This is a genomic window from Neorhizobium sp. PAMB6630, assembly GCF_058242775.1.
The window spans coordinates 2,862,915-2,976,856 of the sequence record NZ_CM177836.1 but is presented as its reverse complement, the minus strand read 5'-3'; the positions used below and the strand labels follow the sequence as shown (position 1 = coordinate 2,976,856).

At 60.9% G+C, this 113,942-nt stretch carries 105 protein-coding genes, 1 tRNA gene and 1 pseudogene (2 of these 107 cut by a window edge); 55 read left to right on the top strand and 52 right to left on the bottom strand.

Translation table 11 applies throughout. From position 1 onward, the window contains the following. Nucleotides 1-108 carry the 3' portion of a crotonase/enoyl-CoA hydratase family protein gene (locus AC4CWF_RS14325; RefSeq protein WP_491282315.1) on the top strand. The gene continues 657 nt to the left of window position 1, outside the view, so only the last 108 of its 765 coding nucleotides appear in the window; its start codon lies beyond the left edge, outside the window; its stop codon occupies nt 106-108. 77 nt (nt 109-185) lie between these two features. Continuing rightward, nucleotides 186-443, top strand: a complete 258-nt coding sequence (locus AC4CWF_RS14320; RefSeq protein ID WP_491282314.1) for a hypothetical protein — start codon at nt 186-188, stop codon at nt 441-443. A 393-nt stretch (nt 444-836) separates the two neighbouring features. On the opposite strand, the gene AC4CWF_RS14315 is transcribed toward AC4CWF_RS14320, so the two are convergent. Further along, nucleotides 837-2,081: a class I SAM-dependent RNA methyltransferase gene (locus tag AC4CWF_RS14315; protein ID WP_491282313.1), complete on the bottom strand. Its 1,245-nt coding sequence runs from the start codon at nt 2,079-2,081 to the stop codon at nt 837-839. After that, nucleotides 2,078-2,857, bottom strand: coding sequence for a TlyA family RNA methyltransferase (locus AC4CWF_RS14310; protein ID WP_491282311.1), 780 nt, complete (start codon nt 2,855-2,857; stop codon nt 2,078-2,080). The genes AC4CWF_RS14315 and AC4CWF_RS14310 overlap by 4 nt, the downstream gene beginning before the upstream one ends. Before the next feature lie 203 nt (nt 2,858-3,060). Here AC4CWF_RS14310 and AC4CWF_RS14305 point away from each other — a divergent pair, with 203 nt between their 5' ends. Further along, nucleotides 3,061-5,133, top strand: coding sequence for a HAMP domain-containing methyl-accepting chemotaxis protein (locus AC4CWF_RS14305; RefSeq protein ID WP_491282310.1), 2,073 nt, complete (start codon nt 3,061-3,063; stop codon nt 5,131-5,133). 428 nt (nt 5,134-5,561) lie between these two features. Next, the gene (locus AC4CWF_RS14300) at nt 5,562-7,505 is read left to right on the top strand and encodes a methyl-accepting chemotaxis protein (protein WP_491282309.1); all 1,944 of its coding nucleotides are present in this window, start codon (nt 5,562-5,564) and stop codon (nt 7,503-7,505) included. Nucleotides 7,506-7,881: 376 nt separating this feature from the next. Here the strand turns inward: AC4CWF_RS14300 and dxs are convergent, their stop codons facing one another. Next, nucleotides 7,882-9,798, bottom strand: a complete 1,917-nt coding sequence (dxs, locus tag AC4CWF_RS14295) for a 1-deoxy-D-xylulose-5-phosphate synthase (protein ID WP_491282308.1) — start codon at nt 9,796-9,798, stop codon at nt 7,882-7,884. Between the two features lie 103 nt (nt 9,799-9,901). Continuing rightward, complete coding sequence (locus tag AC4CWF_RS14290) at nt 9,902-10,825, bottom strand: pirin family protein (RefSeq protein ID WP_491282307.1); 924 nt, start codon at nt 10,823-10,825, stop codon at nt 9,902-9,904. A 225-nt stretch (nt 10,826-11,050) separates the two neighbouring features. Here AC4CWF_RS14290 and AC4CWF_RS14285 point away from each other — a divergent pair, with 225 nt between their 5' ends. From AC4CWF_RS14285 to AC4CWF_RS14270, 4 genes and pseudogenes are all read left to right on the top strand, one after another. After that, a complete protein-coding gene (locus AC4CWF_RS14285) occupies nt 11,051-13,027 on the top strand; it encodes a DEAD/DEAH box helicase (protein ID WP_491282306.1) in 1,977 nt (658 codons plus the stop codon). Nucleotides 13,028-13,216: 189 nt separating this feature from the next. Then, complete coding sequence (locus AC4CWF_RS14280; RefSeq protein WP_491282305.1) at nt 13,217-14,137, top strand: homocysteine S-methyltransferase family protein; 921 nt, start codon at nt 13,217-13,219, stop codon at nt 14,135-14,137. A 254-nt stretch (nt 14,138-14,391) separates the two neighbouring features. Continuing rightward, nucleotides 14,392-14,508: pseudogene (locus AC4CWF_RS14275) on the top strand (homocysteine S-methyltransferase family protein); the annotation flags it as partial. A gap of 304 nt (nt 14,509-14,812) precedes the next feature. Beyond that, a complete protein-coding gene (locus tag AC4CWF_RS14270; RefSeq protein ID WP_491282054.1) occupies nt 14,813-15,742 on the top strand; it encodes an IS110 family RNA-guided transposase in 930 nt (309 codons plus the stop codon). Between the two features lie 232 nt (nt 15,743-15,974). On the opposite strand, the gene AC4CWF_RS14265 is transcribed toward AC4CWF_RS14270, so the two are convergent. The 3 genes from AC4CWF_RS14265 to xylF all read right to left on the bottom strand — a co-directional run bounded on the left by AC4CWF_RS14265 (nt 15,975) and on the right by xylF (nt 19,238). Continuing rightward, entirely contained in the window at nt 15,975-16,760 is a 786-nt protein-coding gene (locus tag AC4CWF_RS14265; RefSeq protein WP_491282304.1) for an ATP-binding cassette domain-containing protein, read from the bottom strand. Nucleotides 16,761-16,772: 12 nt separating this feature from the next. Further along, nucleotides 16,773-18,086, bottom strand: a complete 1,314-nt coding sequence (locus tag AC4CWF_RS14260) for a sugar ABC transporter permease (RefSeq protein WP_491282303.1) — start codon at nt 18,084-18,086, stop codon at nt 16,773-16,775. 111 nt (nt 18,087-18,197) lie between these two features. Next, nucleotides 18,198-19,238 carry a D-xylose ABC transporter substrate-binding protein gene (xylF, locus tag AC4CWF_RS14255; RefSeq protein WP_491282302.1) on the bottom strand — a complete coding sequence of 347 codons (1,041 nt, stop codon included), beginning with the start codon at nt 19,236-19,238 and terminating at the stop codon, nt 18,198-18,200. Nucleotides 19,239-19,417: 179 nt separating this feature from the next. On the opposite strand from xylF, the gene AC4CWF_RS14250 reads away from it, so the two are divergent. After that, nucleotides 19,418-20,686 carry an ROK family protein gene (locus AC4CWF_RS14250; protein WP_491285410.1) on the top strand — a complete coding sequence of 423 codons (1,269 nt, stop codon included), beginning with the start codon at nt 19,418-19,420 and terminating at the stop codon, nt 20,684-20,686. Between the two features lie 31 nt (nt 20,687-20,717). Here AC4CWF_RS14250 and AC4CWF_RS14245 read toward each other — a convergent pair whose 3' ends face one another. From AC4CWF_RS14245 to AC4CWF_RS14235, 3 genes are all read right to left on the bottom strand, one after another. Then, nucleotides 20,718-20,846 carry a hypothetical protein gene (locus AC4CWF_RS14245; protein WP_491282301.1) on the bottom strand — a complete coding sequence of 43 codons (129 nt, stop codon included), beginning with the start codon at nt 20,844-20,846 and terminating at the stop codon, nt 20,718-20,720. A 78-nt stretch (nt 20,847-20,924) separates the two neighbouring features. Further along, nucleotides 20,925-21,179, bottom strand: coding sequence for an exodeoxyribonuclease VII small subunit (locus tag AC4CWF_RS14240; RefSeq protein ID WP_491282300.1), 255 nt, complete (start codon nt 21,177-21,179; stop codon nt 20,925-20,927). 2 nt (nt 21,180-21,181) lie between these two features. Beyond that, nucleotides 21,182-22,117: a histone deacetylase family protein gene (locus AC4CWF_RS14235; RefSeq protein WP_491282299.1), complete on the bottom strand. Its 936-nt coding sequence runs from the start codon at nt 22,115-22,117 to the stop codon at nt 21,182-21,184. Between the two features lie 148 nt (nt 22,118-22,265). Here AC4CWF_RS14235 and AC4CWF_RS14230 point away from each other — a divergent pair, with 148 nt between their 5' ends. After that, nucleotides 22,266-22,667, top strand: a complete 402-nt coding sequence (locus AC4CWF_RS14230) for an acyl-CoA thioesterase (RefSeq protein WP_491282298.1) — start codon at nt 22,266-22,268, stop codon at nt 22,665-22,667. Nucleotides 22,668-22,713: 46 nt separating this feature from the next. On the opposite strand, the gene AC4CWF_RS14225 is transcribed toward AC4CWF_RS14230, so the two are convergent. The 3 genes from AC4CWF_RS14225 to AC4CWF_RS14215 are packed head-to-tail and all read right to left on the bottom strand — an operon-like array spanning nt 22,714 to nt 24,596. Continuing rightward, entirely contained in the window at nt 22,714-23,277 is a 564-nt protein-coding gene (locus tag AC4CWF_RS14225; protein ID WP_491282297.1) for a biotin transporter BioY, read from the bottom strand. A 39-nt stretch (nt 23,278-23,316) separates the two neighbouring features. Beyond that, nucleotides 23,317-23,922, bottom strand: coding sequence for an energy-coupling factor transporter transmembrane component T family protein (locus tag AC4CWF_RS14220; RefSeq protein ID WP_491282296.1), 606 nt, complete (start codon nt 23,920-23,922; stop codon nt 23,317-23,319). Next, entirely contained in the window at nt 23,916-24,596 is a 681-nt protein-coding gene (locus AC4CWF_RS14215) for an energy-coupling factor ABC transporter ATP-binding protein (RefSeq protein WP_491282295.1), read from the bottom strand. The genes AC4CWF_RS14220 and AC4CWF_RS14215 overlap by 7 nt, the downstream gene beginning before the upstream one ends. Before the next feature lie 125 nt (nt 24,597-24,721). Between AC4CWF_RS14215 and AC4CWF_RS14210 the strand changes: the two genes are divergently transcribed. The 3 genes from AC4CWF_RS14210 to AC4CWF_RS14200 are packed head-to-tail and all read left to right on the top strand — an operon-like array spanning nt 24,722 to nt 26,868. Then, nucleotides 24,722-25,909 (top strand): winged helix-turn-helix domain-containing protein, encoded by a 1,188-nt coding sequence (locus AC4CWF_RS14210; protein ID WP_491282294.1) that lies wholly within the window; start codon nt 24,722-24,724, stop codon nt 25,907-25,909. 50 nt (nt 25,910-25,959) lie between these two features. Continuing rightward, nucleotides 25,960-26,379 carry a GNAT family N-acetyltransferase gene (locus AC4CWF_RS14205; RefSeq protein WP_491282293.1) on the top strand — a complete coding sequence of 140 codons (420 nt, stop codon included), beginning with the start codon at nt 25,960-25,962 and terminating at the stop codon, nt 26,377-26,379. Between the two features lie 24 nt (nt 26,380-26,403). Next, complete coding sequence (locus AC4CWF_RS14200; RefSeq protein WP_491285409.1) at nt 26,404-26,868, top strand: DUF5680 domain-containing protein; 465 nt, start codon at nt 26,404-26,406, stop codon at nt 26,866-26,868. A gap of 336 nt (nt 26,869-27,204) precedes the next feature. Here AC4CWF_RS14200 and ribB read toward each other — a convergent pair whose 3' ends face one another. From ribB to AC4CWF_RS14185, 3 genes are all read right to left on the bottom strand, one after another. Continuing rightward, on the bottom strand, nt 27,205-28,305 hold the full coding sequence (gene ribB, locus AC4CWF_RS14195; RefSeq protein ID WP_491282292.1) for a 3,4-dihydroxy-2-butanone-4-phosphate synthase: 1,101 nt from the start codon (nt 28,303-28,305) through the stop codon (nt 27,205-27,207). A 36-nt stretch (nt 28,306-28,341) separates the two neighbouring features. After that, a complete protein-coding gene (gene aroC, locus AC4CWF_RS14190) occupies nt 28,342-29,439 on the bottom strand; it encodes a chorismate synthase (protein ID WP_491282291.1) in 1,098 nt (365 codons plus the stop codon). Nucleotides 29,440-29,599: 160 nt separating this feature from the next. Beyond that, nucleotides 29,600-32,743 (bottom strand): bifunctional diguanylate cyclase/phosphodiesterase, encoded by a 3,144-nt coding sequence (locus AC4CWF_RS14185; protein WP_491282290.1) that lies wholly within the window; start codon nt 32,741-32,743, stop codon nt 29,600-29,602. A 305-nt stretch (nt 32,744-33,048) separates the two neighbouring features. Here AC4CWF_RS14185 and AC4CWF_RS14180 point away from each other — a divergent pair, with 305 nt between their 5' ends. Further along, nucleotides 33,049-33,312: a DUF1344 domain-containing protein gene (locus tag AC4CWF_RS14180; protein WP_491285408.1), complete on the top strand. Its 264-nt coding sequence runs from the start codon at nt 33,049-33,051 to the stop codon at nt 33,310-33,312. Between the two features lie 15 nt (nt 33,313-33,327). Here the strand turns inward: AC4CWF_RS14180 and AC4CWF_RS14175 are convergent, their stop codons facing one another. The 4 genes from AC4CWF_RS14175 to AC4CWF_RS14160 all read right to left on the bottom strand — a co-directional run bounded on the left by AC4CWF_RS14175 (nt 33,328) and on the right by AC4CWF_RS14160 (nt 37,007). Then, a complete protein-coding gene (locus tag AC4CWF_RS14175; RefSeq protein ID WP_491282289.1) occupies nt 33,328-33,918 on the bottom strand; it encodes a histidine phosphatase family protein in 591 nt (196 codons plus the stop codon). A 193-nt stretch (nt 33,919-34,111) separates the two neighbouring features. Beyond that, nucleotides 34,112-34,930, bottom strand: a complete 819-nt coding sequence (gene fabI / locus AC4CWF_RS14170) for an enoyl-ACP reductase FabI (RefSeq protein WP_491282288.1) — start codon at nt 34,928-34,930, stop codon at nt 34,112-34,114. Between the two features lie 143 nt (nt 34,931-35,073). Beyond that, a complete protein-coding gene (locus tag AC4CWF_RS14165; protein ID WP_491285407.1) occupies nt 35,074-36,306 on the bottom strand; it encodes a DnaJ C-terminal domain-containing protein in 1,233 nt (410 codons plus the stop codon). 248 nt (nt 36,307-36,554) lie between these two features. After that, on the bottom strand, nt 36,555-37,007 hold the full coding sequence (locus AC4CWF_RS14160) for an RT0821/Lpp0805 family surface protein (protein ID WP_491282287.1): 453 nt from the start codon (nt 37,005-37,007) through the stop codon (nt 36,555-36,557). 64 nt (nt 37,008-37,071) lie between these two features. Between AC4CWF_RS14160 and pdxH the strand changes: the two genes are divergently transcribed. After that, the gene (gene pdxH / locus AC4CWF_RS14155) at nt 37,072-37,710 is read left to right on the top strand and encodes a pyridoxamine 5'-phosphate oxidase (RefSeq protein WP_491282286.1); all 639 of its coding nucleotides are present in this window, start codon (nt 37,072-37,074) and stop codon (nt 37,708-37,710) included. On the opposite strand, the gene AC4CWF_RS14150 is transcribed toward pdxH, so the two are convergent. Continuing rightward, the gene (locus AC4CWF_RS14150; RefSeq protein WP_491282285.1) at nt 37,711-38,781 is read right to left on the bottom strand and encodes a polysaccharide deacetylase family protein; all 1,071 of its coding nucleotides are present in this window, start codon (nt 38,779-38,781) and stop codon (nt 37,711-37,713) included. Between the two features lie 109 nt (nt 38,782-38,890). Then, nucleotides 38,891-39,682 (bottom strand): sulfite exporter TauE/SafE family protein, encoded by a 792-nt coding sequence (locus tag AC4CWF_RS14145; protein ID WP_491282284.1) that lies wholly within the window; start codon nt 39,680-39,682, stop codon nt 38,891-38,893. Between the two features lie 278 nt (nt 39,683-39,960). Here AC4CWF_RS14145 and AC4CWF_RS14140 point away from each other — a divergent pair, with 278 nt between their 5' ends. After that, nucleotides 39,961-40,269, top strand: coding sequence for a pyrophosphatase (locus AC4CWF_RS14140; RefSeq protein WP_491282283.1), 309 nt, complete (start codon nt 39,961-39,963; stop codon nt 40,267-40,269). Between the two features lie 442 nt (nt 40,270-40,711). Here the strand turns inward: AC4CWF_RS14140 and AC4CWF_RS14135 are convergent, their stop codons facing one another. From AC4CWF_RS14135 to AC4CWF_RS14125, 3 genes are all read right to left on the bottom strand, one after another. After that, nucleotides 40,712-41,134, bottom strand: coding sequence for a bleomycin resistance protein (locus AC4CWF_RS14135; RefSeq protein ID WP_491282282.1), 423 nt, complete (start codon nt 41,132-41,134; stop codon nt 40,712-40,714). A gap of 4 nt (nt 41,135-41,138) precedes the next feature. Beyond that, a complete protein-coding gene (tldD, locus tag AC4CWF_RS14130; RefSeq protein ID WP_491282281.1) occupies nt 41,139-42,554 on the bottom strand; it encodes a metalloprotease TldD in 1,416 nt (471 codons plus the stop codon). A gap of 162 nt (nt 42,555-42,716) precedes the next feature. Beyond that, nucleotides 42,717-43,361, bottom strand: coding sequence for an invasion associated locus B family protein (locus AC4CWF_RS14125; RefSeq protein ID WP_491285406.1), 645 nt, complete (start codon nt 43,359-43,361; stop codon nt 42,717-42,719). Nucleotides 43,362-43,693: 332 nt separating this feature from the next. Here AC4CWF_RS14125 and coxB point away from each other — a divergent pair, with 332 nt between their 5' ends. From coxB to AC4CWF_RS14095, 6 genes are read left to right on the top strand one after another with little or no spacing between them, the layout of a single operon-like run. Continuing rightward, nucleotides 43,694-44,566, top strand: a complete 873-nt coding sequence (gene coxB / locus AC4CWF_RS14120; protein ID WP_491282280.1) for a cytochrome c oxidase subunit II — start codon at nt 43,694-43,696, stop codon at nt 44,564-44,566. 15 nt (nt 44,567-44,581) lie between these two features. Continuing rightward, entirely contained in the window at nt 44,582-46,279 is a 1,698-nt protein-coding gene (gene ctaD / locus AC4CWF_RS14115) for a cytochrome c oxidase subunit I (protein ID WP_491282279.1), read from the top strand. Between the two features lie 60 nt (nt 46,280-46,339). Continuing rightward, nucleotides 46,340-47,296 carry a heme o synthase gene (locus AC4CWF_RS14110; RefSeq protein ID WP_491282278.1) on the top strand — a complete coding sequence of 319 codons (957 nt, stop codon included), beginning with the start codon at nt 46,340-46,342 and terminating at the stop codon, nt 47,294-47,296. Then, nucleotides 47,293-47,430 carry a cytochrome c oxidase system small membrane protein gene (locus AC4CWF_RS14105; protein ID WP_491282277.1) on the top strand — a complete coding sequence of 46 codons (138 nt, stop codon included), beginning with the start codon at nt 47,293-47,295 and terminating at the stop codon, nt 47,428-47,430. Before AC4CWF_RS14110 ends, AC4CWF_RS14105 begins: the two co-directional genes overlap by 4 nt. A 40-nt stretch (nt 47,431-47,470) precedes the next feature. Further along, the gene (locus AC4CWF_RS14100; protein ID WP_491282276.1) at nt 47,471-48,076 is read left to right on the top strand and encodes a cytochrome c oxidase assembly protein; all 606 of its coding nucleotides are present in this window, start codon (nt 47,471-47,473) and stop codon (nt 48,074-48,076) included. A 58-nt stretch (nt 48,077-48,134) separates the two neighbouring features. After that, nucleotides 48,135-49,010 (top strand): cytochrome c oxidase subunit 3, encoded by an 876-nt coding sequence (locus tag AC4CWF_RS14095; protein ID WP_491282275.1) that lies wholly within the window; start codon nt 48,135-48,137, stop codon nt 49,008-49,010. Between the two features lie 54 nt (nt 49,011-49,064). Here AC4CWF_RS14095 and AC4CWF_RS14090 read toward each other — a convergent pair whose 3' ends face one another. After that, nucleotides 49,065-49,724, bottom strand: a complete 660-nt coding sequence (locus AC4CWF_RS14090) for a chloramphenicol phosphotransferase CPT family protein (protein WP_491282274.1) — start codon at nt 49,722-49,724, stop codon at nt 49,065-49,067. Nucleotides 49,725-49,834: 110 nt separating this feature from the next. Between AC4CWF_RS14090 and AC4CWF_RS14085 the strand changes: the two genes are divergently transcribed. The 8 genes from AC4CWF_RS14085 to AC4CWF_RS14050 all read left to right on the top strand — a co-directional run bounded on the left by AC4CWF_RS14085 (nt 49,835) and on the right by AC4CWF_RS14050 (nt 54,883). Beyond that, nucleotides 49,835-50,218, top strand: coding sequence for a DUF983 domain-containing protein (locus tag AC4CWF_RS14085; RefSeq protein WP_491282273.1), 384 nt, complete (start codon nt 49,835-49,837; stop codon nt 50,216-50,218). A 13-nt stretch (nt 50,219-50,231) separates the two neighbouring features. After that, on the top strand, nt 50,232-50,951 hold the full coding sequence (locus AC4CWF_RS14080) for an SURF1 family protein (protein WP_491285405.1): 720 nt from the start codon (nt 50,232-50,234) through the stop codon (nt 50,949-50,951). Nucleotides 50,952-51,092: 141 nt separating this feature from the next. Further along, nucleotides 51,093-52,091, top strand: coding sequence for a 4-hydroxy-3-methylbut-2-enyl diphosphate reductase (gene ispH / locus AC4CWF_RS14075; protein ID WP_491285404.1), 999 nt, complete (start codon nt 51,093-51,095; stop codon nt 52,089-52,091). A gap of 275 nt (nt 52,092-52,366) precedes the next feature. Next, on the top strand, nt 52,367-52,612 hold the full coding sequence (locus AC4CWF_RS14070) for a type II toxin-antitoxin system ParD family antitoxin (RefSeq protein WP_491282271.1): 246 nt from the start codon (nt 52,367-52,369) through the stop codon (nt 52,610-52,612). Nucleotide 52,613: 1 nt separating this feature from the next. Then, complete coding sequence (locus AC4CWF_RS14065) at nt 52,614-52,940, top strand: type II toxin-antitoxin system RelE/ParE family toxin (RefSeq protein WP_491282270.1); 327 nt, start codon at nt 52,614-52,616, stop codon at nt 52,938-52,940. Nucleotides 52,941-53,073: 133 nt separating this feature from the next. Continuing rightward, on the top strand, nt 53,074-54,054 hold the full coding sequence (locus tag AC4CWF_RS14060; protein ID WP_491282269.1) for a homoserine kinase: 981 nt from the start codon (nt 53,074-53,076) through the stop codon (nt 54,052-54,054). After that, the gene (rnhA, locus tag AC4CWF_RS14055) at nt 54,051-54,494 is read left to right on the top strand and encodes a ribonuclease HI (protein WP_491282268.1); all 444 of its coding nucleotides are present in this window, start codon (nt 54,051-54,053) and stop codon (nt 54,492-54,494) included. The genes AC4CWF_RS14060 and rnhA overlap by 4 nt, the downstream gene beginning before the upstream one ends. 80 nt (nt 54,495-54,574) lie before the next feature. Then, the gene (locus tag AC4CWF_RS14050; RefSeq protein WP_491282267.1) at nt 54,575-54,883 is read left to right on the top strand and encodes a Dabb family protein; all 309 of its coding nucleotides are present in this window, start codon (nt 54,575-54,577) and stop codon (nt 54,881-54,883) included. Nucleotides 54,884-55,051: 168 nt separating this feature from the next. On the opposite strand, the gene AC4CWF_RS14045 is transcribed toward AC4CWF_RS14050, so the two are convergent. Beyond that, entirely contained in the window at nt 55,052-55,807 is a 756-nt protein-coding gene (locus AC4CWF_RS14045) for a phosphatase PAP2 family protein (protein ID WP_491282266.1), read from the bottom strand. Between the two features lie 70 nt (nt 55,808-55,877). On the opposite strand from AC4CWF_RS14045, the gene AC4CWF_RS14040 reads away from it, so the two are divergent. Further along, a complete protein-coding gene (locus AC4CWF_RS14040; protein WP_491282265.1) occupies nt 55,878-56,600 on the top strand; it encodes a response regulator transcription factor in 723 nt (240 codons plus the stop codon). A 16-nt stretch (nt 56,601-56,616) separates the two neighbouring features. Next, on the top strand, nt 56,617-57,726 hold the full coding sequence (locus AC4CWF_RS14035) for an ATP-binding protein (RefSeq protein ID WP_491282264.1): 1,110 nt from the start codon (nt 56,617-56,619) through the stop codon (nt 57,724-57,726). A gap of 110 nt (nt 57,727-57,836) precedes the next feature. On the opposite strand, the gene AC4CWF_RS14030 is transcribed toward AC4CWF_RS14035, so the two are convergent. From AC4CWF_RS14030 to AC4CWF_RS14015, 4 genes are read right to left on the bottom strand one after another with little or no spacing between them, the layout of a single operon-like run. Beyond that, entirely contained in the window at nt 57,837-58,733 is an 897-nt protein-coding gene (locus tag AC4CWF_RS14030) for a metal ABC transporter substrate-binding protein (RefSeq protein ID WP_491282263.1), read from the bottom strand. A 17-nt stretch (nt 58,734-58,750) separates the two neighbouring features. After that, entirely contained in the window at nt 58,751-59,623 is an 873-nt protein-coding gene (locus AC4CWF_RS14025; protein WP_491282262.1) for a metal ABC transporter permease, read from the bottom strand. Continuing rightward, nucleotides 59,620-60,369 carry a metal ABC transporter ATP-binding protein gene (locus AC4CWF_RS14020; RefSeq protein WP_491282261.1) on the bottom strand — a complete coding sequence of 250 codons (750 nt, stop codon included), beginning with the start codon at nt 60,367-60,369 and terminating at the stop codon, nt 59,620-59,622. The genes AC4CWF_RS14025 and AC4CWF_RS14020 overlap by 4 nt, the downstream gene beginning before the upstream one ends. Beyond that, a complete protein-coding gene (locus AC4CWF_RS14015; RefSeq protein ID WP_491282260.1) occupies nt 60,366-60,488 on the bottom strand; it encodes a hypothetical protein in 123 nt (40 codons plus the stop codon). The genes AC4CWF_RS14020 and AC4CWF_RS14015 overlap by 4 nt, the downstream gene beginning before the upstream one ends. Nucleotides 60,489-60,678: 190 nt before the next feature. Between AC4CWF_RS14015 and AC4CWF_RS14010 the strand changes: the two genes are divergently transcribed. Continuing rightward, the gene (locus AC4CWF_RS14010) at nt 60,679-61,437 is read left to right on the top strand and encodes an MOSC domain-containing protein (RefSeq protein ID WP_491282259.1); all 759 of its coding nucleotides are present in this window, start codon (nt 60,679-60,681) and stop codon (nt 61,435-61,437) included. Here AC4CWF_RS14010 and AC4CWF_RS14005 read toward each other — a convergent pair. The 3 genes from AC4CWF_RS14005 to AC4CWF_RS13995 form a co-directional block, all read right to left on the bottom strand. Beyond that, nucleotides 61,422-63,110 (bottom strand): FAD/NAD(P)-binding protein, encoded by a 1,689-nt coding sequence (locus AC4CWF_RS14005; RefSeq protein ID WP_491282258.1) that lies wholly within the window; start codon nt 63,108-63,110, stop codon nt 61,422-61,424. The two genes, AC4CWF_RS14010 and AC4CWF_RS14005, sit on opposite strands and share 16 nt — an antisense overlap. A gap of 177 nt (nt 63,111-63,287) precedes the next feature. Beyond that, nucleotides 63,288-63,773, bottom strand: coding sequence for a peroxiredoxin (locus AC4CWF_RS14000; protein ID WP_491282257.1), 486 nt, complete (start codon nt 63,771-63,773; stop codon nt 63,288-63,290). A gap of 98 nt (nt 63,774-63,871) precedes the next feature. After that, a complete protein-coding gene (locus tag AC4CWF_RS13995) occupies nt 63,872-64,672 on the bottom strand; it encodes a protein-disulfide reductase DsbD domain-containing protein (RefSeq protein ID WP_491282256.1) in 801 nt (266 codons plus the stop codon). A gap of 213 nt (nt 64,673-64,885) precedes the next feature. On the opposite strand from AC4CWF_RS13995, the gene AC4CWF_RS13990 reads away from it, so the two are divergent. From AC4CWF_RS13990 to AC4CWF_RS13980, 3 genes are all read left to right on the top strand, one after another. Beyond that, nucleotides 64,886-65,527: a YqgE/AlgH family protein gene (locus AC4CWF_RS13990; RefSeq protein ID WP_491282255.1), complete on the top strand. Its 642-nt coding sequence runs from the start codon at nt 64,886-64,888 to the stop codon at nt 65,525-65,527. Nucleotides 65,528-65,642: 115 nt separating this feature from the next. Then, nucleotides 65,643-65,834, top strand: a complete 192-nt coding sequence (locus AC4CWF_RS13985) for a CsbD family protein (RefSeq protein WP_491282254.1) — start codon at nt 65,643-65,645, stop codon at nt 65,832-65,834. A gap of 97 nt (nt 65,835-65,931) precedes the next feature. Next, nucleotides 65,932-66,993, top strand: a complete 1,062-nt coding sequence (locus AC4CWF_RS13980; RefSeq protein ID WP_491282253.1) for a zinc-binding metallopeptidase family protein — start codon at nt 65,932-65,934, stop codon at nt 66,991-66,993. A 446-nt stretch (nt 66,994-67,439) separates the two neighbouring features. Here AC4CWF_RS13980 and AC4CWF_RS13975 read toward each other — a convergent pair whose 3' ends face one another. Genes AC4CWF_RS13975 through thrC form a run of 4 tightly spaced genes read right to left on the bottom strand, consistent with a single transcriptional unit; the run spans nt 67,440 to nt 73,737 of the window. Further along, a complete protein-coding gene (locus AC4CWF_RS13975; RefSeq protein ID WP_491285403.1) occupies nt 67,440-70,295 on the bottom strand; it encodes an EAL domain-containing protein in 2,856 nt (951 codons plus the stop codon). A gap of 44 nt (nt 70,296-70,339) precedes the next feature. Continuing rightward, nucleotides 70,340-70,954 carry a GNAT family N-acetyltransferase gene (locus AC4CWF_RS13970; protein ID WP_491282252.1) on the bottom strand — a complete coding sequence of 205 codons (615 nt, stop codon included), beginning with the start codon at nt 70,952-70,954 and terminating at the stop codon, nt 70,340-70,342. Between the two features lie 60 nt (nt 70,955-71,014). Beyond that, nucleotides 71,015-72,313 carry a M16 family metallopeptidase gene (locus AC4CWF_RS13965; RefSeq protein ID WP_491282251.1) on the bottom strand — a complete coding sequence of 433 codons (1,299 nt, stop codon included), beginning with the start codon at nt 72,311-72,313 and terminating at the stop codon, nt 71,015-71,017. A gap of 26 nt (nt 72,314-72,339) precedes the next feature. Then, a complete protein-coding gene (gene thrC / locus AC4CWF_RS13960; protein WP_491282250.1) occupies nt 72,340-73,737 on the bottom strand; it encodes a threonine synthase in 1,398 nt (465 codons plus the stop codon). Between the two features lie 273 nt (nt 73,738-74,010). On the opposite strand from thrC, the gene AC4CWF_RS13955 reads away from it, so the two are divergent. Then, entirely contained in the window at nt 74,011-74,580 is a 570-nt protein-coding gene (locus AC4CWF_RS13955) for a PilZ domain-containing protein (RefSeq protein ID WP_491285402.1), read from the top strand. A 238-nt stretch (nt 74,581-74,818) separates the two neighbouring features. Then, on the top strand, nt 74,819-77,530 hold the full coding sequence (locus AC4CWF_RS13950; RefSeq protein WP_491282249.1) for an autotransporter outer membrane beta-barrel domain-containing protein: 2,712 nt from the start codon (nt 74,819-74,821) through the stop codon (nt 77,528-77,530). Between the two features lie 42 nt (nt 77,531-77,572). On the opposite strand, the gene AC4CWF_RS13945 is transcribed toward AC4CWF_RS13950, so the two are convergent. Further along, nucleotides 77,573-78,259: an HAD family hydrolase gene (locus tag AC4CWF_RS13945; RefSeq protein ID WP_491282248.1), complete on the bottom strand. Its 687-nt coding sequence runs from the start codon at nt 78,257-78,259 to the stop codon at nt 77,573-77,575. A gap of 114 nt (nt 78,260-78,373) precedes the next feature. Then, entirely contained in the window at nt 78,374-79,069 is a 696-nt protein-coding gene (locus AC4CWF_RS13940; protein ID WP_491282247.1) for an ArsR/SmtB family transcription factor, read from the bottom strand. A 73-nt stretch (nt 79,070-79,142) separates the two neighbouring features. On the opposite strand from AC4CWF_RS13940, the gene AC4CWF_RS13935 reads away from it, so the two are divergent. The 3 genes from AC4CWF_RS13935 to AC4CWF_RS13925 all read left to right on the top strand — a co-directional run bounded on the left by AC4CWF_RS13935 (nt 79,143) and on the right by AC4CWF_RS13925 (nt 81,338). Beyond that, nucleotides 79,143-79,472, top strand: a complete 330-nt coding sequence (locus AC4CWF_RS13935; RefSeq protein WP_491282246.1) for an NIPSNAP family protein — start codon at nt 79,143-79,145, stop codon at nt 79,470-79,472. After that, complete coding sequence (locus AC4CWF_RS13930) at nt 79,469-79,807, top strand: antibiotic biosynthesis monooxygenase family protein (RefSeq protein WP_491282245.1); 339 nt, start codon at nt 79,469-79,471, stop codon at nt 79,805-79,807. The genes AC4CWF_RS13935 and AC4CWF_RS13930 overlap by 4 nt, the downstream gene beginning before the upstream one ends. Before the next feature lie 400 nt (nt 79,808-80,207). Next, nucleotides 80,208-81,338 carry a site-specific DNA-methyltransferase gene (locus tag AC4CWF_RS13925; protein ID WP_491282244.1) on the top strand — a complete coding sequence of 377 codons (1,131 nt, stop codon included), beginning with the start codon at nt 80,208-80,210 and terminating at the stop codon, nt 81,336-81,338. 322 nt (nt 81,339-81,660) lie between these two features. Here the strand turns inward: AC4CWF_RS13925 and AC4CWF_RS13920 are convergent, their stop codons facing one another. The 3 genes from AC4CWF_RS13920 to mutY are packed head-to-tail and all read right to left on the bottom strand — an operon-like array spanning nt 81,661 to nt 83,705. Next, nucleotides 81,661-81,957: a putative quinol monooxygenase gene (locus AC4CWF_RS13920; RefSeq protein ID WP_491282243.1), complete on the bottom strand. Its 297-nt coding sequence runs from the start codon at nt 81,955-81,957 to the stop codon at nt 81,661-81,663. Nucleotides 81,958-81,961: 4 nt separating this feature from the next. After that, nucleotides 81,962-82,576 carry an HAD family hydrolase gene (locus AC4CWF_RS13915; RefSeq protein ID WP_491282242.1) on the bottom strand — a complete coding sequence of 205 codons (615 nt, stop codon included), beginning with the start codon at nt 82,574-82,576 and terminating at the stop codon, nt 81,962-81,964. Nucleotides 82,577-82,625: 49 nt separating this feature from the next. Continuing rightward, entirely contained in the window at nt 82,626-83,705 is a 1,080-nt protein-coding gene (gene mutY, locus AC4CWF_RS13910; protein WP_491282241.1) for an A/G-specific adenine glycosylase, read from the bottom strand. Nucleotides 83,706-83,761: 56 nt separating this feature from the next. On the opposite strand from mutY, the gene AC4CWF_RS13905 reads away from it, so the two are divergent. The 9 genes from AC4CWF_RS13905 to AC4CWF_RS13865 all read left to right on the top strand — a co-directional run bounded on the left by AC4CWF_RS13905 (nt 83,762) and on the right by AC4CWF_RS13865 (nt 95,580). Beyond that, entirely contained in the window at nt 83,762-84,529 is a 768-nt protein-coding gene (locus AC4CWF_RS13905; protein WP_491282240.1) for a glycosyltransferase family 25 protein, read from the top strand. Between the two features lie 130 nt (nt 84,530-84,659). Next, a complete protein-coding gene (locus tag AC4CWF_RS13900; RefSeq protein WP_491282239.1) occupies nt 84,660-85,904 on the top strand; it encodes an O-antigen ligase family protein in 1,245 nt (414 codons plus the stop codon). After that, complete coding sequence (locus AC4CWF_RS13895) at nt 85,901-86,398, top strand: DUF721 domain-containing protein (RefSeq protein WP_491282238.1); 498 nt, start codon at nt 85,901-85,903, stop codon at nt 86,396-86,398. The genes AC4CWF_RS13900 and AC4CWF_RS13895 overlap by 4 nt, the downstream gene beginning before the upstream one ends. Nucleotides 86,399-86,546: 148 nt before the next feature. Continuing rightward, nucleotides 86,547-87,251 carry a DsbA family protein gene (locus tag AC4CWF_RS13890; RefSeq protein WP_491282237.1) on the top strand — a complete coding sequence of 235 codons (705 nt, stop codon included), beginning with the start codon at nt 86,547-86,549 and terminating at the stop codon, nt 87,249-87,251. A 348-nt stretch (nt 87,252-87,599) separates the two neighbouring features. Then, nucleotides 87,600-91,061, top strand: a complete 3,462-nt coding sequence (locus tag AC4CWF_RS13885) for a chromosome segregation SMC family protein (RefSeq protein ID WP_491282236.1) — start codon at nt 87,600-87,602, stop codon at nt 91,059-91,061. After that, on the top strand, nt 91,061-91,498 hold the full coding sequence (locus tag AC4CWF_RS13880; RefSeq protein ID WP_491282235.1) for an Ivy family c-type lysozyme inhibitor: 438 nt from the start codon (nt 91,061-91,063) through the stop codon (nt 91,496-91,498). Before AC4CWF_RS13885 ends, AC4CWF_RS13880 begins: the two co-directional genes overlap by 1 nt. An 815-nt stretch (nt 91,499-92,313) precedes the next feature. After that, nucleotides 92,314-94,989, top strand: coding sequence for a pyruvate, phosphate dikinase (gene ppdK / locus AC4CWF_RS13875; protein WP_491282234.1), 2,676 nt, complete (start codon nt 92,314-92,316; stop codon nt 94,987-94,989). A 17-nt stretch (nt 94,990-95,006) separates the two neighbouring features. Continuing rightward, on the top strand, nt 95,007-95,312 hold the full coding sequence (locus AC4CWF_RS13870) for a BrnT family toxin (RefSeq protein WP_491282233.1): 306 nt from the start codon (nt 95,007-95,009) through the stop codon (nt 95,310-95,312). Continuing rightward, nucleotides 95,293-95,580, top strand: a complete 288-nt coding sequence (locus AC4CWF_RS13865) for a BrnA antitoxin family protein (RefSeq protein WP_491282232.1) — start codon at nt 95,293-95,295, stop codon at nt 95,578-95,580. Before AC4CWF_RS13870 ends, AC4CWF_RS13865 begins: the two co-directional genes overlap by 20 nt. An 83-nt stretch (nt 95,581-95,663) precedes the next feature. On the opposite strand, the gene AC4CWF_RS13860 is transcribed toward AC4CWF_RS13865, so the two are convergent. Together AC4CWF_RS13860 and AC4CWF_RS13855 are read right to left on the bottom strand one after the other, a co-directional pair. Beyond that, nucleotides 95,664-96,737, bottom strand: coding sequence for a glycosyltransferase family 4 protein (locus AC4CWF_RS13860; protein WP_491282231.1), 1,074 nt, complete (start codon nt 96,735-96,737; stop codon nt 95,664-95,666). A 25-nt stretch (nt 96,738-96,762) separates the two neighbouring features. Next, nucleotides 96,763-97,026: a hypothetical protein gene (locus AC4CWF_RS13855; protein ID WP_491285401.1), complete on the bottom strand. Its 264-nt coding sequence runs from the start codon at nt 97,024-97,026 to the stop codon at nt 96,763-96,765. Between the two features lie 147 nt (nt 97,027-97,173). Here AC4CWF_RS13855 and AC4CWF_RS13850 point away from each other — a divergent pair, with 147 nt between their 5' ends. Continuing rightward, on the top strand, nt 97,174-98,127 hold the full coding sequence (locus tag AC4CWF_RS13850) for a DUF1499 domain-containing protein (protein ID WP_491282230.1): 954 nt from the start codon (nt 97,174-97,176) through the stop codon (nt 98,125-98,127). Between the two features lie 46 nt (nt 98,128-98,173). Here AC4CWF_RS13850 and AC4CWF_RS13845 read toward each other — a convergent pair whose 3' ends face one another. Further along, nucleotides 98,174-99,088: an MBL fold metallo-hydrolase gene (locus tag AC4CWF_RS13845; protein WP_491282228.1), complete on the bottom strand. Its 915-nt coding sequence runs from the start codon at nt 99,086-99,088 to the stop codon at nt 98,174-98,176. Nucleotides 99,089-99,167: 79 nt separating this feature from the next. Further along, the gene (locus AC4CWF_RS13840) at nt 99,168-99,464 is read right to left on the bottom strand and encodes a cupin domain-containing protein (protein WP_491282227.1); all 297 of its coding nucleotides are present in this window, start codon (nt 99,462-99,464) and stop codon (nt 99,168-99,170) included. Nucleotides 99,465-99,636: 172 nt separating this feature from the next. Between AC4CWF_RS13840 and AC4CWF_RS13835 the strand changes: the two genes are divergently transcribed. The 4 genes from AC4CWF_RS13835 (at nt 99,637) to cysN (ending at nt 103,844) form a co-directional block, all read left to right on the top strand. Then, nucleotides 99,637-99,711 (top strand) — tRNA-Gln (locus AC4CWF_RS13835). Nucleotides 99,712-100,093: 382 nt separating this feature from the next. Beyond that, a complete protein-coding gene (locus tag AC4CWF_RS13830) occupies nt 100,094-101,017 on the top strand; it encodes a glycosyltransferase family 2 protein (RefSeq protein ID WP_491282226.1) in 924 nt (307 codons plus the stop codon). 32 nt (nt 101,018-101,049) lie between these two features. Further along, nucleotides 101,050-101,949 carry a sulfate adenylyltransferase subunit CysD gene (gene cysD, locus AC4CWF_RS13825; RefSeq protein WP_491282225.1) on the top strand — a complete coding sequence of 300 codons (900 nt, stop codon included), beginning with the start codon at nt 101,050-101,052 and terminating at the stop codon, nt 101,947-101,949. Then, nucleotides 101,949-103,844, top strand: a complete 1,896-nt coding sequence (gene cysN, locus AC4CWF_RS13820; RefSeq protein ID WP_491282224.1) for a sulfate adenylyltransferase subunit CysN — start codon at nt 101,949-101,951, stop codon at nt 103,842-103,844. Before cysD ends, cysN begins: the two co-directional genes overlap by 1 nt. Before the next feature lie 64 nt (nt 103,845-103,908). On the opposite strand, the gene AC4CWF_RS13815 is transcribed toward cysN, so the two are convergent. The 5 genes from AC4CWF_RS13815 to AC4CWF_RS13795 form a co-directional block, all read right to left on the bottom strand. Beyond that, a complete protein-coding gene (locus AC4CWF_RS13815) occupies nt 103,909-104,889 on the bottom strand; it encodes an NAD-dependent epimerase/dehydratase family protein (protein WP_491282223.1) in 981 nt (326 codons plus the stop codon). Further along, nucleotides 104,886-107,162, bottom strand: coding sequence for a glycosyltransferase (locus tag AC4CWF_RS13810; protein ID WP_491282222.1), 2,277 nt, complete (start codon nt 107,160-107,162; stop codon nt 104,886-104,888). The genes AC4CWF_RS13815 and AC4CWF_RS13810 overlap by 4 nt, the downstream gene beginning before the upstream one ends. A gap of 68 nt (nt 107,163-107,230) precedes the next feature. Continuing rightward, a complete protein-coding gene (locus tag AC4CWF_RS13805; protein ID WP_491282221.1) occupies nt 107,231-112,099 on the bottom strand; it encodes a glycoside hydrolase family 99-like domain-containing protein in 4,869 nt (1,622 codons plus the stop codon). Continuing rightward, the gene (locus AC4CWF_RS13800; protein ID WP_491282220.1) at nt 112,092-113,462 is read right to left on the bottom strand and encodes an ABC transporter ATP-binding protein; all 1,371 of its coding nucleotides are present in this window, start codon (nt 113,460-113,462) and stop codon (nt 112,092-112,094) included. The genes AC4CWF_RS13805 and AC4CWF_RS13800 overlap by 8 nt, the downstream gene beginning before the upstream one ends. After that, nucleotides 113,452-113,942, bottom strand: the 3' portion of a protein-coding gene (locus AC4CWF_RS13795) for an ABC transporter permease (RefSeq protein ID WP_491282219.1). It continues 328 nt past the right edge of the window; 491 of the gene's 819 nt are visible here — the last part of the coding sequence; its start codon lies beyond the right edge, outside the window — the gene reads right to left on this strand; its stop codon occupies nt 113,452-113,454. The genes AC4CWF_RS13800 and AC4CWF_RS13795 overlap by 11 nt, the downstream gene beginning before the upstream one ends.

The following is a 113,942-nucleotide window of genomic DNA, read 5'->3' as shown; positions in this document are numbered from 1 at the left end:
GAGGTTCTGGCGCGCATGGACGAGGAAATGGTGCACTTTGCAAGCCAGCTGAAAAGCGCCGAAGCCCGCGCCGGTTTCGAGGCTTTTCTACAGCGCAGCAACCGGTAACGTCTCTTCACCCGGCGTTAAGCCGCAGCCGCCAAGGATGGCGAAATCTTTTCCGCATCCTCTTGGGAGACATCAAAATGGTCAGGCTGGCTGCCGGCATCCTCATCCTGCTTTCGGGCGCAAGCAGCGTTCTTGCGCAATCGTCCGGCCCCAATACGCGGGTCTATAACGACAATGATTTCAAGCCGCGTGCGCGTTTCGTCTGCGTCATCGATCCGCCCAAAAGTGCAGACCGCACCCGCCCCTACACCTGCCGCGCCCCGGAAGGCCGCGCCGGCGGACGCTGCCGCTGCGACGGCGTCACCGGCAACGGCACGTTAAGGCCGGCGGGGTGATGTCACCAGGCTGATATCTTGAGGAGGCAGACAGGCGTGTTGAGTGTGTGGTTCACCCCCCTCTGCCTTGCCAGGCATCTCCCCCACACGGGGGGAGATCATCGTGCGGCATAGGCCCAGTCTCTTAATAGGCGTTGCGGCAATCTCGACATTCATGGGGAATGGAGTTCTGGTTTCCAGCTGATCTCCCCACACGGGGGGAGATCATCGTGTGGTCTATGCCTGCTTCCACAAGAGGCATTGCGGCAATCGCGACATTTATGGGGAATGGAGTTCCCGGCTCCAGCTGATCTCCCCCCGTGTGGGGGAGATGCCCGGAAGGGCAGAGGGGGGTAAACCCCTGCCGCTGCGACGGCGTGACCCGCACGGCATACCCCAGCCGCTATCCCGATTTTACTTCTCCAGCAGCGCCACCGCTTCCACATGCGGGGTCCAGAGGAACTGGTCGATGGGGGTGACGGAGGTGATGCGGTAGCCGGCCTCCACCAGAAGCGAGAGATCGCGCGCCAGCGTCAGAGGGTTGCAGGAGACGGCGGCGATTTTCTTCACGCCGGAGCGGACGAGTTCCTTCACCTGAACCTCGGCGCCGGCGCGGGGCGGATCGAAGACCACGGCGTCGAACACTTTTAACTCCTGCGCCATCAACGGGCGGCGATAGAGATCGCGGCGTTCCACCGTCACCGGCTTCAGCCCTTGCGCGTGGCGGGCGGCGTGATCGAGCGCGGCCATTGCCTTCTCGTCACCTTCCACCGCATGCACGCGGGCCTTGGCGGCGATCCGCAGCGCAAAGGTGCCGGAGCCGGCAAAGAGATCGGCGACGCGTTTTGCCTTGCCGAGATGGCCGATCACGATGGCGGCCATCGCCTCTTCGGCCTCGCGGCTGGCTTGCGTAAAGCCGCCGGGCGGCGGGAAAACCTGCACGCCACCAAAATTCAACATCGGCTTTTGCAGTTCGATCAGGATTTCGCCGTTCACCGAAAGACGCGCAATGCCCTTCAGCTTCAGGATCGTCTCCGTCACCTTGCGGCGCTGGCTTTCCGAAAGCGGTTTCAGCCCTTCGGCGGAAAGATCAAGCCCGGTCAGGGTTTCCAGAACCGTCAGGCGAAAGGCATCGGCCCCATTGGCAAGGGCCGTCGCGGCCTGCCGGATCACATCCAGCCGCGACACGATGCCGGGCGATGTGATGGGACATTCCACGACCGAAAAGACCTGATGCGTTTCGCCCCGGTTGAAGCCAAGAAGCAGCCCTTTTTCCGTGGTGCGGGCGGAAAACACCACGCGGCGGCGCTCCCCGGGGGCAGCGGTCACCAGATCCTTCACCTCAGGCGTCAGCCCCTTGGATTTCAGCGCATCGACGACGAGTTGGCGCTTGAAGGCGTGATAGGGGGCGTCCGCCAGATGTTGCAGCGAACAGCCGCCACAGGCATCGCTGTCGGGGCCGAAGTGACGACAGATCGGCGCGATCCGCTCCGGCGAGACGGTGGCGGTGGACATGACAGTGCCCTGTGCGCCGGTGCGGGCAATCGCCACGGTTTCACCGGGCAGTGCGAAGGGCACATAGATCGGCCCGTCCTCGCCATGGGCAATGCCATGGCCCTGCGCGCCGAGCCTTGCAATGGTAACTGTCTGGGTGCTCATAACGCGTCCCCCTCTTCGTCATCCACCAGAGGTTTGCGCCCCGCCAGCAGATATTCCTGGTTGCCATCGCCGCCGGCAATGGGGGAGGGGATGAGGCCAAGGCTTTCCCAGCCCATGTCCTCGATCAGCCAGCGCTCCAGCTCGGCGGCCACCTCAGGTGCCGTTTCCGGGTCTTTCAGCAGGCCGGCTTTGCTCACAAAATCGCGGCCCGCCTCGAATTGCGGTTTCACCAGCAGCACGCAAGTCGCCCCCGGTTCGGCCATGTCGAGCGCCGGCGGCAGCGCCAGCTTCAGCGAGATGAACGAGACGTCGGAGACAACGAGATGAAACTCGTCGTCGCCCACATCGTCGCGGGTCATGGCGCGCGCGTTGAGGCCCTCGAGGCTGAGCACCCTCGGGCTTCCGGAAATGCGGTCGTGAATCTGGCCGTGGCCGACGTCGATGGCCACCACATAGGCGGCCTTGCGCTTCAACAGCACCTCGGTAAAGCCGCCGGTGGAGGCGCCGATATCGAGACAGTTGAGGCCTTCCGGATCGAGCCCGAAATGATCGAGCCCCGCCACCAGTTTGAGCGCCGCGCGCGACACATATTCCTGGGCGGGGTCGTCGATGCTGAAGCTGGCATTGCCCGGCACCACCGCGCTTGGTTTCAAAACGGTCTGGCCGTTGACCTTGACGGTGCCGCGCAGAACGGCGTCGCGGGCGCGCGAACGGCTGGCAAACAGGCCCCGGTTGACCAGCAGCTGGTCTAGTCTTTGATCGTGTGAAGATGTCATGCGCCAGTCCATGACGGTGAATGCGCAGGCTGGCAAGGGGTTTTGCGGTTCGTGGCTTGACAGAGCGCAATTTCGCCGACGCGTTGCATGAAATCCTGCCGATTTTCTCAATCCGATGTTAAGGCGCTTGCGGTCTTTTCATGGCTCATAGCCGGCGCGCAAACGCCTTCCCGTCGAACCAGAAGAAGCCGCAGAACAATCCCATGTCGTTAAAGAACCTGTCTCTCAACAAAAAGCTGATCAGCACCTTTCTCGCCCTGATGTCCGTCTGCCTCATCGCCTCTGCCGTGGTTTACTGGCAGGGGCTGAACTCGGCGGCGGCCTCGCGGGATCAGATGCAGGCGCAGGCCATTGCCGCCGCCGTTGGCCAGGCGCTGGAAGCGCAGATGGAAGAAGGCTTTTCCCAGCGCGGTTACCTGCTGTCGGGCAATGCCGCCATGCTGAACGCCATCACGGTGGCGCGAGACGGCGTGGTGAGCGCCCTTGCCGAAGCGCGCAAACAGGCCGCCGGCTTTCCGGCCATGGTCGCCACGCTTGACGAGATGCTGAGTGCGTCGAGCGCCTACAAGCAGCAGGTCATCGATCCGCAGATCAAGGCCCGCCAGGCCGGCGACGATGCGGTTCCGAGCAAGGCCCCGACCGAGGCAACCGCCGACAATGGTTCTGCGCCACTTGTCGCGTTCCGCGCCGCTGCGACCCGCATCAAGGCGCAGGTGGCGGATCTCATCCGCGCAACGGGTGAGACGCAGCAGAACTCGCATACCAATCTTCTCTGGACGCTGCTCATCGGCGGTGCCGTGGCCGGCATCATTTCTGTTGGCCTCATCTGGCTTCTGTCGCGCGCCATCGTCAGCCCCATCGTCGGCATGACGGATGCCATGTCGGCCCTTGCCGCCGGCAATCACGATATCGCCGTTCCCGCGCTCGATCGTGGCGACGAAGTGGGCCAGATGGCAAAGGCCGTTGCCGTGTTCAAGGATGCCGCCATCGAAAAGCTGCGCCTCAGCCGCGAAACCGAAGACATGCGGGTGGAAAGCGAACGCGAACGCCAGACCAATGACAGAAGCAAGGCGCATGAGGCCGCCGAAATCGAGTTTGCCATGAATGCGCTGGCCGATGGCCTGTCGCGGCTTGCCGATGGCGATGTGGCGACACGGCTCGAAAAGCCCTTTGCCAGCCATCTCGACCGTCTGCGCGTCGACTTCAACCAGGCGCTCGAAAAACTGCAGGATGCGCTGCAAAGTGTGGGCCGCAATGCCTCGGCCATCAATGCCGGTGCCGTGGAAATCCGCAGCGCCACCGATGATCTGGCCAAGCGCACCGAACGGCAGGCCGCTTCCGTGGAGCAGACGGCCGCTGCCGTCGAAGAGGTGACGACGACGGTCAAGGATTCGGCACGCCGCGCCGAAGATGTCGGTGAACGGGTGGAGCGGGCACGGGTCGGGGCGGAAAGATCCGGTGACGTGGTGCGCCGTGCGGTGGTCGCGATGGAAGGCATTTCCAAGTCGTCCAGTGAGATCATCAACATCATCAGCGTCATCGACGATATTGCCTTCCAGACCAACCTTCTGGCGCTGAATGCCGGCGTGGAAGCCGCCCGTGCCGGGGAGGCGGGCAAGGGTTTTGCCGTGGTCGCCCAGGAAGTGCGCGAGCTTGCCCAGCGCTCGGCCAATGCGGCGAAGGAAATCAAGACGCTGATCACCACGTCCAGCGCCCAGGTGAATGCCGGCGTGTCGCTGGTGGGTGAAACCGGCGAGGCGCTGCAGGCGATCGTGGTCGAAGTGCAGGAGATCAACGAAAACATCAAGGCCATCGTCACGGCGTCGCGCGAACAGGCAACGGGCTTGCAGGAAATCAACACCGCCGTCAGTGCCATGGATCACAATACCCAGCAGAACGCTGCCATGGTGGAAGAACAGACGGCGGCAAGCCATGCGCTGGCGCGCGAGGCAAGCGAGCTGGATGCACTGCTGCGCCAGTTCAAGCTTGGTGGCGCAGAGGCGCAGCGGAGGTTTGCCGACGTTCGAGCCTCAGCCCCCGCATCCAGCCGGACGTCACAGCCGGCACCGGCGGCCCGCGCAAGGCCATCGCCCCCTGCCGCAGGACCTCAGGCGATTGCCGCCATCGGCAGGCCAGCCAGCGCCGGCGCCGCCATCCGGCCAAAACCATCACCGGCCAATGCGCTGCACACGCGTCTCGCCAGCGCCTTTTCGACAGCAAGCCCGGCTGTGAAATCGGCGCCGAAAGCAGCCGCTGACAATTGGGAAGAGTTTTAGGCGACGGGTTCCGCCGGCTGTAAAATCAAGGAAAAATCCCGAACCGGTGCATGAAGGGGCAGACAATGGTCTGCCCCTTCGGCGTTTCAGGGCGCGCGTGTTGCTGCTCTGCAGCATTTCTGTGCATATATCAGTTTTACCGCAAGGTGCTGGCCTGCCTTGTTCGGGTTTAGGTAAAGACAATACATGATTATATTTGAATTAACTCACATTTAAGGATGCCACGCTAAGAATAGGGTTGTTGAAACAGGGCGGCGATCCTGACGCCTTGTTCCGGCAGAGCTTTTTATGCGCGGCCCGTACTTTCCGCAGTCTCAAAAGACGCGGCGGTGCCTTGTGGTGCGCATGCTGCTCTTTCACGTTTGCCCGGTGAATGATTTGCACGTGGCTCACTCAGATGAACGCCAGGTTCCCTGCAGGAGTGGCTTGTGAAACATATTTCTATCATCGGGAAATTTCTGATCATCATGGCAGGCTTTGGCCTGTTTACGCTCGGTATCGCGGTCTATTCCGCGCAGCAGATTTCAGACATTGATGACAACTACAGCCATCTGCTCACCAGCGAATCGTCCGCTGCGCTTTATCTTGCCCGTTCCAATCGCAGCATGCAGGCCATCCGAGCTTCCATCGGCGACCTGATGATGGCGCGCACAGACGAGCAGAACGCGGCCGCGGAAAAGAACATCCTGGACGCTCGTACGAGCTTCATGGGTTTCATGGACAAGGTTGCTTCCTCCATTCCCGCCAACACCGGCGTCTCTCAGCTGCGCACCGAAGTTCTGGCGGTTGTCGATCAAACCTGCGGCGCAACAATTGCCGCAGGCAAGAAGGCCACAAGCGACCAGGATATCACAGCATCGCAGGCGTTGTTTCAGACGCAGTGCCAGCCGGCATTCGCTGCGATCAGTTCCAAGTTCACCGCTTTGACGAACGAGGTCGTCGCCTCCGCTGACAAGAAGAGCGACGAGCTGACGGCCGCGACAAACGCAACTGTCAAGATTACCATCGGCGCTGTCCTCGGCGGTCTGGTGATTGTTCTTCTCGCCGGCTTCCTGGCCATCCGCTCCTGGCTCGTCAAGCCGATCCGCGAAATGTCCACCACCATGGTGACGCTCGCCAATGGCGATCTCGGCGTGTCCGTCGATGGCACGGATCGCCGCGACGAAATCGGCGGCATGGCAAAGGCCGTGCAGGTGTTCAAGGACAACGGCCTGCGGGCCCGCGACTTGGAACAGCAAGCCGATCAGGCCCGTTCCGCCTCGGAAACCGAAAAGGCCCGTGCGATCGAAGCCGACCGCGTGCGTGCCGAAGAAATGGCGCAGGCCACCGCTGGCCTGGCACAGGGCCTGAAACATCTGTCGGACGGCGATCTCACCTTCCGCCTCGCCGAACCCTTCGCCCGGGATTTCGAAGCCCTGCGCGCCGATTTCAACGCCGCCGTCGGCCAGCTCGCAGACAGCCTGCGCTCCGTCTCTGTTGCCACCGGCTCCATCGGCAACGGCACACGCGAAATCAGCCAGAGCGCCGAGGATCTTTCCAAGCGCACCGAACAGCAGGCGGCCTCGCTCGAGGAAACCGCTGCAGCCCTTGACCAGATCACCACGAACGTCACCAATTCGTCCAAGCGCACGGAAGAAGCCCGTCACGTGGCCGTCGAAGCCAACCGTTCGGCGCGTCGCTCCGGCGAGGTGGTGTCGAGCGCCGTTAATGCCATGCAGCGCATCGAGCAGTCGTCGAACCAGATTTCTTCGATCATCGGCGTCATCGATGAAATCGCCTTCCAGACCAACCTTCTGGCGCTGAATGCTGGCGTGGAAGCAGCACGCGCCGGGGAAGCCGGCAAGGGTTTTGCCGTCGTTGCCCAGGAAGTGCGTGAACTGGCGCAGCGTTCCGCCCAGGCCGCCAAGGAGATCAAGGACCTCATCCGCAACTCCGTCGATGAAGTCTCCACCGGCGTCAAGCTCGTGCAGGAAACCGGCGAGGCGCTGAAGGTTATCGAGCAGCAGGTGGTGACCATCAACACCCAGCTCGATGCCATTGCAACCTCTGCCAAGGAACAGTCGGTGGGTCTCGCCGAGGTGAATACCGCCGTCAACCAGATGGACCAGGTCACCCAGCAGAACGCCGCCATGGTGGAAGAATCCACCGCCGCCAGCGCTGCCCTCTCCAACGAGGTCAACAAGCTGCGGGATATCATCGGCCAGTTCCGTGTCGGCGGATCAACCGAAGGTGTTTCTGGAGCACGCCGTCCGGAAGCCGCTCGCAGCAATGCAAAACCCGTGGCATCACCGGCCCGCCGCATGATGGCCAAGGTCGCCGGTGCCGTCGGTCTCGGCGGCGGCGCTGCCGCCGAAAGCTGGGAAGAGTTTTAAGCCCGGACTGGGGACTAGCTAAAACATCAAAGGGGCGGCCTCAGGGTCGCCCTTTTTTCTGTTTGGGGCGGGAGTGATGTCCGGATGTCTCTTCTCCCCGTCATGACGGGGAAATGGTGCCGGCTGGCGGACGAGGGGCAGGGCAATCGCCATAAAGAAAGTCCCCTCCCAAACCCTCCCCACAAGGGGGAGGGCTTAACCCGGCCTCGCCGCCCGTTCAGGAAAGGGACGCCTGCCGCGTCGTTTCTCCCCCCTTGTGGGGGAGATGCCCGGCAGGGCAGAGAGGGTCTTGTTTCAAATGCGATTGCCACTTTGCGGGGGAGATGGCCGGCATGCCAGAGGGGTCTAACAGAAAACGGCGGCGATTGCCCGAAAGCTAGCCCGCCACGCCGACCTTCTGCGTCTGCCCCAGCGCCTTGAACACCGTTGACACGATGCCGGCGCGGTCAAGGCCGGCCTTGGCATACATCACCTCGGGTTTTGCCTGGTCCATCCAGACATCCGGCAGAACCAGCGAGCGCACCTTGAGGCCCTGATCGAGCAGACCTTCGTTGGCAAGGAACTGCATCACATGGCTGCCGAAACCGCCGACGGCGCCTTCCTCGATGGTGACGACGATTTCGTGGTGGCGGGCGAGCTGGCGGATGAGGTCATGGTCGAGCGGCTTTGCAAACCGCGCATCGGCAACCGTGGTGGAAAGACCCGCCGCATCGAGATCCTCGGCGGCAAGCAGGCATTCGGCAAGCCGGGTGCCGAAGGAGAGAAGCGCCACCTTGGCACCTTCCTTGACGATGCGGCCCTTGCCGATTTCGAGAATTTCGCCGCGCACTGGCATTTCGACGCCCACGCCTTCGCCGCGCGGATACCGGAAGGAGATCGGGCCGTCATCGTAAGCTGCGGCGGTGCGCACCATGTGCTTCAGCTCCGCTTCGTCGGCAGCGGCCATCACCACCATGCCCGGAAGCGTCGCAAGGAACGTGGTGTCGAATGAACCGGCATGGGTCGGGCCATCGGCGCCAACAAGGCCCGCGCGGTCGATGGGGAAACGCACCGGCAGGCCCTGGATGGCCACGTCATGCACCACCTGGTCGTAACCGCGTTGCAGGAAGGTGGAATAGAGTGCGCAGAACGGCTTGTAGCCTTCGGATGCAAGGCCGGCGGCAAAGGTGACTGCATGCTGTTCGGCAATGCCGACATCGAAGGTGCGCTTGGGAAACACGTCCTGCAGCTTGTCGAGCCCGGTGCCCGAGGGCATGGCGGCGGTGACGCCGACGATCTTTTCGTCGTGGCGGGCTTCCTCCACCAACGCATCGGCAAACACGGCCGTATAGCTCGGCGCATTCGGCTTGGCTTTCGCCTGCGCGCCGGTGATGACGTCGAACTTGTTGACGCCATGATATTTGTCGGCGGCAGCTTCGGCCGGCGCATACCCCTTGCCCTTCTGCGTCACGACATGGATCAGCACCGGACCTTTGCCGTTATCGCGCACATTGCGCAGCACCGGCAGGAGATGGTCGAAGGAATGGCCGTCGATCGGGCCGATATGGTAAAAACCCATTTCCTCGAACATGGTGCCGCCGGTCACATAGCCCCGCGCGTGTTCCACGGCGCGGGTGATCGCCCGGTCGATGTTCTTGCCGAGATAGGCGGTCAGTTTCTTGCCGAAATCGCGAAAGCCCATATAGCTGCGACCGGAGGCGAGACGCGCCAGATAGGCGCTCATCGCACCGGTCGGCGGTGCAATCGACATGTCGTTGTCGTTCAAGATGACGATGAGGCGCGCATCGAGCGCGCCGGCATTGTTCAGCGCCTCATAGGCCATGCCCGCCGACATCGCGCCATCGCCGATCACGGCCACCACATTGCGGGGCGTGCCGGAGAGATCGGCAGCCACCGCCATGCCAAGACCTGCCGAGATGGAGGTGGAGGAGTGGGCCGCGCCAAAGGGATCGTATTCACTCTCGGCGCGCTTGGTAAAACCGGACAGGCCGTCTTCCTGGCGCAGCGTCCGGATACGGTCACGACGGCCGGTCAGGATCTTGTGCGGATAACACTGGTGGCCGACATCGAAGATCAGCCGGTCATGCGGCGTGTTGAACACCTTGTGGATGGCAATCGTCAGTTCCACCACGCCAAGGCCCGCGCCCAGATGCCCGCCGGTTTTTGACACCGCGTCGATCATCTCGTCGCGCAGTTCGCGCGCAAGCTGCGGCAGGTCGCGGTCTTCGGTCTGGCGAAGGTCGGCCGGCAGCTTCACCTTGTCAAGCAGCGGCGTCTGAGGGCTGGATGTCACGAATGATGGCCTTTTCTGCTCTGGTCCCGAGCCTTCGTTTTCTCTCAAGATGAGATGGAACGCGGCTTTTTCAAGTCTCTCAAGCTCGCGCTTCTAGCGGAATTCACGGGCTTGGCAAAGGCACGAACTCTTCTTCGTCACCGGGCACGATATCGAAACGGCCCGTGCGCCACTCTTCTTTTGCCTGCTCGATGCGTTCCTTGGAGGAAGACACGAAGTTCCACCAGATATAGCGCTTCGCGTTCAAGGCCGCACCGCCAAACAGCATGATGTGACAACCGGTCTCGCCGCCTTTCAGCGTAATCTCATCGCCGGGCCTGAGCACCAGCAACTGATCCCTGGCTAAACAGTCGCCGGCAACCCAAAGTTCCCCTGAAAGAATATAGATCGCCCTTTCCTCATGGGCGGCGGAAAAGGGAAAGCTTTTGCCCGCCTCCAGCGAAAGATCGACGTAGAGCGTATCGGTGAAGGTCGGAACGGGGGAGGTGACCCCATCGAGCGCGCCGATCACCACCCGGCCGGAAATGCCTTGCATGTCGATCATCGGCATGTTTTCCCGCGCCGTGTGGGCAAAGGCGGGATCGATCTCTTCATGACTGTCTGGAAGGGCAAGCCAGGTCTGCAGGCCGGACATGGAGAGCGGATGTCCGCGCAGGTTTTCCGGCGTGCGCTCGGAATGCACGATGCCGCGCCCTGCCGTCATCAGGTTGATGTCACCCGGACGGATTACAAGCTCGGTGCCGAGACTATCGCGATGTTTGATCTCGCCATCAAACAGGTAAGTGACGGTGGAGAGACCGATATGCGGATGCGGTTTTACATCCAGCGCCTCATCCGCCTTCAGCACCGCTGGTCCCATGCGATCAAAAAAGATGAACGGCCCGACGAGGCGGCGTTGGCGCGAGGGAAGCGCCCGGCGCACGGAAAAACCGCCGATATCCGAGGAGCGGGGAATGATGAGGTTTTCGATGGCGTCGCAGGCAAAGGCATCGCCGGGTGCGGGATCGTTTCCGGGGAAAAAGGACATGGGTTTGCTCTCCAGTTGATGTGGCGGCTGTGCCCCTCTGGCTTTTTCCAGTATGCCACGGCCGGTTGCGCCCGTCTTGTCCATTTACCCTTTGGAGCGACACCGTTGACCTCCAAGCGTATGCGCTTTGACATTTCCTGCGCAAATCAGTAGGGAGAGGCATATCCCGCTGCGAACACTCGCGGCCCGCGCGTCAATGCGCACTAAAATCCGAAAGACAGGTAGATGTCCGAATTGAATGGCGCCGTCCCGGCGATCGCCAAGGCGTTGACGAAGCGCGGTTACGAAACCTTGACCCCCGTCCAGCAGGCCATGCTGGATCCGGCGCTGGTCACATCCGATGCGCTGGTCTCCGCACAGACCGGCTCCGGCAAGACGGTGGCCTTCGGCATCGCCATTGCGCCGACGCTTCTGGAAGAGGCCGAGCGCTTCGAGACGGCCCGCGCCCCGCTGGCGCTCGTCATCGCGCCGACCCGCGAACTGGCCATGCAGGTGAAGCGCGAGCTGGAATGGCTTTATGAACTGACCGGCGCCGTGATTGCCAGCTGCGTTGGCGGCATGGACATCCGCAACGAACGGCGCGCGCTCGATCGCGGCGCCCATATCGTCGTCGGCACGCCGGGCCGCATCTGCGACCACATTCGCCGCAATGCGCTCGACATGTCGGAACTGCGCGTCGCCGTGCTGGATGAGGCCGACGAAATGCTCGACCTCGGCTTTCGCGAGGATCTCGAATTCATCCTCGAGGCAGCGCCTGAAACCCGCCGCACGCTGATGTTTTCGGCAACCGTTTCGAGCGGCATTGCCAAGCTTGCCAAGCGTTACCAGCGCAATGCCGTGCGCATTTCCACCACGACGGAAGAAAAGCAGCACGCCGATATCGAATACCGTGCGCTGGTGGTGGCCCCTGCCGACCGCGAAAACGCCATCGTCAACGTGCTGCGCTTTTATGATGCCAAGAACGCCATCGTGTTCTGCTCGACGCGCGCGGCCGTCAACCATCTGACCGCCCGTTTCAACAACCGCAATTTCGATGTGGTGGCACTCTCCGGCGAACTCACGCAGAACGAGCGCACCCATGCGCTGCAGGCCATGCGCGATGGTCGCGCCCGCGTCTGCATCGCAACGGATGTGGCTGCCCGCGGCATCGATCTGCCCGGCCTCGATCTCGTCATCCACGCCGACCTTCCGACCAATTCGGAAACGCTGCTGCACCGCTCCGGCCGCACCGGTCGTGCTGGCCGCAAGGGCATCAGCGCGATGATCGTGCCGATCAACCAGCGCCGCAAGGCCGAGCGCCTGCTCGCCGGCGCCGATGTGACGCCGGAATGGGCTCGCCCGCCGTCGGCCGAAGAGGTGATCGGCCGCGACCAGGAACGTCTGCTCTCCGACCCGATTTTTGGCGAAGAGGCCCGTGAGGAAGAACAGGATATCATCGCCCGTCTGGTCGAGGCGCATGGTGCCGAAAAGCTGGCGGCGGCTTTCGTCAATCTCTACCGGTCGCGCCAGTCCGCCCCGGAAGATCTGATCGAGATTTCCGTCCAGCCGGGTGCGGCGAAAAAGCCCCGCGAAGGCGGTTTCGAGCGCCCGGAATTCGAGAGCACGCCCCGCACGCCGCGCGGCGAATTCGGCCCCTCCGTCTGGTTCTCGCTGTCTGTCGGGCGCAAGCAGAATGCCGAACCGCGCTGGCTGATCCCCATGCTCTGCCGCAACGGCAATCTCACCAAGGCCGAAATCGGCGCGATCAAGATGCAGACGGAAGAAACTTTCGTCGAAATCTCCGCCCAGCATGCCGAAACCTTTTCGCAGGCGATCGGCCAGAACAAGACGCTGGAACGCGGCATCCGCGTAACGCGCCTTGACGGTGCGCCCGATCTTTCCCGCCAGGCGGAAGCCAAGCCCTTCGTCAAGAAGGCCTACGAGGACCGCCCGGCCCGCGAAGCCCCGCGCGATGGCACCCGCGAGGACTGGTCGAAAAAGCCGAAGGGCAAGCCCGCCTTTGCCGGCGAAGGCGCGAAAAGCTTTGACAAACCTTTCCGCGACAAGCCGGCCGGCGATCGCCCGTTCAAGGACAAGGCCCCCTTCAAGAAGGAGGGCGGCAAGCCCTTCAACAAGGACGCCAAGCCTTACGCCAACGACGGCAAGCCCTTTGCCAAGAAGCCCAAGTCGCCCAAGCCTGCCGGCGGCAAGCCGCGCGTTTGAGCGTGACATCCGGGGTCTCGGCCCCGGACAGACCATCCGATTGACGAACAGCCGGCCTCTGGAGAGTGGCCGGCTTTTTCATGCCGGGGTTTCCGTGGGCGCGCCGCGCTCCAGCTCCGTCAGGCTTTCCAGCCGCTGTAATATTGCTTAAAGCGGAGGGCGGAAAAACATGCAAAAAGGGCAGGGGCGATGAACGAACTTCTTATTCTCGATGGCGGCATGAGCCGCGAGCTTCTGCGTCTCGGCGCCGAACTGGTGCAGCCGGAATGGTCGGCGATGGCACTGATCAATTCGCCCGAAATTGTGCGTCAGGTGCATGCGGAATTCATCGAAGCCGGTGCCGATGTCATCACCACCAATTCCTATGCGCTGGTGCCCTTCCATATCGGCGAGGAGCGGTTTGCGAAGGAGGGTGCAGCCCTCATCGATCTCTCCGGTCGTCTCGCCCGTGAGGCTGCGGACAATGCCGGGCGCAAGGTCACGGTTGCCGGTGGCCTGCCGCCGATTTTTGGTTCCTACGAGCCTGAAAACTTCAAGCCGGAGACCGTGCAGGACTACCTGTCGGTGCTGGTCGAAAATCTTAATCCCCACGTCGATCTCTGGCTCGGCGAAACGCTGAGCCTGATTGCCGAGGGCGAGGCGGTGCGGGTGGCGGTGAAGGAGACGGGAAAACCGTTCTGGATCTCGTTCACGCTGGCCGACGATCAGGCGCAGGTGGCCGCGCAGGCTGAGGGCGGCGAAGCCAAACTGCGCTCCGGCGAAACCGTGCGAGACGCCGCCCTCTGGGCTGCCGGTTCCGGCGCTGAGGCGCTGCTGTTTAACTGCGCCAAACCCGAAGTGATGGAAAAAGCCGTGCGCACAGCCTCGGCGGTTTTTGCTGAACAGGGCGTCGAGATCCGCATCGGTGTTTACGCCAATGCGTTCGAGAGCGACACGGATGAAACGGCCGCCAACGAGGGGCTGCACGAAACCCGCGCGGATCTCACCACCGACGCCTATTCGCGCTTTGCCTGTAATTGGGCCGATGCCGGTGCCACGCTGATCGGCGGCTGCTGCGGCATCGGCGCTTCGCATATCCACACGATTGCCGGCGCGCTGCGCGGGCGGTGAAATTTCTGGTCTGAGCGATAGATTTGGACGTGTCGGGGAAGTCCAAGAGGTAGATGCCTCTCCCCGAAAGATGGAAAGGGCAGCTTCTGCCGCCCCCTCATCCGCCTGCCGGCACCTTCTCCCCGAGGGGAGAAGGGATGTTTGGCCGGCCTTCGTTCTTTTGAGCAGTCGATGGAACTACAACATCTGCGTTTTACCCCTTCTCCCCAGCGGGGAGAAGGTGGCGGCAGCCGGATGAGGGGGCCTCTGGCACGGACGCCTGTTCCCGTTTTGCCTGCAACTGGGCGGATGCCGGTGCCACGCTGATCGGCGGCTGCGGCATTGGCGCTTCGCATATCCATACGATTGCGGGCGCGCTGCGCGGGCGGTGAAATTTCTGGTCTGAGCGATAGTTTTAGACGTGTCGGGGAAGTCCAAGAGGTAGATGCCTTTCCCCGAGGGATGGAAAGGGCAGCGTGCGCCGCCCCCTCATCCGCCTGCCGGCACCTTTGTAACTTCCCAATAGCCGCATTTGGGTGTGTAATGCCCAATGCGGTGGCGGATGGGAGACCGACAAACCTTTGGGACACCAAGCCCGTGGGAGAGCAAGGGTCTTCGTCCGCCGTTCCATCGAACCCGAACAGTCGCCAGGACCGCTTGCGCAGGCAAAGTCCGTTTAGGCAAGGATGGGAAAAGATGGATATCGTTGTTGGGATCGATGTTTCGAAGGATCGTCTGGATATCGCCGTGGCGCCATCCGGTGTGACGTTTGCGGTGGAAAATACGCATGCGGGCGTCGAAGATCTGGTCTCGCGACTGCAATCGATCAAAGCCAATGCCGTTGCCATGGAAGCAACCGGCGGGTTTGAGATGCTGGCGGTGGCGGCGCTGTCTTCGGCGGGCTTTGCCGTCCTCGTGGTCAATCCGGCGCAGGTGCGTTCTTATGCCAATGCGATCGGCCGTCGCGCCAAGACAGATCCGATCGATGCGGCAGTGATTGCCGCTTTCGTGATTGCGACCAAGCCAGAGCTGAGACCGCTCAAAGACTTGGAAACCCAGGCTTTGTCGGCACTTGTGGCCCGCAGGCGGCAGATCGTCCAGATGATCGTGGCTGAGGAAAACCGGGCGCGCATGGTTCTGGCGAAAGAGGCCCAGAAGAGCATTACGCGGTTGCTGAAAGCCCTCAAGCGCGAGTTGGAAAGTCTCGACGCCGATCTCGATGAACATATCCGCAGGTCGCCGCTGTGGCGGGTGCGCGAGCAGCTACTGACATCGGTGCCGGGGGTGGGGGCCGCCACCGCTCGCACGCTGCTCGCCGAGATGCCGGAACTGGGCAGTCTCGATCGACGTCAGATCGCATCGCTTGCGGGTCTGGCACCCTTTACCCGACAATCGGGCACGTGGAAAGGCAAGAGCTTCATTGGCGGCGGCAGGGGCAAAGTGCGGGCCGTGCTGTTCATGGCAGCCCTCGTCGCCAGCCGGCACAACCCCGTGCTCAAAGCCTTTCGTGACCGTCTCGTCGCAGCCGGCAAACCCAAGATCGTCGCCATCGTCGCAACAATGCGCAAACTCCTCACCATGCTCAACGCCATCATCCGGGACCAAAAACCATGGCAAAACGCTTGACTGCAAAGACAGTCGCTCTCCCCGAGGGGAGAAGGGATGATTGGCCGGCGCTTTGACCAACCTCGCAGGCGGTTGAGCCCGGCGGTTGCGTTTTACCCCTTCTCCCCAGCGGGGAGAAGGTGGCGGCAGCCGGATGAGGGGGGCCGCTTGCACCAACGCCGGCAACCCTGATGGACCCAGACACAGTGGCCAGAGACCCAGCTTCCAGGCAAGAAACGTTAGCCGTTCCCCCTCACGCCATCTGTGCAGCCCCGGGCCCGGCCACGGCGCCCGGCGGCACCTTGCCCATGATGATCATGCCGAGCACTTCGTCCTTGGTCACATCTTCCGTGCGCGCATGGCCCACAACCCGGCCGTTCTTCATGACGAACACCCGGTCGGCGAGGTCGAAGACGTCGTGGATGTCGTGGGAAATCAGGAAGATGCCGATGCCCTCGCGCTTCAGCTGGGTGATCAGTTCGCCCACCTGTGCGGTTTCCTGCGGGCCCAAGGCGGCCGTCGGTTCGTCCATGATGAGGATGCGGGCATCAAACAGGATGGCGCGGGCGATGGCGACCGACTGGCGCTGGCCGCCTGAGAGTGCGCGCACCGGTTCCTTGAAACGTTGGAAGTTGGGGTTAAGGCGGCCCATCACCTCGCGCGCCTTGGCCTCCATCGCCACATCATCGAGCGTGCCCCAAGGGGTGCGCAGCTCGCGGCCGAGATAAAGGTTGGCGGCGGCATCGACATTGTCGGCCACAGCCAGCGTCTGGTAGATGGTCTCGATGCCGAACTGCTTGGCATCGCGCGGGTTGTTGATCTCGACCTGCTCGCCATTGATGAAGATTTCGCCCGCATTGCGCCGGTAGGCGCCGGAGAGGATCTTGATCAGCGTCGATTTGCCGGCGCCGTTATGGCCGAGAAGCGCCACGACTTCGCCGGGGAAGAGGTCGACGGAGGCGCTGTCGACCGCATGGATACCGCCGAAGGAGATGGAAATGTCACGCATTTCCACGAGAGGTGTACGGTTTTGCGTCATGTCTCAGACCTCCTAGCGAGCCCGGGCGCGGTAGACGGTGTCGAGCCAGACGGCAAACACCAGCACCAGGCCGATAACGATACTTTGCAGCGGGGCGTCCATGCCGAGCAGCACCATGCCGGAATTCAACGACTGCATGACGATGGCGCCCAGCACGGCGCCGGCAATGGTGCCCATGCCGCCGGCAAGCGAGGTGCCGCCGATGACCGCTGCTGCGATGGTGTAAAGCTCGTCCAACGTGCCCTGCGCGTTGGTTGCCGCGTTGAGGCGGGCGGTGGAGATGGCCGCTGCGATGGCGCAGAGCACGCCCATCAGGGCAAAGATGCGCACGGTAACCCAGCGGGTCTTGATGCCCGCCAGTTCTGCGGCTTCCGGGTTGCCGCCGATGGCAAACACATAACGGCCGAACCGCGTTCGGTTGGTGAGGAAGTTCATGACGACCGCAATGCCAAGCGCAATCAGCACCGGAATGGCAATGCCGAGCGGGATCTCCAGCCCGCCTTCCGGCCAGGCGATGCCGTTTGCTTCGGCATAACGGCGGGCAAGGTTGACCGGCATGTAATAGCTGTTGAGCACATTGACCGCGCCAAGCAGGACGCCGCAGCCGACGATGCCGGTGAAATATTCAGCCCAGATCGGCTTTAACGGAAAACCGAAGCGCTTGCGCTGGCGCCGCGAATGGATGATCGACAGCACGATGAAGACGCAGGCGACGATGCCGACGATCCACGAGGCCGTCGCGCCGATCGAGCCGTCCGCACCACCGCCCATCAGGCGGAACGTGGTGTCCATGGGCGCAACGGTTGCGCCGCTTGTGACCATCCAGGCCGCACCGCGCCAGACCAGCAGGCCGCCGAGCGTGACGATGAAGGCGGGAACGCCTAGGAACGCGATGATGGCGCCCTGGAAGGCGCCGATCGCGCCGCCGAGCGCAATGCCGACGGAGAGCGTCAGGATCCAGGTCAGCGGGTGATCGAAGCCGAGCAGGGCCGGCAGGTATTTCGTCTGGGTGACCGCCATGATCATCCCGACAAAGCCGAGGATGGAGCCGACCGACAGATCGATGTTGCGCGTCACGATGACCAGCACCATGCCGGTTGCCATGACGGACACCGAGGCCGCCTGCACCGAAAGGTTCCACAGGTTGCGCGATGAGAGGAACAATCCGCCGGACAGGATATCAAATCCGACCCAGATGACGACAAGGGCAAACACCATGCCCAAAAGCCGCGTGTCCAATTCCGTTGCGTGAAAGAAACGCTGCCAGAGGTTGCCCTTGGCGTGGCGTGCGCTGCTGGAAGGCACGGCGATCGTCTGATCCGTCATGACCCTTCTACTCCCCTTTGTTATTTTTCAAAGCCACAGTCAGGCAATGGACGCCGCAAGCCAGTTGCGGCGTCCTGCCCGGTCTAGAACGGGTGGCCTTCGGTCGCTGCCTTATTTGCAGGCAGGAACGGCGCCGGGCTTGACGCCCTGGCAAAGCTCGGCCTTCGAAATCCAGCCGGCGTCCAGAACCACGTTCAGGTTGTCCTTGGTGATGGCCTGCGGCGTCAGGAACTGCGAGGTGATTTCCACGCCCTTGGCGCCGCCCTTGAACTTGGTGCTACCAGGGATGTCGCTGATCTTCTTGCCACCGGCAAGCGCCACGGCCACTTCGCCGGCCTTCTTGCCCAGCATGCGGCTGTCTTTCCAGACAGACACGGTCTGCGTGCCAAGTGCCACGCGGTTCAGAGCGGCCTTGTCGCCATCCTGGCCGGAGACCGGAACGGAACCGGCAAGACCCTGGGCTTCAAGCGCTGCGACAACGCCGCCGGCCATACCGTCGTTCGACGAAACAACCGCATCGACCTTGTTGCTGTTCTTGGTCAGGAACTGCTCCATGTTCTTCTGGGCAATTTCCGGCTTCCAGCCATCCGTATAGGCTTCGCCGACATTCTTGATCTTGCCGCTGTCGATGGCAGCCTTCAGCACTTCCATCTGGCCGGAGAAGACGAAATCAGCGTTCGGATCGGTGGAGCCGCCCTTGATGAACACGTAATTGCCGGTTGGCTTGACCTTGAAGACTTCCTTGGCCTGAAGACGACCGACTTCCTTGTTGTCGAAGGTGATGTAGTAGGTGTTCGGATTTTCGATCAGGCGGTCGTAGCCGATGACCGGAATGCCTTCATTGGCGGCCTTTTCGATGGCAGGACCAATGGCGCCGGAATCCTGCGCCAGAACGATGAGCGCGTTGGCGCCCTGCGAGATCAGGCTTTCGATGTCGGTCAGCTGCTTTGCGGCAGAGGTCTGGGCGTCAGCGGAAATATACTTGGCGCCGGCAGCCTTCAGGGCTTCCTTGATGGCGGCTTCGTCGGTTTTCCAACGCTCTTCCTGGAAGTTCGACCAGGAAACGCCAACGACCAGATCCTTGGCCTGAGCCGGAACATGCACGGATGTGATGACGGCAGCAGCGGCCATCAGCTTCAAGACGGATTTCATTTTAAACCTCCCGAGTGACGCGGGCCGCGAACCTCCTCGTCCGCCTGTGCCCGCTTGAAATAACCGTCGGCAAACCCCCGATCCCCTGAGAAAGATTGTTTTTCTCGACAGTCGAGAAAATATCTGGCAGATGATGAGGACACTGTCAACAGCCCTCCATCGACTGAAATATCATGCCCATGCGCAGCCGCTCCCCTTTGCCCGGCGCAACCGATGCAGCGGTGCCCGCAAACGGCGCGCGGCCGGGCACGGAACAGCTGCGCCGCCAGAATCTGCTGGCTGTTCTCTCCGGCCTTCGCCTGCATGGATCGATGTCGCATACGGACCTGTCGAGCCTCACGGGGCTTGCGTCTGCCACCGTCACGGCGCTCACGGCCGACCTTGAAAAGCTGGGCGCGATTGCCCGCGAGGAACAGACTGTGGCAGGCTTGCGTGGTCGCCCGCGCGTGCTGTTTTCGCGCGCGGCAGGTTTTGCCCATGTGGTCGCCGTGCAGATATCGTCGGACGCGCTGCACTACGCGCTGTCGGATTTTCGTGGCACGCTGATCGACCGGTTCAGCATGCCGCGCGATGCCATGGGCAAGCGGCCGGATGGGTTTCTGGCCGAGATCGGCACAGCGCTTGCGCGTCTCCTGCAGCGCTCGCGCCTGGAGCCGTCTGCGATTGCACTCCTGTCGCTGAGCAGCAAGGGTATTGTCGATGGAGAGGAGGGCCGGCTCATCTGGTCGCCGGTGTTCGGACGCGAGCAGGTGGATTTTTCACCGCTTCTTGCGCTCTATCCCGATGCAGCGCTCGATGTCGGTAATGAAACACTGCTGGTGGCGCAGGCGCTGTCACGCCGCAGGCTTGGCCACGCGGATGCATCGGAGGGTTTTTCCGGCCTTGTCGCTCTGTCGCTTGGTCACAGCATCGGGCTTGGCATTGCGCGCAAGGACGGGCCGGGCGATCAGCTTTCCGTCACCGCGCCGAATTTCGGCCATATGCTGAACACGCCGGACAACCGGCTCTGTCGCTGCGGCGCCTATGGCTGCGTCGAGGCAACGGCTGGATTTTACGGCATTTTGCGGTTGGCCTTCCAGGTGCCGGAAAACACCATTCCGGCCAAGTTCGTGCCGCTCACGGAGATGGAAAAGATCGCGACGGCGGCGCGCCAGCAGAACCGCATGGCGCAATACGCGTTTCGTCAGGCGGGCCTTGCGCTCGGCCAGGGTCTCTCGCGGGTGCTCAGCATCGCCGGCAACCTGCCGATTGCCGTCACCGGTCCCGGCACACGGTTTTTCGATCTGTTGAAAGGGGGGCTGGACGAAGGGCTTTTACAGTCGCTGCACGTGCGCCTCAACGGCCTGCCGGCCATCGATATCATCCAAGACGAGCAGTCGCTGGTGTTCGAGGGCCATCTGGACCGGGCATTGACGGCGGTGGATCAGCGGCTGACGGCACCCCGGTGACGGGACCACGCGCCAGCCGTGATGTTTTGCGTCAGCCGTTTGTCTCACCCGGCGTGAAGCCGAACATGTAGATCCCCGCCAGCACAAGCGCCACGGCGAAGATGAGAAGAACGAAGGTGATCATGCCGCTACGGGCCTTGGGTCCGGTGTCTTTTGTCATGGCGCATCAACGGCAAATCTCGCCGTTTGTTCCAAAACCCACCGTGGTTCCAAGAGGGTTCAGATCGCCGCCTGCGGTTTACGCGTTATCCAGCGGCTCCACGCCCTGCGGATTGCCGGCGCGGTCGAGACGGATCTTTTCAATGCGGTTTTCGGCAGCGCTCAGCAGCTTTTCGCAATGTTTCTTCAAGGCTTCGCCGCGCTCGTAAATGGCAATGGATTCGTCCAGCGCCACGTCGCCGCGCTCCAGGCGCGCCACGATGCTTTCGAGTTCGGCGACGGCCTTTTCAAAGCTGTAACCGCCAACGTCGTTGGCTTCTGGGCTCTGCGACATTTTTAGCCTTTCATCAGTCTGCAAATATGGAGGCCGGCCGATTCGGCGAGCCCCTCCAGATCATAACCGCCTTCCAGAAGGCTGACGACCCGGTTGCCGGCGTATTTGCCGGCGATCTCCATGAGACGGCCGGTCGCCCAGTCGAAATCATCGCCGACCAAGTTGATCTGCGCCAGCGGATCACGGTGATGGGCATCAAAACCGGCCGAAATCAGAATAAAATCCGGACGGAATTCATGCAGCGCCGGCAGAATGCGGCTGGAAAAGGCCTCGCGAAAATGCTCGCCGGCCGAATTGGTTTCGAGCGGCGCATTGACGATGTTTTTGTGTGCGCCGGTTTCGCCAAGTTCTCCGGTCCAGGGGTAGAGCGGCATCTGGTGCGTCGAGCAGAACAGCACGGACGGATCGTCCCAAAAGATGTCCTGGGTGCCATTGCCGTGGTGTACGTCCCAGTCGACGATGGCGACGCGCTCGACGCCATAGGTTTTCTGCGCATGGCGGGCGGCAATCGCCACGTTGTTGAACAGGCAAAAGCCCATGGCCTTGGTTTTTTCCGCATGGTGGCCGGGCGGGCGCGAGGCGACAAAGGCATTGTCGGCGCGGCCCAGAAACACGTCGTCGACGGCTGCCATCGCACCGCCGATGCCGGTCAGCGCCGCCTGCAGGCTTTTGGAACTGACATAGGTATCGGCCTCGATCTGGCGGATGCTGTCCTCTTCCTCGGGGATTTCGCGCATGACCGAAATCAGGTGGCTATCCGGATGCGCCAGGATCACGGCATCTTCGTTCGCCTGCGGCGCTTCCACCCGCACCAGCCGCTCGAAATTCGGATGTTCCAGCGCGATCGCCAGCGAACGCAGCCGGTCGGCGCGCTCGGGATGGCCGGCGGGTGTGTTGTGTTCGAGGAAGATCTTGTGTTCGTAAAGGCGGGTCGTCATGGCCAAAGCTCCTGCCGCGCCGGATACGAGCGGCGGGTCTCATCGAAATGGCGCAAACGCGGGCGTATTTCAAGCGGCATGGCCGGCTTTGCGTCTTGTTCAAGACGCGCGTCTGGTCTTAAATGCCGCGAAATTCGGTGGGGGTTGCGTGGCAGAGACCAGTCGATACAGTCATTATGCGTTTGTGGTTCCGTTTCGCGACGTGGGCATGCGCGGCGAAATGCACAGCGCCGCCTATATCACCTATGCGGAGGAGGCGCTGGCCCGCTTCTGGAGCGCCCGCGCCACGCAGAAGACGGATCCGCTCTTCTACGTCTCCAAGGTCGCCTGCACCATCCACAAGGGCCTGCGGTTCGGCGACGACGTGTCCACTGCGGTGCGCGTCAGCAAGATCGGCGGCAAATCGGCCGGTTTTGCCATCCTTCTCAGCCGCGGCGACGATCTGGTGGCCGAAGCCGAAATCGTCTGGACCGCCTGCGATCCGCTGACCGGCGAGACGCTGCCGCTACCGGAACCGCTGCGCGACTGGCTGTATCAGTATCTGGAATAAACATGGCCACGATTCGGCACAGCCGAGCGGATCGTGGCCGCTTGTTTTACGCCCGCTGCGGCAGAAGCGGATAACCCACCATGACGGCGCGGGCGGCAAGCGTTGCGATGGCGGCTTTCAAAAGGTCGCCGGGGATGAAGGCGAGCGAGCCGAGCATGACCTTGCTGAAGGGCGTGCCGGTCATCAGCGAAACCCAGGGCATGCCGATCGCGTAAACCACGACAATACCGCCGGCGATGCTTGCGGCAAAAAAGCCGGCGGCCTGGAGCAGGGCCGGCTGGCCGTCGCGCACCAGGCGCTCGCTGAGGTAACCGGTGGCGAAGCTGCCGGCAATCCAGCCGAGGATATAACCGCCGGTCGGCCCCATCAGCACATTGAGCCCACCGCGTCCGCCCGACAGAACCGGAAGGCCGACGGCCACGAGAACGACGAGAAGAGCGTAGGCGAGGGCTCCGCGCCTTGCGCCAATGATGGTGCCGGCCAGCATGACCCCCATGGATTGCGCCGTGATCGGCACCGGAATGAAGCCGAGCGTCACTGGCGGGATCAGGCCCAGCACGATGATGATGGCGGTAAACAGTGCCGAAAGCACGAGATCCTTGGTGGTCATGTAGCGCTCCTATGCGGATAAACTGCCTTGTCGCTGCTTTTACTGACCGCGAATACCGCGCGCGTCAATTGCCTGGGCGATGGCGTCTGCTTCCTTGAGGGTTGAAATGATCAGCGGCCCGATGATCCGGTGTGGCTTCAGCACCAGCCCGCGCGCCGCATGCGCCTCCTTCAGCATCTCGTAGCGGTTCGCGATTTCCGGCACGAAGCGCAACACCAGCCCGAAGGCAAGCCCGCCATCGGAGGCCTTCATCAGGCCAAGCCGCTCCAGAGGCATAAGAAGGGCGGTGATTGCCGCGATAAAGTCGGCAATCGTCGTGGTCGCCGTCACGCTTGCCGCCAGAAACAGGATCGCAAGCAGGCGCAAGGTCGAGACGAACGCCTCGTGCGGTGACAGCACGAATATGTTGACGAGGGCGAAGAAGGCGATGGTGAAGAGTACCGGGCGCAGACGCCGGAAGGCTTCGGTGACCCCAAGCCCCAACCGCAGATAGAGCGTGGCGGTGAGAAGAAGGGCAGAGCCCAGCACAAAGGAATTGTCGACAACGAAAAGCGCAAGGCCGAACAACATCAGACCCGCAAGCTTTGCCCGCACGCTCATGCGGTGGAGAAAGCTTGTGCCCTCGACATAAAGGCTGGTCAGCATGCGGCAATCTCCCGGTAGCGGGCAATGGCCTCGGCACCGTCTCCATCGAAGGCAAGGCTGCTCTCGTGAAACACCAGCACGCGGCCAAAGCCGGCGACGAGTTCCAGATCATGGCTGATGACGATCGCCTGCTGCTCGAGCCCTTCGATTGCGCGGCGCACCAGCGCGCGGTTTTTGAGGTCCAGCTGGTTGGTCGGTTCGTCAAACAGGATGAGCTTTGGCTCTGTCACCACCACGGCCGCAAGCGCTGCCAGCTGCAACTGCCCGCCGGACAGTTCGTGCGGGCGGCGCTTTTCAAGGTCGGTAATGGCGAACCGCTCCATCACGGCGTCCACCGCGTCGTCCAGCGCCTTGCCCTTCAGCCCGCGGGCCTTTGGCCCCATGGCAATGTCATCGCGGATGAGCGGCAGGATGATCTGGTTTGCCGGGTTCTGGAAGATGAAGCCGGTGGCGGCAAGAACCGCTCTGGCGTCTGCCACCGTATCCAGTCCGTCGAGTGTCACGCGGCCGCTCGTTGGCTTCACAAGCCCGTTCACCAGCCGGGCAAAACTTGTCTTGCCCGAACCATTGAGGCCGATCACGCCGATGCGCGGTTCTGATAGCTGAAGGCTCAGCGGCTGTAGAGCCACGCGCTCGCCATAACGCAGTTCGGCCTTGTCGAAGATGATGTGCACGTCTTGTCATCCTGTCTTGCTGGCGTCTCTATAACCGCCGCGCGCCGGAAGGGAAATGTGCCAGACGTTGTGAAAGCATCGGGATAGATGTTGAACAAAACGCGAACGCGCGCTAGCCTCTTCTCATGACGATTCTGATCGACAATCAACAGGCACGGCGGGCCTTCCTGGAACGGCAGGGGCTTTCGCGTGCGCCGAACCTGAAGCTCGGCAAGGCGGGCCTGCTCGACCTCATCGAGGAACTCGGTTTCGTGCAGGTCGATAGTATCCAGACGGTTGAGCGGGCGCATCACCAGATCCTGTTTTCCCGCAACCAGACCTATCGGCGCGAAGACCTCGTGGCGCTTCTGGAAAAAGATGGCGCGCTGTTCGAGCACTGGACGCATGATGCGGCGATCATCCCCGCCACCTTCTTCCGGTACTGGAAACATCGTTTCCTCCGGGAGGAGGCAGCGATTGTCGAGCGCTGGCGCAAATGGCGCGGGGAGGGTTTTGATTCGGTGTTCGACGAGACCTATGCCCGCGTGAAGGAAAACGGGCCGGTGATGGCGCGCGATATCCGCCACGAGGAGCACAAATCCGGCGGCTGGTGGAACTGGCATCCCTCGAAGACGGCGCTCGAATATCACTGGCGCACCGGCCGCTTTGCCATTGCCGGAAGGGTGAATTTTCAAAAACGCTATGATCTGACGGAACGGGTCCTGCCGGCGCATCACCATGAGCCGGAGGTGAGCCACGGCGAATTTGTCGACTGGGCCTGCCGGGCAGCGCTCTCGCGCCTCGGCTTTGCGACATCAGGCGAGATTGCCGCTTTTTTTGATCTCGTCACGCCGCAGGAGGCAAAGGACTGGCTGGCCTCTGAAGCTGAAAACCTGCAGCCGGTGGAGATCGTCACGGTCGATGGCCGTCGTCGCCTGTCCTACGCGCTGCCGGAGATGGTGCCGGCGCTTGCCGATCCGCCGGAACCGCCAGCCCGCATCCGGGTGCTGAGTCCTTTTGATCCGCTGCTGCGTGACCGCGACCGGGCGGAACGCCTGTTTGGCTTCAATTATCGCATCGAGATCTTTGTGCCCGAGCCGAAGCGGCAGTTTGGCTATTACGTGTTTCCGCTTCTGGAAGGCGACCGCCTGATCGGCCGCATCGACATGAAGGCGGATCGCAAGGCGGGCGTGCTCGACGTGAAGCGGCTCTGGCTGGAAAAGGGCGTGCGCGCCTCGGCTGGCCGCCTGGAAAAACTCGATGCGGAATTGCAGCGATTGGCGCGCTTCACCGGCGTTGAACGGGTGAGTTACGCCAGCGACTGGCACGGCTGAGCTTTTGGCGAAGCGATCAACGGGGAACACGCGGGATGCAGGACGACGCCATGGACAGGCAGCACTATCACCTTGAACCACAGGCACCGCCGCTTGAGGATTATCTGCGTCTTCGCCACGAGGCCGGGCTCAGCCCGTTTACGCCGCAGGCGGCCACCATCGGGCTCAAAGGCACGTTTTTCGGCGTGCGGGTGGTGTGCGACGGAGAAATCGTCGGCATGGGGCGCATCATCGGCGATGGCGGCTGCTTTTTTCAGGTGACCGACATTGCCGTGCAGCCAGCGCACCAGGGCAAGGGACTTGGCAAAAAGATCATGGCCGCCCTTGTCGATCACCTGAAGGTGGCAGCACCCGAAAGCGCCTACGTCAGCCTGATTGCCGACGTCCCGGCAAACCGGCTCTACGCCCAATTCGGTTTTGAGGAAACCGCACCACGCTCGCTCGGCATGGCCATGAAGATTGTGCGGTAGGGGAGGCGGGAACCCATGGAGACGATCAAGGATATCGATGGGCTTCTGGCGTTCATCGTCGAGGCCAAGGCCGCCGCTTACATGGGCGGCAAGCCGGGGGAGACGTCGTGCCGGCCAGGCTCGCGGGACATTGCTTATCGCCGGGACGACTGGTCCTATCTCGACAGCTATTTCGGCGGCACGGATTTTCTCGGCCAGGAGGTGGTGTGGCGCCATGAAAAGTCGGTCTGGGCGATGAATTATTACGGGCGCGTGCTGGATGGCAGCGCCATCGACGGCGCCAGAGCCGCCGATGTGCTGCGCACGGCGCTGCCGCTGATGTATGCCGAGGGGCGGTTTCTCGGGGGATTTGCCCAGGATGTCGGGCTGTATCGTTATGTGGATGAGAGCCAAGGCGACTACGCGAGTTTCACGGGCGTCGAGCGTATTCTGGCCGATGGCCGTGCGGTCTACCGGCTTGATTATCACGGTGGACTGGTGATTGCCTGAAAGGCACTTCGGTTATGGTGCTGATTTGGGGTTTTTACCCTTCTGGTTGCCGCCATCTCATGCGGAAGTGTGGGGCTATCACATATGAGATAAATCCCCCCAAACCCTTCCCACAAGGGGGAGGGCTTAACCCAGCCGCGCCCTTTCGTGCAGAACGGGACGCTTGCCGCGCCGTTTCTCCCCCCTCGTGGGGGGCCGAAGGACGGGGCGAGACCCGTGGCTCGACCCCGGTCGGCCCGGCAGGGCAGAGAGGGTCTAGTTTCAAATGCGATAGCTCTCCCCCTTGTGGGGGAGATGGCGGCAGCCAGAGAGGGCTGCCGGCAGGTTCAAAACGCCTTACACAATCTCGGTCGAGCTGATCTTGATGCCGAACCCTTCGAGGCCAACGTAATGGCGCTCGCGCGAGGCAAAGAGGCGGATCGAGGAGACGCCGAGATCTTTGAGGATCTGCGCGCCAAGGCCGATTTCCAGCCATTCGCTGTCGCGGGTCTGGGCATTGCCGTGCTCTTCGGTGCCCATGCGGGTGCGCCGGTTGAGGCCGTTCTGGCCAACGCCGACGGAACCTTCGCGCAGATAGATGATCACGCCGCGCTTGGCGTCCGCTATTCTGTCCATGTAGCGGCCGATGGAACGATCGGTGCCAAACACGTCGCTTGCGACATTTTCCAGATGCAGGCGCACCGGAATATCGACGCCATCGCGGATATCGCCGAAAACGACGGCCAGATGCTGCATCGTATCCCAGGGCAGCGAATAGGCATGCGCCTTGGCCTTGCCGACGGGGGTTGTGATGTCGAAGCTGGATTGCAGCTCGATCAGCGTTTCCTTGCGCTGGCGGTAGGCGATGAGATCGGCGACAGACACCTGCGTCAGCTTGTGCTCGGCGGCAAAGGCTGCCACATCAGGCCCGCGCATCACGGTGCCGTTGTCGTTGACCAGTTCGCTGATCACGCCGATGGGCGGCAGGCCGGCAAGCTTGCAGAGATCGACGGCGGCTTCCGTATGGCCGGACCGCATCAGCACGCCGCCTTCGCGGGCGATCAGCGGAAAGATATGGCCGGGGCGCACGAAATCGGAGGCGCCGACATTGGAATTGGCAAGGTTGCGCACCGTCAGCGTGCGGTCGTCGGCGGAAATGCCTGTGGTCGTGCCATGCTTGAAATCGACGCTGACGGTAAAGGCCGTCGTGTGGGCGCTGTCGTTTTCGGCCACCATGGCGTTGAGGTTGAGGCGTTTTGCCTCTTCGCGCGGCATCGGCGTGCAGACGATGCCGGAGGTGTGGCGCACGATGAAGGCCATCTTTTCCGGCGTGCAGTGAACGGCGGCGACAATCAGGTCGCCTTCGTTTTCGCGGTCGTCGTCATCGGTGACGACAACGATTTCGCCGGCCTCAAAGGCCCTGATGGCATCGACAACGCGCTTCTGGTCGAACGGCATGGCAGTTATCCTCTTGGGAAATTCCTTGTGGGGCAATTAACGGGCGCGGCCGGTCTGGCCCCGGTCGCGCAGAAAATGGTCGGCAAGGGCGCAGGCCACCATGGCTTCGCCGATCGGCGCTGCGCGGATGCCCACGCACGGATCGTGGCGACCCTTGGTGCGCACATCGACATTGTGTCCATCGCTGTCGATCGACTGGCGCTCGGTCAGGATCGAGGATGTGGGCTTCACCGCAAAACGCGCCACGATGGGCTGACCGGTGGAAATGCCCCCCAGCACGCCGCCGGCGTGGTTGGATAAAAACAGCGGCTTGCCGTCATTGCCCATGCGCATCTCGTCGGCGTTTTCTTCGCCGGACAGTTCGGCAGAGGCAAAACCCTCGCCGATCTCGACGCCCTTCACCGCATTGATCGACATCAGCAGCGAGGCGATATCCTGGTCGAGCTTGCTGTAGATCGGCGCGCCAAGGCCTGCCGGCACATTGTCTGCCACCACTTCGATGACCGCGCCGATGGAGGAACCCGCCTTGCGCACGCCATCCAGGTAGTCTTCCCAGACAGGCACCATCGCCTTGTCGGGGCAGAAAAACGGGTTGTTGTCGACCTCGGCCCAGTCCCAGTTGTTGCGGTTGATCTTGTGGATGCCGATCTGCGTCAGCGCGGCGCGAACCGTGACCCCCGGCAGAACCTTGCGGGCGAGCGCGCCGGCGGCGACGCGGGCCGCCGTCTCGCGTGCCGAAGAGCGTCCGCCGCCGCGGTAGTCGCGAATGCCATATTTCACGTCATAGGCAAAATCGGCATGGCCCGGGCGGTAACGCTTGGCAATCTCGCCATAATCCTTGGAGCGCTGGTCGGTGTTTTCGATCAGCATCGAAATTGGCGTGCCGGTCGTTGTCATCGTCACGCCGTCCTCGTCGAGCATGACGCCCGACAGAACCTTGACGATGTCGTCTTCGCGGCGCTGCGTCACGAAGCGTGACTGGCCGGGCTTGCGCTTGTCCATGAAGGACTGGATCTCGGCCGCCGTGAAGCGGATGCCGGGAGGGCAGCCATCCACCACGCATCCAAGGGCTGGACCATGGCTTTCGCCCCAGGTGGTGACGCGGAACAGATGACCGAATGTATTATGCGACATGAACCCTGACCGTTAAGCGGCGGCAAACCCCGTGACGTGAAGCCGCCGTGACGTGAAGCGGATTTGTCATAGTGGAAAAGGGGGGCGGGGGGGAAGCTCTTTTTGCGGCACTGGTACAAGGCGCGTGCCCCGGTTCGTCCGTGTTTTCCACCCTGGATTTTCAGGCGGCCGACTTGAAACCCTGGGCGGCGGCGGCGCTGAATTCGCTGCAGGTAAGCGGGTGCGAAAAGGCAAATCCCTGCAGGAGGTCGCAGCCCAGTTCCTTCAGGAGTGTCGCGTGCTGCATGGTTTCAACGCCTTCCGCCACGGTTTCGACGCCCAGCGACCGGGCAATCTCGATGATCGAGCGCACCAGCGACCGCTCCTGCGGCGAGGTGAGGATCGGCATGACCAGTTGCCGGTCGATCTTCAGGCGCTTCGGTTTCAGTTTCAGCAGGCTGACGATGGAGGTATGGCCGGTGCCGAAATCGTCGATCTCGATCTCGATGCCGAGCGCCTTGATGCGCTCGAGGTTTTCCGTCACCACGTCCTCGCTTTCATCAAGAAAGATCGATTCCAGCAGTTCGAACGCGATGCGGCCGGGCGAGATGGCAAGCGTCTTCAGCGTATCGGCCAGTGCCCGGTCGTTCAGGCGCTTGGACGACACGTTGACCGAAACGCGCGGCACGTTGATGCCGGCAGCACTCCAGACCATCTGGTCCTTCAGCACCGTTTCCAGCACGATCTGATCGAGTGCTGCCGAGACGTTCAGATCCTCGGCGATCTTCAGGAAGGCATCCGGCAACAGCAGGCCGCGATGCGGGTGCTGCCAGCGGATCAGCGCCTCGACGCCGGCCAGTTGGCACGTGTTGGCGCAGAACTGCGGCTGGTAGACGGTGAAAAACTGGTTCTGCTCGATGCCGGCGAGGATTTCGTCTGCCGTCCGCTTGTGGCTGATGACCTCGGCCTGCAGGTTCTGGGTGAAGAATTCGAAGCGGTTGCGGCCAAGGCCCTTGGCCCGGTAAAGCGCGATATCGGCATTGATCAGCATCTTGCGCGCGTCGATGTTGCGGCCACTTTTCTGGGCAATACCGATGGAGACGCCGCAGCGGCAGGAAAAACCCTCGAAGTCCATCGGCTGATGCAGTTCCGTCACGATCCGATTGGCAAGTTCCGCCATCTGGCCGGCATCGGCGCTGTTTTGCACGAGGATGACGAATTCATCGCCGCCGATGCGGGCCACCAGGTCGCCGTTTCGGACGTTGCGCGTCAGGATCTGTGCTGCATGCACCAGCATGGCATCGCCTGCCGCATGACCGAGCGTGTCGTTGATCTGCTTGAACCGGTCGAGATCGAGATGCAGCATGGAGACATGACAGCGCCTGCCGATGCTTTCGCGCGATAGCGCGTCCAGCGCGATATCCAGCTTGCGGCGGTTGGCCAGCATGGTCAGCGGGTCGTGCAGCGCGTTGTGCTCGATGCGGCGCTTGGCCAGTTCCAACTCGACGTTATTGGCATCCGCCTCCTCCTTGGCGGCCTTCAGCGCTGCCGTCATCTGCATGTCTTCCGTCACGTCGAAAGCGATGCCGACCAGTTTGGAACGGCCATCGCGGCCGCTGTGCTGCTTGCCGATCGAACGGATGTAGCGAAGGCTGCCATCCGCCTGCGGCACGCGAACCACCAGCGACGTCTTGCTGGTCCCGATCGGAGAATGTGTCAGCATCCGTTCCGCAAGCGACCGGTCCTGCGGGTGGATGAGGCCGAGCCATCGTTCGGTGCTGAGGCGGCCATCGGTATAGGCAATGCCGTAAAGCTGGCACATGCGCTGGTCCCAGATTTCGATGCACTCCTGCGGGTAGGTTTCCCAGATGCCGCAGTCATAGGAGCCAAGCGCCAGGTCGAGCTTGGTCGACAGCTCCTCCAGGTCCTGCTCGCGGTTGGACAATTCGTCCAGTGCCAGTTCCAGCTCGGCATTCTTGATGTCGCTGTTTTCCTTGGCGTGGCGCAGGGCCTGGTTTGCCTCGGCATCCGAGCTGACGTCCCAGACGATGCCGGTGGTGCGAATGCTGCCATCGGCATTGGTATAGGTGGCGCCGGCCGAGCGCAGGGTGCGGATCGTGCCGTCGGGCAGCATCACGCGATAGACATCGGTGCGCGAGGTCGCAGAACAGATGCAGCTGAAGAAATGCGCTTCCGCCGTGCCCACATCGTCGGGATGGATGGTGCGCAGCCACTCGTCGAGACGGTTGTCGTCGCCTTCGGCCGCGCGCCCGTGCAGGGCGGCGGCACGCGCGTCCCAGGTCAGATGGTTGTCGCTGCTCACCTCCCATATGCCCATGTTGGAGGTTTCCATGGCCAGGCTGAAGCGTTGCGACAGCTCCAAAAGGTTTGCCTCGCGCGCCTTCAGCATGGCGATATGCCGGTTGCGCTCACTGATGAGCCAGCCCGCCACGAGGATCGGAAGGATCATGCCAAAACCCGCGGACGAAAGCAGAAGGCGGAAGGAGACCTGATCGTTCGGGGGCGCCATCCACCCCGCGGAGGGGGCCGCCATAAGCTCCCAATGGCCGCCCGAAACCGGAACGGCCGCCATCACCGGATCCCCGTCCGCCACGGTCACGTGGCCTGTCAGCACGTGTTGTCCCTGGGCATCGATGTGGCGGATGGCGATATGCAGCCGGTCCTCGTGCGGCGGCTCGCGCAGTTCGATGGTCAGCGTATCGGCGTCGATGCCGGCATCGGCGAGAAACCGGTGCCGGTCGATCACCAGCGCCATCGCGCCCCAGGGCCTGTCTGCGTCGAAGAGAGGCACAACAAGCGTCAGCAGGTCATCGCCGGTGGTGCTCAGTCCGTGCCCGGAGAGCCGATGGGCCAGGATCGTGTCGGCAAGCGCTGTAAGGTTGAAACCGGTGGAGCGACCGGTCCCGTCAAGGTTTTCGGGCGTGGCGGATGCAGCGTCGTTCCCGGTGATCAGGCGTCCGAGCCTGTTGTCGGGCGCAAGCGCCACGGCGATCAGATGCGGATTGCGGGAGAGGATGTTGCGCGCCGCCGGCTCAAAGCGGGTGCTATCGAATTGCGCAGTCTCGCGCAGCACCTGCGACAGGTGATCGGCAATGATGAGGTCGTGCTGCAGGCGGCTTGCAAGGCGTTGGTGCAGCATGTCCACAGCGCGTGTGGTCGCGTTGCGCAGAAAATCCTGATAGTCGTGGCGGTGCTGGCGGTCGAGAATGATGGTGGTTGCGATGACCGCAAGCGTCATGGCAGAGGCCACCGCCAATGGCGCGCGCCAGCGCATGCGTGCCAGGCCTGAACGCCAGTTTGCCATCAGCCTCAATCTCAAGCGCACTGTCCCCCTCGATGCCTTGGTTTTCCACAGGTTAGACAGGTCGGGTTAATTTCCAATTGCGCTAATGGACGCAAACTTGCGGGCGATATCTGGGGGTGAAATGCCGCTCTGGTTGCCGCTTTGCCCGATCAGCCGGGCATTTCCGCGCAACCGGTTGCATTTGGTTAAAATCCTGTTCATCAATGAGATGCGAAATGGCATCAAGCGGGGCAACTTTTGCCACAATCGGAGGGCAAATCATGTTTCGAACCAAAACATTCCTTGATGTGCCAAAGGCTTATACGATGCGCCTCCTGATCGCAGCGCTGCTCGCAACCGCCAGTATGCTTTCCCCTCTCTCCACGATGGCGCAGAGCGTCGATGTCGAGGCGACCATCAAGTCCGTGGACGTGAACAAGCTCAGCCTGACGCTGGACGACGGCAAGACCTACAAAGTGCCGGAGGAATTCAACTTCGACGGGCTGGCATCGGGCGTCAAGGTCGTGGTGTTTTACACGGTCGTGGATGGCAACCGGGTTGTAGACGACCTGCAGGTCGTCCAGCAGTAAGCGTTCAATCCGTTTTCAGAGCCATTCGGCGCGGCCCTTGTCGCGCTCGATGATCAGCACGCGGTCCTGGTGGATGTCGCAGCGTGAGGCTTCCAGTTCATCCCAGCCGCCAACCAGCTTCAGGATCGTGCGGATAACGCCGCCATGGCTGACGCAGACCGTGGGCTGCTCCACCGATTGCAGCCAGGCACCGATGCGCCATGAGAGGATCTCGTAGCTTTCCGCCGAAGGGCCGGGGGGAATGAAATTCCATTTCTGCCGCGAGCGCATTTTCAGCCGGTCGGGGGCGACCGCGCGGATATCGTCCAGCGTATGGCCCTCCCAGTCGCCGAAGGACAGTTCCACCAACCGCTCGTCGGTGCGGTAGCCCATGGGATCAAGATCCATCGCCTTGCGGGCGATCTGCATGGTTTCGCGGGTGCGCGAGAGGGGGGAGGCGACAAAATCGAAGTCTTGGACATCTGCGCCGAGAAGGCCACGCAGCGTTTCGCCATTCTGAAACGCCTGTCCGCGGCCCTTGTCGTTAAGGCCGATATCCTTCTGGCCCTGCAAGCGTCCCTCGGCATTCCAGTCGGTCTGTCCGTGGCGGATCATGTAGATGAGCACGGGCAAAACCCTCTTTCATGCCTTGGCTGCGGTATCCTGCAGCGCCGATCGTCCAGCCGGTTCCCGTAGATGCCGAGATCGGCGGGGCGTCCGGTATTTCAAGCCCGGCGGTTTCCCGCCGGGGCCTTGATCCGAGCCTACCCATTGAAAGGCGAAAGTCCATCCCCGAATTGTGTCTCGGAGAGGGGCGTCATCAATCCTTGATGACGGAGATGTCAGGCGCGTCGACGGCCTTCATGCCAACGACATGGTAACCGCTGTCGGCGTGATGCACTTCGCCGGTCACCGAACGCGACAGGTCCGACAGCATGTAGAGGCCGACATCGCCGACTTCTTCGATGGTCACGGTGCGGCGCAGCGGAGCGTTATATTCGTTCCACTTGAGGATATAGCGGAAATCGCCGATGCCGGAGGCGGCGAGCGTCTTGATCGGGCCAGCCGAAATCGCGTTGACGCGGATGTTCTTCGGGCCGAGATCGACCGCCAGATATTTCACGCTGGCTTCGAGTGCGGCCTTCGCCACGCCCATGACATTATAGTTCGGCATGACCTTTTCGGCGCCGTAATAGGTGAGCGTCAGCATGGAGCCGCCGTCGGTCATCAGCTTTTCGGCGCGGCGTGCAACCGACGTGAAGGAATAGACCGAGATCTGCATGGTTTTTGCAAAATTGTCGGCGGTCGTGTCGACATAACGGCCGGTCAGCTCGTCCTTGTCGGAAAAACCGATGGCGTGGACGAGGAAGTCGATCTTGCCCCAGCGCTGTTCGATATCGGCAAAAACGGCATCGATGGTCGATTCGTCGCTGACATCGCAATGGCCGGCAAGGGTTGCGCCGATTTCGGCGGCCAGCGGCTCGACGCGCTTTTTCAGGGCGTCGCCCTGATAGGTGAGCGCCACTTCGCCACCCTGTGCATGAATGGCCTTGGCAATCCCCCACGCGATGGAACGGTTGTTCGCGACACCCATGATGATGCCACGTTTGCCTGCCATGAGGCCGGATGCCTGAGCCATACTCTATCCTCTAAGACTTAAGACGAAAGCTGCCTATGGCATAGGCCGTCCCCGCGTTCAAGCTTGCGTGAGATCATCTCCTGTAAGGGGGTGTAACAATGGGTGCGCGGACGCAATCGCCTGGGGATAGCGTCGCAAAGCTGTCACACGAACAGGCCGTGGCGCATATGGCGCATGAGGTCGATCACCTTCGGGTCGGGTTTCTCCCACAGGACCACCCGCACCTCGACCACCAGATCGCCCCGCCCGCCGGCATCATCGGCCAATCCGAGACCTTTAATGCGCACGCTCTGGTCCGATCCTGTCCAGGTGGGAATGGAAACGGGAACGCGCCCGCCCGGCGTCTCCACCTCGGCCTCCGTTCCCAGAACCGCGTCTTCGAGCGAGATCGGCAGCACGGTGTGGAGGTCAAAACCTTCCACATGAAAACGGTTGTCGCGGGCAATCTTCAGCGTCACCAGAAGGTCGCCGCGCTGCGCACCCGGCAACCGCAGCCCCTGGCCGACCAGACGCAGCACCTGGCCATCGGTCATGCCGGCTTCCAGCGGAAAGCGCACCTCGCGCTCGTCTGAAAGGGTGACGGTTGCCGTGTTGAGGACGAGCATGTCGTTAAGCGACACGGTTGCCGTTGCGGAAAGATCGGGAGCTTTTTCAGGCGGCGCCACGGTGCCGCGGATGCGCCGCATCAGGCCCGACAGAAGCTCGATGGCCTGCAAGGGTAAAGGCGGGGCCACCTTCTGTCCCGCCGGGTCGGCCTTGGCCGTGCCGCCTTCGGCACCGGCTGCATGCGCGGTGTCGCCTGCCGGCTTCGCCTGTGTCTGAGACTGTGTCTGAGATTGGGCCTGCTGCTGATTGTGCGGTCGTGATTGTCCCGCATCGGGGTCTTTTGCCTGCGGGCGCGCCTGACCGGTTCCGGCGCCGCCCGTCGAGCGGGCAGAGGGTGCCGGCCCAAAAATCCGGTCGATCAGGTCTTCCGGGTTCTCCTCGCCGCCCAGGGTGCTCGCGCCGGACGTGCCGTTTGCCTGCTGCTGCTTGGCCTGGCTTTGGGCGCGCTGCGCATTGGCGCGCGCCAGTTCCTCCATCACCTCTTCTGCCTTGGCGCGGGCGGCCTTTGCCCGTTCTTCCGCCTGTCGCGCGTTCTGGCGCTGCTGCATGATGGTCTGGTGGGTTTCATAGGCGCGGTCGTAGCGCTTGCGGCGTTCGGGATCCTTCAGCACCTCATAGGCCTGTCCCATTTCGGCAAAACGCCTGGTCGCACCGGGATCGTCCTGATTGTGATCGGGATGCAGCGATTTCGCCTTGGAGCGCCACGCAGCCTTGATCTCGTCGGCAGCGGCGTCTTTCTTGACGCCCAGAAGGGAATAGGGATCGCGCATAAAATCCACCGGTTACGTTTCCACGGCGCCTTCCGGAACGGTCCGGCGGCGCCGATCGACAAACAACTCTTGCCGGCGCCAAAGGGTTCCTCCTGAAGAGCCCTCGGCATCGCGGCCAATGGTGAAGAAAATAATCGCTTCAACCTCTAAAGAGGATTTACGCAGCCCGGCGAAGTTGAATTAAGATTACCGGAAAGTAACCGGCCGGCACTTTGCGGCAATGGCAGGCCACATGCTGTGCCGCAAAATTACTGGCGCTGGAAAGAGGTCAGCATCCAGTCGCCGCTGTCTGCCATGCAGGCCTGGCCGGTAAACTTGGCAATGCCCTCGTAGGAATGGCGGGTGGTGGTGAAGCCGCGGCAGACGACGCCCGAGACATTGGCCTCGCGAATGCCCGAGACCACGCCGGCGCTGCCGGTTGCGGTATTGGCCCAGGGGAGGGGGGCGCCGGCCACCTTGGAAAGATCGGCGGAGGTCACGGCATTGCGCACGGTCACTTCGTCGGATACCGATTCCTGCGACCGCTTCGGAATGGTGGAGGTGGAGAGACTGCGGTCCACCTTGGCCGAACTGTCGAACAGGTCGAAGGCGCCGCTCGTGCAGCTGGAAACAGCTGCGGAAAGGCTGAGAAACAGGGCTGCTTTAAGCGTGAGCGACAGCGGCGTTGGGGTGCGGTTTTTTGTCTTGTCTATCACTGCCACCTTGCGTCCAGTCCGGAAAAGGTTCACGGGTCCATTTGATCAGATCGGGAGCATTTTAGTCAATATGTCGCAAGATCGGTTAACAAGCGGTGACTTCACCGAGGAAAACGAACCCTTTGCCCTTTTCGCCGAATGGCTGAAGGATGCGGAAGGTTCCGAACTGAACGATCCGAACGCGGTTGCGCTGGCAACCGTGGATGCGGATGGCCTGCCCAATGTGCGCATGGTGCTGCTGAAGGGCTTTGATGCGCGCGGCTTCGTTTTTTATACGAATTTCGAAAGCCAGAAGGGCCGGGAAATCCTTGGCCAGGGCAAGGCCGCCATGTGTTTCCACTGGAAATCGCTGCGCCGCCAGGTGCGACTGCGCGGACCGGTTGCCGTGGTTTCGGACGAGGAGGCGGATGCCTATTACGCGTCGCGCCCGCGCGGCAGCCGCATCGGCGCCTGGGCGTCGAAACAGTCACGCCCGCTCGAGGGCCGTTTTGCACTGGAAAAGGCGGTGGCCGAATATACCGCCCGTTATGCCATCGGCGAGATTCCGCGCCCGGCGCACTGGTCGGGTTTTAGAATCGAACCGACCTCCATCGAGTTCTGGCATGATCGCCCGTTTCGTCTGCACGACCGGGTGGAATTTCGACGGGATGGCGAGGGGCAGGGCGACGGTCAGGGTGAAGGCTGGTCGAAGGTGCGGATGTATCCCTGATCAGCCGCTGCCGATGGCAAAGGGAATGCCGGAGGCAAGCGCTGCGACATAATGCGGCTCCTGATAATAGCCGTTCAGCGAAATGCGCGGCAGGCCCGTCAGGCGGCCGACATAGTTTTCGCAGATCGTGCCAGGCTGCGTGGTGACGGCGACGGAAAAACCGAGCGCCTTCGCCAGCGCCTGATCACGCTCGGAGACGGCGGCCTGGGTGCCATAGGGATAAGCGATGGCGGCCGGTCGCGTGCCGGTCAGCGCCTCCAGCCAGTCGGCGGAGCGCTGCATCTCGCGCGCCGCCTCCTCATCCGATAGCCGTTTCAGCGCCCGATGGCTCACCGTATGGGCGCCGAGCGAGGCAAGCGGATGGCGCGAGAGCTTCGACAGGTCATCGCGCCCCATTGTCAAGGCACGGGTGATCTCCAGCGGCTGGATGCCGTGCCGGCGTGCCAGCGCGTCCAGCCATGCCACGGCACCGGCCTCATCATCGCTCTCGATCAGGCGGGACATGCGATCAAAGGCATCGAGCCTTGCGCGTTCCGTCGAAAGATCGATAATTTCAACACCGTCACCCGCATCGGCGCCGCCGAAATCGACGATGAGCTGGTCGCAGGCATTCAAAAGTGCCGCCAGCGTTTCCCACCAGATGGTGTGGGTGCGGTCGGCAAAACCCTCGTTGACAAAGATCGTGAACGGCACCTTGTGACGTTCGAACACCGGCAGCGCATGCTCGGCATTGTTACGATAACCATCATCAAGCGTGAAGCAGGCAAACGGGCGTTCCTGCGGCGAGACCAGCCGTCCCGGCACGTCGTCGAGCGCGATGAAATCGTAACCCTCTTGCGCCAACTGCGCGATGGCGGCATCGAGAAATTCCGGGGTGATTTCCAGATGGGCGTTGGGTGCGCTGGGGGTTGCAACCTTCGGGCGCACGTGGTGCAGCGTAAAGATCGCACCGCGTCCGCGCGCCTCGCGCATCAGGCCGGCGCGTGCCAGGATGCCGGCGGTTTTCAGCCCGCCTGCAATCAGCCCGCGCCTCACACCGCGGCGCCATAGGGCATCGATCTTTCCGTTCATGGCTCTTCCCTGTGCTGGGCGCCAAACTATCGGGCGAGCGTTAAGCCTTGCTAAAAAAGAACTGCGAAAAGCTTGGGGGGAGAGAGCGTTGATCCTTGCCGCACACGGGTCAGCGCAGGATCCCGTCGAGCGCCGGCAGGCTGATGAGGCCGGCGGCGGCAATCAGGCCAAAACAGATGCGGCGGAAGGCGGCCTCGTCGGCCAAGCCGAACAGGCGGGAGCCAGCCGCAATGCCGATGCCGTAACCTGGCCCGACAAGGGTGGCGAGCAGCAGGATATCAGCCGTCAGAAGGCCGGCACTGACATAGGATGTGGCCGAGATCACCGAGGCCAGCGCGAAATAAAGCACAAGGTTTGCCCGCACCACGCTGCGTTCGATCGCGCCACCAAGCCAGTAGGCGACGACCGGCGGTCCGGAAAGCTGCGCCACGCCGCCGAAGAGCCCGGCAATGGCTCCGGTTGCGATCCCAAGCTGCGGCTTCGGGCGCCCCTGATAACGCCAGCCGCTGATCAGGAAGGCAAGGAGCGCCAGCACGATGATCGATATGATCCAGCGCAGCACCAGCGGCTCGGCAAACGCCAGAAGGGCGGTGCCGACGGGCACGCCGGCCAGCGCTCCGATCAGAAGTGTTGCCACTTCGCGCCGATTTGCCCGCCGCCAGCTATCCGGCACCATGCCGAGCGTCATCACCCAGTCGATCACCAGAAGCAGCGGCGAGGCCGCCTGCGGTCCGGCAATGGCGCTTGCCATGGGGATGAAGATCAGCCCGCCGCCGAACCCTGAAAATCCACGCGCAAGCCCGGCCACCATCGCCACGGCCAAGAGAGCGACAATTTCGGCAGGTGGATGGACGGCGAGAAAAGACGCGATGTCTGCGCCGAGAGTGTCGAAAATCGCCATGGAACGGATCGCGTGGGGACGGCCCTGAGGCGGGGCCTGGAAAGAGGGAAAGTTTGAGGTTGAAGGCCGGCGGAAAGCCAGCCTTGCGCTTTTTGCGGCCGGTCACCTTGGCTGTCAAGCGCCGGCGCTTGCCAAGCCGCGGTGAGGCCAAACACCGGCAGGAGCGCAAATGTTGCTGCGGCACCTCTGCCTTTTGGCCGCCAGGGCGCGGATCGGCTGCTGTGGATGGACGCAGGCCACCGAATCGGTGTTGTCATGGCAAACAAAAGGAGAACATCATGCTGCGCCAATTGATGGATGACTTCGAGACGGCCTCGCGTCGTTACGCCGACCACAACGGCATCGTGCGGGACCCGGACTGGTTCATGCTGAAGCTGCACGAGGAGGTGGGGGAACTCACGCAGAGCTGGAACCGGCTGCGCGGCCGCGGCCTTGCCAAGGGCCGCAGCGAGGAAGAGATCCGCCGCGATCTGGCCGATGAAGCCGCCGATGTTCTCGGTCACATCCTGCTGTTTGCGCGGCACAACGACATCGATCTTGCTGCGGCCGTCGAACGCAAATGGCGTTTTCGCCCTGCGGAGGCGTGATGCCGGCCAAACTCACATTGGCTTTCTTATCCCGAGCCAAGTGCCCCTAATCCTCTCCCCGTAGGCGGGGCGAGGGGACGAGGTTGCCGATATTTTTCGACCGATCACGACCGGTTGCTGAGATGAGGGCGCGGCAATCCCTTTCGCCCCGCCCGACGGCAGGGTTATTGCATCTGAGACAAGTCCCCTCCCAAACCCTCCCCACAAGGGGGAGGGCTTAACCCGGCCTCGCCCTCTGATGCAGGAGCAGGGCGCGCCCCGCGCAGTATCTCCCCCCTTGTGGGGGTCCGAAGGACGGGGCGAGACCCGTGGCTCGACCCCGGTCGGCCCGGCAGGGCAGAGAGGGTCTTATTTCAGATACGATATCCCTACGCCCAGCGGGGAAGGTGCCGGCAGGCGGATGAGGGGCTTTTCGCCGAGGTTTTCCCCATGAACGCCCGGATCAGGTCCGGCGCGCGCCAAGATCTTCGAACAGTCGCAGCAGATAACCGTCGGGATCTGCCACGACGAATTGGCGGTTGCCCACCTCGTGGTCGTCGCGGCGATACCATTTTTCCTCAAGCGGCACATAAAGCGGCACGTTGGCATCCTCAAGACGCGCCAGAATGGTGCCGACATCGGGCACGCGGATCTGCAGGTTGAGGCCCCGACCGAAAGGTTTTTGCAAGGGCGCATCGGCGATGCCGAAGGTGCGGCCAAGGCCGATCTGGTCGATCATCAGCTGCGCTGCGCCAAGTGTCAGGTAACTGAAGCCTTCCTCCGGACGCTCATAGAGAATGTCGAATCCGATAAGGCCGGTGTAAAAAGCACGGCTTGCCGTCCAGTCGCTGACGGCAAGTTCCGGTACAAGCGCGTTTTCGCTCAAGCCTTTACGTCCTGGTGCCGCCAACCGTGATCTGGTCCATCCGCAGATGCGGCTGTCCAACGCCGACCGGCACCCATTGGCCGGCCTTGCCGCAATTGCCGATGCCGGTATCAAGCTTCGTATCATTGCCGACCATCGAGACGCGCTTCATCGCATCCGGCCCGTTGCCGATCAGCATGGCGCCCTTGATCGGCGCGCCGAGCCGGCCGTTTTCGATCATGTAGGCTTCGGTGCAGCCGAAGACGAATTTGCCGGAGGTGATATCCACCTGACCGCCGCCGAAGGACACGGCATAGATGCCCTTCTTCACGGATGCGATGATCTCTTCCGGGGTCTTGTCGCCTGAAAGCATGTAAGTGTTGGTCATGCGCGGCATCGGCTGGTGGGCATAACCCTGGCGGCGGCCGTTGCCGGTCGGCGTCATGCCCATCAGGCGGGCATTCTGCCGGTCCTGCATGTAGCCGACGAGTTTTCCGTTCTCGATCAACACGTTATAGGCCGAGGGCGTGCCCTCGTCGTCAACAGTGATCGAACCGCGCCGGTTGTCGATGGTGCCGTCGTCAACGACGGTGACGCCGGGGCTTGCGACCATTTCACCGAGCAGGCCGGCAAAGGCGGATGTCTTCTTGCGGTTGAAATCACCTTCCAGCCCGTGGCCGACGGCTTCGTGCAGCATGACGCCCGGCCAGCCATTGCCGAGCACCACATCCATGGTGCCGGCCGGCGCCTCGATGGCGTCGAGATTAACGAAAGCCTGGCGCAGCGCCTCGTCGGCGCCCGTCTGCCAATTGCCGTTCGTGATGAAATCACCAAAGCCGATGCGCCCGCCGGTGCCGAAGGAGCCGCTTTCCTGACGGTCGCCATCGCCCACCACGACGGAAATGTTGAGGCGTGTCATCGGGCGCACGTCCTGTACGCGGTGGCCATCGGCCCGCAGGATATCCACCACCTGCCAGCTTGCCGCAATGGAGGCCGTGACCTGGCGCACTTTTGGGTCTTTTGCCCGCAGATAGGCGTCGATCTCGGTCAGCAGCGCCACCTTCTGTTCGAAAGAGGGAGAGCCGATCGGGTTTTCATCGCCATAAAGCTTCTTATTGGTCCGCTGCGGAGCGGCCGCATAAGAGCCGGAATAACCGCGGGTGACAGCACCCACCGCATCGGCCGCGCGCGACAGGGCGGAAACAGACAGCTCGCCCGCATGGGCATAACCCACCGCCTCACCGGCCACCGCCCGCAGGCCAAAGCCTTGGTCGGTGTTGAACGAGCCGCCCTTCAGGCGTCCATTGTCGAAGGAGAGCGATTCGGCCTGCGCATGTTCGAGAAACAGTTCGCCGTCGTCTGCGCCGACAAGTGCTGCGGCGAGGATCTCGCGCAGCCGCGTCTCGTCGCAATCAAAAAGGTTGATGAGGTCGGTGGTCATCGTGGCGCTCCTCTGGCGGACGCTGTCGACGCATCCGGTCTTTGGTCCGATGTAGGACTGACGCGACGGCGGCGCAAGACTATCTTCCGGCAGGCGGCGTCCGGCAAACAAACACAAGCTTGCACGGGAGGTCAGCGCTGATCGGGATGGTGGCCGGCAGTGTCAGGGCAGCGCGTCATAGCCGTCGGCAAAGCCGGCAAGCTCGATTGGAATGCCGACGCGGTCCTGATCGACGGATTCACGCAGCGCAAACACGGCATTCTTGCCGGCGCGTAGGATCTTCATCAGCTCCTCGTCGATTTCCACTTCCACATAACAGCCCTCGGAGAAGCAGCGGGTGAAATAGGCGCGGCCGATATTGTTGCCGTCGACGAAAAGATCCATGCCATCCTTCAGGAGAACGCCGAGCGGAGCCAGAATGCGCAGGATCTTCGCCTTACGGTCGGCAGTCTTCAGGACAACGACGGAGAGGCCAACCTCGGGCCGATCCTCGGCGATGACATTCTGCATCAGCGCACATTGTTCGGCAGAGGCGCCGGCCGGCCGGTCGCAGAGAATGGACCAGGCGCCGTGATTGCCGCGCACGGTGCCGGCGGGCGGTGCCGCGGACGGGGCAGCACCCGGTGCTGCCGGCTGCTGGGAGCCGGGCGTCAGCGGGGCCGATTGCGGCGGTCTTGCCTGCTTTTCTCCTGCCTGCGGCGTTTGCGCCAGCACCGGATAGGCCAGCAGGGCACCCGGCAACAGGGCGGCCAGCGCTACGGCGCGCAGAAGGGAGAAACGCATGAATACCTCTGTCTTTCGAATCAGTCGTGCTAATCTTGTCGCCGGGGAGGGTTAATGAAAAGCCCTTAACCTCTTTTCAGGCGAGTACGGCAAAAATGCGGAGCAGGCCGGAACGCGGGAAATGGCCGGGCAGCCGGCCCTTTAAACTGCGCTTTTGCCGGCTTGGCGAGGGCATTATAGGCTGTGTCGATCACGGCAGAATTGACAACGCGCAAAAATGCCGCACGGACAGCAGCACCGGATGCGTGTGGCGCATATTGCGGCAGTTGGCAAACTGTGATTGAACCGATAGCCTATAGATTGGGATTTTGCGTTGCGATCTGATCTAGATCAAACGCTTGGGGAGAGAAATAGTGATGAACAGAGCCTATGCAGCGTTTGCTGCGATGATCTGTCTGCTCTGCGCCTCGGGGGCGGCGGCAGACCAGCCCGTGCCGTGGCAGATTGACCTGCAGCAGCCGGTGACCCCGATCATGCATGAGATCAAGTGGTTCAACCATTACAGCCTGTGGTTCATCGTGCCGATCACGCTGTTTGTGCTGGTCCTTCTGATCTGGGTTGTCGTGAAGTTCCGCGCAAGTGCCAATCCGGTTCCTTCGCGCACCAGCCACAACACGACGATCGAAATCGCCTGGACGCTCGGCCCTGTCCTGGTGCTGCTGTTTCTCGCCATTCCCTCGTTCAACCTGTTGAACGCCCAGCTGACCATGCCGGAAAATCCTGACGTCACGGTCAAGGCCACCGCCACCCAGTGGCAGTGGAACTACGAATATGAAGGCGGCGAAACGCCGGTGGCCTTCGACAGCTATATGCTGAAGGAAACCGAACGCACGGCCGCCGGCAAGACCGATATGAAGGTTTATCCGCGCCTTCTCGCCGTCGACAATGAAATGGTGCTGCCGGTCAACAAGACCGTGCGCATGCTGGTGACGGCCGCGCCCACAGACGTGATCCACGCCTTTGCCATGCCGGCCTTCGGCGTGAAGATCGATGCCGTGCCGGGCCGCCTCAACGAGACCTGGTTCCGCGCCGAGAAGGAAGGCCTCTATTACGGCCAGTGCTCCGAGCTTTGCGGCAAGGACCACGCCTTCATGCCCATCGCCATCCGCATCGTCTCCCAGGAGAAATACGATGCCTGGCTGACGGCGGCCGCAAGCGACCTGCCGGGCGCATACAAGGTGCTGACGGCCTCTGCCGGCGCGCCTGCGCTCGACGTCGCATCCAAGTAAGGGGGAGTAAGGACAATGGCTGGACATTCACAACACGACGGTCATCACGCCCATGCCGCCCACGAGGCGCATGCCGGCGACGACCATCACCACGACCACAAGCTGAGCTTCTTTGACCGCTGGTTCAAGTCGACGAACCACAAGGATATCGGCACGCTTTACCTGATTTTCGCGATCATCGCGGGCATCATCGGCGGCCTGCTCTCCGTTGCCATGCGCATGGAGCTTCAGGAGCCCGGCATCCAGATCTTCCACGGTCTTGCCTCGATGGTCTACGGCTTCGAGGGCGACGCGGCCATCGACGGCGGCAAGCACATGTATAATGTGTTCACCACCGGCCACGCACTGATCATGATCTTCTTCATGGTCATGCCGGCGATGATCGGCGGTTTTGCAAACTGGATGATCCCGATCATGATCGGGGCGCCTGATATGGCGTTTCCGCGGCTGAACAACATCTCCTTCTGGCTGATCGTTCCGGCCTTCCTGCTGCTTCTGCTCTCCATGTTCGTGGAGGGACCGGCAGGTGCGTTTGGCGTCGGTGGTGGCTGGACCATGTATCCGCCGCTTGCCACATCCGGCCAGCCTGGCCCTGCGGTGGATCTCGCGATCTTCTCGCTGCACATTGCGGGTGCGTCGTCGATCCTCGGCGCCATCAACTTCATCACCACCATTTTGAACATGCGCGCTCCCGGCATGACGCTGCACAAGATGCCGCTGTTTGCCTGGGCCGTGCTGATCACTGCCTTCCTGCTTCTGCTGTCGCTTCCGGTTCTCGCCGGCGGCATTACCATGCTGCTCACCGACCGCAATTTTGGCACCACCTTCTTTGCACCCGAAGGCGGCGGCGACCCGATCCTCTACCAGCACCTGTTCTGGTTCTTCGGTCACCCGGAAGTGTACATCCTGATCCTGCCCGGCTTCGGCATCATCAGCCACATCGTCTCGACCTTCTCGAAAAAGCCGGTCTTCGGTTATCTCGGCATGGCCTATGCGATGGTGGCAATCGGCGCCGTCGGCTTCATCGTCTGGGCGCACCACATGTACACGGTTGGCCTGTCGCTTGATGCGCAGCGTTATTTCGTGTTCGCCACCATGGTCATCGCGGTGCCCACGGGTGTCAAAATCTTCTCGTGGATTGCGACGATGTGGGGCGGCTCGCTGTCGTTCCGCACGCCGATGATCTGGGCGATCGGCTTCATCTTCCTGTTCACCGTCGGTGGCGTCACCGGCGTGCAGCTGGCCAATGCCGGCCTCGACCGCTCGCTGCATGACACCTATTACGTGGTGGCCCACTTCCACTACGTTCTGTCGCTCGGTGCCGTGTTTGCGATCTTTGCCGCCTGGTACTACTGGTTCCCGAAGATGACCGGCTACATGTATTCGGAAAAGCTCGGCAACCTGCATTTCTGGGTCATGTTCATCGGCGTGAACCTGGTGTTCTTCCCGCAGCATTTCCTCGGCCTTGCCGGTATGCCGCGCCGCTACATCGATTATCCGGATGCGTTTGCCGGCTGGAACTACGTGTCATCCATCGGCTCGTATATCTCCTTCGTCGGTGTGCTGATCTTCCTCTTCTGCGTCTGGGAAGCTTTTGCCAAGAAGCGCGTCGCCGGCGACAATCCGTGGGGCGAAGGTGCAACCACGCTGGAATGGCAGCTGTCTTCGCCGCCGCCCTTCCACCAGTGGGAACAGCTGCCGAAGATCAAGTAATCTGCTTCTGGCCATGGCGCGACCTCGCGCCATGGCCACCCAACCAACAGGACTGACCGCATGACCGCCATCGATCATCACGCTGCCTTGGGAGACGAGGACGAGTTCCGTCTGTCGGAAGCCGGCGCGCGCGATTATTTCGAACTGTTGAAGCCGCGCGTCATGTCGCTGGTGGTGTTTACCGCCTTTGCCGGCCTTCTGCTGGCGCCGGGCACGATCAACCCAGTCATCGGCTTCATCGCGATCCTGTGCATTGCCGTCGGCGCCGGCGCGTCGGGTGCGCTCAACATGTGGTATGATGCCGATATCGATGCGGTGATGACGCGCACGGCGCGCCGCCCCATTCCGTCCGGCCGCATCCGCCCGCAGGAAGCGCTGGCCTTCGGGCTGACGCTGTCCACATTCTCCGTTTGCATTCTCGGCCTTGCGGTCAACTGGTTTTCGGCCGGCCTGCTTGCCTTCACCATCTTCTTTTATGCGGTCGTTTATACGATGTGGCTGAAGCGTTCGACGCCGCAGAACATCGTGATCGGCGGTGCCTCCGGCGCGTTTCCGCCGATGATCGGCTGGGCCTGCGTCACCGGTGGTGTTTCGCTCGACAGCATCCTGCTCTTCCTCATCATCTTCCTGTGGACGCCGGCGCATTTCTGGGCGCTGGCCCTGTTCAAGATGCGTGACTATGGCGCCGTCGGCGTGCCGATGCTGCCCAACGTTGCCGGTGAGCGCGCCACAAAACACCAGATCGTTGCCTATGCGGTGGCAACCGCCGTGGTTGGCGTGGCGCCGGCCATGACAGGTCTTGTCGGCTGGGGTTATGGCATCTTCGCCGCCATTCTCGGCGCCATCTTCGTTCTCTGTTCCGTCACCGTCTGGCGCATGCCCGACGGTGACGAGAAGATGGTTCCGGCCAAGCGCATGTTCGCCTATTCGGTTCTTTACCTGTTTGCGATCTTTTCGGCCCTCATCGCCAGCCATTATGCCGATGCACTGATCGGCCTTGCCGGAGGCCTGTCATGATCGAGACCGTCAAGATCACCGATAAACAGAAGAAGTCCCGGCGCGGACGCAATATTGCGCTCGGCCTCGTGCTCGGCGCGCTTGTCGTCATCTTCTACGTGGTGACGCTGATCAAGATCGGCGGAACGGGCTGACGGTTTCAGGGGACGGCAAGGGGGATAGGAGGAGTACGACATGACCGGTAACAGCATGGCGAAAAAGCAGAAGGCGGGCAACGGCGCGATCCTTGCCGCATGCCTGGTTTTTGTCGGCGGCATGGTCGGTGCTGCCTATGCCTCCGTGCCGCTCTATCGGCTGTTCTGCCAGGTCACCGGCTATAACGGCACGACGCAACGCGTCGAGCAGTATTCCGATACCATTCTCGACACCACCATGCGTGTGACCTTCGACGCCAACACGTCGAGTGGCCTCAACTGGGATTTCAAGCCGGTGAACCGCTCTGTGGAGCCGAAGATCGGCGAAACCGTGCAGATCAGCTATCAGGCGACCAACCATTCGCCGGAGCCTGTCACAGGCACTGCGGTGTTTAACGTGACGCCGATGGAAGCGGGTGCCTATTTCAACAAGGTACAGTGCTTCTGTTTTACCGAAACGACCCTTCAGCCGGGCCAGACGCTCGACATGCCGGTGGTGTTTTTCATCGATCCGGAAATCGTCAAGGCTGAAGAAACCAGGAATATCAAGAATATCACGCTGTCCTACACCTTCTATCCGAGCCAGGGGGCAAAACCGGTTGCCGGTTTGAAGGACAAGGCTGAAGGCAGCGCGAAAAAGTTGTGAGAGAGGGCCAGCCCGCATACGCGGGAAGGCTTGAGGAGAAACATCGGGGACTGCTGGCATGGCCAACGCGCATCAAAAGAACCACGACTACCACATCATCGACCCGAGCATCTGGCCGCTTATGGCCTCCGTTGGCGCCTTTATTCTGACGTTCGGGGGCGTCGGTTATATGCGTTACCTGCATGGCGGGCAGTTCCACATGTTCGGGCTGGATTTTGCTCACCCGTGGCTGTTCTTCATCGGCCTCGCGATCCTCATCTACACCATGGTCGGCTGGTGGGCCGATACGATCAAGGAAGGCCGTGAAGGCCATCATACGCCGGTCGTGTCGCTGCATCTGCGTTATGGCATGATCATGTTCATCGCTTCCGAAGTGATGTTCTTCGTCGCCTGGTTCTGGGCCTTCTTCGACGCCAGCCTTTACGCCAACGAAGCCATTCAGGCCTCGCGCGTCACCGCAACCGGTGGCCAGTGGCCGCCGAAGGGCATCGAGGTTCTCGATCCTTGGCACCTGCCGCTTTACAACACCATCATCCTGCTTCTGTCAGGCACCTGCGTCACCTGGGCTCACCATGCGCTGCTGCACAACGACCGCAAGGGTGTGGTGAACGGGTTGGCGCTGACGGTGGCGCTCGGCCTGTTCTTCTCCTTCGTGCAGGCTTATGAATACGCACACGCGCCGTTCGAGTTCAGCAACTCGATCTATGGCGCCACCTTCTTCATGGCGACCGGCTTCCATGGTTTCCACGTTTTCGTCGGCACCATCTTCCTGCTGGTCTGCCTGATCCGCGCAATGAACGGCGGCTTTACCTCCACCAAACATTTTGGCTTCGAGGCCGCCGCCTGGTACTGGCATTTCGTTGACGTCGTCTGGCTCTTCCTGTTCTTTTCGATCTACGTCTGGGGCGGCTGGGGCGCACCGCTGGCGCATTGAGCCGGTCTGCTCAGTCGGGTTCATTACAAGGGGGCGGCGCAAACCGCCCCCTTTTTACGTGGTCCTCTGGACCCTCAATGCTGCTGCCAGCCGTGCGCATGCGGTGGGGCCTTTGCGATCGGCTTCGATCAAGCGGCGGATGTCTGCTGCACAACCGGCCGGATCGCGGGTCGCGGTCTCGACCTCCAGATCATAAAGGCCGGGGTGATGCACGGCCGTCTGCCACAAGGCGACGGGCGGTGGAACGGGCACGTCCGGTGTGCCGCGCAGATAAAGGTCCGGCCGTTGCGGATCGGCGGCCTGCCGACGCTCCATGATGGTGGCGAGGTCGCATCGGACCCCGACGATCACCACCGGCAGTCCGAGAAGACGCGCTGCGCAGTCGTTGAGAATGCCCATGGATGTCGAGTGACCATCGTGATGGCCGACATCGGTCACGACGTTCAGACCGAGCTTGGCATGCGCCGCAATCGATTCGTACAGGGCGGCGTAAAACAGCGGTAGCAGCGGCTCAAGATCGGGGCGCTCGCCGCCGGGACGAAGGCCGATGCCGGGTTGGCAATGCGGTGGCGTCATCTGCATGTAGGCATCGACGCCGAGATTGATCCAGATGCCGGGAAATGTCTCCTGGATGATCCGGGCGATCGAGGATTTGCCGCTGCGCGGCGCGCCGTTGAGGATGATGAAGGTTCCATTGCCTTGGTCGTTTGGCAAGCCGGCTCCTCCCGTGCGCAAACATGTCTTTGTGGTATTGCCGCATCCTACGTGTCTTGTATGGCAATGATAAAGATGCTTTGACCATTGGCATCTTTCAGGAGAACGGCATGACTGAAGACAAGGCACAGTTTCCCCCGCAGGATGCTATCCGCACCGGTCTTGCCGGCTGCTGCCCGCGCTGCGGAGAAGGAAAGCTGTTTGACGGCCTGCTGAAGGTGCGCCCGCGCTGCGCCGCCTGCGGGCTGGATTACGGTTTTGCCGATGCGGGCGATGGACCTGCGGTGTTCGTCATGCTGCTGGTGGGTTTTCTCGTTGTCGGCTTTGCGCTGTGGTTCGAGTTTACCTTCCATCCGAGCGTGATCTGGCATTTTCTCATCACGGCCCCGTTTGCCGTGATCGTCTGCCTCGGGTCGCTTCGCCTGCTGAAGGGCCTGCTGATCTCGCTGCAATACAAGCATAGCGCCAGTGAAGGCAGCATCGATCGTGATTGAACCCGCGCCCCGCATGAGCCTTGGCAAGCGCGTCGCAACCGGTGTCGTGTTGATTCTGGCGCTGGCCATCCTGCTGTCGCTCGGCACATGGCAGGTGCAGCGCCTGCACTGGAAGGAAGGGCTTCTTGCCCAGATCTCCGAGCGCCGGCAGGCCGAACCGGTCGTCCTTTCACAGATTGCGAAAAAGGAGCGCACGGGCGAAGACGAGGAATATGCCCGCGTGGTGATCGAAGGTGTGTTCGATCACAGCCGCGAGCGGCATTTCTTTGCCACCCACCAGGGCCGCAGCGGTTTTTATATCTACACGCCGATGACGCTGTCCGACGGCAAGATCCTCTTCGTCAATCGCGGTTTTGTGCCCTATGCGATGAAATCGGTCGTCACCCGCATGGCGGGGCAGGTGGAAGGGCCGGTATCGCTCACCGGTTATTTCCGCAACCGGCTTTCGGCAAAACCGTCCTGGCTGGTGCCGGACAATGATGCGGCCAAGAACATTTTTTACTGGAAGGATCTCGATGCCATGGCGTCGACCGCCGGACTCGATCCCCAAAAGGTGTTGCCCTTTTTCGTTGATGTCGATGATGCGGTGAAAAACCCCGGCGGTTTCCCGCAAGGCGGCGTCACGCAGTTCGAGCTTTCCAACAATCACCTGCAATATGCCGTGACCTGGTATGGGCTGGCGCTTGCGCTGGCATTGGTTGCCGGTGTGATGGTGTTTAAGCGAAAGCCGTGAGCCTCCGGTCACAGTGTTTTTTCTTGGCGATGCGCGGCGGCCTGGCCTATATGGAGGCGCAACGGGCGTGCGGCGTGCCTCCGGTATGTTCCGTCGCCCTTGCCCTGATTGCCGTTCCGATAACAGGCTGAACCGATGGACATGAACGTAAACCGCCCACCGTTGACGATCCGCCTTTGCGGCCCGCGCGGTTTTTGCGCCGGCGTGGACCGGGCGATCCAGATCGTCGTTTTGGCGCTCAAAGCCTATGGTGCGCCGGTTTATGTGCGCCACGAGATCGTCCACAATCGTTATGTAGTGGAAGGGCTGGAAGCCAAGGGTGCCGTTTTCGTCGAGGAACTGAACGAGATCCCGGAAGAACACCGCGCCCAGCCGGTGGTGTTTTCCGCCCATGGCGTGCCGAAATCCGTGCCGGAGGATGCAGAAAGCCGCAACCTGTTTTATCTCGATGCCACATGCCCGCTGGTCTCCAAGGTTCACAAGCAGGCCATGCGTCACCAGCGCCTCGGTCGCCACGTCATCCTCATCGGCCATGCCGGCCATCCGGAAGTGATCGGCACGATGGGGCAATTGCCGGAAGGCACGGTGTCGCTCATCGATACGATTGCGGATGCGGAAGCTTACCAGCCGATCGATCCCGATAATCTCGGTTACGTCACGCAGACGACGCTCTCGGTCGATGATACCGCCGGCGTCATCGCCAAGCTTCAGGAGCGTTTTCCGAATCTCACCGCACCATCCGCCGACAGCATCTGTTATGCCACCACCAACCGCCAGGAAGCGGTCAAACAGGCAGCGCCCGGCTGCGATCTCTTCATCGTCGTCGGCGCGCCGAATTCCTCCAATTCCAAGCGTCTGGTGGAGGTTGCCCTTCGCGCCGGCGCCACGCGCTCGCTTCTCGTCCAGCGCGCCGCCGAAATCGCCTGGGATGAGGTTGGCCCCATCCGCACGCTCGGCATTTCCGCCGGGGCGTCTGCGCCGGAAGTCATCGTCGACGAAATCATCGAGGCCTTTCGCGAGCGCTTCGATGCCAAGGTGGAACTGGCGATCACGGCGGAAGAAAACGAACATTTCCTCGTCAACCGCGAACTGCGCAGCGTCGAGCTGACCCGCGAAGACATGGCGTGGGTGAATGGGTGAGCGGCGACGGCGCCAGCCGGCAAAACGTGCCAGTGGCACGTTTTGAGCCGCGAACGCCCTGAGCCTAAAGCGAAGGGCCGGGATCGGTTTCGGCATCCTCCAGCCCCCGGCGCCAGTCGCAAGGCAGGCGAATGACATGTGTTAAGTACTAACGCACTTAAGCCCTCAGCGAAGGGCCGGCATCCTCCAGCCTCTTAACCGGCACCTCTCCAATAACCAATCTTGCGCAATTTCTGTTATCCACTATCCTCAAGGCTGAACAGGAGTGCCCCGTCATGAACGTCTCCTTGGGTGAGCGTTGGGAAAAATTTGTCGAAACGACTGTGCAGACGGGCAGGTATGGTTCGGCAAGCGAGGTCGTGCGCGAGGGGCTGCGGCTGGTCGAAGAGCGGGAGATGAAGCTTCGCGCGCTTCGGGAAACGCTGGACGCCTCCCTTGCACAAGGCGGCGGCGTCCGCGATGACGAGATGGAGGTGGCGTTGGCTGCCGAAGCGGACCGACTGTCGCAGAGCACCCGTTGAGGTGGCGAAGCTTGTCTATCTGGACAGCGCCCGGCAGGATCTGATCGGTATCTTGCGTTATATTGCCAAGGCAAGCGGCTCGGTTGCAATCGGGCAGAACTTTACCGGCCTGCTGCGACAGAAATGCCGGTATCTGGCCGAACTTCCCGGAGATATGGGGCGGTTGCGGCCAGAACTTGGTCCCGATATCCGCAGCTCTGCCTTTCGTGGTTATGTCATCTTCTTCCGTCTGAGGGATGACCTGTTCGAGGTGATCAACATTCTGGAGGGACACCGGGATGTGGAGAGCCATTTCGAAAACCTGCCGCCTGACACGTTCGAGACCTGATGCCGGATCCCCAACATCCCCCGTCGCCAAATCCTGTGCCCTTGGCCCCTAAGGGGCTAGCCATGCCGGCGCCTGCCGCTGTATGCCTGTGCTTCATTGACGTTGCAGCGCGCAGCCCGCAGGACACACACACTTGGCCGTCTATACCGATATTTCCGAAACCGACCTGAAGACCTTTCTCGCGCAGTATGATGTGGGCGAGCTGACCTCTTATCGCGGCATTGCCGAGGGCGTGGAAAACTCCAATTTTCTGCTGCACACGACGAAGGAGCCGCTGATCCTCACACTTTATGAAAAGCGGGTGGATGCGGGCGATCTGCCGTTTTTCTTAGGCCTGATGCAGCATCTGGCAAAACGGGGCCTGTCCTGCCCGCTGCCTTTGGCGCGCAAGGACAAGCAATTGACCGGCGAGCTTTCCGGCCGGCCGGCAGCGCTCATTTCCTTTCTCGAAGGTGTGTGGCTGCGCAAGCCGGAGGCGCAGAACTGCTTTGAAGTCGGCCGGGCGCTGGCAGACATGCATCTGGCGGCGGCCGATTTTTCGATCCGGCGGCCGAACGCCCTGTCGCTTGATGGCTGGGTGGAGCTTTGGGAAAAGGCTGCCCCGCGCGCCGACGAGGTTCTGACCGGCCTGCAGGCGGAAATCGGCGACGAGCTGGATTATCTCTCCGGCGTGTGGCCGAAAAACCTGCCGGCCGGCGTCATCCATGCCGACCTTTTTCAGGACAATGTGTTTTTCCTCGATAACAAGCTGTCCGGCCTCATCGATTTTTATTTCGCCTGCAACGATATCCTGGCCTATGACGTGGCGATCTGCCTCAATGCCTGGTGTTTCGAGGCCGACGGCGCCTATAATTTTGCACGGGGGGCGGCCATGCTTGCCGGTTACCAGTCGGTGCGGCCGCTGTCGGACGCAGAGGTTGCCGCCCTTCCGATCCTCTGCCGGGGTTCGGCCCTGCGCTTTTTCCTCACCCGTCTTTATGACTGGCTGACAACACCCGCCGGCGCGCTGGTGGTGAAGAAGGATCCGCTGGAATATCTGAAGAAGCTGCGCTTTCACCGCGCCATCGTGTCGCCCACGGAATATGGGCTTGAACTGCGTCAGGAGGCGTTTTGATGAAACAGGTGGAGATTTATACGGACGGCGCCTGTTCCGGCAATCCCGGCCCCGGCGGCTGGGGCGCCATCCTGCGTTATGGCGAAACCTTGAAGGAACTTCACGGCGGCGAGGCGGATACGACCAATAACCGCATGGAACTGCTGGCCGCCATTACCGCGCTCAACGCGCTGAAGGACACGTGCGAGGTCAACCTCCATACCGACAGCAAATATGTCATGGATGGCATCTCGAAATGGATCTTTGGCTGGAAGAAAAACGGCTGGAAGACCGCAGACAAGAAGCCGGTAAAAAACGGCGAGCTGTGGCAGCAGCTCGACCTTGCAAACCAGCGCCACAAGGTGACCTGGCACTGGGTTAAAGGCCATGCCGGCCACCCGGAAAACGAACGCGCCGATGAACTGGCGCGCCTCGGCATGGCCCCGTTCAAGAGACGCTGAATTTTTGCAAAGGGGCGGCCGCCTGCCGGCCGCCCCTTTGCAAAGCCAGAAACCGGACCAGACCCATCACGGAGAACACCATGATCCTGCACTGCGTCTTCCTGCGCCTGAAATCAGCCCTTGCGCCCGCGGAAAAACAATCGATCTTCGAGGCGCTGTCGGCCCTCCAAACCGTCATCCCCGGCATCGTCTCGATCAAGTTCGGCCCCAACGTCTCGCCGGAGGGTTTGAGCGGCGGCTTTCAGGACGGCTTTGCCGTGACCTTCGAAACCCCAGACGCCCGCGACGCCTATCTCATCCACCCCGACCACAAGGCTGTTGGCGAACGCATTGTGGCGGCCTGCGATGGCGGGTTGGCGGGGTTGCTGGTGTTTGATCTGGAGGTTTGAGGGGGAGCCTGGAGACGGTTGCTTTGGGAGCGAGGTTACCTGACAGATCCGGGTCCACGACCTCACGACACCAGCCACTTGCTCATTCAAAGCAACAGGCATCAGGAGGATGTGGCGGCGGGCCGTTCGAGCTGGACGCAAGAAACCGGGAGGCATATTGGGGGAGGCTTACGGTCGGCGAGGAAACCTCGTGAATAGAGCGTCGATCTGAGGTGCGTTTCGAGAAAACAATTGCCAGAGTAGCACCGCCAGAACGAACATTACATTCCAGGCGATCACCACGTCCGACAGGAAGTGGCCACCAAACATCACCCTGTTGAACGAAAAGGCTGCCGCGACGATGCCCACCGCTCCGAGATAGACGGTCTGGTATCTCGGGTTGATAAACACGACAAGTGTGAGCAGTGCGAAGGCGCTCGCCGCCTCTCCCGAGATGAAGGAACAATTCCTTACGCATTGATCGGTGAACTGCCACGGCGGCGTAAAGAACGCATTACCGCCAAATTCCTCAAGCGCTCTGGGACGCGCTCTGCCAACCCACATCTTGATCAGGTGAACGCCCAGCCCCGGACCCGCTGCAAAGAACGTCAGCACGAATAACAACTTGTGCGGTGCAGGGGGACATTTGAGGTTCCTGACGATTGGATTTGGAATTAGCAGCGTCGTTGCAATTGCTATGACGCTCCAAGGTAGAAACCTGTTGGTGTCCCGAAATGCAATGAGGAAGCTGTTGTCCTTTAAATCGAAACCAGCGGTGGGCTCCCAGAAAAATCGACTGACCACCAGGTCAAGTTCTGGCATTGCGGCAAATATCAAGGATACAAAGCCCAAAAGTATAAGCGCCTGTGAAAGCAAACGGGACGCTTCGTCCTCCAGAGTTTTCGAATTTGCTTTTTGAACGTAGTTGAGGTCAGTTACCTTCATCGGTGGTTCCTTGTTGCGAACCACGTTCTCCCGCCGGATTATCAAGATTTGACCGAGAACCGGAGAAGGCATGCCAAAGTCAGCGGATTTGGATATTATTTCGTCGCTCGTGCTGGTTGTTGAGGACGAGGAAGAAATCGCGTCCCTCCTGGAAAAATATCTTGCAAGAGCTGGCTACAGAACGACCAAAGCATCAACAGGCCTTGCGGCTCTCGCCCATGTACAGAGATTACAGCCGGACCTGATATTGCTCGATATCGGCCTGCCGGATATTGACGGCTTCGATCTTCTCGCAAGAATTCGGGCAAATTCCACTGTTCCGGTGATATTTTTGTCGGCGATGGATGACAGTACAGACAAGTTGCTCGGTCTGAAGCTCGGCGCTGATGACTACGTCACGAAACCGTTCAACCCGCAGGAAGTTGTGGCGCGTGTGGGGGCTGTCCTGAAGCGAACCAGAGGCTTTGCCGGCCATGAGGTTATCCGGCACGACGGCATCGAAGTCCAACTGGACTCCCACATCGCGGTCTCATCAACGCAGAAAGGTCGGTTAGAACTGCCGCTGACTGCAACGGAATTCCGCCTTTTGGTCTGCTTTGTCCGATCTCCCTTCAAGACTTTCGAAAGATCGTCGTTGCTGGACGCGTGTATGCCCGACAGTGATGCGCTGGACAAAACCGTTGATACACATATCGCCAATCTGAGGCGAAAGCTGGCGAATTGCGGCCAAGAGGGATATATCGTTGCAGTGCGAGGCATCGGCTATCGTTTCGCGAGGCCGACAGGTGTCTAGACCGACCCTCTCAACCATGACAGCCTATCTGGTCTCTGTCATTCAACTCACAACCATCGCGCTGCTCTACATCCTGACCGACTGGTATATCGATCATGCGGAATTGTTGGCATTAGATGAACTGCCCCCTGATGCGCGACGGGCCTGGGTCAGCATTAATAACGGCGAGATCCCCGACCAGAAAGGGCTCGCAGCACTTGCGCCACTTTATCCGCAACTGGAGGAAGCTACAGAAGCGTCCCCTGTCGAGGGTGTTTTGGGTTTCGGTTTTCTGCTGATCGTGTTCACAAGCGGAATCGGGGTCGTCTTGGCTCATCGAATTGTGGCCCCGCTCACCCGCCTGACTGCGGCCGCAGAAAAGATCCGGCAGGGCGATTTTCAGGTCACTGTAGAACCAGGAGCCACGAAAGAAGTTGAAACGCTGGCGATAACGATCAATCGCATGGCCAGCGAGTTGCTCTCTCTGGAGACCCGCCTGAAATTCAACACGCGGGCGGTTGCCCACGAATTGCGTACGCCCCTGACCGTGCTGCAGGGCAATCTACAGGGCATGACCGATGGTGTAATCCCTGCCAGCGAAGAACAATTGCAAGCTCTGCTGGTGCAAACTCAGGGAATGTCCCGTCTCGTGGACCAGTTGAATACACTGTCATTGGCAGGCACCATCGACTTTGTCACAGCAACCACGACGACCGACCTGGCTCTGCATGTGTCTGAGACGGTGACCTTGTTCCAGACCTCTGCAGGCGGCGCTGTCGATTTTCGAACTTACCTTCAGCCCGCACCGGCGAAGATCGATCCGGACCGTTTCCGCCAGGCTCTGCTCGCTCTCCTCGAAAACGCCCGTCGATACGCGGGCAATTCCGGTCCAATCGATGTCCATACCGGTTTGGATGAAGCCGGGCGGTCATTTATTTCTGTTGAAGACAAAGGCCCAGGACTGCCGGACTCCGTCCAGCACTCTTCTTTCGATATGTTCTGGAGAAGCGAGAGGCTTAACGGTCGCGGTCTAAGCGGTTCGGGGCTTGGCCTTACGGTCGTTAAGGCTATCGCGGAAGGCCACAATGCACGGTTGGACGTCGGGAATAACCCCTACGGCGGTGCCTACGCCAAGATCATATTCTAGGTCTGGTTGCGTGCGCGCTCCACAACAGGAACGAACGGAGGCAGGCATGTGCTTGAAGCGCTGCCTCCCCCCGTCAGACGGGGAGAGGGCCAAGGCTAGATGCTCGAAACTCAGCTTCCCTTCTGCATCGCCCCCGCCAGATGATCCACATTAAACCGGAACATCTTTTCATAGGTCGCAGCCGGGCCGGATGGCTTTGACAGGGATTCGACGTAAAGTTCACCGCCCGGTTCGGCGCCGGTGGCCTTGGCGACCTGTTTGACGAGGCGCGGGTCGTTGGAGTTTTCGAAGAAGTAGGTTTTGACGTGTTCGGCCTTGATCTGGTCGATCAGTTTGGCAACGTCGGCGGCAGAGGCTTCGGTTTCGGTGGAAACGCCGAGCGGCGAGAGGAAGCTCACCTTGTATTCGCGGCCGAAATACCCAAAAGCGTCGTGGCTGGTCAGCACCTTGCGGCGGTCTTCCGGGATTTTTGCGAATTTTTCGCGGGCATAGGCGTCGAGCGTGTCGAGCTTTTTCGTGTAGGCTTCGGCGTTCGCCTTGAAGGTGGCGGCGTCTTCAGGGTCTGCGGCGGAGAGTGCCTTTTCGATGTTAGTGACCCAGATTTTTACGTTGACCGGGCTGTTCCACACATGCGGATCGGTCACGGTCTTGCCGTCTTCTTCCATCGTGCGGGTGTTGACGCCTTCTGAAACGGTGACGGGCTTGGACTTCGTGCCGGAGGCCGAGATCAGCCGGTCGAGCCAGCCTTCCAGGCCTTCGCCGCTCACAAACACCACGTCGGCGGCTTTCAGCGCCTTGGCATCTTTCGGCGAGGGCTCGAATTCATGGGGGTCTCCGTCGGGGCCGACGAGGCTTGTCACCTTCACCTTGTCGCCGCCGACCTGATGCACGACGTCGGCGAGAACGGTGAACGAGGCGACGGCCTTCAACTCGGCCGCCGAAACAGGCGCGGCAAAGGCGATGAGGGCTGGCAGTGCGGCGGACAGGAAGAGTGTGCGGGACAACATGGGCAAGCTCCTTGAGGTTAACCCTTGAGATGCGGGCGGGGGAAATAGCGCCGGGCGATGCCGGAGGGCGCGATGAAGATCGAAATTCCGTAAATGATCGCCGCCGTCATGATGATGGTCGGGCCGGAGGCGATTTCGAGATGGTAGGAGGCGATGAGGCCGAAATAACCGGAGACAAGCGCCGAGCCGACAGCCACCAGCAGCATGGAGGGCAGGTTGCGCGCCCAGAGCTGGGCAATGGCTGCCGGCAGCATCATCAGCCCCACCGCCATCAGCGTGCCAAGCGCCTGGAAACTGGCGACAAGGTTCAGCACCACCATCAGCAGGAAGGCGACGTGATAAAACGGCCCGTGCCCACCGACGGCGCGCAAAAAGCCGGGATCAAAACATTCCGCCACCAGCGGGCGATAGATGACGGCGAGCACGATGAGTGTGAGCGAGGTGATCGCGCCGATCTGGAAGAGGGCAGGGGCATCGATCGCAAGAATGGTGCCGAACAGCACATGCAAAAGGTCGATATTGGAGCCGCGCAGCGACACGATCAGCACGCCAAGCGCCAGCGAGGCAAGATAGAAGCTGGCAAAACTTGCATCTTCCGACAGCACCGTTGCCCGGCTGACGGCGCCCGACAGAAGCGCCACAGACATGCCCGCCACCAGCCCGCCTATGCCCATGGCCGTCAGCGACAGCGAGCCCGCGATCAGGTATCCGATGGCGGCACCGGGCAGCACCGCATGGCTCAGCGCATCGCCCATCAGGCTCATGCGCCGCATCATCAGAAAAACGCCGATGGGACCGGAGCCGAGCGCGAGGCAGAGGCACGCCACCAGCGCGCGGCGCATAAAACCGTAATCCACCATCGGCGCGAAAAAGATGTCATAGGCGCTCATGCCGCCGGCTCGCAGATTTCGGCGTTTTCATCAAAACGCTCGGCCATGGCGCGGGCGCGCAAGAGGTTTTCCGGCGCCATCACCTCAGCTGTTGGCCCCCAGCCGATCAGTTCGCGGGCAATCAGCAGCGTCTGAGGGAAATGGCTGCGCACCTGGTCGAAATCATGCAGCACCGCCACCACGGTGCGGCCTTCGCCATGCCAGGAGGCTACGATTTCCAGGAGATCGCGGGTGGTGCGGGCATCGATTGCGGTAAACGGCTCGTCGAGCAGGATCATGCTTGCATCCTGCAGCAGCAGGCGGGCAAACAGCACGCGCTGGAACTGGCCGGCCGAGAGAGATCCGATCGGGCGGCGCTCGAACCCTTCGAGGCCAACGGTCTGCAGCGCCTCGCGGGCGTTTTCCTGCGCTGCCCTGTTAATGCTGCCAAAGGCGCCGCTTGTCCTCCAGGCGCCGAGCAGCACGGTATCGAGAACATTGATCGGAAAACGCCGGTTGATATCGGCCGCCTGCGGGAGATAACCGATATCGGTGCGGGAAAGTGTATGCTCAATACGGCCCTCCGCCGGCTTCAATTCACCGACAATGGCCTTCAGAAGCGTCGATTTTCCAGCCCCGTTCGGCCCGGCGATCGCCGTCAGGCTGCCCTTGGCAAGGCTGCCGGAGACGTGATGCACCGCCGGATGCCGGTCATAGGCGACGGTCAGGTTATGCAGGCGGATCGCCGGCTCCTTCACCGCGCTCATGGCAGCAGCACCGCCCAGTGAATGGCAAGCCATAGGCCGGCAATCACCACGGCAACGGCGAAAAGCCGCGACAGGGCCGAATGCTGCATGAGGCTGAAGGGGGAGGAAGGTGAGCGCATTCTGTATGCCTGCCGGGGAGGATGATTGGTCGAGAACGAGGATTGTTATGTTATAACGATCAAGGCGGAAAAATGGCAAGCCCGCCGGTCGATCTTTTGGAACTCCGGGCAGACAATTGTCTTCTCCCTCGCAAACCCACATTCGTGGGTCGCACGCGAAAACGGACGTCAGGGAACAGGGCGAGATTAAATGCAGAAAATCGGGCGGGTGGCGAAGGTGTTCCGGTATCCGGTGAGTTCGCTCGGGGGCGAGGCGCTGGAGACGATCAACCTCTCGCGGGAGGGTGTTGCCGGCGACCGCCGTTTTGGCCTCATCGATCCCGCAACCGGCCGCCCGGCCGCGCCCGAGCAGGAGCCGCGCTGGCGCCCGGCGCTTTTGCTGAGGGTGGAAACTGCCGAAGGCAGCGCCTTGCCAAATATCCGCTTTCCGGATGGACAAATTTTTCCGCTGGATGCCGCAGATCTTGCCGAGCACCTCTCGGCGCATTTCGGTTTTCCGGTCGCAATTGGTGTGCAGGAGGCGTTTTCAGCGGATGCGCCGGCGCATTTGTCAAAACTTGCGCCGCGTTATGACGTGGCCCCCTTACATCTCCTCACCACCGCCTCGCTCACAAGGCTCGGTAATCTCGGCGGATTGTCGAACCCTGATCCGCGCCGCTTTCGCCCGACGGTGCTCATTGAAACGGAAGAGGGTTGCGAGGGCTTTGTCGAAAACCACTGGATCGGCTCAGACATCCGCATCGGCACACACAGGATTTGCGTAACCGAAGCCACCCGCCGCTGCGGCATGACGCTCGCGGCCCAGCCCGGTATCGAGGAGGATGCCAATGTGTTGCGCGCCATCATGCGCCACAACGCCCGCCATCTCGGCGTTTATGGCAGGCTTGCCGCTGAGGGCGCCGACCAAGCAACAATCTCGGTCGGCGATATCGTTTATGCCGACAGCTGAAGCGGGCTCTCGTGTCGGGGCGAAATGGTCTCGAGGATCGCCTCCGAGACCGTTTCGCCGATCTCCCACGCGCTGGTAATGCCCTGCACAAAGGGATGTTTGTGCAAGAGGAAGGAAATCGCCGCGCAATAAAGATTGTTGCAGAGCGGCGCCGTCGTCTTGGGCCGGTACTGCTCATCGATATCGATGCCGCCGGTGCGGATCATCGGCACGGCGTCCGTATCGGTCACAAACCCCTGCGCGACAGGCGTTGCGGATTTTTGCACGCCACCTTGGGCCACCAGCGTCGGGAAGGGCAGATCAGTGGCAGACAGCGTCGCCTGGCCGGTCGCGTCGATGAAGGCATCGAAGACATGGCGCTTGCCGTTTTCAGTCACAGCCGCGCCACGCTCCATCCCGTCGCTCGAAATGTCGTAATCACTGCCGAGTGCCAGAATATCGAGCTTTCCGGCGCGTTTCAGTGCCAGAAGCCGGCGGATCGACATCAGCGGCACGGTGGCATAATCATCAACGAAGATCGATTTGAAATGGCGATGAAAGCGTTTGAGATCCGTCTCATCGAGATGCGGAATGGCGCGCGCAACAATCTCGTGGGTGATGAGGATCGCGTAACGCCACGGCACGGTGTATTGCCTGTCCCGGTTGGCTTGCGTCTCCGCAAGGTTTCTGGCGGCCCACACGAATGGGTCTGAAGCGACCCTTTCGCGGTAATAGGCCTCGGCAAAGGTTTCGACCGTCAGCTCCGATAGACCGATTTTCGATGCATAATCGGGGTCGGCGACCAGAATTTCCTGACGAAACAGCTCAAAAATCTCGTTCAGCAGGTTGTGGCGGCCGGTTGCAATGAGCGCATCGACAGCCTCTTCGGTACACACCTGCGGTGTCCGGTAGGGCAGCGGACAATAAAAATCCGCCTCCGGCAACAGGCCCTTGCGAGACATCATCGTGGCGTGAAAGGCCTCGCTGCCGGTTGCCGGCTGGTATTGCAGGTCACCGGCCGTATCCAGCCGGAATGTGCCGCGGGCAGTCGCCACGCTCATCAGCGCATCGATGCCGGAGAGCGACGTGCCGAGAATGCCGACAGACCCGTGCGGAATGGTTTTGAGCGCTGCCGCCGGCCAGGGCGAAATGAAATAACCGGGGCGGATTTCGGTATTGTCGGGCCAGTTATGGCCGGTTGCCATCACCACATGGTCAAACACCGCCTCGAAGCGGATGCTATCGCGGCCGGTCACCGAAAGGCGGATATCGGTTTCCTGCAAAGCGATATCGATCACCCGGTGCCGGTCCAGCACGTCGATGCGGTGGCCGTTGCGCTCGCCGATGGCCACGAGTTGTAGAAACTGCGCACGCATATATTCGCCCAGCACGACGCGCGGATAAAATTCACGCGCATCGATTGCCTCGCGCAAAATGCTCAAACGCTGCAGTTCTGCATCCTGCTGGCGCGACAGCCACTCCACCAGCGTTTCCGTCAGCGCCGGAAACTCGATGCTCGGGATGTTCGACAGCATGGCGGGATCGTTGATATCGGGATGATACGGCGTGCCCTTGCCCGGCTCCGCTTCCGCTTCGAAAATGGTGATGGAGAGGGGAAGGGCCGAGCCGATAAGGCCCTTCAGCGTATAAAGACCCGTTGGTCCGCTGCCGATGATCGCGATTCTATCTTGCATCTGTGTCTCGATCTGGAGAAGCGCGAAAGAGACTTCGCGCACGAGACATTACAATGTCGGGAATGGCCGCTTGTTCCGCAAGCACGTCTTGGTTGTTGGGCTGGCGTGTCGCTGGTGAGCACAACGCAGCAAAGCGGCCATCACAGCCGCTTTGCCATCATCTTGAAGCGTAAAATCTCAGAGCTGCTCGATCATCGCCGCGGCGCCGGAAACTGTGGCCTGGCCGGGGCTTTCCTCGATGTTGAGGGTTTTCACCACGCCGTCTTCCACCAGCATGGAATAACGCTTGGAGCGCACGCCAAGGCCGCCGGCCGAGAGGTCGATATCGAGGCCGAGCGACTTGGTGAATGCGGCATCCCAGTCGGAGAGGAAATGGATCTTGCCGAGACCACCGCTCTTTTCGGCCCAGGCGCCCATCACGAACCAGTCGTTGACGGCAACGACGGCGATGTCGTCGACGCCGCGCTCCAGAAGTGCGTCGCGGTTTTCCAGATAGCCGGGCAGGTGGTTCAGCGAGCAGGTGGGCGTAAACGCGCCGGGTACGGCAAACAGTACGACCTTCTTACCCTTGAACAGGCTGTCGGTCGTCACTTCCACCGGTCCGTCCTGGGTCTTTTCCTTAAACGTTGCTTGCGGCAGCGTATCGCCGACGGAAATCGTCATGATCATCTCCTTGGATGCGGTCTGTTCTGAAAAGCTCGGGCCGAAATGAGAGCCAGGCGGGGCACGCGCTGGCGCATTCGCGGCACTATAAAGCGGCCTCAATCGAAGGCAAGCGAGGTTTCCATGGCGCGGCTGCCGGCAATCACCAGAATGTCCCAGTGCTTGCCGCCCGCCGTCACCTTGTCGGCCCCCTTGCCGAGCGGCATGTCCACCACATAGGTGCCATCGACGTCTCTGCCGTTCATCTGGTCAAACAGCACATGGCCCGCAGGCGTTGCCACGAAGATCTGCGGCGATGGGCTTCCCGGTGGCAGGCGAAGGCCGAGGCTGAGGTCGCTCTTGCCCTTGGTCAGCGCATAATGTGTCACGGCAAAATCGTCCGAGGGTTTTTCCGGCAGGCTTTTACGCGCCTCGTCCAGAATAAGGTTTTCCTCGAACGGCAGCCCCTTGCCACCTTTAAGATCGAGATGGAAATCCGCCTGGAAGGGAATGCAGATATTGTGGCAGAGGCCGATAAAGGCGCTGGCATTCAGCATCAGCGGCTGGCCCTTGTCCTTTACGCTCAGCCTGAAGGGCAGCGTCACCGCATGGTCATAACCGAGATCGCGCACCTCGCCGGTCTGGAACTTTTGCGGAACCGGGAACTCCAGTTGCTTGAGCGTCACGCCATCGCCCGGCGACAGCGAAATCTGCGGGGGAATGCCGGCCTGGCCCGGCTCTTTCCAATAGGTGATCCAGCCGTTCTTCGGCTCGATCTGCAGCGCGCCGCGCACGGTGCCATCAGGTTCTGCCGGCAGCGTGATGATTCGCATCCGGCCACCCTCGTTTTCCGCCCAAGCGGTCATCGCCGCCCGGGCGCCATGCGGCAGCGCCACGGCTGCGGCAAGGAGAAGAGCCATGAATGCATGGCGGCGCGCGGTTGCGAATAAATTGAATGCCATGGCTGCAGATTTAGTCGAAGCCCCTGCCAGCTTCCAGTCACATGCGTACAATGCGGATCATTTTCGGTTGATTGATCACAGGACCTGCCCCATCTTGAAGAGAGACGGCCGTTTTGACGAAAAAAAACGCCTCGCCCATACCCGGGCCGGGCCTACCGAGCAGGAGGCACGATGCCATTGTCGACGCTGACGGATAAACTGGCAGAAAGACTGGCGGAAAAGCCGGCCGACAAGCGCGAGCGCGGGTTTCTTGACGGCCAGTTCGTCATCGCCATGCCCGGCATGCAGGACGGCAATTTCAGCCGTTCGGTCGTTTATATCTGCGCCCATTCGCCGGCGGGCGCCATGGGTTTCATCATCAACCGCGCCCAGTCCATCTCGTTTCCGGAAATCCTGCTGCACCTGAAGATGGTGGACCAGACGGATGCCATCATGCTGCCGAGTGCGGCGCGCGATTTTCCGATCCTGAACGGCGGGCCTGTCGAGACGGGCCGCGGCTTCGTGCTGCATTCGGACGATTATCTGAGCGATTCCAGCATTCCGGTCAGCGATGACATTTCGCTGACGGCGACGCTTGATATCGTGCGGGCGATCTGTGAGGGGCGCGGGCCTGCCCGCGCCACCATGCTGCTCGGTTATGCCGGCTGGGGCCCCGGCCAGCTGGAGGCCGAGATCGGCGCCAATGGCTGGCTGAACTGCCCCGCCGACGAGGAGCTGATCTTCGACCGCACGCTGGACGACAAATACGAGCGTGCGCTTGGGCTGATGGGGGTGCGGCCGGAAATGCTGTCGAGCGAAGCCGGCCACGCCTGACGACAAAGCCTGACGGCAAAGTCTGACGACAAAGCCTGCCGGAACCAAGTTGTGTTCCTTGCGTTCTCTCCTCCAGAAACCGCGGGCAAACTGCGGTGAACCAAGGAGAAGACCCATGGGTAGCATGAGCGACAAGGTATCCGGCAAGGCCAACGAACTCGCCGGCAAGACGAAGCAGGCTGTTGGCGATGCGACCGACAATCACTCCCTGGAAGCCAAGGGCCACGCCCAGGAAGCCAAGGGCAAGGCTCAGCATGCCAAGGGTGAACTGAAGGATGGCGCCAAGGGCGTCATCGACAAGGCCTGATCCATCCTTCGCCGAACTTTTTAAAAAGCCTGCCCCGGCGTCAGTCGGGGCAGGCTTTGTATGTGTAAGCCCTGCTCTTTTTTAACGGATCCGATCCATGCGCCTTTATGAATGCGATCATTGCGGCCAATCCATCCATTTCGACAACCGCGTCTGCATCAATTGCGGCCACAGGCTGGCCTTCGTGCCGGAACGGCTGACGATGCAGGCGCTGAACGAGGGGCCGGATGGTTTCTGGCGGCTGGTGTCGGATCCCGGCCATACGCTGCGCCTCTGCGCCAATGAGGTGAATGACATCTGCAACTGGACGATACCGGCTGAAGGGGAGGAGACCTTCTGCGTTGCCTGCCGCCACAACCGGCTGGTGCCGGATGCGTCCACCGACGATGGCCTTCGCCAGTTTCGCACCATCAGCCAGGCGCAACGCCATCTGTTTTATTCGATGCTGAAATGGGAGTTGCCGCGCACCACCCGCGCCGAAGATCCCGAAGGCGGGCTGGTGTTCGATTTCCTCGTGGACGAGGTGAAGCCGGACGGCACCGTGGTGCCGGCGATGACCGGGCACGAAAGCGGCCTTATCGCCATCCGCGCCGCCGAGGCAGACGATGCGACCCGCGAGCAGATCCGCGTCTCCATGAACGAACCCTATCGCACCATGCTTGGCCATTTCCGCCACGAAACCGGCCATTACATCTGGGACAAGCTGGTGCGTGACATGAACCGGCTCGATCCGTTCCGCCTCGCCTTCGGCGATGAACGCGCCGATTACGCCGAAGCGCTAAAGCGCAATTACGAGCAAGGTCCGCCGGCGGACTGGCGGGAGCATTTCATCAGCACCTATGCCAGCACCCATCCGTGGGAGGATTTTGCCGAGTGTTTTGCCCATTACGTGCATATCGTCGATACGTTGGAAATGGCGCGGGCGCTGGGCATGGTGGTGGAGCCCCGCGGCCACGCCGAGCTTGCGTCCGAAGTGGATTTCAATCCCTACCGCGCCCATGATGCCGCCCAGCTGGTGGAAGCCTGGATCCCCTTCAGCGTGGCGATGAACAGCATTCACCGCTCGATGGGCGTGCCGGATCTTTATCCGTTCATCCTGACGCCCACAGTGGTTGCCAAGCTGGAGTTTATCCACGGCCTGGTTCACGGCAATCATTGAGGGCAGGGCGCGCTTTAAGCGGCTGACAAAGTCAACGACGCTGCAGCGGTGGCATCGCACCGCCTCTTCCCCTCTCCCCGCGTGCTGCAGGACAATCGCATATGTGAAGAAAGTCCCCTCCCAAACCCTCCCCACAAGGGGGAGGGCTTAACCCGGCCGCGCCGTCTGATACAGAAGCAGGACGCTTGCCGCGTCGGTTCTCCCCCCTTGTGGGGGAGATGCCCGGCAGGGCAGAGAGGGGCTTATTTCAAATACGATAGCCTTACCGCGTGCCGGGTGAGGGGCTCTCTAAATTGATGGTGGCTAGCGCGAAGTTGCCCCTCATCCCGCTGCCGCGACCTTCTCCCCGTCATGACGGGGAGAAGGTCCCCCGCGGCCATCTGCTTGCCCAATCTAAAGTACGAACGTGATTGTAGGCAGTCTGGCGTGCCTGCGTTCACAGACAATCAAGCGCGTTTGGTCAGCGGAAAACGTTCCTTCAGCAGGCGCTGAACGGCATCCGGCGGCATCGGGGCGCCGAAGAGGAAACTTTGGCCGAACTGGCAGCCCATCTTGGCAAGGTCGCCCGCATCCTCGTCGCAGCTGATGCCTTCGGCCACCACCGTCATCTCCATCTGCCGCGCCATGGAAATCACCGAGCGCAGGAGAACCGCGCCGCGGTCGGAGGGATTGGCGACGATCGACTTGTCGAGCTTGATCGTGTCGAAGGGGAACTGCGTCAGGTGTGACAGCGAGGAATAGCCGGTGCCGAAATCATCGAGCGCCAGGCTGATGCCGGTTTCCTTGAGTTTTGCCAGAACAAGGCGTGCCTGTTCCGGATTTTCCAGCATCATGGATTCCGTCAGCTCCAGCTTCAGCCGGCCCGGGTCGAAATGCGTGCGGCTGAGGAGCGAGCGGATTTCGGTGTAGAGATCGGCGTTCAGCAGCTGCGCACTCGACAGGTTGACCGAAATGAACACCGGCAGCTCGCCCGTCTGCTTTTCCCAGGTGGTGAGGTCGGCCGTCGCACTTTCCAGCGCAAACATACCGAGCGGACCAATGAGGTCTGACATTTCGGCAATGGGAATGAACTCGCCGGGCGGAATGCTGCCGCGCTTGGGATGCTCCCAGCGCATCAGCGCCTCGAAGCCGGCGATCTCGCCATTGTCGAGCCGGATGATCGGCTGGTAGGCGAGCGTCAGTTCGTTTCGTTCCAGCGCCCGGCGAAGATCGGTCTCGATCTGCAAGCGGTCCGGCGTGCCATTGCTGCGGAAGGCGGGGCGGAACGGCTCCACCCGGTTTCCGCCGGCGCGTTTGGCGCGGTACATGGCAAGCTCTGCATCACCAAGCAGGCTTGCGGCACTTTCCTGCTGATCCACCCAGGAGGAGAGGCCGATGGAGGCCGTCAGGATCACCTCGCGATTGGCAAAGTTGATCGGCACCATGATTGCCTTGCTCACCGCATCGGCAAAATCGGCCACCTTGCCGGGATCGCGTTCGGAGACGAGGATGAGGCCGAACTGGTCGCCGGAAATACGCGCCAGCGTATCCTGCGGCTTCAACAGGCGGCGCAGGCGCCGCGTCAGCGCGATCAGAATGTTGTCGCCGGCGGCAATGCCAAGACTGTCATTCACCTGCTTGTAGCGGTCGATGTCGATGGCCAGTACCGTCGGGCGCACCGCATCGCTGGTGGCGGCAATGGTCAGCACCGATTGCAGCCGGTCGAGAAACACCTGTCGGTTCGGCAGGCCGGTCAGGTTGTCATGCATGGCGTCGGCCAAAAGCCGCTCGACGGAATTTTTCGGCTCCGTCACATCAACGATGGTGCCGACGCAGCGGATGATTTCGCCGTTCGATCCGAGCACCGGGCGGGCGCGGATTTGCAGCCAGTGGAAATGCCCGTCTTCGGCGCGGATGCGGAACTCGTGGTTCAGCTTGCCCTTGCGGTGTTCCAGCAGCACGTCGAGCGTCGCCTTGAAGCGATCGCGGTCGTCAGGGTGAAGGCGCGGCAGCCAGTTGCGCACCGGCCCGTGCATGGAGCCGGGCGACAGGCCAAGCCGCAGCGAAATATCAGGCGTCGTCACCAGACGGTCGCGGGCCACATCCCAGTCCCAGACCGTATCGCCGCTGCCCATCAGCGCCAGCGACTGGCGTTCCAGATCGGAAAACAGGCCCTGCTGATAGGCGCCGCCGGCAAAGGCGTGCTGCATCACGGTAAAGCCGATGAGGAGAACGATGAGAACGAGGCCACCGCCGAGCGCCGGCTGGATGATGTCGTTGTCGAGTTTACCCGTCACCGTCAGCCAGCCGCCGAACAGCCAGACGAGGATCAGCGCCCAGGTGGGCACCAGAAGGATCGCCCGGTCAAACCGGTTGAGGCCGAGATAGATGATGAGGAAAATGCCGGCGGTTGCCGTCAGCGCCAGCGAGATGCGGGCAATGCCAGAGGCAATCGAGGGGTCGTAGATGGCAACGCCGAACAGCAGCGCAAGCCCGATCACCCAGGCAAAGGTGGCATAACCCAGATGCACATGCCAGCGGTTGAGATTGAGATAGGCAAACAGGAAAATCACCAGCGAGGAGGCCAGCGCCACCTCGGCGCCCGCTCGCCATATTCGCTCGTCGCTGGAGGTGATGCTGATCAGCTTTTCGAGAAAACCGAAGTCGACGCAGATATAGGCAAGCACCGCCCAGGCAAGGGCTGCCGCCGCCGGCAGCATGGAGGTGCCCTTCACCACGAAGAGGATGGTGAGGAAGACGGCAAGCAGGCCTGCAATACCGAGCACGATGCCGCGATAAAGCGTGAACGAGTTGACGGTGTCCTTGTAGGCGTCCGGCTCCCACAGATAGATCTGCGGCAGATTTGGCGAGGTCAGTTCCGCCACGAAGGTGATGACCGAGCCGGGGTTCAGCGTGATGCGGAACACGTCGGCATCCGGGCTTGCCACGCGGTCGAGGGCAAAACCTTCCGATGGGGTGATTGCCGTGATGCGCTGCGAACCGAGATCCGGCCAGATGAGGCGCGAGCCGACGAGGCGGAAATGCGGGGCGACGATGACGCGCTCCAGCTGTTCTTCCGAAACGTTGGCAAGCGCAAAGACGGCCCAGTCACCCTGGTGGCCGGGGGTTGCCGAACGCACCTCGATGCGCCGGCGAATGCCATCGGAACCGGCGGCGGTGGACACCTGAAACGCCTCGCCCTGGTTGGCATAGATGTCGGTGGTGGCCGTCAGGTCCAGCGCGCGGTCGTCGCGGGAGATCTTCACCGGCTCGAAGGCAAGTGCTGCACCGGGCAGCATGAGGAAAAGGCAGGCGAAGACCATCGCCAGCCGGGTGAGGAGAGGGGATACGGGTGCGCCTGGCCTGTTCATCGCTCGGCCTGCACCTTCACGTCCACCGGGTCGCCCGAAAGCAGGGAATAGAGGGTGTGATCCCGCCACTCGCCGTTGATTTTCAGATATTTCCGCAAAAGACCTTCCCGTTCGAAACCGGCTTTTTCCAACAGCCGTACGCTCTTCCAGTTCTCCGGGATACAGGCCGCTTCGATGCGGTGCAACTGAAGCCCGGTGAAGATGTAGGGTACTACAAGACGGAGTGCGGCAAACATATGACCTTGGCCCGCCTGTTTTTCACCCATCCAGTATCCAACCATGCAGCTTTGGGCTGCCCCCCGGCGGATATAACCGATGGTAAGCCCGCCAAGCAGGCTCATGTCGTCGCGGTGAAAGAGCAAAAGCGGCACCGCAAGGCCTGACGAGAATTCCTGTGTATGACGGGTGACGCGGGCGCGAAACGAGGCCTCCGTCAACTCGTCATGGCGCCAGGTGGGTTCCCACGGCTGCAGGAACTGGCGGCTTTCCGAGCGCAGCCTGTACCACGCGCGGTAATCTGTGTAGCGCGCAAGGCGCAGCATGTGGTGATCGCCGTAAAGCTCCGGCATCTCCGGCTGACGTGACAAGAACCGAAACACCGATCGCGTCATCCTCTGCCCGTTCCGCCCCGCCCGTTGCAACACGATCGACGGAGCGGAATTGCGCCGTGATCAGCCGATTGCCTTGTGTCGCCCCACGTCCGGCGCAGACAGCGCCGCCGTGATGTCCGACAGGGATGCCAGCTTTTCAACCGGGCCGATGGCGGACAATGTTGGAACTGTATCGAAAAACAGCCGTCCGGCAAGATCGGTCAATCGCGAAGTCGTGATCCCCTCCAGCCTTTCCATCATTTCCCCGTTCGGAATGATGCGGCCGTAGAGGATCATCTGCCGGGCAATCTGGCCAGCGCGCGCTGCCGGGCTTTCCTGGCCCATCAGAAGCTGGGCGCGGATCTGGGCACGGGCGCGGTCGATTTCCTGCTGATGGATGACTTCGGAAGACTTGCGCAGCTCATCGATGATGACAGGCACCAGTTGCGGCAGGTCTTCGCCGCCGGTCGCGGCATGGATGCCGAAGATGCCGGTGTCGGAAAAACCCCAGTGGAAGGCATAGACCGAATAACACAGGCCGCGATGCTCGCGCACTTCCTGGAAGAGGCGCGACGACATGCCGCCGCCGAGAATGTTGGCGAGAATCTGCGAGCAGTAGAAATCACGCATGTGATACGCCTTGCCCTCGAAACCGAGAAGCAGCTGCGTATCCATGAGGTCGCGGGTTTCGCGCACGTCGCCGCCGAGATAACGGGCGGGCTCGAAGATGGGCGAGGTTGCAGGCTTCGTCGGCAGGAGCGAAAACCGGTCTTCGATCTGCTTGACCAGCGTATCGTGATCGACGGAGCCGGCGGCCACGATGAACATGCGGTCGGTCGTGTAATTGCGCGACAGATATCCGCGGATCTGGTCCGGCGTGAAGGATTTGACCGTTTCCGGCGTGCCGAGAATGGGCCGGCCGATGGTCTGGTCGCGGTAGGCAACTTCGGAAAAACGGTCGAAGACCACATCGTCGGGCGTATCGTTTGCTGCACCGATTTCCTGCAGGATGACGTGTTTTTCACGCTCCAGCTCGTCTTCGTCGAAGGCGGATTCGGTCAGGATATCGGCGAGGATATCGATGGCGAGCGGCACATGGTCCTTCAGCACGCGGGCATAATAGGACGTGGTTTCCGTCGAGGTCGCCGCGTTCAGCTCGCCGCCGACATTCTCGATCTGCTCGGCAATGTCACGGGCGCTGCGGCGCGCCGTGCCCTTGAAAGCCATGTGTTCGAGAAGATGGGCAATGCCATGCTCGTCGGTGGTCTCGTTGCGGGCGCCGGACTTGATCCAGACGCCGAGCGCGACGCTTTCCAGATGCGGCATGTTCTGCGTAACGACAGTCAACCCGGAGGCAAGCCGGGTGATTTCAACATTCATTGTCTGTCTTTCCGGCACTTCGGCCTTCACGCTTTTGCCCGTGCATGCTGGCCGATATAGGTTTCGACCGCCTTAAGCTCGGGTTCCAACAGGTCGAAGCGCTCCTCCCTCGTCATTAAATCAGCGAGCCATGATGGGAGCGCTGGATGAATTCCGCAAGCGGATTCTACGGACGCGGGGAACTTGGCGGGGTGGGCGGTGGCCAGCGTCACCATCGGGCTTGCCGGTTTTGCGTGCTTGGAGGCGACGAAAACGCCGGTTGCGGTGTGCGGGTCGAGCAGATAGCCGGTGGTTGCAAGCGTCGCGCGGATCGTCTCTGCCACCTGCTTTTGTGTGGCGCGACCGGCGCGGAAATCGCGGCGGATGAATTTCAGCGCCTCGGCCTCTATCTCAAACGCACCGGACTGGCGAAGGCCGGACATGGCGGTGCGCACGGCCGAGGGCTCACGACCATAGGCTTCAAACAGCAGACGCTCAAAATTGGAGGAAATCTGGATATCCATCGACGGCGACGAGGTCGCCATGACCGGCTTCATCTCGTAACGGCCGGTTTTCAGCGTGCGGGCGAGAATATCGTTGTCATTGGTGGCAATCACCAGCCGGTCGATGGGAAGACCCATGCGCTTTGCCACGTAGCCGGCAAAAATATCGCCGAAATTGCCGGTGGGAACGGTGAACGACACTTTCCGGTCGGGTGCGCCAAGCGAGACGGCGGTGGTGAAGAAATACACCACCTGCGCCATGATGCGTCCCCAGTTGATGGAGTTGACGCCGGACAGGTTGACACTTTCGCGGAAGGCCACGTCGTTGAACATGGCTTTCACCAGATCCTGGCAATCATCAAAATTGCCGTGCAGGGAAAGCGCATGCACGTTCTTATGGCCGGACGTGGTCATCTGCCGCTGCTGGACGGGCGACACCTTGCCATGCGGGAAGAGGATGAAGAGATCTGTGCGTTCGCGCCCGCCAAAGGCATCGATCGCAGCACCGCCGGTATCGCCAGACGTTGCGCCGACAATGGTGGCGCGCTCGTCACGCTCGGCCAGCACATAGTCCATGAGACGCGCCAGAAGCTGCATCGCCACATCCTTGAACGCCAGCGTCGTGCCGTGGAAAAGCTCGGCGACAAAATCATTCGGGCCGAGCTGCACCAGCGGCACAACGGCTGGATGGCGGAAGGTGGCATAGGCCTCGTCGATCATGCGGTGCAGCACTTCATCGGGGATTTCGCCATCAACGAAGAAGGAGAGAACGGTAAAGGCCACATCCTGGTAGGACTTGCCGCGCAGGCCCCGGATATCCTTCTTCGACAGCTGCGGCCATTCGCGCGGCAGGTAAAGCCCGCCATCGCGGGCAAGGCCTGCCAGCAGCGCATCACGAAAGCCAAGAGCGGGCGCATCGCCGCGAGTAGAAATATATTCCAAGATATCGGTCCCAGGATCGCGTGTTCATCTGTCCGTGCCGGACGGCGGCGCAGGCTTTCGAAAGAGGCGGCACAAGCTGCCTGTCGTTTTCTCTGCAGGAGGTCTGTCTCAAGGCCAAATTCGGCCGCTCCTCCTGCAAACAACGCTTCAGACAAAATTCGGCTGCAATCCCAATCGATTTTTCCGTGCGCCGCTGATATAGACCATCAAAATTTGCCGTGAAAGCCCGGAATGCCTATTCAGGGACGGTTGGGAAGAAAAGGGTTGCATTACGTGTCTGGCCAGTCATCGCTCAAGTTTGTCTCGGTTTCGCTTCTTGCAATTCTTGCCGGCTGCAATTCCTCCGCCCCAACCTCCGGCCTTTCGGCTGCCGAACCGGTAGCCCAGCCGGTGGCACCTGTGGTGCAGGCCTATTGCCCGCCGGTCGTGCTGCGGGATGAAACGGCGGTGCGCAGTTCCTATGCCGGCAACGCCAAGGACGATCCGGACAAGCTGATCTACCGCGCCTCGCTTGCCGATGCGACCCGCGCCTGCTCGGCAAACGAAGCGACGATGACGATCAATGTCGTGGCGCAGGGCCGCCTCATCCTCGGCCCCGCCGGAAAATCCGGCCGCGTGACGCTGCCGGTCGTGGTGGAAGTGGTCGATGGCGACAACGTCATCTATTCGCAGTCCGTCAGTTTCCCGGTCGATGTTCCCGCCGAAGGCTCGACGCAGTTCATCTTCAACAAGGCCGATGTGTCGATCCCGAACACCGCTGCCAGCGGAAATTCCCGTTTCACCCGTGTCCGTCTGGGCTTCGACGAAGGGTCGGTTGCAAAAACGTCGCGCAAGAAGCGCTGAGTTCAATTCAGCCTTTTCCCCGCAAAAAGCCGGTTCCGTTGCGACGGGACCGGCTTTTTTGCGCGTGACTGCCATGGGCCGGCGGGGCGGTGACCGGCACCCGTCGATGCGTTTTCCTGATATGCGACAGGTATCCTGTGTTGCACCTGCATTTTAAACGTTTCTTAACCCTTAAATTCTAATTTAGATTGGATAACGGCAGCGATACAGCTTGCGATCTACTTGTTGGGGGAGGGCGATGATGAACGGCAGACGCGGGATCTGCGGGCCTCGCCTTTGGTTGTCCACGGCGCTCGTCTCTGGCATGGCAGTGGTGCCGGCCGCTGCTGTTTTCGCGCAATCCTCCTCCGCCACATGGACCGGCAATGCCGGCAGCGATTTTTCCGATGGCGGCAACTGGTCGACGGATCCCGTAGCACCGGGCCCGAGTGATGCGGCAGAGATTGCGAGCGGTGTTGCCATCGTGTCTCCTGATGCTGCTGTTTCGAGCCTTGCCGTCAGCGGCGGCACGCTTCGCGTTCAGGACGCACTGACGGTTGGCAACGGAACCCTGCTGTCTGCCGGGCAGATCGAGGTTCTGGTTGGCGGCACGCTGTCTTCGGGCGTGACGGTGAGCGGCGGCGTGCTCTCCATCTCCGGCATGCTCGATGGCGATCTCTTCCTGATGGGCGGCAGTGCCGTCAACGATGGCACGATCACCGGCGATACCAGCGTTTCCACCGCCCCCTTCACCAATAATGGCACGATGGCCGGCCTCACCGTTCAAACGGGCGGGATAGCCATCAACAATTCCACCGGCACGATTGCCGGCGAGACCGAGGTCCGCGACGGCACGTTCACCAATAACGGCACGGCAGCCGGAGTAGATGTCTCGGCCAACGCGATCTTCGTCAACAATAGCGGGGCCGTGGCTGGCGCGGTGGCAAATGCCGGAAATACCTCCAATGCCGGCACGCTGTCCTCGCTTGCCAACACGGCCGGCAGCTTCACCAACAATTCCGGTGGCGTGGTCACAGGCGCAACGCAGATCTCCGGTGGCACCGTTACCAACAATGCCAGTTTTGGCGATGTCTCGGTCGATGCGTCCGGCATCTTTACCAACAATACCGGTGCGACCGCGGGTGACGTTTCGAATGCCGGCACGGTCAGCAATGCCGGAACAATCGCCTCGCTCTCCAATACCGCCGGCAATTTTACCAACAATGCCGGCGGCACGGTGACGGGCACGACGACCGTTTCCGGCGGTACGCTCACCAACAATTCCGGCCTTGCTGATGTCTCCGTCGGCACTGGTGGCCGCGTCGTCAACAACAATGGTGCAACATCCGGTACCGTCAGCAATGCCGGCCAGTTTTCCAACGGCGGCACCGTGGCGTCGCTGTCCAACACCGATGGCCTGTTTGAAAACAGCGGCACGATTTCAGGCGCAGCCAACGTCTCCGGCGGCACGCTGGTCAACGATGGCGCGGTGCTTGGCCTTCTCGATGTCTTCGGCACCGGTATCCTGTCCGGCACCGGCAGCGTCGGCACGCTGTCGGTCGGTGCGGGCGGTATCCTGTCGCCGGGGTCGGGGCTTGCCACGATGAATGTGACCGGAAACCTGACACTCGATTCCGGCTCGACCTATGTGGTCGATATCGCCTCAAGCGGTGCATCCGACCTCGTGACGGTGGGCGGCACGGCGCAGATTTCCGACGCCACGCTGCAGATCGTGGCGGCAGATGAGGTCTATGTGCCCGGCACGACATACACAATCCTGACGGCAAATGCGGTCTCGGGTCAGTTTTCCAGCGTCGTCTCCGATTTCGCCTTCCTGTCGCCCTTGCTGACCTATGGCGCGACGAACGTGAGTTTCGATCTCGATCGCAATGCCGTGTCGTTTGCCTCGGTGGCCGAAACAGCCAATGGACGGGCAGCGGCGGCGGCCGCCGACGGCCTTGCCTCCACCGACCCGCTCTACCGCGCCGTCGTTTCGCTCGGGCGCGACGAAGCCCCGGCTTCCTTTGAGCAACTGGACGGCGATTTCCACGCCTCGCTCAAATCCACCCTTCTGGAAGACAGCCAGTTTACGCGCGATCAGGTGCTGGAGCGCATGCGCAAGGATGAGGCGGGCAAGGATACGTTCTGGGCTGCCGTGTTCGGCGCCAGAACGCAGATCGGTGGCGATGGCAATGCGGAAGAGGTGAAAAGCCGGCTGACGGGCGCGCTTCTGGGCGCCGATGGCATTCTCTTCGACAGCGACCGTTTCGAGGGCGCCCGCGTTGGGGTCGTGGCCGGCGCCAGCCGCAAATCCGTGTCTGAAACGGCAAGCCATGACAGCGGCGACGTCGACAGCTATCACGCCGGGCTTTATGCCAGCACCTGGCTTGGGCCGGTGACGGTCAGCACCGGCGCCGTCTGGTCCGGCAATCGCGTGTCTGTGGACCGGCGGGTGGATTTCGGTTCTGTGTCCGAAAGCCTTTCCAGCGATTACGACAGCGATACGGCGCAGGTCTTTGCCGAGGTCTCCACCGATATCCGCGCCGGCGATTTCACCCTGTCGCCCTTTGCCAATATCGCCCGCGTGCGACTCTATACGGATGGTTTTGCGGAAGACGGCGGCATTGCAGCGCTGACGGCCCGAAAAAGCGTCGACGATGTCACGCTGACGACGCTCGGGCTTCGCGCCGAAACCACCGTTCCGTTCGGTGATATCCCGGTGACGATGAGCGGCGAACTCGGCTGGCGCCATGGCATCGGCGATCTCACGCCCGCCACCGGCTTCACCTATGCCGGCGGTCAGTCGTTCAGCGTCGAGGGCGTGCCGCTTGCCCGCGACGCTGTGATCATCAAGGCCGGGCTGGAGGCGCAGCTGGCGCCTGCCATCCGCCTCACCCTCAACTGGAACGGCCTCTTCTCCGACAATGTCGTCAGCAACCGCGCTACGATCTTGCTCGCCGGCTCGTTCTGACGGCGATCAACGTTTTTAAAAGAGGTTCGGCCTCACAGCCTGTTAGACCACGACCCATTCGGCGAGCGCCGTAATCGTGGCCGGCAGATCACTCATGCGGGCAATCACGGTTTCGGCGCCGGCATCCGTCAGGCGGTCGGCATGGCTCGGATAGGTGTGCGAGGCACCCGTAAAGCCGATGACCCGGCAGCCGGCAGCAACCGCGCCATGGACGCCATGGACGGAATCCTCGATGACCACGGCGCGCGAGGGCGATACGCCAAATGCGTTCAGCGCATGCTCGAAAATGTCCGGCTTGGGTTTTACCCGGTCGGGGCCGAGATCCTTGGCGGAAAAGATATTTGGCGCAAAATAGGGCTTGAGGCCGACCTTGGTCAGCATCATGTCCAGCCGCTGGCTGGAGGAATTGGAGCAGATGCAGCTTTGCGTGGTGAGCTTCGACAGGGCGAACTTGACGCCTTCTATGACCTTCACGTCGCGGGCAAGCCGCGCGTCGAGCAGCTTTTCCGACTTGTCGATGAGCGTGGCGGAGAGCGGAATATCGGCTTCCTTCTCGATGGCCAGAAGAATGTTTTTCCAGGTCATGCCGGCAAAACGCTCGCCCATTTCCTCGACGCTGATCGGATAACCGGCTTCCGTCAGCAGGCGGGATTCCACCTGCGCCGCGATGATTTCCGAATCGACGAGAACGCCGTCGCAGTCAAAAATGATGAGGTCAAAACCGCTCATGATAAAAAGCTCTTTTTTACATGGTTAGAGGCCGGGGACTGCCGGCCCTGCCAAAAAAACCGTGGCCGGGCGCCCTGATCTGCCTCCCCTACACGACGAGGGCGTCGATAACAATCAGGCAGCGTCTGCGTCGTGGACCGGGAAAAGGGCCAGAAAGCGGCTTTTGCCCATGCGCGTGAAGGTTATCGCCCGACTATCGGGCTGGCGCTTGGCAAGGCCGGTATCGAGGAAATGCGAAAGAAGCGCCTTGCCGAGCGCCCCTGCCAGATGCGAGCGCCGTTCGCTCCAGTCGAGGCAGGCCTTGCAGAGCGGGCGGCGCGGGGAGGCGAGCGCATCGACATCAATGCCCATGTCGCAGATGAAGGTTTTTCCGCGCGGCGTCAGTTCCAGCGTCTCGCCATCAGCTAAAATCGCACCGCGCTCAAACAGGCTGTCGAGCATGCGTACGCCAAAATCTCCGGCGAGATGATCGTAACAGACGCGTGCCTGCCGCAGCGCCGGATCTTTCGGGCCGGGGCGGTGGCGAAGGTGCCCGCGGCTTGCGGCAAAACCCATGATGGTTTCGAGAAGTGCCGCCGTCTGCGCAGATAGCGCAAAATAGCGGTGGCGACCCTGCTTGCGCTGCGTCAGCAGCCCGCCATCCTCCAGCTTCGAAAGATGGGCGCTTGCCGTCGGCAGGCTCACGCCGGCGGCCTGCGCCAGCTCGCTTGCCGTCAGCGCCTCGCCGCCCATCAGCACGGTCAGCATGTTGGCGCGGGCGGGATCGCCGATCAGCGTTCCAATGCGGGCAATGTCGGGTCCTTCTTTCATGCTTCGATGGTAGACGAAGCATTCTCGTTGCGCAACAGGGCATGATGGCTCCATCGACAACGGAGAGACATCCATGATCACCTGCTTCATTCGCTATGAAATCGACCCGTTCAAGGACGCTGAGTTTACCGCCTATGCCAAAGCCTGGGGGCAGGCCATTCCCCGCTGCGGTGCCGATCTCATCGGTTATTTCGGCCCGCACGAAGGATCGGCCACGACCGCCTACGGCATCTATAACATCGAAAACCTCGCCGCCTACGAAGCCTATCGGGCGCGGTTGCGCGACGATCCGCTGGGGCGTGAAAACTATGCATTTGCAAAGCGCGAACGCTTCATCCTGAAGGAGGACCGGCTGTTCCTCAAAAACCTGTCGCTGCCGCATGGGCCGAAGGTTTCGCCATGATCGCCGTCATCTTCGAGGTGGTGCCCTATGTGGGCGAACGCCACCGTTACCTTGATCTCGCCGGCGCGCTACGCGTCGAGTTGGAGCAGATCGACGGCTTCATCTCCATCGAACGCTTCGAGAGCCTCACCCTGCGCGGCAAGATCCTGTCGCTCTCCTTCTGGCGCGACGAGGCGGCGGTAAAGGCCTGGCGCAACGTCGAGGCGCATCGTGCCGCACAACGCGAGGGCAGGGCAACGCTTTTTGCCGATTACCGCCTGCGCATCGGCCATGTGCTGCGCGACTACGGCATGTTCGAGCGGGATGAAGCGCCGGGGGAGGGGGAGGCGGTTTAGAGGCTTTCTGTCTACCGACGCGCAAGCCGCCCCCTCATCCGCCCTTCGGGCACCTTCTCCCCGCGGGGGAGAAGGGGGGCACTGCCGCTGCGGTCCGCCCTAACCGGCCAGTGTGTCCGTGGAGGGCAGCCCGTAGGTGGCCCTGTTTAGTGATGCGCCGACAGTTCGGCTTTCGCCCTTCTCCCCTCGGGGAGAAGGTGCCGGCAGGCGGATGAGGGGGCGGCTTGCCTCGCCCTCATCACCTTGTCCTGTCTCAGGTCCTTAACATAATCCCATCGAGGCTTTGCCGCCATCCCGATTATTTCTCGCATTTGCCATCGCTGCTTCAGGGTTTGGTAACCAAACTAGGTAACCATAACAGTCAGTAAACGTATCCGAGTCAGCGTATAGCGAGTATCAGATGGCAGCCGTTCTCCCGCTTGTAGACCTGAAGGCCGAGGTGCGTCCGAACACCTGGCTCAACTCCATCATCAAGGGCGATTGCGTGGCCGCCCTCGAGGCGCTTCCCGACCAGTCGGTCGATGTGATCTTTGCCGATCCACCCTACAATCTCCAGCTTGGCGGCATGCTGCACCGTCCCGACCAGTCGCTGGTCGATGCGGTCGATGACGACTGGGACCAGTTCGAAAGCTTTCAGGCCTATGACGCGTTTACCCGCGCCTGGCTGCTCGCCTGCCGGCGCGTGTTGAAGCCGAACGGCACGATCTGGGTCATCGGCTCCTATCACAACATCTTTCGCGTCGGCTCCATGCTGCAGGACCTGCGCTTCTGGCTGTTGAACGACGTGGTCTGGCGCAAGACCAACCCGATGCCGAATTTCAAGGGCCGCCGGTTCCAGAACGCGCACGAGACGCTGATCTGGGCAAGCCGCGATGCCAAGGCAAAATCCTATACGTTCAACTACGATGCGCTGAAGGCCTCCAACGACGACGTGCAGATGCGCTCCGACTGGCTGTTTCCCATCTGCAGCGGCCATGAGCGCCTGAAAGGCGATGACGGCAAGAAGGTGCATCCGACGCAAAAGCCGGAAGCGCTTCTCGCCCGCATCATCATGGCCTCCACCAAGCCCGGCGATATCATTCTCGATCCCTTCTTTGGCTCGGGCACCACCGGTGCCGTTGCCAAACGCCTCGGCCGCAACTTTGTCGGCATCGAGCGCGAGCAGGATTACATCGATGCAGCCTCCGAGCGCATCGCTGCCGTCGAGCCGCTCGGCAAGGTGGAACTGACGGTTCTCACTGGCAAGAAGGCCGAGGTGCGCGTCGCCTTCAACACGCTCGTGGAAAGCGGCATGGTCAAGCCCGGCCAGGTGCTGACGGATGCCAAACGCCGCGTCAGCGCCATCGTGCGCGCCGATGGCACGCTGGTCGCCGGCGGCGAGGCCGGCTCCATCCACCGCGTTGGCGCCAAGGTGCAGGGCTTTGACACCTGCAACGGCTGGACCTTCTGGCATTTCGAGGAAAAAGGCGTGTTGAAGCCGATCGACGACCTGCGCGCCATCGTCCGCGCCGGCATGGGCAAGCTTGGCTGACGGTTCTTTTTGGGGAGGGCTTGGATCGGGCTCCTAGCGTCTAGGTTTACCTCCTTCTGCCTTGCCAGGCTCAAGCCTAATCAGCCTGGCAGGACAGAGAGGGGCGAACCGGCACAGCGCCTGTTCCCGCTATCATGGTGAGGTCCAAAAACCGGATTGTTTGCCCCGTCTTTGCCACAGATGGGGTATTTCCTGACACGGCCTCATCGCCGCAGACCTGATCCACCGCCTCCGACGATGATTTTCCCATCCGGTTCCAGTCCCGGATGGCAAAACGCCCGCGCACGACAATGTGGCGGGCGTTTCCGTTCAAAGGCCAGTCTCAGGCAGGCGCGTCACCGCTGCGGATCGTATAATCGCGGGGAATGCCCGCAGTCACCGCAAACCAGGCCGAATTGCGTGTGCGTTCCTGATGCGCGTCAAAGGCGGCGCGATCGGAAAAGACTTCCGAGACCAAAAAGCGGCCCGGCACCGTGGCGCAAGGCGTCACGTTAAAAGACAGGCAGCCTGCCTCGGCGCGCGTCAGCGCCACATGCGCGGGAAGGGCGGCGGTTACATCCGCCAGCCGCTCTGTCGGAATATCGATATGGCCGTCGAGGTAGATGTTTTCTGTGTTCATGGCCTCAAACCGAAATCCCAAATCCCGCGAGATCCGCCCGCAGCTTTTCGGCACTGACAAAATGCACCGCCTGCCAGCCGGCAGCTTTTGCGCCCTCGACGTTTGCCAAGGCATCGTCGATGAACAGCGTATGCGCCGGGTCGAGGCCAAAATTGTTGGCGTGCATGTGGTAGATGTCCACATCCGGCTTGATGAGGAAGATCTCGCCAGACACCGTCACGCCGCGCGGTTTGTCGAGGAAGGGAAACATTTTGCGCGCCTCGACAAACGTGTCGGCGGCGAAGTTGGTGAGCATGGTGACGTCGCGGCCGTCAGCGATCAATTTTTCGAGAATTTCGACGCTGCCGTCATAGGCGTGCGGCACCATTTCCGGCCAGTGCTTGCGGAAGGCGCGGATCTGCTCCTCGCGCTCGGGGTGCCTTGCAATGAGTTCCGCTTCGGCCACCGCCCATTCGCGACCGCGATCCTGTTCCAGGTTCCACTCGTGGGTGCAGACGTTTTCAAAGAACCAGCGGCGTTCGTCGGCATCGGGAATGATGCGGGAAAAGGGCAGGTTCGGATCGTAATGGATCAGCACCTTGCCAATGTCGAAAACGATGTGGTCGATGGAAATGCTCATGAAAACTCCCAGGATTTAAAAATGGTGCCCAGCGATGCCAAAAAAACTGTCAGGCGGGCGCGAAAGCCAATGGAATAGCCTGAGTGATCGCTTTTTTCATGACGGTCGGCAAGCCTTGTGTCTCCAGCTCCGTTACCGCATGCCACCAGCCGCCGGCCTCTTCCTCCGTCTCCACCCGTGTGCGAAAAACCGTGAGGCGCAGTTCGAAATGGGTGAAGACGTGGGTGATCACGCCGGCCATCTGCCAGTCCGCCTTGAACGGTGCATCATCTCGGCTGATGCCGCCGTCAAGCCGCGCGGTCCAGGCGGTCGTCGGCACCTCCGTCATGCCGCCCAGAAGCCCGCTGTCGATGCGCCGGCGCAGAAGAATGTTTCCATCCGCCGAGACGGCGACGAAGGCCGCACCCTGCCGCACCGGCTTTTCTTTCTTCGCGGCTTTCACCGGAAAGTTTTGCGGATCGTGGTGTTTTAGCGCCAGACAGTCGGCATTGAAGGGACAGAGCGCGCAGGCCGGGCGTTTTGGCGTACAGATCGTGGCGCCGAGATCCATCATGGCCTGGGCGAAATCGCCGGGCCTTACCTCGGGCGTCAGGTCGCGCACCTTTGCCTTCATTGCCGGTTTTGATCCCGGCAGCGGGTCGGAGATTGCATAAAGCCGTGAAATCACCCGCTCCACATTGCCGTCCATCACGGCGGCAGGGCGGTCGAAGGCAATCGCGGCGACGGCCGCCGAGGTATAATCGCCAATGCCCGGCAGCGCCCGCAGACCGTCCTCGGTACAGGGAAAAACACCGGCGTGATCGGCGGCCACCGCTTCGGCGCATTTTTTCAGGTTTCGCGCCCGCGCATAATAACCGAGCCCCGCCCAGGCGGCCATGACATCGTCCACAGGGGCTGCCGCCAGATCGTTGACGGTTGGCCACAGCGACAGGAATTTCAGAAAATAAGGCTTGACCGCCTGCACCGTTGTCTGTTGGAGCATCACTTCCGATAGCCAGATGTGGTATGGATCGGCTTTGATGCCTTCAGCGCGCTGGCGCGGTGAAACCCGCCACGGCAGTTCGCGGTGGTGGCGGTCGTACCAGGCAAGCAGTGCGGCTGTGAGGCTTGGGTGAGGTGAAGCGGGCATGGATCCGGTGCGGGTTCGAGCGATCGGATGATCTGGCCCCCAAGAGATAAAGTGCGGTGACGTTGAAGCCAATGGCAGCAGACAGACAATTGCCGGTCCTCCTCATCAATATCGAACGGGCAGCCGCCCGGCGGCAGTTGATCGAAGGTCAGGCGCTGGAACTCGGCATTTCCCTTTCGCCCATTTCCGGCGTCGATGGCGGGGCCGTGCCGCAGGAAATGTGGCAGGATGTCGATCTCAACCTCTTCCGCCGCCGCAATGGCCGCCCGATGATTTCAGGCGAATACGGCTGTTATCGTAGCCACCTGAAGGCATTGGCGCATCTGGTCGACAGCGGACAGGATGCGGCCATTATCATTGAGGATGATGTGTCGCTGTCGCCGGATCTCGTTGCCCGCACCGCTGCCATCCTCGATGTCGTGCCTGCCGATGCGGTGGTGAAACTGGTCAACCACCGCGTTGTCGCCTTTCGCGAGACGGCGGTCAGCGCGCTGGGCGATCATGTCGGGCGCTGTCTCTTCGGCCCGCAGGGTTCTGCCGCCTGTTATCTCGTCACACGCGGGGCCGCGCAAAAGCTGGTCTCCCGCCTGCTGCCGATGTCGCTGCCATTCGACATGGCGCTGGAGCGGGTGTGGAACCATCAGGTGCCGGTGTTGACAGTGAAGGAAAACCTTCTCGATTTCGGCACCCTTCGGCAGGATACGATGATCGCGCACCGGGCGGATTATCGCCAGCACAAGCTGCGCGGGTGGAAAAAAATGCCGACGCATCTGTTTCGGACGCGCGAGGCATTTTTGCGAGCACAAGCCGGTTTTTTCGTCTGAGATCGCTCGACATGGCAGGAGTAAGCGCTAGGTTCCCAAGGAGCGGCCCCCTGACGTGCAGGAGGGCCCGGATCAAGGAGACTGCATTGCAGGTGATGCCTTTGCCACCGGACGTGAGCCGGATGCTGTGATGCCGACATTCAAGCAGACCCTCCTGTATCGAAGGCGCATTGACGGCTGGATGGTCACGGCCGCGTCCGCAACGTTTACGCTTTATATCTCGGTCACGCTTGTGGTTGCCGGTTTTTTCGGGCTTGCCGGGCTGTATGTGACATTATCCAACCGCCGCCGGTTCCTGCGTCACCTGCGCTCCTGGGGCGGGCTCGTGTCGGTCTATGCGCTGTTTTCGCTGTCCCTCATTGCCTGGCGCGGCGAAATCGAGGCGGGCAACCGGCAATTGGGGTTCATGTGCCTGCTGCTTGGCCTCTCCTTCATTACGCCGGGCCTTTGTCTCGTGCGCCACCCGCTGCGGCATTTCGTTCTCGGCGCGCGGATCGGCATTTATGGCGCGGTCGTGCTGGCGCTTGGCACGCTCATTGAGGAGGGTGGCGTGGCAGAGCGCTACGACGGGCAGGGCAATGCCGCCATCGTTGCCTTCCTCATCGCGATTGCCGCAGGCATGTCGACCATCCGCCTGAAGCATCCGCCACGCTTGCTGCCGAATGGCCTGCTTTATCTGCTGCTGGCCTGTTTTCCGATCTTCCTCACGCAGACCCGGGCCGTGCTGGTCGTCATGCCAGTGCTGTGCCTCGTCGAATTCGTCATGTGCAGCCTCGACTGGCGGCCGCGGCTGCGCAACCGGGCTTATGTCGGCGCGTCGATCGGCATCCTGCTGCTGCTGCTTGCGCCTCCGGTGCAGAGCATGCTGACCGAGCGTTTCGTTACCGTCTACAACTATTATGTCGAGGGTGCGCCGGACCGCGACATGCAGTCGGGGGATATCCGGCTCGTCATGTGGCAATCGGCCATGACGGTTATCGAGGCGCATCCGCTGACCGGTGTCGGCCTTATGGACATGTTTACCGACATGAAGGCGGTCGCCGGGCCGAATGCCGGTATGCTCGAAGGCTTCAAGCATCCGCATAACATCGTGCTGCAGGAACTGCTGGCAAACGGCGTGCTGGGGCTGGCCTTCATGCTCGCCATCCTGTTCGGTTTTCTCTGGACGGTGATCTCAAGTCCGCTCGAAGACAGCGCCAAGCGCGCCGCGCTTTATGTGACTTTCACCGCGGTTGCCTTCGGCATGCTGCACGATCCATTTTACCACGAGCTTTGCATGTCAACGATCATGCTGTTCAGCGGCGTGATGATTGCACAGGTTCGGCGCCTGCAGCTCTTGACGCCGGCAGCGGAACGGTCAAAGGCTCCTGCATGAGCAGACGCCCGATACCCCGCCAGATCGCTGAAATCGCCAATGGCCTGATGGACCCGGTGCTGGCGCGCCGTGCCGGCATTTCCACAGCGCTTCTCGGCTCCTGGGATGAGATTGCCGGCGAGGAATTTGCCGATTGCACACGGCCCGAAAAGATCGCCTGGCCGCGCCGCGATGGCGCAGAAGAGGCGGGTTATCAGGCCGGCGTTCTCACCATTGCCTGCGAGGGCGCGCGCGCCCTGTTTCTCGCCCATGCGCAGGGTGAGTTGATCGAGCGGATCAACGGCTTCTTCGGTTTTCCGGCCATCCGCCAGATGCGCATCGTGCAGAAGCCGGTCAGCGTCTCCACGCGCCATCGCCGCCCGCCGCAGCCGCTGAGGGGCGATGCGGCCAAACGGCTGTCCGACATGATGGACGGCATCGAGAACGAGGCGCTGCGCCGCGCCGTCGAGCGGCTGGGCACCGCCGTGATGCAGCCGGTGCCGCGCAAGCGATAGCGGACCGCCCACTTCGCTTTTTGCGGGCCATCTCCACTCTGTCACAATTGTTTGAGAAGAGTGGCAACTGTTGTGCTTGTCGCGGTCTTCCCGGCGCGATACGGAATTCTTCAGATTTTCGCGTTCCATTGAACAATAGGTGTCATTCATGCCGATCAGCTCCCTTTCTCTCACCCGGCGCCATCTGATGGGCGGCGTGGCCGTTACCGCCGCAAGCCTGCCGGTCATCGGCATGGCCTCTAAGGCCTTTGCGGTGGACCTGCCCGAATCGACCGGCACGGTGGATATGGCAGAGGTTCTGAAGCCCGGCCCGCTGCCGGAAATGGCGATGGGCGAAGCCAATGCACCGATAACGGTCGTCGAATACATGTCGATGACCTGCCCGCACTGCGCGCATTTCCACAACACCACGTTCGAACCGATCAAGCAGAAATATATCGATACCGGCAAGGTGCGCTTCATCGTGCGCGAATTCCCGTTCGATCCGGTTGCGACCGCTGCCTTCATGCTGGCGCGCTGCAACCCGCAGAAGCCGGCGGAGCTTTCCGAGCCGGCCGCCTATTTCGCCATGGTCTCCATGCTGTTCAAGCAGCAGCGCGCCTGGGCAGCCCCGGCGGACGGCAATGTGCGCGCCGCCCTGCTGCAGAACTCGAAACTTGCCGGTTTTACACAGGAGAGCTTCGAAGCCTGCTTGACGAACCAGAAGCTTCTCGATGATGTGAACGCCACGATGAAGCGCGGCGCGGACGAGTTCAAGGTGAACTCCACGCCCACCTTCCTGATCAATGGCAAACATTATTCTGGAGACATGTCGGTTGAAGCCATGTCTGCCCTTTTCGACAGCCTTCTCTGATCTGGCCGTTTTGATGGAAACGGGCGCCGGCGAAAGCTGTGCGCCCGTTTTTTATGGGTCGATCAAGTGGATGACGGCTCAGTGCGCAGGCGAGTTTGCGGGCGGGGCTGCCCCCCTCTGCCCCGGAACAATCGCATATGAGACAAGTCCCCTCCCAAACCCTCCCCACAAGGGGGAGGGCTTAACCCGGCCGCGCCGTCTGTTTCAGAAATGGGGCGCTTGCCGCGTCATATCTCCCCCCTTGTGGGGGAGATGCCCGGCAGGGCAGAGGGGGTTGAATCTTGCTCCGACGCGTCGCACCTCTTTCGTAGCCCTTCACATCCAGCCGCCCGCCATCGGGGTGGCCCGATGAAGTTCAACAAGCTGCGTGTCGTCGGCTTCAAATCCTTCGTGGAACCGACCGAGTTTGTCATCGAGCCGGGCCTGACCGGTGTTGTCGGGCCGAACGGTTGCGGCAAGTCGAACCTTGTCGAGGCGCTGCGCTGGGTGATGGGGGAAAATTCTTACAAGAACATGCGCGCATCCGGCATGGACGACGTGATTTTTTCCGGCTCCGGCCACCGCCCGGCGCGCAATTCGGCGGAAGTGGCGCTTTACCTCGACAATAGCGACCGCACGGCACCTTCCGGCTTCAACGATAGCGACGAGATCCAGGTGTCGCGCCGCATCGAGCGCGAGCAGGGCTCGCTCTACCGCATCAACGGCAAGGAAGCGCGCGCCAAGGATGTGCAGCTTCTGTTTGCCGATGCTTCCACCGGCGCCCGCTCGCCCTCCATGGTGGGGCAGGGGCGCATCGGCGAACTCATCCAGGCCAAACCGCAGGCACGCCGCCAGCTGCTGGAAGAGGCGGCCGGCATTTCCGGCCTGCATTCGCGCCGCCATGAGGCGGAACTGCGCCTGCGCGCGGCCGAAACCAATCTGGAGCGTCTGGAGGATGTCACCTCGCAGCTCGAAAGCCAGATCGAGAGCCTGAAGCGTCAGGCCCGTCAGGCGAACCGCTTCAAGATGCTGTCGGCCGATATCCGCGAGCGCGAAGCCATGCTCCTGCATATCCGCTGGGTTCTGGCGCGCGACGCCGAGAATGAGGCCAATACCGCGCTCAACCAGGCAACCTCGCTGGTGGCCGAAAAGGCGCAAAACCAGATGGAGGCGGCAAAGGCGCAAGCCATCGCCAGCCTGAAACTGCCGGAACTGCGTGAAGCCGAAGCCAGCGCCGGTGCAGCACTGCAGCGCCTGCAGATCGCCCGCGGCCAGCTGGAGGAAGAGGCCGGACGCCTCCTGCGCCGCCGCGACGATCTCGCCCGCCGTCTTGCCCAGCTTGCTGAAGATATCCGCCGCGAAGAGCAGCTGATGGCAGAGAATGCGCAGGTGATCGCCCGTCTGGATTCGGAAGAGGAAGAACTCGGCGAGCTTCTGGCGCAATCGGGCGAGGAGGCGGAAGAAACCCGCGAATTGTTTGCCGAGGCCGCCGCCCGGCTTGCCGACAGCGAACGGCTGTTTGCCGAGGTGACCGCCGAGCGCGCCGAGGCCTCTGCCCGCCGCACGCAGCTGGAGCGGACCATCCGCGATATCGCCGACCGTCGCCTGCGGCTCGACCGTCAGCTGTCCGACGCCAAGGGCGAGGCCGAGGCGCTGGCCGATCAGCTTGCCGGACTGGCCGACCCGCAGGAGCGTCGCGAGGCGGTGGAAGTGGCGGAAGGTGCTGTCGAGGATGCAGGTCTTGCCATCGAGGATGTGGAAGCAGCCCTTGCCCGCGCCCGCCAGAGCGAAATCGAGGCGCGCCGGCCGGTCGAGGCGGCGCGGGCGACGTTGAACGGTCTTGAAACCGAAGCCCGCACGATCAGGCGCATGCTGGCGGCCGGCATGGCGGCCGGGGCTTTCACGCCGGCCGCTGAACTCATTCGCGTTGACCGCGGGTTCGAGACGGCACTGGGTGCGGCGCTTGGCGATGATCTTGACAGCCCGCTTGATGCCGAAGCGCCCGCCCATTGGGCCGGCAATGGCGATGGCGCGGGCGATCCCGCCCTGCCGGCGGATGTGACGCCGCTTGCCCGCCATGTGACGGCACCTCAGCCATTGTCGCGCCGCCTCAACCAGATCGGCGTGGTCGCTGCTGAAGACGCACACACTCTTCTGCCGCAGCTGAAACCGGGCCAGCGGCTCGTCACCCGGGAAGGCGCTGTTTACCGCTGGGATGGCCATGTCACTGGTTCGGAAGCGCCGAGTGCTGCCGCCCTTCGCCTTGCCCAGAAGAACCGTCTGTCGGAACTGGAGGCGGAGGTGGACGAGGCGCAGATCCTTCTCTCCGAGGCCGAAAGCCTGCTGGCTGATGCCTCCGCCGCGATCGGCGTCGAGGAAGCCAATCTCACCGAGGCCCGCGAGCGCTCTCGCATTCTCCAGCGCAACCTGTCGGATGCGCGCGACCGGCTGGCTGAGGCCGAGCGCGCTGCCGGTGACCTGATGCGCCGCCGCGATGTGGTGGCAAGCGCCATCCAGCAGTTCCAAGACCAGATCGAGGAGTTGCAGGCGCAGGAAGAAGACGCGCGCAGCGAGCTTGAAGACGCCCCTGACCTGTCCGAAGTCGAACGCCGGCTTGCCGAGCAGCAACTGGCGGTTGCCACCGATCGCGCAAGCCTTGCCGAGGCGCGTGCCCGCCATGAAGGGTTTTCCCGCGAGATCGAGGCCCGCCGCCGCCGTCTCAATGCGATTGCGCAGGAGCGTCAGAGCTGGACGAGCCGGGCCGCGAGCGCCGACCACCATATCGCAACCCTTCGCGAGCGCGAGGAAGAAGCCCGCGAAGAGGTGGCCGATCTCGATCTTGCGCCGGAAGAGTTTGACGACAAGCGCCGCGCCCTGATGAACGAGCTGGACAAGGCGGACGCTGCAAAGCGGGCGGCCGGCGATGCGCTGGCGGAAGCCGAAACGCGTCAGCGCGAGGCCGACAAGCTGGCCGCAACCGCGCTTGCGGAACTTGCCGACGTGCGCGAAAAGCGCGGCCGCGCCGAAGAACGGCTGGTTTCCACCGCCGAGCGCCGCCACGACATGGAAAACGCCATTCGCCAGGCGCTGAATATCGAGCCGCATGAAGCCTTCCGGCTGGCAGGGCTTGCCCCCGGTGCGGCCCTTCCCGATACGGCCATCGTGGAACGCGATGTCGACCGGCTGAAGATCGAGCGCGAGCGGCTGGGCGCCGTCAACCTGCGCGCCGAAGAAGAGCAGAAGGAGCTTTCGGAAAAACTCGCTGCCCTCATCAAGGAGCGCGACGACATCATCGATGCCATCCGCAAGCTGCGCTCGGCGATCCAGAGCCTCAACCGCGAGGGGCGCGAGCGGCTTCTCGCCGCCTTCGATGTGGTCAATGCGCAGTTCCAGCGGCTGTTTACCCATCTCTTCAACGGCGGCACGGCCGAACTGCAACTCATTGAAAGCGACGATCCGCTGGAGGCCGGGCTCGAAATCCTCGCCCGTCCGCCGGGCAAGAAGCCGCAGACGATGACGCTGCTGTCGGGTGGTGAGCAGGCGCTGACGGCGATGGCGCTGATCTTTGCCGTCTTCCTCACCAATCCCGCCCCTATCTGCGTGCTGGACGAAGTGGATGCGCCGCTCGACGACCACAATGTCGAGCGTTACTGCAACCTGATGGACGAGATGGCGGCATCCACCGAAACCCGCTTTGTCATCATCACCCACAATCCCATCACCATGGCCCGCATGAACCGCCTGTTCGGCGTTACCATGGCAGAGCAGGGCGTGAGCCAGCTGGTGTCGGTCGATCTGCAGACGGCAGAGCTGTTGCGCGAGGCGGTGTGATGGCTGTGATGGCCGGTCTCCTGCGCACGCTTTTGATGCTGGTGCTGGTCTTATCCTGCGTCGGCGGCCCAGCCTTTGGTGCAGAAGCACAGTCGGGGCGGTTTCTGCAGCAGGTGGTCGGCAGCTCTGAAAAACATGAGAAGAACCTGCAGGCCCTGTTGCGGGGCGCACGCTCGCTGCCCTCCTGGGTGCGCAACATGATCTCCAATCCGCGTTATGTCTCCGGCGCTTCCCGTGCCGTTACTGTCGATGGCAAGCCGGCCGAACTGTTTGGCGCCTGCCTTGCCGGCAAATGCGGGCAAAGCCGGCTGCGGGTGCTGTTTTCGCCGGAGGGTGATGCGCTATCGCTGCGGGTGGAGGATGCGCAGCTTGGCGAAGTGCTGCTTGGTGCGCCCTCGCAAGCTGCCCTGTCGCAGCTGCGCCTGCCGGGGATCTGACCGACTGTCGCACACCTCGTCGTTTTGTCGTGGCGTATTTCGGCACGGATAGCGTCAGAAGCGTGCCCCTTTGATACGCGTTTGTCTGCCGCCGCGCGAAATTCAGGATATACGGGAAAATTTGAAAAACCCGGTTGATCGAGGCCCTGTCTACGCGGTAAAACGGCGCATCGACAGCGAAAACGGCATCGCGCCTGATTGTTGTTGATCGCATCTGCGCGAATGTTTTTGCTTTTGATCAAGTCTATCCAGTGTCTGCCTGAGAATTGGCCGGAAATACAGGACGTTATCGATGTAAAATGATTGATTTCTGATCATTTTAACTTATGATGACATTCAGTGATTTCAGTGTCCCGATACAGTTTCAAGCACCCCCCGGCGGGGTTCCTGTACCTGCCGGAAGACTTTGCGGGGCCGGAGCAGGCGGCCCCGCAAAGTCTGATTTTCGGATTTATTCAAATTATACTTGAGCGATTTGTAAGGTCGGCTGGGAAATTGCTTTAAGCAATTTTCCGGCCGTTTTCATTGTGGGCGCTCCGCCGTTGCTCATTTGTTGGCTCCGCGCAGTGATCTCGATCTGCCCACCAGGTCGTCCGAACCCGTCCCGTGCGGCTTCTGTTTGCCGCCCCGCGCCCCCACCGGAAGTGCCGCTTCAAGCGTCACCTGCTGTCGAAATTCTCATGTGTTTGCCGTGCGGGGCCGTATTTTTGTTGCAATGCAGCATCATGCTGGTCTCCAATGGTTTCCAAGCGGCGCGCTATCCTGTAAATGCTTGGTAAAACAAGAAGCAGTGCATGCTCGGGTGGAGGAGCGACATGAGCAAATGGGTCTACCGTTTTGGCGGTGGCAAGGCTGAAGGCCGTGCGAAGGACAGCACGCTTTTAGGCGGCAAGGGCGCGCATCTGGCCGAAATGGCCTCGCTTGGCCTGCCGGTGCCGCCGGGGCTGACGATTGTCACCGATGCCTGCCTGCATTATTTTTCCAGCGGCCGCACGCTGCCCGACACACTGAAAGATCAGGTGCTCGAGGGGCTTTCCGAGATGGAGACGCTGACCGGGCGCCGTTTTGGCGGGGCCAGTCATCCGCTGCTTCTCTCCGTCCGCTCCGGCGGGCGCGCCTCCATGCCTGGCATGATGGATACGGTGCTGAACCTTGGTCTCAACGACGAGACGGTGCAGGCGCTCGGCCACGATGCCGGCGATGCGCGTTTTGCCTGGGACAGTTATCGCCGTTTCATCCAGATGTATGGCGACGTGGTGATGGGGCTCGATCACGAGGTTTTCGAGGAAATTCTCGAAGACGAGAAGGCAAAGCTCGGCCATGATTACGATACCGAACTGTCGGCCGTCGAATGGCAGCATGTGGTCTCGCTCTACAAGCGGGTGATCGTCGAGGAACTCGGCGAAGACTTTCCGCAGGATCCGCATGTGCAGCTGTGGCGGGCGATTGCCGCGGTGTTTTCCAGCTGGAACAATGCCCGCGCCGTCACCTATCGCACGCTCCACAAGATCCCGCATGACTGGGGAACGGCGGTTACCGTGCAGGCCATGGTGTTCGGCAATCTCGGCTCAACATCTGCGACGGGCGTTGCCTTCACCCGCAATCCCTCGACGGGCGAAAAGAGCCTTTACGGCGAATTCCTCATCAACGCCCAGGGCGAGGATGTGGTAGCCGGCATCCGCACGCCGCAATCCTTGACAGAAGAGGGGCGCATCGCGTCGGGCTCTGAAAAGCCGTCGATGGAAAAGCTGATGCCAGACGTGTTTTCGCAGTTCAAGGCAATCTGCACCCGGCTCGAAACCCATTACGGCGACATGCAGGATGTGGAATTTACCGTCGAGCGCGGCACGCTTTGGATGCTGCAGACGCGTTCTGCCAAGCGCACCACAAAGGCTGCGATGAAAGTTGCCGTCGACATGGTGGACGAAGGGCTGATCTCGGAAGAAGACGCCATCTGCCGCATCGACCCGCCCTCGCTCGACCAGCTCTTGCACCCCACCATCGATCCGCGCGTCGAGCGCGTGGTGATCGGCTCCGGCCTGCCGGCCTCTCCGGGGGCCGCATCCGGCGAGATCGTCTTCACCTCGGAAGCTGCCGTTGAGGCGGAAGCCGAAGGCCGCAAGGTGATCCTGGTGCGCATCGAAACCAGCCCGGAAGACATTCACGGCATGCATGTGGCGGAAGCCATCCTGACCACACGCGGCGGCATGACCAGCCATGCGGCGGTGGTGGCGCGCGGCATGGGCATCCCTTGCGTCGTCGGCGCTGGCGGTCTTCGCGTCGATCTGCGCAACGAACTTCTGATTGGCCCCGGTTTTACGCTGAAGCGCGGCGATATCGTCACCGTCGATGGCTCTTCCGGCCATCTGATGAAGGGCGAGGTGCCGATGATTCAGCCGGCGCTGTCGGGCGATTTCGGCCGGCTGATGGCCTGGGCCGACAAGGCGCGCCGCATGACCGTGCGCACCAATGCCGATACGCCGGCGGATGCCCGCGCTGCCCGCTCCTTCGGCGCCGAAGGCATCGGCCTTTGCCGCACCGAACACATGTTCTTCGAGGGCGGCCGCATCCATGTGATGCGCGAAATGATCTTGGCCGAAGACGAGGCCGGCCGCCGCGCGGCCCTCGACAAACTCTTGCCCATGCAGCGTTCGGATTTCACCGAACTGTTCACCATCATGTCCGGCCTGCCGGTGACAATCCGCCTGCTCGATCCGCCCCTGCACGAGTTCTTGCCGAAAAGTCCCGAGGAGATCGAGGAAGTGGCGGCGGCCATGGATATGGAACCGGCGCTTCTCTCGCGCCGCGTCGATGCGCTGCACGAGTTCAACCCGATGCTCGGCCATCGCGGCTGCCGTCTGGCCATATCCTATCCGGAAATTGCCGAAATGCAGGCCCGCGCCATCTTCGAGGCGTCGGCTGCTGCGGCAAAGGCCACCGGCGCTGCCGTCGAGCTGGAAATCATGGTGCCGCTCGTCGGCCTTCGCACCGAGCTGGATTACGTAAAAGCCTGCATTGATGCGGTGGCCGCCGACGTCTCTCGCGAAACGGGCATGGCGATCGGTTATCTCGCCGGCACGATGATCGAGCTGCCGCGTGCCGCGATCCGCGCCCATGTGATTGCTGAAACCGCCGAATTTTTCTCCTTCGGCACCAACGACCTGACGCAGACGACGTTCGGCATCTCGCGCGACGATGCGGCAAGCTTTATCCCCACCTACCAGCGCAAGGGCATCATCGTGCAGGACCCGTTCATCTCGCTGGATTTCGACGGCGTCGGCGAACTCATCCGCATTGCCGCCGAACGCGGGCGCAAGACGCGTCCGGACCTGAAGCTCGGCATCTGCGGCGAACACGGCGGCGATCCCGCCTCCATCCGCTTCTGCGAGGATGTCGGTCTCGATTACGTCTCCTGCTCCCCGTTCCGCGTGCCCATCGCACGGCTTGCAGCGGCCCAGGCGGCCATCGAGGAGCGGGGGAAGGCGGGGTAGAGGGTGTATGTACAAAAATGTCATTACAGGCTAGACTTGCCTTTGAATGGGACCCGGAAAAGGCCGACAGCAATCGCCTGAAGCACCGGATCTCCTTCGAGCTTGCGCAGCAGGTCTGGCATGACCCGTTGCACGTGATCCTTCCCGACCGCATCGAGGCGGGGGGGGAGCGATGGCATGCCATAGGCCTTGTGGGTGGTGTCGCGGTCCTTGTTGTCGTCCATGTCTACCCACAGGCCGGCAACGATCTCAGGATCCGGATCATCGGAGCCCGCAAGGCGACCTCGCACGAACGGAGGCGTTATGAAGAACAAGAGTTTTAGTGCGGAAGAACAGGCCGAACTGGAGGCGCTGGCAGCCCTTGCGGATGGCGATATCGGTACGGCCGACATTCCCGAGGCACTGGCGGAAAACTGGTTGCATGCCCGGCGTGGCGAATTTTACCGTCCGCTGAAGCAGCCCGTCACCATCCGGCTCGATGCCGATGTGCTGGCCTGGTTCAAGGAAAACGTCACCAGCGGCGGCTACCAGACGGAAATCAACCGCGTGCTGCGCCAACATGTTCTGGAGATTGAAAAGAAGCGGGCATGATGTTTTCGCAGACGCGTTCTCTCCATGAGGATTGCCACTGCGATTCGGGCAAGTGACGTGCGAACCCCAATGGCAGAGCCCCCTCAGCCGTCCCCCGCCACCCAGTCCGCAACGCCGTCGAACGTCTCCTCCCATGTCGGCAATGTCCCGCCAAAAGCCCAGGCGCGCTCGGCCTGATCCTGCAGTCGTGCGGGATTTTTAAGGAGGGTGGTGATGTCGAGGGCCATGGCGGCGGCATCGTCTGCCGGGGCCTCGGTGATGCCGCCGGAGGCCCAGGTGGAGACGGCGCCGGATGCGGTGGTGACGACGGGAACGCCGTGGCGAAACGCTTCGGCAATCGCCATGCCATACCCTTCGTACCGGGAAGCGGCGATATAAAGATCGGTCTCCTGCCACAGGATTTCGAGTGCCTCGTCGCTCAGATCGCCGCAAAATGTCACGCGGTCGGTTAGGCCGAGCGCTTCGGCCTTCTCCTGCAGCGCGCGCAGAAGGGCGGGGTCGCGGGCGGGATCTCCGACGATCTTCCAGTGCCAGCCTTCCTTCGGCAGATGGGCTGCCACATCAAGGCAATAGTCATAACGCTTGCGGGAAATCACCGCCCCGACCGATAGGAAATTGCGCTGGCCGGCCACGCCATTCTGCCGGTCTTGGCCCGCGGTGCCCCTGATCGCCGGAAAATTTCCGGGAACGGCAATGCGGATGCTGTGTTCCGCCACGCCGTAATGCTGGTGGAGATAACGCGCCGTCTCCGTCGATGTCACAAGAATTCGGCTGGCGCGCAAAACAGCCTGTTTTTCGCGCTGGCGCAGGGTTGGATCGGCATTTCCTTGCCCGCCCTGTTCCTCCACCAGCGAATGGTGAAAGATTGCCACCACGGAAATCTCCGTCGTTGCAAATACATCCGGGAGATCGGCGAGGAAAATATGATCGGTGAGGATCACGGTGTTTGATGGCAGCATCTTTAGCCGCTCGGCAAGGCTTGCGCGCTCAACCGGTGGCACCGTTGGAAAACCGGTCGCAAGCGTGATCTCGCCAAAGGCGCCACGCTGGCGTTCCAGCGCTGTGAGCAGCTGCGCGTTATAGACATAACCGCCGGTCAATCTGGCATAATCGGCGCTGGTGAGAAAAACGATCGGCACGGCTGAGGGAAAAGACAAGCGAAGGCTCCGTCTCTGGCAGGGGTTACCGCCGTTCTACGATCACCCGCCGCTCGAGGATCACCGGGCGGTCGAACATCATGCTGCGAGCCTGAAAGGCGCGCATGTCGGCGCGGCGGTCGAGATCGATGTCGAGCAGGCAGCGCGCCATGGCATCCGTTCCCGGCCGAAAACCATAACCGGCGCAGGTGCGCTCATCGACTGCGCGCCGTTCTTCCGGCGTCATCGTCTGGCAGCCGGAGAGTGCGGCGGTCGCAACGAGCATCAGGGGCAGGAGGGCGCGGGGCATGGTCATGGCAAACTCCTTGGAAAGGCGGCACGCAGTGAACGGCAGGTGACGCAAACGAGCGCATGTCATAGAAGATAGGACGAATGGCAAGGCGGAAAAAGGTCGAGACAGATTTCCGCGCCGCCGCGACACGCTGAGACCGATGTAATGACTGTTCGTTTCGTCAGACCCGTATCGACCGCAGCCTATGCCGGCAAATGGCTTGGAGAGGCATCGCTGCTGCTTCTGCTGCTGGCAGCACTTGCCCACCGGTTCGGGCCGCTCGCCACGCCGCATTTTCTGGCGCTGGTGTTTCTTTCAGGCGCCATGGCAGCACTCAGCCTGCCGCTTGCCATCATAGGCCTCGCACGCCTCTGGCAGGTGGGGGCACGGGGCGGCACGGCAGCGACAAAGGCCATTCTGCTGGCCGCACTGCCGCTGGGGCTTTTAGGCTACGGCGCGTTTTTCTACGAGACCCGCCCACGCCTCTTCGATGTGACGACAGATATCGTCGATCCCCCCGCCTGGAAAAGTCAGCCCAAGACTGACCAGATCTGGCTGCCGCGCCCGGCGCTTGTGACCCAAAGCGATCGGGAGGCGCAGGAGACGGCCTATCCGGGCCTCACCGGCCGGCGTTACGAAGGCGCGCTCGACCGCGTTTATCAGGCGGTGGTCACCGTGGCCCGTGCCAACCGCATTACACTGAAGACGCCAAAACCGACCGCACGGGAAAAGCTGCCAACGCCGGAAACCCCTGTGGTGGAAGCGTTGCCGGCCGGCCGCGGCAGCCCGTCTGCACGGGGCAATGCTGCGTCTGGCCTGCCCGATGTCGTTCCCATTCCCCTGCCACGGCCGCTCGCGGGTGCATCCTCGCCGCTTGCAGCGTCCGGCCTCGACACAACGGAAAACGGCGACATGCTGCTGCAAGGGGAAACCCGGACGCTGATTTTTGGCCTGCCTTTCGATGTGGTGATCCGCTTGAGCGAAGAGGCCGAAACCACCTTCGTCGATATGCGGGTTGCCATCCGTTATGGCCCGCATGACCTCGGCGAAGGCGCCGAAATCGCGCAATCGTTTTTGCGCGCGCTTGATGCGGAGCTTTTAGGGATTGCGCCGGAGTGAAGCGTGAGGGGATTGCCGGCCCGGCACGCCCTCTCGCCCAAACATGTCAGTCCGCATAAAAATAGCGGCTCAAAAGGCCAGGCGGCCCATCGCAAGACACCTGTCCACGCGCCACCAGATCTTCCAGATGGGCGAGAACCGAAAGGCCCGCGGCGCCATGCAGGCGCGGATCGGTGGAGGCATAGATTGCCTTCACCATCGTGGCAATCTCGCGGTCGCCGGATTTGACCCGTTCCAGCACGGCGCGTTCGCGCATGCGCCGGTGGGTGCGAAGGCCGCGCAGGAAGGCGGGCGGATCGACAACCGGTCCCCCGTGGCCGGGAAAGAAAATTCGGTCGCTGCGGGAAAGCAGTTTGTCCAGCGAGGCCATGAAATCGGCCATCGAACCATCCGGTGGCGCCACCACCGTGGTCGCAAAGGCCATCACATGATCGGCGGAAAACAGAATATCGGTGCCCTCCAGCGCAAAGGCCATGTGGTTTGCCGTATGGCCGGGGGTGTGGATGCCGGACAGCGACCAGCCATCGCCTGCTACTCCGGCGCCATCTGCCAGCACGAGATCGGGCACAAAACCCGAATCGCTGCTTTCGGCAAACGGGTTTATCTCGCCCTGATGCAGCGGGCGGGCGGCGCGGTGCGGCCCTTCGGCAACCGTGATCGCGCCCGTTTCCGCCTTCAGCCGGGCAGCGAGCGGCGAGTGGTCGCGGTGCGTGTGGCTGACAAAAATGTGGCTGAGGCGACGGCCCTCCAGCGCGCGCATCAGCGCCTCGAAATGCGCCTCGTTTTCCGGCCCCGGATCGATCAGCGCCACATCCTGCCCGCGCCCGACGAGATAGGAATTGGTGCCGGCAAAGGTGAAGGGGGAGGGGTTGTTGCAGGTGATGCGCCTGACGCCCTCGGCCACCGGCACCGCCTCGCCATACGCTGCCTCGAAAGTGCGGTCGAATTCAGGTGTTTCCATGCGTGTGCAGGCCTGTCGATGAGAAAATCGGGCGGTGAAAGACGGGATGCGTCCGGCACGTGGCGGGAAGCCCTTGGCGTTACTTGTATTCGATCTCGATGAACGACATCGGCTTTTTCCCGGCATTGACGACATTATGCTCGGCACCGGCATCGCGCCGATAAGCGGCGCCTTTGGCAATCTCCACCCGCCGTTCGCTGCCGCCTTCTTCGATGAGGAAGGAACAATCGGTCATCGGCACCACCACATAACCCAGCCCATGGGTGTGAACGCCTGTATCGGCGCCGGGCTCAAAGTCCCAGCGGATGATGCGCACCACGGCATCATCGACCAGCGTGGTGGCAATGGCAGGCGGGCGGGCGCGGTACTGGCTCATGGTGTCTCCGAAGATGGACGCTTTTTCAAAAGACCTAGCACGCAGACGGTTTTCGCGCACAGAAAACTGTGACGGCGATAAACTTAAGGATTGTGGGGCGAAGGGAGCTTTGCTAATGCAGGCGCACCCGGATGGCCAAGGCGGCACCTTAGCCTTTAACGCCATCCCACGGTGGGGCGTCGCCAAGCGGTAAGGCACCGGTTTTTGGTACCGGCATTCCCAGGTTCGAATCCTGGCGCCCCAGCCATGTTCCCGTAAGCCCGATAATCAAAAGCTTATGCGGTGGAAATTTCGTCAGCGGAGCACATATTACCGGTCCACGGGCCAACCGCGCTTTCTCGGGGCGATAGCCTGCGTCGCGCGCAGCTGGGATAATTCATTGTCATGTCGTGATTGATCGTATTTATGCCTCGAAACTTGTAAATTTGTTGCTGATGCAAGGGATGGCTGCTGAACGATGGGTGGGTCATGTGGCGTCTGTGGTGGAGCAAAGAGGGTGTGACCGCGATCTTCACCTGCCCCGGTATTTACCGGATACGGAGCCGTTGGTAGCCTCGCGTCCCCGACAACGCATGACAGTCGGCAACTCGGGCCTATTCGTCTGGAAGAACGCGAAAGTTTGATGTGAAATGCAAGACGACCACATTGCGATATTGATGGGAACCTATCAGGGGGAAAGGTTTCTGCCGGAACAACTCGAGTCCATTCAAACTCAAACGCACTCGAACTGGAGCCTCTGGGTTTCCGACGACGGTTCAACAGACCAGACGCAGGAGATCGTTGAGGCGTTTGGCCTGAAGGCGGGTGCGCCTGTGCATTTCTTGGCCGGCCCACGTCAGGGTTTTTTGCGCAATTTCATGACGCTGTTGGCCAGGCCGGAGATTGATGCTGACTATTATGGCTTTTCCGACCAGGATGACAAATGGCATCCGGACAAAGTCGAGGCTGCGCTTGAGTGGTTGGGCAGGCAGCCTGCGGATCGCCCGGCACTCTTCTGTTCAAGGACGAAAATCGTTGGTCCAGACGGGAATGCCATCGGATTTTCGCCGCTGTTCCAGCGTTTGCCAAGCTTTGCCAACGCCCTTGTTCAAAGTATTGCCGGTGGCAACACGATGATCATGAACCGGGCGGCTCGCGAATTGATTGTGAGCGCTGGCGCTGATTTGGAGATCCCGAGCCACGACTGGTGGTGTTATATCATGGTCTGTGGGGCAGGCGGTGCTGTCCATTATGATCCCATAGCCAGGATTGACTATCGCCAGCACGATTTTAATCTGGTCGGTTCGAACTCCGGTATACGAGCGCGTTTGCGACGAATGAAGATGTTGAAAGAGGGGCGGTTCAAACGATGGAGCGAGCAGCACATGGCGGCTCTCCAGCCCGTTGAAGCACGCCTTACCCCTGAAAACCGCGAGATCCTCCGCCGTTTTCAGGAGGCGCGCACCGCAGCCTTTCCGAAGAACCTGCGCGCGTTCATGAACTCCGGATTATATCGGCAGACATTGCCCGGGAATATCGGCCTCGCGAGTGCTGTGTTGCTGAGGCAAATCTAGAAATTAATCCCCATCCGCATGGAAAACCTGTCTTGACCCTGACCCACCTTGATCGCCTTGAAGCTGAGTCCATCCACATTTTCCGTGAAGTCGCAGCCAGCTTTTCAAAGCCTGTGATGCTTTATTCGATCGGAAAAGACTCTTCCGTCATGCTTCATCTGGCGATGAAGGCCTTTTATCCGGCAAAGCCGCCTTTTCCTCTCATGCATATCGATACGACCTGGAAATTTCGCGAAATGATTGAGTTTCGCGACCGCACGGTTGCGCGGCTGGGACTGGAGTTGCTGGTTCATACCAATGCCGATGGGGTGGCGGAGGGCATTAATCCATTCAGCCATGGCTCAAACCTCTACACTCACGTCATGAAGACGGTGGCGCTCAGACAGGCGCTCGATCAATATGGCTTCGAGGCCGCCTTTGGCGGGGCACGCCGCGATGAGGAAAAGTCGCGGGCGAAGGAAAGGATTTTCTCCTTTCGCAACCAGCAGCACGCCTGGGATCCCAAGACCCAACGTCCGGAGATGTGGAAGACCTTCAACACGCGGATAAACCCAGGGGAATCCATCCGCGTCTTTCCGCTTTCGAATTGGACCGAACTCGACATCTGGCAATATATCCTGAAAGAGAATATCCCCATCGTGCCCCTCTATTTTGCCCGCAAGCGCCCTGTCGTGGAGCGAAACGGCATGCTGATCATGGTCGATGACAACAGGCTGAAGCCTGAACCCGGCGAAGTCATCGAAGAAAAGCTCATCAGGTTCCGCACATTGGGATGTTATCCGCTGACCGGCGCAATCGAGTCCGAAGCCGCAACGCTGGAGGATATCGTTGCAGAGACTTTGGCCGTTCGCACGTCAGAACGCCAGGGACGGTTGATCGACCGGGATGAAGCAGCCTCCATGGAAAAGAAAAAGAAGGAGGGCTATTTCTGATGGAGCCGTCAAACACGCCAAGCGCTGCCACCCGGGTGGCAGATTACCTGCGCCAGCAGGAGAGCAAGTCGCTTCTTCGTTTTCTGACCTGTGGTTCTGTCGATGACGGCAAGTCCACGCTGATCGGCCGGCTGCTTTACGATACGAAACTGATCTTCGAAGACCAGTTGGCGACCCTTGAGCGCGATAGCGTAAAGCATGGCACGAACGGCACCGAGATTGATTTTGCATTGCTGGTCGACGGTCTGGAGGCGGAGCGGGAACAGGGCATCACGATCGACGTCGCCTATCGCTTTTTTGCCACGGAAAAACGAAAGTTCATCGTGGCCGATGCTCCCGGCCATGAGGAATATACGCGCAACATGGCGACCGGCGCATCGACCGCAGATCTGGCCGTCGTGCTGCTTGATGCCAAGCAGGGTATTCTCCCCCAGACCAGACGGCACTCCTTCATTGCATCCCTGCTTGGGATCCGTCACATCGTGCTTGCCGTCAACAAGATGGATCTGGTCAATTTCGATCAGGATGTTTTTTGCCAGATAGCCGACGCGTACAAAGCGTTTGCGGACGGTCTGGGCTTTGCAACCATCCAGCCCATTCCCCTGTCGGCACGCCATGGTGACAATGTCACGACGCAATCGAGCAGGATGCCCTGGTATCAGGGGCCCACGCTTCTGGACGAACTGGAAACGGTTGCCATTGACCAGGTCAATCTGGAAAAGCCGTTTCGTTTTCCCGTTCAGTATATATCGCGGCCCAATGCGGAATTTCGCGGTTTCGCAGGGCAGATCGCCTCCGGGACAGTTGCTCCAGGCGATCGTGTGCGGGTGGCCAAGTCAGGGCAAACGACGCGCATCAAGGATATTGTCACGCAGGACGCTTCGTTGGAGCGCGCCCGCGAGGGGCAGGCGGTGACCATCGTTCTGGAAGACGCGGTGGACGTTTCGCGCGGCAATATGCTGGTGTCGGCAGACCACCCCGCCCACGTTGCCGATCAGTTCCAGGCGCATCTGATCTGGTTCGACAAAAAAGCTCTGATGCCGGGGCGCAACTACATTTTAAGGACCGAATGCGACAGCGTCACAGCAACCGTGACCGCCCTCAAGCACAGCATCGATATCACCAATTTTGCCCATAAGGCTGCAAGGTCTCTTGAGCGAAACGAATTTGGCGTCTGCAACTTTTCGGTCCAGGCACCACTCGTTTTCGATGCTTACAAGGACAACCGAAACACCGGCAACTTCATTCTCATCGACCGCTTTTCCAATGCGACCGTCGGCGCCGGAATGATCGACTTTCCGCTGCACCGCTCGGAGAATATTCAGTGGCAAGCGCTGGATGTATCCAAACAGTCCCGCTCGGCCCTGATGAACCAGCGGCCCGCGGTTTTATGGTTCACCGGTTTTTCCGGATCGGGCAAGTCCACCATTGCAAACAATGTCGAAAAGCGTCTTCACGCCAGCGGTCGCTACACCATTCTGCTGGATGGTGACAATGTCCGTCACGGCCTCAACCGCGACCTCGGCTTTACGGATGCCGATCGCGTCGAGAACATTCGCCGCATAGCAGAAGTTGCCAAGCTGATGACCGAGGCCGGGCTCATCGTCATCGTTTCCTTTATCTCGCCATTCCGCTCGGAGCGCCAGTTCGCGCGCGAACTGTTGGGCAAGGACGAGTTCATCGAAGTCTTTGTGGACACGCCGCTTGAGGTATGTATCCGACGTGATCCAAAGGGGCTTTACAAGCGCGCCATCGCGGGCGGCATTCGCAACTTCACCGGCATTGAATCGCCCTATGAGCCGCCGGAAAATCCGGAGCTGCATCTAAGAACCATCGGAACAGATCCGGCAGACCTCGCGGCTCTCGTTCAGGACTACCTCGAGCACAAGTTTTAGGGGAGTTCCCGCAAGGGGCGGGGGACATCGGTCGCCATTCTCAAAGCGGCGACGAAATCGTCTCTTACGGCCCGCCGTCGTTTCCCGTTGTCCGCAACCAGTCGGAAAAGCGGCGCAGCCCATCTTCGAAACTCACCTTCGGCGACCAGTTTAATGCCTGCTTTGCCCGCTCGATGCTGAGAACGCTGGTCGGCACATCGAATGGCCGACCCGGCAGGTAGCGACGGTCGGTCTTTTGGCCTGTGACATTCTCGATTGCATCCAGCACTTCGTTAAGACTATGCCCTCGACCTGAGCCGATATTGAAGACGCGTTCACTGGGATTGCGCTCTGCCGCCGCCATAAGGGCTTCGATGACATCGGCAATATGGATGTAATCCCGGACAACCGAACCATCGCCCCATATCTCAACTGTCTCACCGCGCAGGACCTTGCCGAGAAATACGGCAACCGCGCCCTGGCTTGCATGCACACGCTGGCGCTCGCCAAACGGGTTGGCCAGCCGCAAAACGGTATAGTCCAGTCCGTGCAGGACATTATACAGGTGCAGGTATTTCTCTATGGAAAGCTTGGTAATGCCATACGAGGACAATGGATCCGTTGGATGGGTTTCCTCGATCGGCACCCGGGCCGGTATGCCATAAACCGTGCCGCCGGACGAGGCGAATACGACCTTTTTTACGCCGAGCCTGACGGCCTGATCCAACAGGCGAACAGTGCCGATGACGTTGCTGTCAACATCAAAGACGGGGTCGGCATTCGACGATTTCGGCAAGGTTGTCGATACGAGATGGAAGCAGATATCGCAGCCGTCGAGCGCGCCGGCAACATCCGCTTCGCTGACAAAGTCTCCTTCGTAAAGCTCAAAATTGGGATCGCTCAGATGCGATGAACTGATGGGCTGCACATGCGGGCGATCAAAGCACCTCACCTGAAAGCCACGTGCCAGCAGGGCATCGACAAGATGTGAGCCGATGAAGCCGCGTCCGCCGAGGATCAAACACCGCTTCACGGATCTTGAGGAGAGATCGTTCAAGTTGTTCAATTTACCAATCTCCGATGTGGTTGCGCAGCATCATATCGGGGACCGGTCGGCGTGATCACACTGCGATAGACGTCTTCGTATTTCTCAACCATTGCGGCCATTTCGAATTTCGCTGCTGCCGCGGAGACCTGCGAGGACATCCGGGTATAACTCTCGGGATCGTTTGCGACCTTGACGATCATCTCTGCTAAGGTTTCCGTGTCGATGGACCAATCTTGCAATGCGAAAAGCGATCCCGCCGGTCCCGAATCCGTTTCCAGCATATACCGTATTTCGCCGATGTCGCTTGCCAGTACCGGTTTTCCAGAGAGCAGGCAGTCAATCAACACAAGCGGGGCGCTCTCACCCTTAAAGCGGGAGGGCAGGAATCCCATGTCGGACGCGGCGAAATAATCCCTGATGTTCGCCTTAAAGCCGATAAAGTGGATATGTTTGTCAACCGGCATTTGACGAAGGCGTTGGAACTCCGGGCCCTCTCCGATAAGCAGCAATTGGATAGGGCGAGACGATCGATCGTTCGCCAGTTGGACCGCCTTGATTGCCTCCTCCCAACCCTTGTCGGGAATGGCCCTTGCAACCAGACACAGCACGAAATCGCCCTGCCCAAGGCCAAGCGTCTCGCGGGGAATCGGCTGAACAGGTTTGAACGGCAATGCATTATCGATGCGCCGAAAGGTCTTTTCGCGAATAAGGTCCGGCGGGAATCCGCCGAGGTTCTTTTCGGCCGTATACACGAAAGCGTCAACGCGCTTGCGCAGCAGAGGCATGAACCCGGCGACCTGCTCCGGCGTCATCATTTCGTACATGCCATGCGTGCTGATGACGTGCGAAATGTCGGACTTGCCGATCAACAGCATGGCGAGCGACATATCGACCCATGCGTGATGCGAGTGAACCAGGCTGATGCCCATGTCCGAACACGCGATTGCAACGCGATCCATCTGTTCCAGTTCCAGAAGCGCTACGCGTGGCGATAACATCGCGCGAACGCCTGATTCCGTAGCCTGCTGGTGGCAGTTCAGAACGGTCACAGCATAACCCTTCTCAGCCAGTTCGTTTGCCAGCATGATTGGAAAGGTTTCACCACCGCCTGCTGCAAGCGCGTAGACCGCCATCAGCACATTCGGCAATCGCCCGGCTGCGCAAGGCAGAATCCGCTCAAGATCGTAGAGTTCTTGAAACTCGCTCAATCGTCCTTCGCCGCGCTGCGAGCACCAGTGGGTGTAGAGGACCTGCTCTTGTCGCTTGAAGCCCTCGGTCTCGACCGCATACATTGCCGCGACACGCTTTGCCACGATCTCGTGCTCACGGTAGTAAATGTCCTCCTTTTGGGCATTTACCGAGGTGTTGGCAGCATGTTGACGGTAGTAGTTGATGGCCTTGGGATTATACGCGACCAGCCCGCCGCGCACCAAGGTCAGGTAGAATACCCAGTCCCCGCAAAGCCTCAGTCGCAGCCACTCGGCGTCGTCGAAAAGATCGATCTTTCCCGGATGCCGGAAGACGGCACTGCTGACATTGGGCACAAGATTCTTCGCAACCCAGCCTGCTTTCACCATGGCATGCGCCGAGCGTATGAAAGATCTGTCCCAGACCTGAAGTCCAAGATCATGAAGATAGTGTTGGAGGCGCCAGATCGATTCCGGCGGCGTGCCCCGGACGAATTCCGTATCGCTGAAGGCCAGTTTCACGCCCTCGGTCTGGAAGCAACGCACCATCTCTTCCAGGAAGCTGTCCGAACAATAGTCGTCGCTTTCGGCAATCCAGATCAAATCGCCCTTTGCAAGCTCCAGGCCCTTTTTCCATTGATTGAAGACACCGCCGGAGTTTACCGCGTTGAAATGACAGATCGTCCTTTCCGGGTAACGTGCCGCATAGTCGCCAAGCACCTGCAGGCTGTCGTCGCTCGAACAATCGTCCAGCAGGATCACTTCCAGATTTGAGTAGGTCTGCCGATAAATTGAATCCAGCCGCTGCGCCAGATAAGGCGCGTGGTTATAGTTTGGAACGATGACTGAAACCAACGGGCGGAAATCCGCCGCCAGCGGGCGCACTTCACCATAGAGATCGGTCGAGGAAAATTCGTCTCCCGCCAAGGGGCGGCCCGTCAACATGTGCGCACGCCGAACGATGCCGCCAATGCCCTCACGCCTGAAGACACCGGCAACCCTGCGGATCGCAAGCAGCGGCGATCCCTGGTAGAAGGAAAGAGCGGGGCGAAGTGCGGCAGTCAGAGCTTTTACATGCTGAAACTTGCGGCGTAAAAAATTCATCGACTCACAATTCTGTCGCATGCATTCGACCAACTGATTTCACTGCAACCAACCCTTGCCTCAAAACGCTACGAATATTCAACAGGACTGGATGTTCTGACCTTTTTCATGCCGATCGGCTCTCCGTCACGATCGCGCTTGAAGAGCGCGATATATTGTGATGCCGCTACGTCAATTCTATACCTAGAGGTTGCCGGAGGCACTAAGGACAATGCTTTCGAATACTTGGTGTGGTCCGACGCGAACTCGGCTATTTCATGCGCCACCTGCTCCACGGGGACTTCCCAGTCATCAAGGCCAATAACTGCGCCAGCAAGTTCACCCTCGACCGTAAGCATGTTTTCAATCTCACCCACACCCGTGCCGATATATGGTCTGCCCGCAAAAAGACAATCGACGATCGTGAGCGGAAAGCTCTCCGATTTGAATTTCGTGAGCATGATACCCATGTCCGCGGCCGCGTAATGCCCAACCGAGTCCTCGCTAAAACCCACTAGATGAACAAAATCCGGGGCGAAATTTTTGCAGTAATCATCGTAGACGGGCCCGTTGCCAACAAGCATCAGGCGAATGTCCCGTCCTGACAACCGTCTCGCTCTTTCAACGGCATCTATCGCTTCCGCCCAACCCTTGTCCGGTATCGCTCTGCTCACGCAGCATAGAACAAATGCGTTCTCAGGGATGTTCAGTTGTGCACGCGAAACAGGGACCACTTTGGGCGGCTGCATTCCGTTCTGTATTTTCTGGAACCGCGGCGAAGAAGCATCGTAAATTCCAAGCTTTTTGAACGGCTCGAGGTTCTTATCGGCTGTATAGGCCCAGGTTGTGACATTGCGGTCGGCTTCAAATAACTGTTCTTCTGTCACTGAAAAAGCTTCGCCGTGCTCTATCATGCCATGAAGCGAAGCCACATGCGTTCGAAGATCGTCAAAAACATCTGGAACCACCAAGGGATATTTTTGAATATGCCATTGGTGCGTGTTCAGCGCCTCAATGTGGAATTTGCTTATAGTCTCCTTGAATTTCGTAACATTAGAAGTCTCGATCAGAGGTACGTCATTACGCAGCATTTGCCGCACGCCATCCTCGCGATCGACGAGGCCAGTGCTTAGCAGCAGCACTGAGAGACCTTGCCGCTTGAACTCGTTTGCCAGGCGAATCGGCAAAATTTCTGCTCCACCGGGGTAAAACCCCATCGTCGACACGAGAACGTTGGGAGAACGCTCACTGCGCGCCTGAAGAACCGCCTCGTAATTGTACCAATCTGAGAACTCTGCCTCTGAGTTGCCAACCATAGTCCAATAGAAGGCTTCATAGCCTTTGCGGCAACGCTCCAGTACATCATGGGGAACCTGATAGAGTGCGGCAACCGTTCGGCTTGCCAGTCCGACTTCGCGATAAAATGAATCTTTCTTGTAAGTAGCGTCGGCCGCACTGCCCTCATAACGACGGAAGAAGTTTATCGCGTCAGGATTATAGGCAACCTTTCCGCCTCGAATGACATGCAGATAAAACACCCAATCGCCGGCGACTCGCATAGACAACCACTGCTCATCCTCCAGGAGTGGCAGTTCGATTGGTCGTTTGAAAAGTACACTGCTCGCGTTGGGTATCGTGTTTTTTATACCTAAAGCTTCCTGGACCTCATTGTGAGCCGTCTCGACGTAAGCGCTCTCCCATTTGGCAGCACAAGCGAGATCAGCCAGATAAGCCTTAAGAGCATTGCGATCCGGCGCCCCATCGCGATTCACGAAAATAGATTCCCCGTAAGCGAGCAATACCGCCTCGTCATCGAAGCAACGAACGAGCACCTCAAGCAATCTCTCGTCGCAAAAATCGTCGCTCTCTGCAATCCAAACGAGTTCGCCAGACACCTCCTTCAAGCCTCTGGCCCATTGTTTAAAAGGCCCCCCGGAATTCTCTGCATTATATATAACGCGCGTGACACTCGGGTATTTCGCCAGATATTCATCTAAAATCTCGCGACTTCCGTCGGACGAGCAATCATCTAATAATAAAACCTCAATGTTCCTGTAGGTTTGGGAATATATACTCTCAAGACGTTGTCGCAGGAACCTCTCATGGTTGTAGTTTGGAACAATTATAGAGATTTTGGGTAGACGCAAACCGGCTTCCAGCTTTAAGAGCGCGCGCGCGGTTTCATTCAGCCTATTGAAGCCATTTTGACGATCGGGCTCGAGATAAAGACCGTTCTCCCAGTCGTTCCAAGCGTTTATAAACACAAAACGCCTATCTTCAGGGTGAACCTTCCGGGTGGCTGCAATACATTCATCCAGCCATTGCCGATAGCTGTCAGTGGAAAAATTCTTGTATACCAAGCGACTGTCTGTCTGCTGGGCTGTATTGTCACGGGCGAGTGTCACGACAGAGTAAACTGGTTGCAGCAGGTCGGCATTGACCCGTGCTTTTTTTATACCAGTAGTGCACACTACATTATAAGGAACTATTTGGACTCCATTCCGGTCATACGGGCGGAAATCTCCGGTTTCGCCCGGTACGGGGTGGGCGGGAAAATCGACAACGGCGTTACAACCGCTCGAAAGAAGCTCGACGACATCGGTGTGCTGGGCGTCGCCAAGAACACAGCGCCCGACGATAAAGGGCTCATCCAACCCTTGTTCGCGAAACCATGCTCTTAGAGCAGGAATATAACGTGAGACTTGCAATGATTTTTGCGCGGCCTCAACGACGACCAACGGTCTTCCGTCTACCCGCAGGCAGCGCGGGTCGCTGGAAAGCCGCACCAATGCGTCACCGATGGCGGATAGATTCTCCCCCACCCCCGCAGAGACGTCAGCTCTGACGCAGAATCGTATATTTATGTCTTGATTTTCAAGGAAGAGCGCAAGCGGATCCTTTCGATCCGTATCGAGGCTTGGCGCAGTGGTCAGCTCAAAACAGAAGGCGGACACACCATGACGCGTCGCCATCTCGGCTTGATTACGCAGGACGTCCGCACTGGCCACATCATAATAGCCAAGACTGCCATCAGGTTTCTTGGGCTGAGAATGATGCGGGAACAACGGCCGCGCCGATTGCAACACATCCCAGTCCGGCACTGCATAGAACGCAATCAGTTTAACGTCGTTATCGATCTCTCCAAACCAGGCGTCTACTTCCCGCCGGCCACCAGAGCGATTTGCGATCTGCCGGGCCTCTGCCGCACCGGAAACGACGTAGTGCAAAAACGGGTTCATTCCCGCATTTCGAATGTCATCATACGTCGAAAGATAGAACTGCGTATCGAAGTCATCGCTGGGGTCTCGGCCCTGTCTCCAGCCATGCTCACAGTAGTGGCGAACGGCATCCTCGGGCGTCAATTGAAGTTCGGGGTACACGCAGACGTAAAATTGTTCATCGAACTGGCCTGACAAGCGGATTGTCTCGATCTCACGCTCCAGCTGTTCAGGATCAATTTCAATCAAAGACACGGTCTCTGAAGCGGAAATTCTTCGCCCTTCCTGACGGCCGTGCCTGATGTAATGAAGGAAAGGGTTTATGCTTGCTCCGGCAATGTCGGGATTTTCGGACAGATAGAAGGCCGTATCGAAGGCCGCAGAAGGATTGCGATGCTCCTTCCAGCCATGCACGACGAAGTGTGTTGCGGGGTCCAGTCCACTTTCAGAGACGTCGGGATATGTTGTGCGATAATAGTCCGCATCAAACAACGCACTGTTGCGGACGTCCCGGAGCGGTGCGTGCAGCCGCAACTCACGCCAGCCCCGACGCAATCGCTGCAGCAGGGGCCCATCGATCTCACCTGATGCTGTTTTCACCTGCGCAATGAGCGACACCACCTTGCGCAGTGGTTCTGTCAAGCGCCACGAACGTGAATTCAGAATCGCGACGAGCTGCGCATTCAGCTTTTCGACAACACGCTCCAGCTCGTCAAGTCGTCGAACATGTTCGTCACGCTCCCGCTGTATCTGTTCGTCATGCTTCAACTGGTTCTGCTCGGCGCGCTCCCGTTGGATCTGCTCCTCGTGCTCCCGCTGGGTCTGTTCGTCACGCTCCCGCTGAATTTTCTCAAACTCAATATGCTGCTGCCTCAACGCATCGGTCAGCCTGTTGACAACGTCCTCTCCGATGGAACCGATAACATCCAGGAGGATATCGCCATCCTCCACTTCCCTGATGTCGTAGATTTCGCGCGACGGCAGCGCGATACGGCCAATCTCTGCCCATGTCGCTCTATCAATGGCGACCACGGTGGCCGTAGACACACCCGTATCGCTAACATTTCGCGAACAGCTAAGGCCGATATAGACGATTTGCTCGCCGACGCTGATTCCGCGCGTATAGCCATCGAACTGTGCCGTGCGCAGTAGCGTGCCATCCGGGGCGTATTCTCGGATTTCCTTCATTTCGGAGTTTGCGACAATCAAGTTTTCGCCGCAGGAGACCAGGCTGTGCGGCTGCGAGAGCCCATCAATCAGTATGTTGCCCGACAACAGATCTCGCACAAAGCCCGCGCCGGCGGTCGCTTTTTTGTAGCCGCGCGTGGTCGAGAAGTCGCCAAAAGCAGAAAAAACGATGCGGCCGTTCCAGTCGCCTAGACAATTGATATGCCAGGAATCATCGGCATCTGAAAAAGTCCAGGTTTCGGCTTCCTGTCCTTCTCCGTCGAGCTTGATAACTTTATTTCCAGTGGTTCCGACGACATAACAATACCCGTCCTTGAACACGACGTCGTGAATGTCATCCACACCCGTTTCATTGTCGCTGATGATCCACGGCCGTTCCCCGAGCTGGATAACCGTGCCTGGCTGAATGCCTCGAAGTGTCCTGTTGCCATCAATGGCGAGACCTGTTGACTGGCTCGCATCGATCCTGCGAACCGTGCCATGGTTGATAAGGAACAGACCTCCGGCCTCATTGGGGCAGGACACCAGAAGACGGTTAAAGATATCAGTCATTTATGTTCGCCACGCAGTGGAAGTCGAAGTCGATGATTTCAGTTGAGCAGTTTCTTTCCGTGGGCAAAACCCTGAAAACAACCGCGTCGGCCTTGCGATGCAAAACAGCCTCGCCATCTGCATCATCAGAACCGAAGACGCCCGCATTCATGAAATATACGCCCGGATTCAAGAAACAGGTGAAGGAGTATTCCACTGTGTAACGCGTTCCCGGCTCCACAAAGGCAATGGCATCCGCAAGTGTCGCGGCCGACATGAAACCTCCCAAGGGGATACCGCTTCCCGTCTTGATGAGCATGCCAAACCGGACGTTGGTTATAAATTTGTCGACATTGACCTCGTATCGGAGCCTGTATCTTCCCTGCTTCTTCAGAGAATTGACCCGACGGCCATCGGCGGTCAAAAGTGCAAGGTCTCCTATCCGTGCGCCGCGAGCCTCAAACTCGATGGTACTTTGAGGAACGAAATTCGGATCGAAGGTTTCATCAAGCTCTACCTCGCGTTCCGCAGGAGCGGTGTCGTCTCCGGTTGCCAGATCTTCGCCCGAGCGATTGAGTGAACCTGCCATCAACTGCTGGCGAAGCCCATCGCGCAGATGCGCCGGCGCATACAGCAGCTTCTGATAGCTGGATACGATCTGCTTGGGTTCGCCGGACGCGATTATCTCGCCGGAGTCGAGCATGATGGCTCGGTCGCACAGTTCCACGATCTGCGAGGCCGAGTGGGAAACAAAAAATACCGTCGCGCCCTTCGCACGGATGGCCTCGATCCGGGAAAAACATTTGCGCTGGAACAGTTCGTCACCCACCGACAGCGCCTCATCCACGATGAGGATTTCGGGCTCCACATTGATGGCCACCGCAAAGGCCAGTCGCACCATCATGCCACTTGAGTAGCTCTTGACCGGCTGTTCAATGAAGTCGCCAATGTCGGCAAATGCGGCGATGTCGCCAAAGCGTGCATCGATCTCGTCCTTGCTGACCCCCAGGATCGCCGCGTTCATGTAGACGTTCTCGCGACCGGTAAACTCGGGATTGAAACCCGAGCCCAGTTCAAGCAAAGCGGAAATGCGTCCGTTCGCCGTAATACTTCCAGACGTCGGATTGAGGGTCCCGCAGATCATTTGCAGCAAGGTCGATTTGCCACTGCCGTTGCGACCGATGATGCCGACCGTCTCGCCCTTCTTCACTTCGAAGGAGACATCCCGCAAAGCCCAGAATTCCCTGAAATACTGGTTCTGAGACAGGCCGAAGGAGCGGCGCAGGCGCGGCAGCAGGAACTGCTTGAGCCTTGCCCGTGGCGTATCGTAAATCTGATAACACTTGCTGACGTTGTCTACCTTTATGGCCAAGTCAGAGGACATCGGCAAACCCCTTGCGCGTCTTCTGGAACCACAGGAAGCCGATCCAGGCGACTGCTACGGATGCCAATGCATAAAGGCCCAGCATGACGAAATCGGGTGCCTTACCCCAGAACAGCACATCCCGGGAGAGTTCAATGGCCGGTGTCAGGGGATTGAGATAGAGGACGATACGAAAATTCTCCGGGAGCGCGCTTGCGGGATAAAAGACAGGCGACAGGAACATCAAGGCCGTCGTGGCAACGCCGATAAATTGCGCGACATCACGCAGGAAAACCCCAAGGGAAGCCAAGATCCAGCTTACCCCAAGCGTGAAGATGCAAAGCGGCAAAAGCACGAGCGGGAAAAACAGCACGGTCGCGTGAGGAAGGCCATAAAAGACGAGATAGGCCAGAAGCCAGACCGCCAAACTGATGAAAAGATGAAAAAGCGCCGATCCGAGCACCACGGATGGCAGGATTTCCAGCGGGAAGACGACCTTCT

Coding starts and splice junctions, on each gene's coding strand:
- AC4CWF_RS14320 (WP_491282314.1), top strand. CDS start 186: ATGGTCAGGCTGGCTGCCGGCATCCTCATCCTGCTTTCGGGCGCAAGC.
- AC4CWF_RS14315 (WP_491282313.1), bottom strand. CDS start 2,081: ATGAGCACCCAGACAGTTACCATTGCAAGGCTCGGCGCGCAGGGCCAT.
- AC4CWF_RS14310 (WP_491282311.1), bottom strand. CDS start 2,857: ATGACATCTTCACACGATCAAAGACTAGACCAGCTGCTGGTCAACCGG.
- AC4CWF_RS14305 (WP_491282310.1), top strand. CDS start 3,061: ATGTCGTTAAAGAACCTGTCTCTCAACAAAAAGCTGATCAGCACCTTT.
- AC4CWF_RS14290 (WP_491282307.1), bottom strand. CDS start 10,825: ATGTCCTTTTTCCCCGGAAACGATCCCGCACCCGGCGATGCCTTTGCC.
- AC4CWF_RS14285 (WP_491282306.1), top strand. CDS start 11,051: ATGTCCGAATTGAATGGCGCCGTCCCGGCGATCGCCAAGGCGTTGACG.
- AC4CWF_RS14280 (WP_491282305.1), top strand. CDS start 13,217: ATGAACGAACTTCTTATTCTCGATGGCGGCATGAGCCGCGAGCTTCTG.
- AC4CWF_RS14270 (WP_491282054.1), top strand. CDS start 14,813: ATGGATATCGTTGTTGGGATCGATGTTTCGAAGGATCGTCTGGATATC.
- AC4CWF_RS14265 (WP_491282304.1), bottom strand. CDS start 16,760: ATGACGCAAAACCGTACACCTCTCGTGGAAATGCGTGACATTTCCATC.
- AC4CWF_RS14260 (WP_491282303.1), bottom strand. CDS start 18,086: ATGACGGATCAGACGATCGCCGTGCCTTCCAGCAGCGCACGCCACGCC.
- xylF (WP_491282302.1), bottom strand. CDS start 19,238: ATGAAATCCGTCTTGAAGCTGATGGCCGCTGCTGCCGTCATCACATCC.
- AC4CWF_RS14250 (WP_491285410.1), top strand. CDS start 19,418: ATGCGCAGCCGCTCCCCTTTGCCCGGCGCAACCGATGCAGCGGTGCCC.
- AC4CWF_RS14245 (WP_491282301.1), bottom strand. CDS start 20,846: ATGACAAAAGACACCGGACCCAAGGCCCGTAGCGGCATGATCACCTTC.
- AC4CWF_RS14240 (WP_491282300.1), bottom strand. CDS start 21,179: ATGTCGCAGAGCCCAGAAGCCAACGACGTTGGCGGTTACAGCTTTGAA.
- AC4CWF_RS14235 (WP_491282299.1), bottom strand. CDS start 22,117: ATGACGACCCGCCTTTACGAACACAAGATCTTCCTCGAACACAACACA.
- AC4CWF_RS14225 (WP_491282297.1), bottom strand. CDS start 23,277: ATGACCACCAAGGATCTCGTGCTTTCGGCACTGTTTACCGCCATCATC.
- AC4CWF_RS14220 (WP_491282296.1), bottom strand. CDS start 23,922: ATGCTGACCAGCCTTTATGTCGAGGGCACAAGCTTTCTCCACCGCATG.
- AC4CWF_RS14210 (WP_491282294.1), top strand. CDS start 24,722: ATGACGATTCTGATCGACAATCAACAGGCACGGCGGGCCTTCCTGGAA.
- AC4CWF_RS14205 (WP_491282293.1), top strand. CDS start 25,960: ATGGACAGGCAGCACTATCACCTTGAACCACAGGCACCGCCGCTTGAG.
- ribB (WP_491282292.1), bottom strand. CDS start 28,305: ATGCCGTTCGACCAGAAGCGCGTTGTCGATGCCATCAGGGCCTTTGAG.
- aroC (WP_491282291.1), bottom strand. CDS start 29,439: ATGTCGCATAATACATTCGGTCATCTGTTCCGCGTCACCACCTGGGGC.
- AC4CWF_RS14185 (WP_491282290.1), bottom strand. CDS start 32,743: ATGGCAAACTGGCGTTCAGGCCTGGCACGCATGCGCTGGCGCGCGCCA.
- AC4CWF_RS14180 (WP_491285408.1), top strand. CDS start 33,049: ATGCGCCTCCTGATCGCAGCGCTGCTCGCAACCGCCAGTATGCTTTCC.
- fabI (WP_491282288.1), bottom strand. CDS start 34,930: ATGGCTCAGGCATCCGGCCTCATGGCAGGCAAACGTGGCATCATCATG.
- AC4CWF_RS14165 (WP_491285407.1), bottom strand. CDS start 36,306: ATGCGCGATCCCTATTCCCTTCTGGGCGTCAAGAAAGACGCCGCTGCC.
- pdxH (WP_491282286.1), top strand. CDS start 37,072: ATGTCGCAAGATCGGTTAACAAGCGGTGACTTCACCGAGGAAAACGAA.
- AC4CWF_RS14150 (WP_491282285.1), bottom strand. CDS start 38,781: ATGAACGGAAAGATCGATGCCCTATGGCGCCGCGGTGTGAGGCGCGGG.
- AC4CWF_RS14145 (WP_491282284.1), bottom strand. CDS start 39,682: ATGGCGATTTTCGACACTCTCGGCGCAGACATCGCGTCTTTTCTCGCC.
- AC4CWF_RS14140 (WP_491282283.1), top strand. CDS start 39,961: ATGCTGCGCCAATTGATGGATGACTTCGAGACGGCCTCGCGTCGTTAC.
- tldD (WP_491282281.1), bottom strand. CDS start 42,554: ATGACCACCGACCTCATCAACCTTTTTGATTGCGACGAGACGCGGCTG.
- coxB (WP_491282280.1), top strand. CDS start 43,694: ATGAACAGAGCCTATGCAGCGTTTGCTGCGATGATCTGTCTGCTCTGC.
- ctaD (WP_491282279.1), top strand. CDS start 44,582: ATGGCTGGACATTCACAACACGACGGTCATCACGCCCATGCCGCCCAC.
- AC4CWF_RS14110 (WP_491282278.1), top strand. CDS start 46,340: ATGACCGCCATCGATCATCACGCTGCCTTGGGAGACGAGGACGAGTTC.
- AC4CWF_RS14105 (WP_491282277.1), top strand. CDS start 47,293: ATGATCGAGACCGTCAAGATCACCGATAAACAGAAGAAGTCCCGGCGC.
- AC4CWF_RS14100 (WP_491282276.1), top strand. CDS start 47,471: ATGACCGGTAACAGCATGGCGAAAAAGCAGAAGGCGGGCAACGGCGCG.
- AC4CWF_RS14095 (WP_491282275.1), top strand. CDS start 48,135: ATGGCCAACGCGCATCAAAAGAACCACGACTACCACATCATCGACCCG.
- AC4CWF_RS14085 (WP_491282273.1), top strand. CDS start 49,835: ATGACTGAAGACAAGGCACAGTTTCCCCCGCAGGATGCTATCCGCACC.
- AC4CWF_RS14080 (WP_491285405.1), top strand. CDS start 50,232: ATGAGCCTTGGCAAGCGCGTCGCAACCGGTGTCGTGTTGATTCTGGCG.
- ispH (WP_491285404.1), top strand. CDS start 51,093: ATGAACGTAAACCGCCCACCGTTGACGATCCGCCTTTGCGGCCCGCGC.
- AC4CWF_RS14070 (WP_491282271.1), top strand. CDS start 52,367: ATGAACGTCTCCTTGGGTGAGCGTTGGGAAAAATTTGTCGAAACGACT.
- AC4CWF_RS14050 (WP_491282267.1), top strand. CDS start 54,575: ATGATCCTGCACTGCGTCTTCCTGCGCCTGAAATCAGCCCTTGCGCCC.
- AC4CWF_RS14045 (WP_491282266.1), bottom strand. CDS start 55,807: ATGAAGGTAACTGACCTCAACTACGTTCAAAAAGCAAATTCGAAAACT.
- AC4CWF_RS14040 (WP_491282265.1), top strand. CDS start 55,878: ATGCCAAAGTCAGCGGATTTGGATATTATTTCGTCGCTCGTGCTGGTT.
- AC4CWF_RS14035 (WP_491282264.1), top strand. CDS start 56,617: ATGACAGCCTATCTGGTCTCTGTCATTCAACTCACAACCATCGCGCTG.
- AC4CWF_RS14030 (WP_491282263.1), bottom strand. CDS start 58,733: ATGTTGTCCCGCACACTCTTCCTGTCCGCCGCACTGCCAGCCCTCATC.
- AC4CWF_RS14025 (WP_491282262.1), bottom strand. CDS start 59,623: ATGAGCGCCTATGACATCTTTTTCGCGCCGATGGTGGATTACGGTTTT.
- AC4CWF_RS14020 (WP_491282261.1), bottom strand. CDS start 60,369: ATGAGCGCGGTGAAGGAGCCGGCGATCCGCCTGCATAACCTGACCGTC.
- AC4CWF_RS14015 (WP_491282260.1), bottom strand. CDS start 60,488: ATGCGCTCACCTTCCTCCCCCTTCAGCCTCATGCAGCATTCGGCCCTG.
- AC4CWF_RS14010 (WP_491282259.1), top strand. CDS start 60,679: ATGCAGAAAATCGGGCGGGTGGCGAAGGTGTTCCGGTATCCGGTGAGT.
- AC4CWF_RS14005 (WP_491282258.1), bottom strand. CDS start 63,110: ATGCAAGATAGAATCGCGATCATCGGCAGCGGACCAACGGGTCTTTAT.
- AC4CWF_RS14000 (WP_491282257.1), bottom strand. CDS start 63,773: ATGACGATTTCCGTCGGCGATACGCTGCCGCAAGCAACGTTTAAGGAA.
- AC4CWF_RS13995 (WP_491282256.1), bottom strand. CDS start 64,672: ATGGCTCTTCTCCTTGCCGCAGCCGTGGCGCTGCCGCATGGCGCCCGG.
- AC4CWF_RS13990 (WP_491282255.1), top strand. CDS start 64,886: ATGCCATTGTCGACGCTGACGGATAAACTGGCAGAAAGACTGGCGGAA.
- AC4CWF_RS13985 (WP_491282254.1), top strand. CDS start 65,643: ATGGGTAGCATGAGCGACAAGGTATCCGGCAAGGCCAACGAACTCGCC.
- AC4CWF_RS13980 (WP_491282253.1), top strand. CDS start 65,932: ATGCGCCTTTATGAATGCGATCATTGCGGCCAATCCATCCATTTCGAC.
- AC4CWF_RS13975 (WP_491285403.1), bottom strand. CDS start 70,295: ATGGTCTTCGCCTGCCTTTTCCTCATGCTGCCCGGTGCAGCACTTGCC.
- AC4CWF_RS13970 (WP_491282252.1), bottom strand. CDS start 70,954: ATGACGCGATCGGTGTTTCGGTTCTTGTCACGTCAGCCGGAGATGCCG.
- AC4CWF_RS13965 (WP_491282251.1), bottom strand. CDS start 72,313: ATGAATGTTGAAATCACCCGGCTTGCCTCCGGGTTGACTGTCGTTACG.
- AC4CWF_RS13950 (WP_491282249.1), top strand. CDS start 74,819: ATGATGAACGGCAGACGCGGGATCTGCGGGCCTCGCCTTTGGTTGTCC.
- AC4CWF_RS13945 (WP_491282248.1), bottom strand. CDS start 78,259: ATGAGCGGTTTTGACCTCATCATTTTTGACTGCGACGGCGTTCTCGTC.
- AC4CWF_RS13940 (WP_491282247.1), bottom strand. CDS start 79,069: ATGAAAGAAGGACCCGACATTGCCCGCATTGGAACGCTGATCGGCGAT.
- AC4CWF_RS13935 (WP_491282246.1), top strand. CDS start 79,143: ATGATCACCTGCTTCATTCGCTATGAAATCGACCCGTTCAAGGACGCT.
- AC4CWF_RS13930 (WP_491282245.1), top strand. CDS start 79,469: ATGATCGCCGTCATCTTCGAGGTGGTGCCCTATGTGGGCGAACGCCAC.
- AC4CWF_RS13925 (WP_491282244.1), top strand. CDS start 80,208: ATGGCAGCCGTTCTCCCGCTTGTAGACCTGAAGGCCGAGGTGCGTCCG.
- AC4CWF_RS13920 (WP_491282243.1), bottom strand. CDS start 81,957: ATGAACACAGAAAACATCTACCTCGACGGCCATATCGATATTCCGACA.
- AC4CWF_RS13915 (WP_491282242.1), bottom strand. CDS start 82,576: ATGAGCATTTCCATCGACCACATCGTTTTCGACATTGGCAAGGTGCTG.
- mutY (WP_491282241.1), bottom strand. CDS start 83,705: ATGCCCGCTTCACCTCACCCAAGCCTCACAGCCGCACTGCTTGCCTGG.
- AC4CWF_RS13900 (WP_491282239.1), top strand. CDS start 84,660: ATGCCGACATTCAAGCAGACCCTCCTGTATCGAAGGCGCATTGACGGC.
- AC4CWF_RS13895 (WP_491282238.1), top strand. CDS start 85,901: ATGAGCAGACGCCCGATACCCCGCCAGATCGCTGAAATCGCCAATGGC.
- AC4CWF_RS13890 (WP_491282237.1), top strand. CDS start 86,547: ATGCCGATCAGCTCCCTTTCTCTCACCCGGCGCCATCTGATGGGCGGC.
- AC4CWF_RS13885 (WP_491282236.1), top strand. CDS start 87,600: ATGAAGTTCAACAAGCTGCGTGTCGTCGGCTTCAAATCCTTCGTGGAA.
- AC4CWF_RS13880 (WP_491282235.1), top strand. CDS start 91,061: ATGGCTGTGATGGCCGGTCTCCTGCGCACGCTTTTGATGCTGGTGCTG.
- ppdK (WP_491282234.1), top strand. CDS start 92,314: ATGAGCAAATGGGTCTACCGTTTTGGCGGTGGCAAGGCTGAAGGCCGT.
- AC4CWF_RS13870 (WP_491282233.1), top strand. CDS start 95,007: ATGTCATTACAGGCTAGACTTGCCTTTGAATGGGACCCGGAAAAGGCC.
- AC4CWF_RS13865 (WP_491282232.1), top strand. CDS start 95,293: ATGAAGAACAAGAGTTTTAGTGCGGAAGAACAGGCCGAACTGGAGGCG.
- AC4CWF_RS13855 (WP_491285401.1), bottom strand. CDS start 97,026: ATGCCCCGCGCCCTCCTGCCCCTGATGCTCGTTGCGACCGCCGCACTC.
- AC4CWF_RS13850 (WP_491282230.1), top strand. CDS start 97,174: ATGACTGTTCGTTTCGTCAGACCCGTATCGACCGCAGCCTATGCCGGC.
- AC4CWF_RS13845 (WP_491282228.1), bottom strand. CDS start 99,088: ATGGAAACACCTGAATTCGACCGCACTTTCGAGGCAGCGTATGGCGAG.
- AC4CWF_RS13840 (WP_491282227.1), bottom strand. CDS start 99,464: ATGAGCCAGTACCGCGCCCGCCCGCCTGCCATTGCCACCACGCTGGTC.
- AC4CWF_RS13830 (WP_491282226.1), top strand. CDS start 100,094: ATGCAAGACGACCACATTGCGATATTGATGGGAACCTATCAGGGGGAA.
- cysN (WP_491282224.1), top strand. CDS start 101,949: ATGGAGCCGTCAAACACGCCAAGCGCTGCCACCCGGGTGGCAGATTAC.
- AC4CWF_RS13810 (WP_491282222.1), bottom strand. CDS start 107,162: ATGAATTTTTTACGCCGCAAGTTTCAGCATGTAAAAGCTCTGACTGCC.
- AC4CWF_RS13805 (WP_491282221.1), bottom strand. CDS start 112,099: ATGACTGATATCTTTAACCGTCTTCTGGTGTCCTGCCCCAATGAGGCC.
- AC4CWF_RS13800 (WP_491282220.1), bottom strand. CDS start 113,462: ATGTCCTCTGACTTGGCCATAAAGGTAGACAACGTCAGCAAGTGTTAT.